This is a genomic window from Variovorax boronicumulans, assembly GCF_029892485.1.
GTDB classification, from domain to species: domain Bacteria; phylum Pseudomonadota; class Gammaproteobacteria; order Burkholderiales; family Burkholderiaceae_C; genus Variovorax; species Variovorax boronicumulans_B.
Genome location: NZ_JARXVG010000004.1, coordinates 1 through 109,634, shown reverse-complemented (window position 1 = coordinate 109,634; position 109,634 = coordinate 1). Strand labels below are relative to the sequence as shown.

At 67.4% G+C, this 109,634-nt stretch carries 108 protein-coding genes, 1 tRNA gene and 1 pseudogene (1 of these 110 running past the window's edge); 41 read left to right on the top strand and 69 right to left on the bottom strand.

Annotated elements, in window-relative coordinates:
• The 3 genes in view from M2282_RS10985 to M2282_RS10975 are tightly spaced (at most 30 nt apart) and all read left to right on the top strand, a layout consistent with a single transcriptional unit that may run on beyond the window.
• Positions 1–392: the 3' end of an ABC transporter ATP-binding protein gene (locus tag M2282_RS10985; protein WP_280808827.1), read on the top strand. The gene continues 466 nt to the left of window position 1, outside the view; 392 of the gene's 858 nt are visible here — the last part of the coding sequence; its start codon lies off the left edge, out of view; the stop codon is at positions 390–392.
• Positions 389–1,234: an ABC transporter ATP-binding protein gene (locus M2282_RS10980; RefSeq protein WP_280808826.1), complete on the top strand. Its 846-nt coding sequence runs from the start codon at positions 389–391 to the stop codon at positions 1,232–1,234. The genes M2282_RS10985 and M2282_RS10980 overlap by 4 nt, the downstream gene beginning before the upstream one ends.
• Before the next feature lie 30 nt (positions 1,235–1,264).
• Positions 1,265–2,155, top strand: a complete 891-nt coding sequence (locus M2282_RS10975) for a VOC family protein (protein ID WP_280808825.1) — start codon at positions 1,265–1,267, stop codon at positions 2,153–2,155.
• A gap of 34 nt (positions 2,156–2,189) precedes the next feature.
• On the opposite strand, the gene M2282_RS10970 is transcribed toward M2282_RS10975, so the two are convergent.
• A complete protein-coding gene (locus M2282_RS10970; protein WP_280808824.1) occupies positions 2,190–2,621 on the bottom strand; it encodes a winged helix-turn-helix transcriptional regulator in 432 nt (143 codons plus the stop codon).
• A gap of 113 nt (positions 2,622–2,734) precedes the next feature.
• Here M2282_RS10970 and M2282_RS10965 point away from each other — a divergent pair, with 113 nt between their 5' ends.
• Positions 2,735–3,325, top strand: coding sequence for a dihydrofolate reductase family protein (locus tag M2282_RS10965; RefSeq protein ID WP_280808823.1), 591 nt, complete (start codon positions 2,735–2,737; stop codon positions 3,323–3,325).
• Between the two features lie 124 nt (positions 3,326–3,449).
• A complete protein-coding gene (locus tag M2282_RS10960) occupies positions 3,450–3,902 on the top strand; it encodes an RcnB family protein (RefSeq protein WP_280808822.1) in 453 nt (150 codons plus the stop codon).
• Positions 3,903–3,971: 69 nt separating this feature from the next.
• Here the strand turns inward: M2282_RS10960 and M2282_RS10955 are convergent, their stop codons facing one another.
• Both M2282_RS10955 and M2282_RS10950 read right to left on the bottom strand, forming a co-directional pair.
• The gene (locus M2282_RS10955; protein WP_280808821.1) at positions 3,972–4,235 is read right to left on the bottom strand and encodes a hypothetical protein; all 264 of its coding nucleotides are present in this window, start codon (positions 4,233–4,235) and stop codon (positions 3,972–3,974) included.
• A gap of 124 nt (positions 4,236–4,359) precedes the next feature.
• Positions 4,360–5,304 carry a CysB family HTH-type transcriptional regulator gene (locus M2282_RS10950; RefSeq protein ID WP_280808820.1) on the bottom strand — a complete coding sequence of 315 codons (945 nt, stop codon included), beginning with the start codon at positions 5,302–5,304 and terminating at the stop codon, positions 4,360–4,362.
• A gap of 169 nt (positions 5,305–5,473) precedes the next feature.
• Here M2282_RS10950 and M2282_RS10945 point away from each other — a divergent pair, with 169 nt between their 5' ends.
• From M2282_RS10945 to M2282_RS10935, 3 genes are all read left to right on the top strand, one after another.
• Entirely contained in the window at positions 5,474–6,076 is a 603-nt protein-coding gene (locus tag M2282_RS10945) for a TetR/AcrR family transcriptional regulator (protein WP_280808819.1), read from the top strand.
• A 211-nt stretch (positions 6,077–6,287) separates the two neighbouring features.
• Complete coding sequence (locus M2282_RS10940) at positions 6,288–7,196, top strand: alpha/beta fold hydrolase (RefSeq protein ID WP_280808818.1); 909 nt, start codon at positions 6,288–6,290, stop codon at positions 7,194–7,196.
• 72 nt (positions 7,197–7,268) lie between these two features.
• Entirely contained in the window at positions 7,269–10,205 is a 2,937-nt protein-coding gene (locus M2282_RS10935) for an SEL1-like repeat protein (RefSeq protein WP_280808817.1), read from the top strand.
• Here the strand turns inward: M2282_RS10935 and M2282_RS10930 are convergent.
• A complete protein-coding gene (locus tag M2282_RS10930) occupies positions 10,180–11,130 on the bottom strand; it encodes a fatty acid desaturase (protein WP_280808816.1) in 951 nt (316 codons plus the stop codon). The genes M2282_RS10935 and M2282_RS10930 overlap by 26 nt on opposite strands.
• 191 nt (positions 11,131–11,321) lie before the next feature.
• Between M2282_RS10930 and M2282_RS10925 the strand changes: the two genes are divergently transcribed.
• Positions 11,322–12,971 (top strand): rhodanese-like domain-containing protein, encoded by a 1,650-nt coding sequence (locus M2282_RS10925; protein WP_280808815.1) that lies wholly within the window; start codon positions 11,322–11,324, stop codon positions 12,969–12,971.
• On the opposite strand, the gene minE is transcribed toward M2282_RS10925, so the two are convergent.
• From minE to M2282_RS10900, 5 genes are all read right to left on the bottom strand, one after another.
• Complete coding sequence (gene minE / locus M2282_RS10920) at positions 12,934–13,206, bottom strand: cell division topological specificity factor MinE (RefSeq protein WP_013538543.1); 273 nt, start codon at positions 13,204–13,206, stop codon at positions 12,934–12,936. The two genes, M2282_RS10925 and minE, sit on opposite strands and share 38 nt — an antisense overlap.
• A gap of 2 nt (positions 13,207–13,208) precedes the next feature.
• Positions 13,209–14,024, bottom strand: coding sequence for a septum site-determining protein MinD (minD, locus tag M2282_RS10915; protein WP_280808814.1), 816 nt, complete (start codon positions 14,022–14,024; stop codon positions 13,209–13,211).
• 52 nt (positions 14,025–14,076) lie between these two features.
• Positions 14,077–14,850, bottom strand: a complete 774-nt coding sequence (minC, locus tag M2282_RS10910; RefSeq protein WP_280808813.1) for a septum site-determining protein MinC — start codon at positions 14,848–14,850, stop codon at positions 14,077–14,079.
• A 121-nt stretch (positions 14,851–14,971) separates the two neighbouring features.
• Positions 14,972–16,258 carry a solute carrier family 23 protein gene (locus M2282_RS10905; protein ID WP_280808812.1) on the bottom strand — a complete coding sequence of 429 codons (1,287 nt, stop codon included), beginning with the start codon at positions 16,256–16,258 and terminating at the stop codon, positions 14,972–14,974.
• Positions 16,259–16,367: 109 nt separating this feature from the next.
• Positions 16,368–16,790 carry a hotdog fold thioesterase gene (locus M2282_RS10900; protein WP_280808811.1) on the bottom strand — a complete coding sequence of 141 codons (423 nt, stop codon included), beginning with the start codon at positions 16,788–16,790 and terminating at the stop codon, positions 16,368–16,370.
• Between the two features lie 86 nt (positions 16,791–16,876).
• On the opposite strand from M2282_RS10900, the gene M2282_RS10895 reads away from it, so the two are divergent.
• A complete protein-coding gene (locus tag M2282_RS10895; protein ID WP_280808810.1) occupies positions 16,877–18,220 on the top strand; it encodes a hypothetical protein in 1,344 nt (447 codons plus the stop codon).
• A gap of 9 nt (positions 18,221–18,229) precedes the next feature.
• On the opposite strand, the gene M2282_RS10890 is transcribed toward M2282_RS10895, so the two are convergent.
• The 4 genes from M2282_RS10890 to M2282_RS10875 form a co-directional block, all read right to left on the bottom strand.
• Entirely contained in the window at positions 18,230–20,038 is a 1,809-nt protein-coding gene (locus M2282_RS10890) for an ABC transporter ATP-binding protein (RefSeq protein WP_280808809.1), read from the bottom strand.
• 190 nt (positions 20,039–20,228) lie between these two features.
• Positions 20,229–21,614, bottom strand: a complete 1,386-nt coding sequence (locus M2282_RS10885; RefSeq protein WP_432422897.1) for a tripartite tricarboxylate transporter permease — start codon at positions 21,612–21,614, stop codon at positions 20,229–20,231.
• Positions 21,614–22,066, bottom strand: coding sequence for a hypothetical protein (locus tag M2282_RS10880; RefSeq protein ID WP_280808807.1), 453 nt, complete (start codon positions 22,064–22,066; stop codon positions 21,614–21,616). The genes M2282_RS10885 and M2282_RS10880 overlap by 1 nt, the downstream gene beginning before the upstream one ends.
• Before the next feature lie 94 nt (positions 22,067–22,160).
• On the bottom strand, positions 22,161–23,447 hold the full coding sequence (locus M2282_RS10875) for a hydroxymethylglutaryl-CoA reductase, degradative (protein ID WP_280808806.1): 1,287 nt from the start codon (positions 23,445–23,447) through the stop codon (positions 22,161–22,163).
• A 137-nt stretch (positions 23,448–23,584) separates the two neighbouring features.
• On the opposite strand from M2282_RS10875, the gene M2282_RS10870 reads away from it, so the two are divergent.
• Complete coding sequence (locus M2282_RS10870; protein ID WP_280808805.1) at positions 23,585–24,967, top strand: PLP-dependent aminotransferase family protein; 1,383 nt, start codon at positions 23,585–23,587, stop codon at positions 24,965–24,967.
• Between the two features lies 1 nt (position 24,968).
• On the opposite strand, the gene M2282_RS10865 is transcribed toward M2282_RS10870, so the two are convergent.
• Complete coding sequence (locus M2282_RS10865; RefSeq protein ID WP_432422891.1) at positions 24,969–25,751, bottom strand: crotonase/enoyl-CoA hydratase family protein; 783 nt, start codon at positions 25,749–25,751, stop codon at positions 24,969–24,971.
• 79 nt (positions 25,752–25,830) lie between these two features.
• On the opposite strand from M2282_RS10865, the gene M2282_RS10860 reads away from it, so the two are divergent.
• The gene (locus M2282_RS10860) at positions 25,831–26,637 is read left to right on the top strand and encodes a PaaX family transcriptional regulator (RefSeq protein WP_280808804.1); all 807 of its coding nucleotides are present in this window, start codon (positions 25,831–25,833) and stop codon (positions 26,635–26,637) included.
• Positions 26,638–26,655: 18 nt separating this feature from the next.
• Here the strand turns inward: M2282_RS10860 and M2282_RS10855 are convergent, their stop codons facing one another.
• The 3 genes from M2282_RS10855 to M2282_RS10845 are packed head-to-tail and all read right to left on the bottom strand — an operon-like array spanning position 26,656 to position 29,792.
• Positions 26,656–27,903 carry a metal-dependent hydrolase family protein gene (locus tag M2282_RS10855; RefSeq protein ID WP_280808803.1) on the bottom strand — a complete coding sequence of 416 codons (1,248 nt, stop codon included), beginning with the start codon at positions 27,901–27,903 and terminating at the stop codon, positions 26,656–26,658.
• Positions 27,900–28,409, bottom strand: coding sequence for a GAF domain-containing protein (locus tag M2282_RS10850; protein WP_280808802.1), 510 nt, complete (start codon positions 28,407–28,409; stop codon positions 27,900–27,902). Before M2282_RS10850 ends, M2282_RS10855 begins: the two co-directional genes overlap by 4 nt.
• A 15-nt stretch (positions 28,410–28,424) precedes the next feature.
• Positions 28,425–29,792 carry an MFS transporter gene (locus tag M2282_RS10845; protein WP_280808801.1) on the bottom strand — a complete coding sequence of 456 codons (1,368 nt, stop codon included), beginning with the start codon at positions 29,790–29,792 and terminating at the stop codon, positions 28,425–28,427.
• A 120-nt stretch (positions 29,793–29,912) separates the two neighbouring features.
• On the opposite strand from M2282_RS10845, the gene M2282_RS10840 reads away from it, so the two are divergent.
• The gene (locus M2282_RS10840) at positions 29,913–30,830 is read left to right on the top strand and encodes a LysR family transcriptional regulator (protein ID WP_280808800.1); all 918 of its coding nucleotides are present in this window, start codon (positions 29,913–29,915) and stop codon (positions 30,828–30,830) included.
• 8 nt (positions 30,831–30,838) lie between these two features.
• On the opposite strand, the gene M2282_RS10835 is transcribed toward M2282_RS10840, so the two are convergent.
• The 4 genes from M2282_RS10835 to M2282_RS10820 all read right to left on the bottom strand — a co-directional run bounded on the left by M2282_RS10835 (position 30,839) and on the right by M2282_RS10820 (position 36,080).
• On the bottom strand, positions 30,839–32,647 hold the full coding sequence (locus tag M2282_RS10835; protein ID WP_280808799.1) for a feruloyl-CoA synthase: 1,809 nt from the start codon (positions 32,645–32,647) through the stop codon (positions 30,839–30,841).
• Positions 32,648–32,960: 313 nt separating this feature from the next.
• Positions 32,961–33,911, bottom strand: a complete 951-nt coding sequence (locus tag M2282_RS10830) for a 3-hydroxyacyl-CoA dehydrogenase NAD-binding domain-containing protein (RefSeq protein WP_280808798.1) — start codon at positions 33,909–33,911, stop codon at positions 32,961–32,963.
• Positions 33,908–35,119 (bottom strand): ABC transporter substrate-binding protein, encoded by a 1,212-nt coding sequence (locus M2282_RS10825; protein ID WP_280808797.1) that lies wholly within the window; start codon positions 35,117–35,119, stop codon positions 33,908–33,910. Before M2282_RS10825 ends, M2282_RS10830 begins: the two co-directional genes overlap by 4 nt.
• 37 nt (positions 35,120–35,156) lie before the next feature.
• Positions 35,157–36,080, bottom strand: a complete 924-nt coding sequence (locus tag M2282_RS10820) for a 3-keto-5-aminohexanoate cleavage protein (RefSeq protein WP_280808796.1) — start codon at positions 36,078–36,080, stop codon at positions 35,157–35,159.
• A gap of 125 nt (positions 36,081–36,205) precedes the next feature.
• On the opposite strand from M2282_RS10820, the gene M2282_RS10815 reads away from it, so the two are divergent.
• Positions 36,206–36,919: a Crp/Fnr family transcriptional regulator gene (locus M2282_RS10815; protein WP_280808795.1), complete on the top strand. Its 714-nt coding sequence runs from the start codon at positions 36,206–36,208 to the stop codon at positions 36,917–36,919.
• Positions 36,920–36,937: 18 nt separating this feature from the next.
• Here the strand turns inward: M2282_RS10815 and M2282_RS10810 are convergent, their stop codons facing one another.
• Together M2282_RS10810 and M2282_RS10805 are read right to left on the bottom strand one after the other, a co-directional pair.
• The gene (locus M2282_RS10810) at positions 36,938–37,162 is read right to left on the bottom strand and encodes a tautomerase family protein (RefSeq protein ID WP_280808794.1); all 225 of its coding nucleotides are present in this window, start codon (positions 37,160–37,162) and stop codon (positions 36,938–36,940) included.
• A 35-nt stretch (positions 37,163–37,197) separates the two neighbouring features.
• Positions 37,198–37,938 (bottom strand): SDR family NAD(P)-dependent oxidoreductase, encoded by a 741-nt coding sequence (locus tag M2282_RS10805; RefSeq protein ID WP_280808793.1) that lies wholly within the window; start codon positions 37,936–37,938, stop codon positions 37,198–37,200.
• A gap of 105 nt (positions 37,939–38,043) precedes the next feature.
• Here M2282_RS10805 and M2282_RS10800 point away from each other — a divergent pair, with 105 nt between their 5' ends.
• Positions 38,044–38,955, top strand: a complete 912-nt coding sequence (locus tag M2282_RS10800) for a LysR family transcriptional regulator (protein WP_280808792.1) — start codon at positions 38,044–38,046, stop codon at positions 38,953–38,955.
• Between the two features lie 3 nt (positions 38,956–38,958).
• On the opposite strand, the gene M2282_RS10795 is transcribed toward M2282_RS10800, so the two are convergent.
• The 9 genes from M2282_RS10795 to M2282_RS10755 form a co-directional block, all read right to left on the bottom strand.
• Positions 38,959–39,660, bottom strand: a complete 702-nt coding sequence (locus M2282_RS10795; protein ID WP_280808791.1) for an ABC transporter ATP-binding protein — start codon at positions 39,658–39,660, stop codon at positions 38,959–38,961.
• Position 39,661: 1 nt separating this feature from the next.
• Positions 39,662–40,414, bottom strand: coding sequence for an ABC transporter ATP-binding protein (locus M2282_RS10790; protein WP_280808790.1), 753 nt, complete (start codon positions 40,412–40,414; stop codon positions 39,662–39,664).
• Positions 40,415–40,559: 145 nt separating this feature from the next.
• Positions 40,560–41,510, bottom strand: coding sequence for a branched-chain amino acid ABC transporter permease (locus M2282_RS10785; protein WP_280808789.1), 951 nt, complete (start codon positions 41,508–41,510; stop codon positions 40,560–40,562).
• Entirely contained in the window at positions 41,507–42,379 is an 873-nt protein-coding gene (locus M2282_RS10780) for a branched-chain amino acid ABC transporter permease (RefSeq protein ID WP_280808788.1), read from the bottom strand. The genes M2282_RS10785 and M2282_RS10780 overlap by 4 nt, the downstream gene beginning before the upstream one ends.
• A gap of 146 nt (positions 42,380–42,525) precedes the next feature.
• A complete protein-coding gene (locus tag M2282_RS10775) occupies positions 42,526–43,701 on the bottom strand; it encodes an ABC transporter substrate-binding protein (RefSeq protein WP_280808787.1) in 1,176 nt (391 codons plus the stop codon).
• Complete coding sequence (locus M2282_RS10770; protein WP_280808786.1) at positions 43,698–44,507, bottom strand: alpha/beta fold hydrolase; 810 nt, start codon at positions 44,505–44,507, stop codon at positions 43,698–43,700. Before M2282_RS10770 ends, M2282_RS10775 begins: the two co-directional genes overlap by 4 nt.
• Before the next feature lie 148 nt (positions 44,508–44,655).
• A complete protein-coding gene (locus M2282_RS10765) occupies positions 44,656–46,203 on the bottom strand; it encodes a benzoate-CoA ligase family protein (protein WP_280808785.1) in 1,548 nt (515 codons plus the stop codon).
• Between the two features lie 27 nt (positions 46,204–46,230).
• Entirely contained in the window at positions 46,231–47,781 is a 1,551-nt protein-coding gene (locus M2282_RS10760; RefSeq protein ID WP_280808784.1) for a 3,4-dehydroadipyl-CoA semialdehyde dehydrogenase, read from the bottom strand.
• Positions 47,778–48,272: a DUF4863 family protein gene (locus M2282_RS10755; protein WP_280808783.1), complete on the bottom strand. Its 495-nt coding sequence runs from the start codon at positions 48,270–48,272 to the stop codon at positions 47,778–47,780. The genes M2282_RS10760 and M2282_RS10755 overlap by 4 nt, the downstream gene beginning before the upstream one ends.
• A 164-nt stretch (positions 48,273–48,436) precedes the next feature.
• Here M2282_RS10755 and M2282_RS10750 point away from each other — a divergent pair, with 164 nt between their 5' ends.
• The 5 genes from M2282_RS10750 (at position 48,437) to M2282_RS10730 (ending at position 54,518) form a co-directional block, all read left to right on the top strand.
• Positions 48,437–49,375 carry a helix-turn-helix transcriptional regulator gene (locus M2282_RS10750; RefSeq protein ID WP_280808782.1) on the top strand — a complete coding sequence of 313 codons (939 nt, stop codon included), beginning with the start codon at positions 48,437–48,439 and terminating at the stop codon, positions 49,373–49,375.
• A gap of 136 nt (positions 49,376–49,511) precedes the next feature.
• Positions 49,512–51,188: a 2,3-epoxybenzoyl-CoA dihydrolase gene (gene boxC / locus M2282_RS10745; RefSeq protein WP_280808781.1), complete on the top strand. Its 1,677-nt coding sequence runs from the start codon at positions 49,512–49,514 to the stop codon at positions 51,186–51,188.
• Positions 51,189–51,220: 32 nt separating this feature from the next.
• Positions 51,221–52,648 (top strand): benzoyl-CoA 2,3-epoxidase subunit BoxB, encoded by a 1,428-nt coding sequence (boxB, locus tag M2282_RS10740; protein ID WP_280808780.1) that lies wholly within the window; start codon positions 51,221–51,223, stop codon positions 52,646–52,648.
• Between the two features lie 123 nt (positions 52,649–52,771).
• Positions 52,772–54,064, top strand: coding sequence for a benzoyl-CoA 2,3-epoxidase subunit BoxA (gene boxA, locus M2282_RS10735; protein ID WP_280808779.1), 1,293 nt, complete (start codon positions 52,772–52,774; stop codon positions 54,062–54,064).
• Positions 54,065–54,074: 10 nt separating this feature from the next.
• Positions 54,075–54,518 (top strand): MaoC family dehydratase, encoded by a 444-nt coding sequence (locus M2282_RS10730; RefSeq protein WP_280808778.1) that lies wholly within the window; start codon positions 54,075–54,077, stop codon positions 54,516–54,518.
• 55 nt (positions 54,519–54,573) lie between these two features.
• On the opposite strand, the gene M2282_RS10725 is transcribed toward M2282_RS10730, so the two are convergent.
• On the bottom strand, positions 54,574–55,086 hold the full coding sequence (locus tag M2282_RS10725; protein ID WP_280808777.1) for an adhesin: 513 nt from the start codon (positions 55,084–55,086) through the stop codon (positions 54,574–54,576).
• A 267-nt stretch (positions 55,087–55,353) separates the two neighbouring features.
• On the opposite strand from M2282_RS10725, the gene M2282_RS10720 reads away from it, so the two are divergent.
• The 3 genes and pseudogenes from M2282_RS10720 to M2282_RS10710 all read left to right on the top strand — a co-directional run bounded on the left by M2282_RS10720 (position 55,354) and on the right by M2282_RS10710 (position 56,850).
• Positions 55,354–55,815 (top strand): Rrf2 family transcriptional regulator, encoded by a 462-nt coding sequence (locus M2282_RS10720; protein WP_280808776.1) that lies wholly within the window; start codon positions 55,354–55,356, stop codon positions 55,813–55,815.
• Positions 55,805–56,709 (top strand): annotated as a pseudogene (locus M2282_RS10715) (NAD(P)/FAD-dependent oxidoreductase). The gene M2282_RS10720 and the pseudogene M2282_RS10715 overlap by 11 nt, the downstream one beginning before the upstream one ends.
• Positions 56,710–56,774: 65 nt before the next feature.
• Positions 56,775–56,850: transfer RNA gene (locus M2282_RS10710), tRNA-Gly, on the top strand.
• Positions 56,851–56,912: 62 nt separating this feature from the next.
• On the opposite strand, the gene fahA is transcribed toward M2282_RS10710, so the two are convergent.
• From fahA to M2282_RS10675, 7 genes are read right to left on the bottom strand one after another with little or no spacing between them, the layout of a single operon-like run.
• Complete coding sequence (gene fahA, locus M2282_RS10705) at positions 56,913–58,235, bottom strand: fumarylacetoacetase (RefSeq protein ID WP_280808775.1); 1,323 nt, start codon at positions 58,233–58,235, stop codon at positions 56,913–56,915.
• A 19-nt stretch (positions 58,236–58,254) separates the two neighbouring features.
• On the bottom strand, positions 58,255–59,061 hold the full coding sequence (locus M2282_RS10700; protein ID WP_280808774.1) for a cyclase family protein: 807 nt from the start codon (positions 59,059–59,061) through the stop codon (positions 58,255–58,257).
• A gap of 52 nt (positions 59,062–59,113) precedes the next feature.
• Entirely contained in the window at positions 59,114–59,905 is a 792-nt protein-coding gene (locus M2282_RS10695) for an ABC transporter permease (protein ID WP_280808773.1), read from the bottom strand.
• Positions 59,902–60,672, bottom strand: coding sequence for an ABC transporter permease (locus M2282_RS10690; protein ID WP_280808772.1), 771 nt, complete (start codon positions 60,670–60,672; stop codon positions 59,902–59,904). The genes M2282_RS10695 and M2282_RS10690 overlap by 4 nt, the downstream gene beginning before the upstream one ends.
• Positions 60,665–61,522: an ABC transporter ATP-binding protein gene (locus tag M2282_RS10685; protein WP_280808771.1), complete on the bottom strand. Its 858-nt coding sequence runs from the start codon at positions 61,520–61,522 to the stop codon at positions 60,665–60,667. Before M2282_RS10685 ends, M2282_RS10690 begins: the two co-directional genes overlap by 8 nt.
• Complete coding sequence (locus M2282_RS10680; RefSeq protein WP_280808770.1) at positions 61,519–62,466, bottom strand: ABC transporter substrate-binding protein; 948 nt, start codon at positions 62,464–62,466, stop codon at positions 61,519–61,521. The genes M2282_RS10685 and M2282_RS10680 overlap by 4 nt, the downstream gene beginning before the upstream one ends.
• Positions 62,463–63,194: a TetR/AcrR family transcriptional regulator gene (locus M2282_RS10675; RefSeq protein ID WP_280808769.1), complete on the bottom strand. Its 732-nt coding sequence runs from the start codon at positions 63,192–63,194 to the stop codon at positions 62,463–62,465. The genes M2282_RS10680 and M2282_RS10675 overlap by 4 nt, the downstream gene beginning before the upstream one ends.
• A gap of 99 nt (positions 63,195–63,293) precedes the next feature.
• Here M2282_RS10675 and M2282_RS10670 point away from each other — a divergent pair, with 99 nt between their 5' ends.
• On the top strand, positions 63,294–65,297 hold the full coding sequence (locus M2282_RS10670; protein WP_280808768.1) for an acetoacetate--CoA ligase: 2,004 nt from the start codon (positions 63,294–63,296) through the stop codon (positions 65,295–65,297).
• Positions 65,298–65,303: 6 nt separating this feature from the next.
• Here M2282_RS10670 and M2282_RS10665 read toward each other — a convergent pair whose 3' ends face one another.
• The 6 genes from M2282_RS10665 to M2282_RS10640 all read right to left on the bottom strand — a co-directional run bounded on the left by M2282_RS10665 (position 65,304) and on the right by M2282_RS10640 (position 71,454).
• Positions 65,304–67,271, bottom strand: a complete 1,968-nt coding sequence (locus M2282_RS10665; RefSeq protein ID WP_280808767.1) for an adenylate/guanylate cyclase domain-containing protein — start codon at positions 67,269–67,271, stop codon at positions 65,304–65,306.
• Positions 67,272–67,453: 182 nt separating this feature from the next.
• Positions 67,454–68,182, bottom strand: a complete 729-nt coding sequence (locus tag M2282_RS10660; RefSeq protein ID WP_280808766.1) for a 2OG-Fe(II) oxygenase — start codon at positions 68,180–68,182, stop codon at positions 67,454–67,456.
• Positions 68,183–68,262: 80 nt separating this feature from the next.
• A complete protein-coding gene (locus M2282_RS10655; protein WP_280808765.1) occupies positions 68,263–68,994 on the bottom strand; it encodes a nucleotidyl transferase AbiEii/AbiGii toxin family protein in 732 nt (243 codons plus the stop codon).
• Positions 68,987–69,481: a helix-turn-helix domain-containing protein gene (locus tag M2282_RS10650; RefSeq protein ID WP_280808764.1), complete on the bottom strand. Its 495-nt coding sequence runs from the start codon at positions 69,479–69,481 to the stop codon at positions 68,987–68,989. The genes M2282_RS10655 and M2282_RS10650 overlap by 8 nt, the downstream gene beginning before the upstream one ends.
• Positions 69,482–69,610: 129 nt before the next feature.
• On the bottom strand, positions 69,611–70,540 hold the full coding sequence (locus M2282_RS10645) for an AraC family transcriptional regulator (RefSeq protein WP_280808763.1): 930 nt from the start codon (positions 70,538–70,540) through the stop codon (positions 69,611–69,613).
• Positions 70,541–70,551: 11 nt separating this feature from the next.
• Positions 70,552–71,454 (bottom strand): LysR substrate-binding domain-containing protein, encoded by a 903-nt coding sequence (locus M2282_RS10640; protein ID WP_280808762.1) that lies wholly within the window; start codon positions 71,452–71,454, stop codon positions 70,552–70,554.
• A gap of 184 nt (positions 71,455–71,638) precedes the next feature.
• Here M2282_RS10640 and M2282_RS10635 point away from each other — a divergent pair, with 184 nt between their 5' ends.
• From M2282_RS10635 to M2282_RS10615, 5 genes are all read left to right on the top strand, one after another.
• Complete coding sequence (locus M2282_RS10635; RefSeq protein WP_280808761.1) at positions 71,639–72,838, top strand: acyl-CoA dehydrogenase; 1,200 nt, start codon at positions 71,639–71,641, stop codon at positions 72,836–72,838.
• A gap of 11 nt (positions 72,839–72,849) precedes the next feature.
• On the top strand, positions 72,850–74,088 hold the full coding sequence (locus tag M2282_RS10630) for a CaiB/BaiF CoA transferase family protein (RefSeq protein WP_280808760.1): 1,239 nt from the start codon (positions 72,850–72,852) through the stop codon (positions 74,086–74,088).
• A gap of 16 nt (positions 74,089–74,104) precedes the next feature.
• A complete protein-coding gene (locus M2282_RS10625; RefSeq protein WP_280808759.1) occupies positions 74,105–74,536 on the top strand; it encodes a VOC family protein in 432 nt (143 codons plus the stop codon).
• A 221-nt stretch (positions 74,537–74,757) separates the two neighbouring features.
• A complete protein-coding gene (locus tag M2282_RS10620; RefSeq protein WP_280808758.1) occupies positions 74,758–75,147 on the top strand; it encodes a helicase SNF2 in 390 nt (129 codons plus the stop codon).
• A gap of 77 nt (positions 75,148–75,224) precedes the next feature.
• Positions 75,225–75,821 carry a hypothetical protein gene (locus M2282_RS10615; protein ID WP_280808757.1) on the top strand — a complete coding sequence of 199 codons (597 nt, stop codon included), beginning with the start codon at positions 75,225–75,227 and terminating at the stop codon, positions 75,819–75,821.
• 6 nt (positions 75,822–75,827) lie between these two features.
• Here M2282_RS10615 and M2282_RS10610 read toward each other — a convergent pair whose 3' ends face one another.
• Positions 75,828–76,286 (bottom strand): CopD family protein, encoded by a 459-nt coding sequence (locus M2282_RS10610; RefSeq protein ID WP_280808756.1) that lies wholly within the window; start codon positions 76,284–76,286, stop codon positions 75,828–75,830.
• Positions 76,287–76,382: 96 nt separating this feature from the next.
• Between M2282_RS10610 and M2282_RS10605 the strand changes: the two genes are divergently transcribed.
• Both M2282_RS10605 and M2282_RS10600 read left to right on the top strand, forming a co-directional pair.
• Entirely contained in the window at positions 76,383–77,213 is an 831-nt protein-coding gene (locus M2282_RS10605; RefSeq protein WP_280808755.1) for an isocitrate lyase/PEP mutase family protein, read from the top strand.
• Between the two features lie 16 nt (positions 77,214–77,229).
• Positions 77,230–77,817 carry a uracil-DNA glycosylase family protein gene (locus M2282_RS10600; protein ID WP_280808754.1) on the top strand — a complete coding sequence of 196 codons (588 nt, stop codon included), beginning with the start codon at positions 77,230–77,232 and terminating at the stop codon, positions 77,815–77,817.
• On the opposite strand, the gene M2282_RS10595 is transcribed toward M2282_RS10600, so the two are convergent.
• A complete protein-coding gene (locus tag M2282_RS10595; RefSeq protein ID WP_280808753.1) occupies positions 77,814–79,493 on the bottom strand; it encodes a hypothetical protein in 1,680 nt (559 codons plus the stop codon). The two genes, M2282_RS10600 and M2282_RS10595, sit on opposite strands and share 4 nt — an antisense overlap.
• Before the next feature lie 57 nt (positions 79,494–79,550).
• Positions 79,551–79,772, bottom strand: coding sequence for a DUF1127 domain-containing protein (locus M2282_RS10590; RefSeq protein WP_280808752.1), 222 nt, complete (start codon positions 79,770–79,772; stop codon positions 79,551–79,553).
• A gap of 62 nt (positions 79,773–79,834) precedes the next feature.
• Here M2282_RS10590 and M2282_RS10585 point away from each other — a divergent pair, with 62 nt between their 5' ends.
• Complete coding sequence (locus tag M2282_RS10585; protein WP_280808751.1) at positions 79,835–80,725, top strand: LysR family transcriptional regulator; 891 nt, start codon at positions 79,835–79,837, stop codon at positions 80,723–80,725.
• Here the strand turns inward: M2282_RS10585 and M2282_RS10580 are convergent.
• From M2282_RS10580 to M2282_RS10570, 3 genes are all read right to left on the bottom strand, one after another.
• Positions 80,716–81,750, bottom strand: a complete 1,035-nt coding sequence (locus M2282_RS10580) for an aliphatic amidase (protein ID WP_280808750.1) — start codon at positions 81,748–81,750, stop codon at positions 80,716–80,718. The two genes, M2282_RS10585 and M2282_RS10580, sit on opposite strands and share 10 nt — an antisense overlap.
• Positions 81,751–81,937: 187 nt before the next feature.
• On the bottom strand, positions 81,938–82,429 hold the full coding sequence (locus tag M2282_RS10575) for a hypothetical protein (protein WP_280808749.1): 492 nt from the start codon (positions 82,427–82,429) through the stop codon (positions 81,938–81,940).
• On the bottom strand, positions 82,426–83,370 hold the full coding sequence (locus M2282_RS10570; RefSeq protein WP_280808748.1) for a LysR family transcriptional regulator: 945 nt from the start codon (positions 83,368–83,370) through the stop codon (positions 82,426–82,428). Before M2282_RS10570 ends, M2282_RS10575 begins: the two co-directional genes overlap by 4 nt.
• Positions 83,371–83,464: 94 nt before the next feature.
• Here M2282_RS10570 and M2282_RS10565 point away from each other — a divergent pair, with 94 nt between their 5' ends.
• On the top strand, positions 83,465–84,454 hold the full coding sequence (locus M2282_RS10565) for an SDR family oxidoreductase (protein ID WP_280808747.1): 990 nt from the start codon (positions 83,465–83,467) through the stop codon (positions 84,452–84,454).
• On the opposite strand, the gene M2282_RS10560 is transcribed toward M2282_RS10565, so the two are convergent.
• The 5 genes from M2282_RS10560 to M2282_RS10540 are packed head-to-tail and all read right to left on the bottom strand — an operon-like array spanning position 84,455 to position 88,277.
• The gene (locus tag M2282_RS10560) at positions 84,455–85,384 is read right to left on the bottom strand and encodes a glutaminase (RefSeq protein WP_432422890.1); all 930 of its coding nucleotides are present in this window, start codon (positions 85,382–85,384) and stop codon (positions 84,455–84,457) included.
• An 8-nt stretch (positions 85,385–85,392) separates the two neighbouring features.
• Positions 85,393–86,301, bottom strand: a complete 909-nt coding sequence (locus M2282_RS10555; protein WP_280809176.1) for a DMT family transporter — start codon at positions 86,299–86,301, stop codon at positions 85,393–85,395.
• A gap of 19 nt (positions 86,302–86,320) precedes the next feature.
• Complete coding sequence (locus M2282_RS10550; protein WP_280808745.1) at positions 86,321–86,827, bottom strand: BON domain-containing protein; 507 nt, start codon at positions 86,825–86,827, stop codon at positions 86,321–86,323.
• On the bottom strand, positions 86,827–87,336 hold the full coding sequence (locus M2282_RS10545) for a flavin reductase family protein (RefSeq protein WP_280808744.1): 510 nt from the start codon (positions 87,334–87,336) through the stop codon (positions 86,827–86,829). Before M2282_RS10545 ends, M2282_RS10550 begins: the two co-directional genes overlap by 1 nt.
• Positions 87,337–87,377: 41 nt before the next feature.
• Positions 87,378–88,277, bottom strand: a complete 900-nt coding sequence (locus M2282_RS10540) for a LysR family transcriptional regulator (RefSeq protein WP_280808743.1) — start codon at positions 88,275–88,277, stop codon at positions 87,378–87,380.
• A 107-nt stretch (positions 88,278–88,384) separates the two neighbouring features.
• Between M2282_RS10540 and M2282_RS10535 the strand changes: the two genes are divergently transcribed.
• Complete coding sequence (locus tag M2282_RS10535; RefSeq protein WP_280808742.1) at positions 88,385–90,361, top strand: alkyl/aryl-sulfatase; 1,977 nt, start codon at positions 88,385–88,387, stop codon at positions 90,359–90,361.
• A gap of 286 nt (positions 90,362–90,647) precedes the next feature.
• On the opposite strand, the gene M2282_RS10530 is transcribed toward M2282_RS10535, so the two are convergent.
• Entirely contained in the window at positions 90,648–91,877 is a 1,230-nt protein-coding gene (locus tag M2282_RS10530; protein ID WP_280808741.1) for a nucleoside recognition domain-containing protein, read from the bottom strand.
• A 68-nt stretch (positions 91,878–91,945) separates the two neighbouring features.
• Between M2282_RS10530 and M2282_RS10525 the strand changes: the two genes are divergently transcribed.
• From M2282_RS10525 to M2282_RS10515, 3 genes are all read left to right on the top strand, one after another.
• On the top strand, positions 91,946–93,523 hold the full coding sequence (locus M2282_RS10525) for a phospholipase D family protein (RefSeq protein ID WP_280808740.1): 1,578 nt from the start codon (positions 91,946–91,948) through the stop codon (positions 93,521–93,523).
• 106 nt (positions 93,524–93,629) lie between these two features.
• On the top strand, positions 93,630–94,787 hold the full coding sequence (locus M2282_RS10520; RefSeq protein WP_280808739.1) for an ABC transporter substrate-binding protein: 1,158 nt from the start codon (positions 93,630–93,632) through the stop codon (positions 94,785–94,787).
• A gap of 75 nt (positions 94,788–94,862) precedes the next feature.
• Positions 94,863–95,228, top strand: coding sequence for a hypothetical protein (locus M2282_RS10515; protein WP_280808738.1), 366 nt, complete (start codon positions 94,863–94,865; stop codon positions 95,226–95,228).
• Between the two features lie 15 nt (positions 95,229–95,243).
• On the opposite strand, the gene M2282_RS10510 is transcribed toward M2282_RS10515, so the two are convergent.
• From M2282_RS10510 to M2282_RS10475, 8 genes are all read right to left on the bottom strand, one after another.
• Positions 95,244–95,966 (bottom strand): ABC transporter ATP-binding protein, encoded by a 723-nt coding sequence (locus M2282_RS10510; RefSeq protein WP_280808737.1) that lies wholly within the window; start codon positions 95,964–95,966, stop codon positions 95,244–95,246.
• A complete protein-coding gene (locus M2282_RS10505; protein WP_280808736.1) occupies positions 95,959–96,720 on the bottom strand; it encodes an ABC transporter ATP-binding protein in 762 nt (253 codons plus the stop codon). The genes M2282_RS10510 and M2282_RS10505 overlap by 8 nt, the downstream gene beginning before the upstream one ends.
• Complete coding sequence (locus tag M2282_RS10500) at positions 96,717–97,679, bottom strand: branched-chain amino acid ABC transporter permease (protein ID WP_280808735.1); 963 nt, start codon at positions 97,677–97,679, stop codon at positions 96,717–96,719. Before M2282_RS10500 ends, M2282_RS10505 begins: the two co-directional genes overlap by 4 nt.
• A gap of 310 nt (positions 97,680–97,989) precedes the next feature.
• Positions 97,990–98,850 (bottom strand): branched-chain amino acid ABC transporter permease, encoded by an 861-nt coding sequence (locus M2282_RS10495; protein WP_280808734.1) that lies wholly within the window; start codon positions 98,848–98,850, stop codon positions 97,990–97,992.
• 42 nt (positions 98,851–98,892) lie between these two features.
• A complete protein-coding gene (locus M2282_RS10490; protein ID WP_280808733.1) occupies positions 98,893–100,092 on the bottom strand; it encodes an ABC transporter substrate-binding protein in 1,200 nt (399 codons plus the stop codon).
• Between the two features lie 52 nt (positions 100,093–100,144).
• Complete coding sequence (locus M2282_RS10485) at positions 100,145–100,468, bottom strand: 2Fe-2S iron-sulfur cluster-binding protein (protein WP_280808732.1); 324 nt, start codon at positions 100,466–100,468, stop codon at positions 100,145–100,147.
• 5 nt (positions 100,469–100,473) lie between these two features.
• Entirely contained in the window at positions 100,474–101,928 is a 1,455-nt protein-coding gene (locus tag M2282_RS10480) for a glutamine synthetase family protein (protein ID WP_280808731.1), read from the bottom strand.
• 9 nt (positions 101,929–101,937) lie between these two features.
• Positions 101,938–103,269 (bottom strand): aromatic ring-hydroxylating dioxygenase subunit alpha, encoded by a 1,332-nt coding sequence (locus tag M2282_RS10475; RefSeq protein WP_280808730.1) that lies wholly within the window; start codon positions 103,267–103,269, stop codon positions 101,938–101,940.
• A gap of 284 nt (positions 103,270–103,553) precedes the next feature.
• Between M2282_RS10475 and M2282_RS10470 the strand changes: the two genes are divergently transcribed.
• Together M2282_RS10470 and M2282_RS10465 are read left to right on the top strand one after the other, a co-directional pair.
• Positions 103,554–104,288, top strand: coding sequence for a GntR family transcriptional regulator (locus tag M2282_RS10470; RefSeq protein WP_280808729.1), 735 nt, complete (start codon positions 103,554–103,556; stop codon positions 104,286–104,288).
• Between the two features lie 86 nt (positions 104,289–104,374).
• On the top strand, positions 104,375–104,995 hold the full coding sequence (locus M2282_RS10465) for a TetR/AcrR family transcriptional regulator (RefSeq protein ID WP_280808728.1): 621 nt from the start codon (positions 104,375–104,377) through the stop codon (positions 104,993–104,995).
• 7 nt (positions 104,996–105,002) lie between these two features.
• Here the strand turns inward: M2282_RS10465 and M2282_RS10460 are convergent, their stop codons facing one another.
• A complete protein-coding gene (locus M2282_RS10460; RefSeq protein WP_432422896.1) occupies positions 105,003–106,373 on the bottom strand; it encodes an amidase in 1,371 nt (456 codons plus the stop codon).
• 204 nt (positions 106,374–106,577) lie between these two features.
• On the bottom strand, positions 106,578–107,384 hold the full coding sequence (locus M2282_RS10455; protein WP_280808726.1) for a metallophosphoesterase: 807 nt from the start codon (positions 107,382–107,384) through the stop codon (positions 106,578–106,580).
• A 126-nt stretch (positions 107,385–107,510) separates the two neighbouring features.
• On the opposite strand from M2282_RS10455, the gene M2282_RS10450 reads away from it, so the two are divergent.
• On the top strand, positions 107,511–107,684 hold the full coding sequence (locus tag M2282_RS10450) for a hypothetical protein (protein WP_280808725.1): 174 nt from the start codon (positions 107,511–107,513) through the stop codon (positions 107,682–107,684).
• Between the two features lie 14 nt (positions 107,685–107,698).
• On the opposite strand, the gene M2282_RS10445 is transcribed toward M2282_RS10450, so the two are convergent.
• Positions 107,699–108,679, bottom strand: a complete 981-nt coding sequence (locus tag M2282_RS10445) for a LysR family transcriptional regulator (RefSeq protein ID WP_280808724.1) — start codon at positions 108,677–108,679, stop codon at positions 107,699–107,701.
• A gap of 110 nt (positions 108,680–108,789) precedes the next feature.
• Between M2282_RS10445 and M2282_RS10440 the strand changes: the two genes are divergently transcribed.
• Positions 108,790–109,332, top strand: a complete 543-nt coding sequence (locus M2282_RS10440) for a hypothetical protein (protein ID WP_280808723.1) — start codon at positions 108,790–108,792, stop codon at positions 109,330–109,332.
• Positions 109,333–109,634: the final 302 nt, after the last annotated feature.

Genomic DNA, 109,634 nt, shown 5'->3' with positions numbered 1-109,634 from the left:
GCGAACGGCTCGCGCCGCGCATCGACCATCCCGCGTACAGCCTTTCGTACGCGAACCGCCGCCGCGTCGAGATCGCACGCGCGCTCGCGCTCAGGCCGCGCCTGCTGCTGCTCGACGAGCCCACGGCCGGCATGAACGAAAGCGAGACCGCGGAGATGCTGGAGATCATTCGCGGCCTCAAGTCGCGCGGCCAGACCATCCTGCTGATCGAGCACAAGCTGGACCTCGTGATGCAGCTGTCGGACCGCGTGGCCGTACTCGACGATGGCCGCAAGATCGCCGAAGGATTGCCCGACGACGTGCGCAACGACCCCGCGGTGATCGAGGCGTACCTCGGCCATCGCCATGTCGGCGAGACGCAGGCGCAGCAGGCAGAGGCGGTGCCCGCATGATCGCCACCGTCGCCCGCTCCGGTCTTGCGCCCTCTCCCCTGCGGGGAGAGGGTTGGGATGAGGGCCTGCCGGAACGCACGACCGCGCCCGCTTCCAGCGGCGCCAGGCAGCCGCTGCTCCAGCTCAAGAAGGTCAACAGCTTCTACGGCCCGGTGCAGGCCCACTTCGACCTCGACATCGAAGTGCGCAAGGGCCAGATCGTGAGCCTGCTCGGCGGCAACGCGAGCGGCAAGTCGACCACGATGAAGATCGTGCTCGGCCTGCTCAAGCCGCGCTCGGGCGAAGTGAATTTCAACGGCGAATCGATGCTCGGCCTCGGCACGCCGCAGATCATCCGCAAGGGCATCGGCTCCGTGCCCGAGGCGCGCCGGCTTTTTCCCGCGATGACCGTGCGCGAGAACCTGCTGATGGGCGCCTACGCGCGCAGCGACCGCAAGGCCGTCGCCGAAGACCTCGAACGCATGCTCGAGCTGTTCCCGCGCGTGGCCGAGCGCATCGAGTTCCAGGCCGGCACGCTCTCGGGCGGCGAGCAGCAGATGGTGGCGATGGCGCGCGCGCTCATGGGCCGGCCGCAACTCATCTGCATGGACGAGCCGACGATGGGCCTGTCGCCGCTGTACGTCGACAAGGTGCTCGAACTCATCGCGCGCATCAACGGCCAGGGCGTTTCGGTCTTCATGGTCGAGCAGAACGCGAGCCTGGCGCTGCAGATCGCGCACCACGGCTATGTGCTGCAGACCGGGCGCATCGTGCTCTCGGGGCCGGCGCGCGAACTGCTGGCCGATGCGCGCATCCGCGATGCCTACCTCGGCGGCGAGGGCGCTGCCCGCACCGCCTCCTGAATGAACGAACGCACACAGGGAGAACCCACCATGGCATTGAAACTCGACCACATCGTGATCGCGGTGCACGACCTCGAACGCACCATCGCCGACTACGGCGCGCTGGGCTTTCACGTGGTGCGCGGCGGCGACCATCCGGGCCGCGCCACGCACAACGCGCTGGTGGTGTTCGAAGACGGCAGCTACTTCGAACTGATCGCATGGCGCGAGCCGTCGCCATCGGAGCGCTGGTGGCAATTGCTGCAACGCCACGGCGAAGGCATCGTCGATTTCGCTCTGCTGCCGCGCGATACAGCCATCACCGTGGCCGATGCGAAAGCGCGCGGGCTCGTGCTCGAGGGCCCGCTCGATGGCGGCCGTGTGCGCCCCGACGGCGAGCGCCTGCGCTGGCAGACGGCGCGCGCGCCTTCGGCCGACTTGCCCTTCCTGTGCGGCGATCTCACGCCGCGCCACCTGCGCGTGCCCGAGGGCGGGGTGCGCGTGCATGCCAACGGCACGCTCGGCGTGGCAAGCCTCGCGGTCGCGGTGCGCGACCTGGACGCCACGCTCGCCCGCTACCGCGCGCTGCTGGGCACGGTGTCCGACGATGCCGCCACGCACATCGGCGAACCCGTGGCCGTGCCCGGCAGCCATGTGCGCGTGGCGGTCATTGCGCTGGGCGGCAGCGTGCTGGTGCTGTCGTCGCCTCGCGAGAGCGCCGCCGTCGAGAAGCATGGCGGCGATGCGCTTTCGCAGCGGCTGGTGGCGCGCGGCGAAGGGCCCTACGCGGTGGTTCTGCACACCGACGAGCCGAAGTCCACCGGCGTGCTCGACCTGGCGGGCACGCATGGCGCGCTGATCGAACTCGACCTGCCGCCGCTCGATCTTCAGGTGAAGCACGGCGCGCGCAACGACCCGGTCAATAGCGTGGTCGGAGGCTGACGGCAGGTCTTTCCGCCGCAGCGTCTCCCGGCGCTCAAGTCGCCGCGCCGCGGCCCAGATGCGCCTTGCGAAGTTCGGCCTGCATCTTCTTTTGCAGTGCCGGCCCGCCTTTTTCGAGCGCCGCCGCGGGCGCGCCGCTCTGCTTGGTGACCGGTGCGTACTTGCGCCCCCAGATGCCGATCTGCGTCACCACCGGCAGCAGGTCGATGCCCATCGGCGTGAGGCTGTAGATGGCCTTCTGCTTGTGCGTCGGGTCGTCGGTCTTGCTGAGCACGCCGTGCTCGACGAGCTTGCCCAGGCGCTCGGTCAGGATGTTCGAGGAGATGCCTTCCTCGGACTGCAGGAACTCTCTGAAATGCCGCTTGCCGGCAAACATCATGTCGCGAACGATCAACAGGCTCCAGCGATCGCCGAAGACTTCAAGCGCGAGGTTGATCGGGCAGAGCGATTTCTGTTGGGTGGCCATCGGGGCTTCGGTGTGTTTGCAAAACTGCTTGCATTTTCGCATCGGTTTTCGGACACTGGAGACTGCTTGCATTTCAAGAGCAGTTGTCCAGACCGGCACTCAGGAGAAGCACCATGCGAAAGCTCATATTGCAGATGCAGATGTCCGTCGATGGCTATGTCTCGCCGGCCAATGGCAGCCTCGACTGGCAGGTCTGGGGTTGGGGCGACCGCTGGGCCTGGGACGACAAGCTGAAGACGTTCTTCAACCAGGTCTTCGAGGGCGTCGACACCATCCTGCTGAGCCGCAAGATCGTGGAAGAGGGCTACCTCGAGCACTGGGGCCGCGCCGCGAAGAACTATCCGGCCAACACGCAGTTCGCTTTCGCGCAGAAGGTGGCCGATGCGCAGAAGGTCGTGCTCACCGACAAGCTCAAGGCTTCGCGCTGGGAGCGCACCGTCATCGCGAGCGGTGGCCTGGCCGAAGAGGTGAATGCGCTCAAGCGGCAGGAGGGCAAGGACATCCTCGTCATCGGGGGTGTCGGGTTCGCGTCGTCGCTCGTGACCGAGGGGCTGGTCGACGAGTTCCAGTTCTTCGTCAATCCCACCGCCGTGGGCGCGGGGCGCTCGGTGTTTCACGACCAGCGCAAGGGGCACGCATTGCGTCTGCTCGGGTCGACTGGCTACGAATGCGGCGTCGTGGTCAACCGCTACGCGCCGCGGTGAAGGACAACGCGCCGCCCCGATACCAGCGCTTACCTGATTTCACCTGACGGCGACCTGAAGTGCGCCGGGCAGACACAACCGCGGCACACAATGAACTCGTCATCAACGCATGAAGGAGTTCCAGATGAACATCAATTCGAAGAGCATGGCCGTCGCTGCTGCGGCGCTCGCGATGTGCATGGCAGCGGGAAGCGCCTTCGCGCAAGACCGCCGCTTCGACGGACGGCCCGGCGACGGGCGTGACGATCGCAACGGGCGTGCCGAACAACGGCACGACAACGATCGGGGAGACCGCCATTTCGATCGCCGCGGTCCGCACCGCGACTACCGCGGCAACCAGGACTTCCGCGATGGCCGCCAGTTCGATCGCCGTGGCTTCCCGCAGCCGCATGCCGAATGGCGCCGTGGTGGCCGTGTGCCGGCCGAGTACCGGGGCCGCAACTACGTGGTGAACGACTACCGTGCCTATCGCCTGCAGCCGCCGCCCCGTGGGTATCAATGGGTCGGCGTGGGTGGTGACTACGTGCTCGCCGCCATTGCCACCGGCCTGATCGCGCAGATCATCGCGGGCCAGTAAGCCGTTCGCCCGGCCTCATGTGAAAGCCGCCACAGGTTGCTGTGGCGGCTTTTCTTTGTCTGGTGTTTGTCAGGCCAGCGCGGTGGACGCCGACTGGGCGCATACGTTGCGCCCGGTGATGGTGAGGCGAAGGCCGCCGCCGTGCCACTCGAGCCAGTTGAGGCCCACATACGCCTCGATGTCGTTGTCGTCGATGCGGTCGGCCTGGCGGCTCTGCAGGAGTTCCACCGTGGCGGGCAGCGCACGTTTCAACCGTTCTCGTCGCTCCGCCGCATCGGCCGCCTTCTGGGCGGCCCTGATTTGCTGTTGCTGCTGCTGCGGGGTCGATGCCATTGCTGATCCGTTCCGGAAGCCAAGGAATTAACCCGAATGTACGCCCCTTGTGTGAAGCCGTACGCTTTCTTTTGAGCCCTGCCGTTTTCGCAGTACCCGCCACGCAACAGCACTCGCGGCGGGGCTAGATTTCGTAGTGGGACGCCTTGACCTCGTCCCCCAGCGCCTTCTCGACGATGGCACGCGTCAGGGTCGGCGCGAATGACTCGATGAAGGCATAGACGTACTTGCGCAGATAGTTGCCGCGGCGCACCGCGAGCTTGGTGAGGTTGATGCCGAACAGGCGCCCCGCATCGATCGCGCGCAGCTGCGTGTCGCGCTCCGCCTCATAGGCCACGCCGGCCACGATGCCTACGCCAAGGCCCAGGGTCACGTAGGTCTTGATCACGTCGGCATCCATCGCGGCGAGCACGATGTTGGGCTGCAGCCCGCGCGCCTCGAATGCTTCGTCGATGCGCGATCGGCCGGTGAAGCCCGTGTCGTAGGTGATCAGCGGATAGCGCGTGAGCGCCTCCAGCGACAGTGGTGCGTCCAGCAGCGGATGGCCCGGCGGCACGATCACCGAATGCGTCCAGCGGTAGCAGGGCAGGGCGACCAGTTGCGGGTAGTCGCCCAGCGCCTCGGTGGCGATGCCCACGTCGGCCTCGCCGTCGATCAGCATCTGCGCGATCTGCTTGGGCGAGCCCTGGTGCAGGTGCAGTTTCACGTTCGGGAACTGCGCGCGAAATTCCTGCACGGCCACCGGCATCGCATAGCGCGCCTGCGAGTGCGTGGCCGCAATGGAGAGCAGCCCGCTTTGCTGCGCGACGAACTCCTGCCCCGCATGCCGCAGGTTGCTGCTCTCCAGCAGCATGCGCTCGATGATCGGCAGCACGTGGCCGCCCGGCTCGGTGAGGCCCGTGAGCCGCTTGCCGGCGCGCACGAAGAGCTCGATGCCGAGCTCCTCCTCGAGTTCGCGGATCTGCCGGCTCACGCCGGGCTGCGAGGTGTGAAGGGTGTGAGCGACTTCGGTCAGGTTGAAGCCGCAACGAACGGCCTCGCGTACCGAGCGCAGTTGTTGGAAGTTCATCTGGCGCCGAGGTGTCATCCGGACCCCGGAGTGGGCCCGACCGGCGATTCTCTGCAGAAGCGCTTATGCAGGGAACGATGCGTTTGTTGGTTTCACATGAGCAAAACATCTATACGTCATGCTTTTGCCTTGCGCTTGTGATTTCGCACGACTGTGCTAAAGTTGCGGCATGGACGCCAAGACCCAGAAAAGCGAACTCACCCGCGCCGCCATCGTCGGCGCCGCGCTGGACCTCGCGCTGGCCGAAGGCCTGGAAGCGATCTCGTTGCAGGTCATCGCGAGCCGCCTGGGGCTCTCCAAAAGCGGCGTGTTTTCCCGCGTGGGTTCGCGCGAGGCGCTGCAGAAGGCAGTCATCGAAGAGTACGGCCGTGGCTTCCTGGCCGATGTATTCGTGCCGGCCATGCAGAAGCCCAAGGGCCTCGCGCGCCTGAACGACATCGTGGCCCGCTGGATCGCCCGCACCCGCGACGTCGAGGCCCGGACCGGCTGCCTCTACGTGGCCGGCGCCTTCGAGTTCGACGACCGCGAAGGCGAGCTGCGCGATGTGCTCCTCGAGGAGATCACGCGCTGGCGCGCGGCCCTGCGCCGCACCGTGACGCTCGCCATCGAGGCCGGCGAACTTAAGGCCGACACCGAACCCGCACAGCTGGTCAGCGAGATCAACGGAATCATGATGAACCAGCTGCACGACGCGCGTTTCCTGCGCGACCCGCACACCGCCGACAGGGCTACGCAGACCTGGCAGCGGCTCCTTTCCAGTTACCTCGCCTGAGCCATCGGGCAGGTGGATTTGCCTCATCTTTCTTTGTCAGAATTTCGCACAGTCGTGCGATAAATAGGAGAAGCGTCATGCTGATCATTGCCCTTTGCCTTGCCATCTATGCCGTCGCCCTTGGCGTCGAAGCCGCCCGCGACACGCTTCGCAGCCTGCCCCGCAGCAACCGGGACTGGGTCTGGTACTGAGCCGCCAGGAGTCCCTGCAAATGACGAGCACTTCCGCCCCCACGACCTACTACGGCGCCAGCCGGCTGATGCGCGCGATGCGCTTCGGCCTCGGCGCATCGCAACGCCTCTGGCCCGCGCTGGGCGTGCGCGCGGCCTATCGGGTGTTCGGCACGCCGCTGCCGCCCAAGTGGCTGTACCGCGGCCAGCACCCCGGTGCCGACTGGCGCCACGAGGCCTGGTCCTTCGAGGATGCGAGCGTCGGCATCTACCACCTGGCGGCGCAGGACTCGGGGGCCGAATCCGCGCCGCTCGTGCTGCTGGTGCATGGCTGGGGCGGGCATGCGGGCCAGATGCTGCCGCTTGCGCAGGCGTTGGCTGCGGCGGGGCTTCGGCCGGTGCTGCTCGAGCTGCCGGCGCACGGCCGCAGCGAAGGCATGGCTACCAACGGCGCGCAGTTCGCGCGCGCCATCGATTACGTTACCGCCCGGCTCGCCGCGGACGGCCGTGCGTTGCGCGCCGTGGTCGCGCATTCGCTGGGGGCCAATGCGCTTGCCTACGCCGCAGGGCGCGGGCTGCCGGCCGAGCGCATCGTGCTGCTCGCACCGCCCGCTTCGCCACGCGAATACACGCGCTACTTCGCGCATGCCTTCGGCCTCAGCGAGCAGACGCGCGCCGCGATGCAGCGGATGTTCGAGGCGCGCGAAGGCGTGCTGATGCCGCAGTTCGAACCCGCGCTCGCCGGCCCGCGCATCGCGCAGCCGGCGCTGATCGTTCATGACCGCGAGGACCGCGTGAACCGCTTTGCCGATGGCGAGGCTTATCGCGATGCGATTCCCCACGCGCAGCTCGTCGCCACGCAGGGCTGGGGCCACCGCCGCATCCTCAAGGAAGAGACCGTGCTTGCACAGGTCACGCAATTCCTGGTGCAGCCTTCCGCGGTCATGTGAGCGTGAAAAGGCGCCTCTAAACTGGGCGCTACCCATGGCCTTCGTCATGGACGACACACGCACCGACCACACATGGGCAATCGTTCCTGGCTCTATCTCGAACACCGTCTTTCCGACGTCGGCGATGGCGCTGACAGCGAAGAGGCATCGGCCAACGAAATCGCCGAAGCCAACAACAACTTCCCCGTGCTCTGGCAGCTCCTGCTGGCCGACGGCGCGGCCAGCGACGCCATCGACCACCAGCGCGTCTTCGGAGACGCTGGAACCGACAACCTCGCCAGCGATGCGCATGCCGCGCTTGCGCGCATCCGGCAGCTGCACGCCTTCGTGGAACGGCATCCGATGCTGCACACGCTGCCGCAGATCGCGCTGCAGTTCGAGGCGCTGGCCCTGCACCTGGCCGAGCTGATCGACGAGCTGCCGGCCGACAGCGCGCCGCGGTTTTCCGCCAACCTCGACGAGCTGTCCTGGATGGGTGGCGACGCCGAAGGCGAGGGCTTCATCGAACGCAACCGCCGCGAGTGCAACGAGCGATGGACCGAGGTGCGGCGCTGCATCGACAGCGGCAACCACCCGGGCGTGGACGTGGCGCTCGGCATCAAGCGCTTCGCGGACTGGGAATCATGGGCCTGGCAGTTCGGCTTCGGCGGCCTGTCGCATCCGTATTTCGACGGCTACGAGGCGCCGCGCGACGAGCGCTTTGCCGATTTCGAGCCGGAAGAAGACGACGACGAAGACGGCCATGAGCGCCCCGACTGGGACAACCACCTGGGCGGCGAACTCTGGCGTTTCGAGGTCGACGGCCGCTGGGGCGTGATGCGCATCGCGCACGACGACGACGGCACCAGCCATCGCACCACCGTGGTCGAGCCTGCGTGGGACGACATCCGCGACGCCGGCGGGAGCGATCGGCGCCTGCTCTGGATCTCGCAGGGCGAGCGCTCCGGCCTGCTGCTCGCCGACGCCGAAGCGCCGCGCGTGCTGCTCGAACCGCAGCTCGACGAGGCCTGGGCCTTCGAGGACGACATCGCCACGGCCCTGGTCGGCGACCACATCGGCCTGCTGCGCGCCGACGGCAGCTGGCTGCTGGCGCCCTCGGTCGACGAGGTCTGGAGCTTTGTCGAAGGCTGGGTGCGCGCCCGCGTGGGCGAGCGCATCGGGTACATCGACCTGCAGGGCCAATGGGCCATTGCGCCGCAATTCGAAGAGGCTGAAGACTTCACGCCCTTCGGCCTCGCCCCCGTGCGCGGCGACGAGGGCGGCTGGGGGCTGGTGCGCGCTGGCGGCGACTGGGCCGTGCCGCCGGCTTTCGACAGCCTTCAGTGGCGCCACGACTGGGAGGCCTTCGAAGCTATGCGCGACGGCAAGAGCGGGTTGCTCGATGCGCAAGGCCGTGTCGTGATCGAGCCGATCTACGAGCAGGTCGACCTGCTCGAGGAATACCCCATCGAGTTCCTGACGAGCGAAGACAACGATCCGGCGAACGAGCGCAGCGCCGAGACCCGGCCGAAGCGCTTTGCCGTGGAGCGGGCCGACGGCCTGTGCGGTCTGATCGATGGGCAGGGCCGAGTGCTCGTGCCCTTCGACTACGGCCGGTTCGAGACCCTGGAACCTCTGAGCGGCCAGGAGCGCGCCCACGCCATGGTCCGGCGCGACCTGGTGCGCGTGGCGTCCAAGGGCGGGCGCACGGCGAAGAACGCGCCGTGGCTGCGCGGCATCTACGACGTGGCCGCCGGCCGCGAGCTGGTGCCTTGCCGACATCGCACGCTCCAGCCGCTGGCCTGGGGCACGCAGGACATCGGCTGGCTGGTCGCCGATCCGGCGCCGCGCGGCGCGAAGGTCGAGAAGGGACAACTCGCCGTGGGTGTCCTGCGCGCCGATGGCGCCGTGCTGCACCCGCAGGCCTATCCGTGGATCTCCACCGCGGTGTCGGTCTCGGACGGCTGGCTTGCCGCGGTGGTCCGCTCGGAGCTGTGCAAGCGCTGGGGCGCCGGCGAGCCGGTGAAGGCTGTGCGCAACGACACCGGCCTGTACGTCTGGCTGCATGCCGACGGCCGCGAGCAGCCGCATGCCGAGCGCATGGCGGCGCGCCATGCCGCCGGCGACCTGCAGGCCGCCTACGAGCTGGCCCGCCATCTGCGCGACGGCGAGGGCGTCGAGGCCGACCCGCGCGAAGCCCTGCGCTGGATGGCGCGCGCCGCCGGCGTGCGCGCGCCCGGCGACGCCCCCTCGACCGCGTCACCCGACGGCCTGCCCGTGGCGATGTGCGAGCTCTCGAAGATGCTGCGCTGGGACACCGCGGGCCTCGGCGCCGACGCCCCTCTGGGGCGCGCGTGGCTGCTGCACGCCATCGCCCATGGCGGCGCGGACGACGCCGCCACGCAGGCCCAGCTCGGCTACATGCTGTGCGAAGGCGAGGGTGGCGAGCGCGACCTGGAAGGCGGCGTGCGGCACTACGAACTGGCCGCCGAGAAGAACAACACGATGGCGCTCTACAACCTAGGTCTGGCGCACAAGCTCGGCGAACCCGGGGAGCCCGACCTCGCGCGCGCGATCGGCTACTTCCGCCGTGGCCACGAAGCCGGCGACACCAGCGCCACGATGCAGCTCGGCCGCACGCTGTGCCTGCATGCAGGGGCGCTGGCTGAACAGGGCCACGGAGAAGCGGAAGTGAACGTCCTGTATGCCGAAGCCCTCTACGCGCGGCAGAAGGTGGCGGAGGACAGCACCCAGCGCGAACAGGGCTGGGCCTGCTACGAACTGGGCTGGATGCGCTTTCGAGGCCAGGGCGCGCCGGAAGACGCTGCCGCCGCCGAGCGCTGGCTGCTCGCCGGTGCCGCGCTCGACGACTGCGAGGAGAACCTGGAGAGCCAGCGCGCCTGCATGGAGGTTCTGGCGCAGACCTTCTACGGTGACCCCGACAGCCCGCTCTTCGACGAGGACAAGGCCCGGGAGTGGACACAACGCCTGCTGGCGCTGCCCGCTACCACGTCGGATGCACCGGCGTGAACACCGGCCTGAACAGGTGCCGCCTGACGATCTCGCCGTAGCCCCGGTAGTAGAAATTGCCGTTCGCAGCCAGCACCTCCGCGCGGTGCCGCCGGAAGTACACCGGGATCTCGTACCACGGCATCGTCGGCGCGCGGTGGTGCACGTGGTGCAGGTTGTTGAACAGGTACAGCAGCCCGAAAACCAGGTTCGACTCGACGATGGCCACGCGCTCGTGCGGCGTATCGGCCCAGCGGTGCTCGGTGAAGGTGCGCAGCGAGCCCAGCATCAGCCCGGGATAGACGAAGTACAGCAGGTACTCGCCGATCCCCATGCCGCAGATCACCGTCACGTAGTACAGCACCGGGGCCACGCTCAGCACATGCCAGCCCCAGGTCGGCAGCCGCGAGAAGTTGCCCGACAGCAGCTGTGCGGATTCGAAATGCGCCAGCTTCCACAGCCACAGGAAAGGCCCCAGCACGACGCGGAACGCGATCGTCTGGTTCGCCATGTAGATCCACCGCCAGACCGGTCCGTAGCCCGCCCATGCGGGCGCCGAGTGGTAGGCGCTCTCGTTGTCGCGTTCCGGATGCGTGAGGTGGAAATTGACGTGGTGCGAACTGTGCCCGCGGTTGTAGAACGGGTACGGCAGCCACAGGTTGAGCGGCGGCCACACCACCGCATGGCGCAGCCACTTCGGCAGGTGGCGCATCGCGTGGATGCTCTCGTGCTGCAGCGACGAATGCAGCTGCGCCAGAAAGGCGCCCAACAGGAACAGCGCCCACCCCGGCAGCGCGGCATGCCACCACAGCAACGCCGCCCAGGCGATGTACAGCGCGGCGGCGAGCAGCAGCGTCGGCGCCTCGTAGTGCCACCACCAATGCGGGCGGCGCGTGCCGGACGGGGCGCGCGTCGGTGCGGTGGATGGTTGGGCAGTCGATGTCATGGGCGGACGACTCAAAGGACTGCGATCCTAGGTATGAAGAAGCCGTCTGCATGCGCGTTTTTCGCATAAGGATGGATGCGAAATTTCGTTTCCGTGCCGGCCCGCTGCGGCCTACGCTCGACGGCTTCGCTGCGCCGTACCCTCGCCGTCCTCATGACCACCCGTTTCCCCTTTTCTCGCCGTGCCCTGACATGAGCTGGACGCCGAGGAAACCCATTGCCCCCATCGAGCTGCAGGCCCTGCTGCTGGCCGAGCCCGTGGCCGAACTCTCACTGCTCGATGTGCGCGAAACCCGCTGGTTCGTGCAGCGCCATCCCAACCTCGCGCGCAACGCGCCGCTCAGCGGGCTCGAACTGACGATCGGCGCGCTGGTGCCCCGGCGCTCCACATACGTGGTGCTCTACGACGACTACAACGCGCCCGACGGTGCCGCGCAGGCCGCGTCAGCCTTGCTCGCGCGCCTGGGCTACACGGACGTGCGCACGCTTGACGGCGGCCTTCAACGATGGGTGAGCGAGGGCCTGCCCGCCATCGACGGCTACGGCACGCTGGTCAAGGCCTTCGGCGACCGTGCACGCCTGCACTACGGCACACCATCCCTTCCCATCGACGCCCTGCGCGCACGCCAGCGCGAAGGCCTGCCGACCACGCTGGTCGATGCCCGGCCACGCGCGGAATTCGAGTTTCTTTCGCTGCCCGGCGCGCGCAGCCATGCCGGCACCGAGCTCGCGCTACAGCGCTTCGAGTCTCGCGATGCGGAGCATGTCTGGGCGATCAACTGCTTCAGCCGCACGCGCGGCATCATCGGCGCCACCACGCTGCGGCTGCTGGGCCGTGCGCCCGATGCAGTGTTCGTGGAGGACGGCGTGATGGCCTGGGGCCTGCAAGGCGCACCGACGGTGCAGAACGCCGAACCCGGGGACGAATTGCCGCCGGAATCACCCGAGGTCCTGCGCCGCATCGCCGACGAACTGCTCGAGCGCTTCGCCCTTCCTGTGGCCGATGCCGCGCAACTCGCCAGCTGGCGCACCGACGACACGCGCACGCTCTACATCTTCGATGTGCGTCCCACCGCGGATACGGCCTTCGCGGACACGACGGTGCAGCAGGTGCCCGGCGGGCAGTTGTTCATGCATTTCGAGAACCTCGTGGGCACGCGTGGCGCCCGCATCGTGCTGATCGACGATCCGGCGCATCGCCTGCGCGCGGCGGTCACGAGCTTCTGGCTCACGCAGCTCAACCAGGCCGAGGTATTTGTGTACGACGGCGCCCTGTCGCCGGAACAGGTCCCGCCAGCGCCCGCAACGACGGTGACGAGTGCACCTCCACCCCTGGACCCCGAAGCACTGGCGCAACTGCGCAGGAACGGCGCGGTCACGGTGATCGACGTCGGCGCCAGCCTCGACTACGAACGCGGCCACCTGCCCGGCGCGCTCTACATGCTGCCGGCTTCGCTGGGTCCGCTGGCCTCGCACGCCGCGACGGGCCGCACGCTGGTCTTCACCTCGCCCGACGGCGCGGCCGCACGCCGCGTCGCGCGCGATGCGCAACAGCGCTGGCCGGGATCGGGGGCGGTGTTCACCTGGCTCCAGGGTGGAACCGAGGCCTGGAAGGCGTCAGGACGGCCGCTGTCGACTGCGTTCGTCCCGGCCCAGCTCCTCACCCCTTTCGACGACGACTGGGGCTCGGTCATGCGCGTGTTCGGCCCGCGCCGCGATGCGGCCTGGGCCGACTACCTTGCCTGGGAGCGGGCGCTGGCCGAGCGGGTGCTGCAAGACCCGTCGGTGCGCTTTCGTTTCTTTCCTACCGCGCAGGCGCAGGGTCGGGCAGCTCGATCTTGATGTCGAGCACTTCGAGGTTGTCCTGGGTTTCCAGGTGCACCTTGATGTCGTCGGGATTGATCGACACGTACTTGGAAATCACCGCCACCAGCTCGCGCTGGAGTTCGGGCAGATAGTCGGGGCGCTTCTTGCCGCTGAGGCTGGAGCGCTCGTGCGCGAGGATGATCTGCAGGCGCTCTTTCGCAACGCTCGCAGTCTTCTTCTTCTCGCCAAGCAGGAACGAGAGAAACGACATGCCTACTTGCCTCCGAAGATCCGCTTGAAGAAGCCCGGCTTCTCGGCGTCGACGAAGCGCATCGGCTTCTCTTCACCGAGAAACCGCGCCACCACGTCGCTGTAGGCCTGCGCCACATCGGTGTCCTTGTCGTGGATCGCGGGCACGCCCTGGTTCGAGGCATGCAGCACGCTTTCCGACTCGGGAATCACGCCGATGAGCTTGATGCGCAGGATGTCCTGGATGTCTTCCAGCGAAAGCATCTGGCCGCCCGCCACCCGGTTCGGGTTGTAGCGGGTGATCAAGAGGTGCTCCTTGATCGGCTCGCTGCCGTCCTTGGCCCGCTTGGTCTTGCTGCTGAGCATGCCCAGGATGCGGTCCGAGTCGCGCACCGAGGAGACCTCGGGGTTGGTCACCACCAGCGCCTCGTCGGCGAAGTGCATCGCCATCATCGCGCCGGTCTCGATGCCGGCGGGCGAGTCGCAGATGATGTATTCGAAGTCCATCCCGGCCAGGTCGCTGAGGATCTTCTCGACGCCTTCCTGCGTGAGCGCTTCCTTGTCGCGCGTCTGCGAGGCCGCCAGCACGAACAGGTTGTCGCACTGCTTGTCCTTGATGAGCGCCTGGCTCAGGTTGGCCTCGCCCTGGATCACGTTGATGAGGTCATACACCACGCGGCGTTCGCAGCCCATGATCAGATCGAGATTGCGCAGGCCCACGTCGAAGTCGATCACGGCCGTTTTCTTGCCCGCAAGCGCGAGGCCCGATGCGAAGCTGGCGCTCGTGGTCGTCTTGCCGACGCCACCCTTGCCTGAGGTCACCACCACAATTTTGGCCATGGCCATTCCTTCTTGTTTCGATTCTGTTGTTGGTTTCAGAGCGCCGCGTCCGTCAGGGGATCGCGTCGATCACTAGCTTTTTGCCGTCGAGGCGCACTTGCGCCGACTTGCCCAGCACCGCATCCGGCAGCGGCACCTCGTTGGTGCGGTAGATGCCGGCGATGGCCACGAGCTGCGCTTCCATGCAGGTCGAGAAGATGCGCGCCTCGGTGTTGCCGCGCGCGCCCGCAATCGCCTTGCCGCGCAGCGGCGCGTACACATGCACGTTGCCGTCGGCGATGACTTCGGCGCCGAAGCTGACCACGGCCGTCACCACCACGTCGCCGCCTCGGGCGTAGACCTGCTGGCCCGAGCGCAGCGGCTTGTCGATCAACAGGGTGCCGTTGGCCGGCACCGGCACTTCGCGCACGATCTGGGGGGCTTGCGTCGCGGCCGGGGCCTCGGCCGGCGGGGCGGGGGCCCGGGGCGCGGGCGCTGCGGGCATGGCAGCCACCGAAAGGCCGGCCTCGCGCGCCGCGGCGTTCTGGGCGGCATTGCCGCCGCGCACCGCAATCGGCTGGGTCTGGTGGCGCGCCAGCAGGCTGCGCAGGGCCGCAAAGTCCAGCTGGGCGGTGGCTTCGCCTTCCTCGTCGTGCTCGGGCAGCTGCGAGAGGTCGATCACCACCGGCTCCTGCTCGAAGAAATCGGGCGAGTCGGCCAACTGGGCGTCGAGCGCCTCGGCCAGCACGTCCAGGTTGGACGTCTTGAGGATCACTGCGATCAGCGGCAGCGTGGCGCTCTTGAATTCGAAAACCGCCTTGGTGCGCGCGGCGGAGACATCGGCCATTGGGAAAACGTCGGTGCGAAAAGCGTTGGAGTCTAACGGGCGCGGGCTTCCGGCCGGTGACCGGCCCTGTCTTCAACCGCTCTGGACAACACTTCTTGCACGACGTTTCACTTTCGAAAGCTCAGGCGTTGCGCGATCTGCCCAGCAGTGCGTAGAGGATGATCGCCCCGAAAGTCGCAGTCCCGATGCCGCCCAGCGCGAAGTCGCCGAACTTCAGCGTGAAGTCGCCCGTGCCGATGATCAGCGTGATCGCCGCCACGATCAGGTTCTTGTTCTGCGAGAAGTCGACCTTGTTGTCGACCCAGATCTTGGCGCCCGCGATGGCGATCAGCCCGAACACCACGATGCTCACGCCGCCCATCACCGGCAGCGGAATCGCCTGGATCAGCGCGCCGAACTTGGGGCTGAAGCCCAGCACCAGCGCAATGACGGCCGCCACCACGAACACCGCCGTCGAGTAGATGCGCGTGGCCGCCATCACGCCGATGTTCTCGGCATAGGTGGTCACGCCCGTGCCGCCTGCTGCGCCGCTCACCACCGTGGCGATGCCGTCGCCGATGAAGGCGCGGCCCATGTAGGGGTCGAGGTTGCGGCCGGTCATGGCCGTCACCGCCTTCAGGTGGCCGAGGTTTTCCGCCACGAGGATGATTGCCACGGGCGCGATCAGCAGCATTGCGTTGGCGGTGAACACCGGCGTGGTGAAGGTCGGCAGGCCGAACCAGGCCGCGTTGGCGATGCCGCTCAGGTCCACCGGCTTGCCCATGCCCAGGATGTTCGTGAGCACCGCATAGACGACCGTGGCCAGGATCAGCCCGACCAGGATCAGAAGGCGCTGCAGCATGCCCCGCGCGAACACCGCCACCAGCCCCACACAGAGGAAGGTCACGGCCTGCATCCACGAATCGAAATTGCTGGCCGCCATGTTCTTGATCGGCACGGCCGCCAGGTTGAGCCCGATCACCGCCACCACGGCGCCCGTGACCACGGGCGGCATGAAGCGCTCGATCCAGCCCGTGCCGATGGCCTGCACCAGCGCCCCGATGAGGATGTAGACCACCCCGCAGGCCACGATGCCGCCCAGCGCCACCGCGATGTTGGCGTTCGGCCCCTTGCCCGCATAGCCGCTGGCCGCGATCACCACGCCGATGAACGCGAAGCTCGAGCCCAGGTAGCTGGGCACCTTGCCGCCGGTGACGAAATAGAAGATCAGCGTGCCGATGCCGCTCATCAGGATCGCGATGTTGGGGCTGAAGCCCATGAGGATCGGCGCCAGCACCGTGGCGCCGAACATCGCGATCACGTGCTGGATGCCCATCGCGCCGGTCTGCAGCCAGGGCAGCCGCTCGTCGGGGCCGATGACCGCGCCGTTGGCCAGCGCGGACGCGGGTCTTTCTGTCCACTTGAACATGTCTTGTCTCCTCTTGTTGTCGATGGGGCGTGATTGTGGTCGATGAACCCCGCACTGAACACCCGCCAGAGAAGAAGGAACGGCAGGCATCCGGCCCGCCGCGCGCCGCTCAGCGCGGCTGCAGTACCGCCATCGTGATCCGCGACACGCAGGTCAGCTCGCCGGCCTCGTTCGTCAGGTCGATCTGCCATACCTGCGTGCTGCGCCCCCGGTGCACCGGCCGCGCGGTGCCGATGACCCAGCCGCTGGTGACCGAGCGGATGTGGTTCGCGTTGATGTCCAGGCCCACGGCGCGATCGCCTTCGGGGGCCGAGTAGTGCGCGCCGCAGGAGCCCAGCGTCTCGGCCAGCACCACCGACACGCCGCCGTGCAGGATCCCGTAGGGCTGGCGGGTGCGTTCGTCGACCGGCACGCGGGCGCGGATGAAGTCGTCGCCCACCTCCAGGAACTCCATGCCCAGCGTGGACACGGCCGTGCCGACGTGGTTGCGGGTCAGTTCTTCGACCGAGATGTCTTTCTTCCAGATACGCATTCGTTTGTCTCCGGTACAGGGGGTTCGGGAAACTATAGCGACGGCGGCTGACAACCGCAGTCGCCTTTGCGTGCTAACTTGGGCCGATGAAGCATCCCGTTCGACGTTGGCTCCTCGGCATTGCCGCAGCTCTGTTGCTGGGCGCCGGCGCGCTGGTGCTGTTCGTGAGCTCGCGCCTGCCCAGCGACGAGCAGGTGGCCGTGCGCATTTCCGAGGCATTCGAACAGCGCTTCGGCGTCGGTCTCAAGGTCGGCGGCGCCCACTGGGCGCTGCTGCCGACCCCGGTGCTCGTGCTCTCGGACATCGCCACCGACCAGCCGCGTCCGATCACCCTGCGCCGCGTCTCGGCGCAACTCAAGCTCCCGGAGCTGCTGCACCGCGTCATTGCCGTGGACGAGCTGGAGATCCAAAGCCTGGTGCTGCCGCGCGAGTCGGTGCGCGCCTTCCGCGGCAAGGGCCCCAAGCCGCAGGAGGGCCGCAACGTCATTGCGCTGCCCGCGCCCTGGACGCTGGCGGCCATTCCGCTGGAACAGCTGCGGTGGCGCGACGTGGTGTGGATCGACCGGCGCGACATCGCGCTCGGCTACGACGGCGAGATCGCCTTCGACACGGGTTGGCGTCCGCGCCAGGCCCGCGTGGAGCGCGCCGGTGCGTCGCCACCGGCCCGCCTGCGGCTGGACCGCGAAGCCGGGCAGGACCGCTGGCGCACCCGCATCGACGTGGGCGGCGGCACGTGGAACGGTGTCACCGTGTTCGAGATGCCGGCCGGCGGCAAGCTTCGCATCTCGGCCGAACTCGATCCGCGCGAGGTGGATATCCAGGGGCTGGTGCAGGCCTTCGACCGCCGCGCGTCGGTGGCCGGCAAGGTCTCGGGCCACACCACGCTCACGGTCGAAGCCGGGGAAGTGGGCGAGTTCATGCGCGCGTTGCACACCCGCACCACCTTCACCGTCAAGCCCGCCACGCTCACCAAGCTGGACATCGTCAAGGCCGTGAGCACCGTCGGCATCAGCCGCGGCGGCACCACGCCGCTGGACGAACTCACCGGCACGCTCGACACCCAGGGCACCGAGGACGGCACCGTGATGCGCTACACCAACCTCAAGGCGCGCTCCGGCGTGCTCACCGCGAGCGGCAACCTGCGGCTCTTCAATCGCAAGATGGAAGGCGACATCGCGGTGGATCTGGTCGACGGCGTGGTCGGCGTGCCGCTGAAGATCGGCGGCACCGTGAGCGACCCCGAGGTGTCGCTGACCGGTGGCGCGCTCGCAGGCGCGGCTGTGGGCAGCGCGGTGCTGCCGGGCGTGGGCACCGCCATCGGTGCGCGCATTGGGCAGCAGGTGGAAAAGATGTTCGGCGGCGGCGAGCCCGAGAAGAAGCCGGCGCCGAAGCCGCCGAAATCGTCCGGGCCGCCGGCATCGCAGCGCTGACGCTGTGCGTCAGGCGGACTCGGCCTCGCCGGGCGGTTCGGCAAGGGCAACGGGCTCGGCGTCCTGCACGCGCGGCACCGGCCGCTCGCCGATCTGCTGACGCCACATCGCGTAGTACAACCCCTTGCCTTCGAGCAGCGCCGCATGCGTGCCGCTCTCCACGATGCGGCCTTTCTCCAGCACGTGGATCGTGCCCGCATGCATGATCGTCGAGAGCCGGTGCGCGATGAGGATGGTGATCTGCGTGCTGCGCGCCGAGATCTCGCGCACCGTGGCGGTGATCTGTTCTTCGGTGAGCGAGTCGAGCGCTGAGGTGGCCTCGTCGAAGATCAGGAGGCGCGGCTCCCGCACCAGCGCCCGCGCGATCGACAGCCGCTGCTTCTCGCCGCCAGAGAGCTTCATGCCGCGCTCGCCGATGGGCGTGTCCAGCCCCTCGGGCGACTTCTCGGCCAGGTACGCGCACGAGGCCTGCCGCATGGCTTCGAGGATCTCTTCGTCCGTCGCATCGGGCTTCACGAGCTGCAGGTTCTCTCGGATCGTGCCCGCGAAGAGATGCGTCTCCTGCGTCACGAAGCCGATCTGCCGGCGCGCCTGGTTGTAGCGCAGGTCGCGCGTGGAGATGTCGTTGTAGAACACCTCGCCGCTCGCGGGCGTGTACAGGCCCACCAGCAGCTTCACGAGCGTCGACTTGCCCGAGCCCGAAGGCCCGACGAAAGCAATGGTGTCGCCGAGCCCCGCCTCGAACGACACATCGTCCAGCGCGTTCTCCGTCGCGCCCTTGTGGCGAAAGCTCACGTCCGCAAAGCGCAGGTGCGTGACCGGCCCGATGCTGATCGGCGACTCGGGCCGCCGCTCGATCGGTTTCTGCATCAGCGCCTCGAAGTTCAGGAGCGACGCCTCGGCCTCGCGGTACGCCACGATGATGTTGCCCAGCTCCTGCAGCGGCGCAAAGATCGCGACCGAGATGAACTGCATCGCGATCAGCTCGCCCGTGCTCAGCACGTCGCGAAAGATCAGCCACAAGAGCGCGAACAGCACCGCCAGTTTCAAGAGGCTTAGCGTCGTGCCTTGCAGAAAAGACAAGAGCCGGATGCGCTTCACCTTCTGCATCTCCAGCGCGAAGATGCGCGTGGTCTGCGCCTGCAGCCGCCGTATCTCGGGAAAGGTCAGCCCCAGGCTCTTGATGAGCTCGATGTTGCGCAGCGACTCGGTGATGAAGCCCGAGTTGCGGTTCGTCTCGCGCGTGATCGAGCGCTGCTGGCTCTTGATCTCGCGGCTCAGCAATCCGGTAAGCCCGCCCAGCACCAGCACGCCGATGAGGAACACCGGCACCAGCAGCCAGTGCTTGGTCACCGCGTACCAGACCAGAAACCCGATGCCCACGATGGCCGCGAACGCGGTGTTGATGAAGGCGTTGATGAAGCGCTCGCTGTCCGCGCGCACCTTCTGCAGCATCGAGAGCGTCTCGCCGCTGCGCAGGTCCTCGAACTCGGGAAACTTCAGGCGCAGCACCTGGCGCAGGCCGTCGTTGAAGATCTGCGTGCCGAACTTCTGCACCACCAGCCGCGTGATGTATTCCTGCAGCGCTTTCGCGAGCCGCGATGCGATGGCCAATGCGACGGCGAGCGCCAGCAGGCGCAGCACGCCGGAGACCAGTTCTTCCTCGGTCTTGCCGTCGCGGTGGATGGCGTACTGGTCGATGATCTTGCCGAAGATGATCGGGTCGACCAGCGCCAAAACTTGGCTGATGCCCGCCAGCAGCAGGGCGAGCAGTGCGAGGCGCGCGTGCGGCCTCAGGTAGGTCCAGAGGATGTGCATTGCGTCAGTATGCGGCGCTGTTGTTCAGGGTGGGTGCACAGGGCACCGGGTACTCCCCTCCGCGAATGTCCCCCGGCCTGCGGCCTCCTCCTTGATTTCGCTGCGGGGAGCACCCGATGCCCTGCGCACTTGGAAGCGCTGCTGGTTATCGGCCGATCAACCAGTGCTCGCCGCCATGAACAATCCAGACCTACGAAAACGCCTTGATCGCTGCCGGCACCGTCAACACCGCCGTGTAGTACCCCATGAACTGCACCCCGGTGTTGAACCCGATGGCGCGCGACAGCAGCCCGCCGAGCAGGCCCATCGTGAGGATCACCAGCAATCCAAGCAGTTGCCCTTCCCACACGCTGATCACCACGATCAGCCCGACGAAGGTGGCGATGATCGCCTCGTGGCTCACCTTGCGCGAGACGAACAGCGCCGCGCGGCGCGCGAAGTTCATGGTGAACGGATAGGCCACCAGCGCCGCGAGCACCACCGCCAGCATGCCGTAGCCCAGGAACTCCCAGTGGTTCAGCAGGTTGTGCAGGTTGTGGGTCTGGCCCGTGGCCGAGTCGATGGTGAACACCGGTGGCGCATTGAAGAGCGGCGCGGCCGGGCCGGCGGCCACCGGGCTCAGCGGCAGGCCGATGGCGATCAGCGGGATCAGCGCCTCGGCGATGTAGGTGGCCTCGGTCACACCGTTGCGCGCGGCCAGCGTGGTGGTGAGGCGGTGGTACGCGTGCTTGATGCGCGAGCCGACCAGTTCGCCCAGCACCACGGTCATCGCGACCGGGCTGAACACGAAGGTGGCGCTGGAGATCGCGGCGGTCGCGAAGGTCCACTTCACCTGCGTGCGGTCGAGCACCTTGAAGGGGTTCGGGAAGTAGCCCGTCCATCCCTTCACGTCGGGCGCGAGCGAGAAGGTGCGGACCTTGTCGCGCTTCATGCGCGCACGTGCCGCGGGCGAGATCACCGAGAACAGGTCCGCCACCAGCGGGCCGATGGCAATGCCCAGGAAGTAGCTGATGCTGAGCTTCACGCCATACTTGCCGGTGAGCGCCTGCAGCGCCACGATCACCATCACGAACGGCACCAGCGTGGCCACCGACGCCCAGCGCCCGCTCGAGAAGTAGGCGATGGCCACGGCCGCCACCACGAAGATCCACGGCGCCGCCTTGGTGATGGCCGCGCCATAGGGCGCCAGCAGCACCGCGAACAGCACGGCCAGCGGCACCGCGATGAAGGCCGCGATGATCGCGCCCGACACCATCTTGCGCAGCGCGATGTGCGGCACGCCCAGGTTGCGCAGCACGTTCGCGTCTTGCAGCAGCGGCGTGGCCATGGTGTCGCCCGGAATGCCCAGGAGCGCGGTGGGCACCGCGTGCGTCATGTGCTTGGCCACGGCGGCGGCCAGGAAGAAGGTGAACACGCCTTCGGGCGGCACGCCGAGCAGCACCACCAGCAGCGTGAGCGGGGCGAGCGTGGTGGTTTCGTCGGTGCCCGAGACGAGGCCGATGGCCGCAAACACGATGGCGCCCACGAGGCCCATGCCCGTGGCGATGAGGATCTGGTTGAGGAGCGCGGCTTCGATCACAGTGCGGCTCCTTCGGTGTTCCTGGCGCGGGGCTTGTACGACGCGAACAGGTCGTAGATCTCCAGCTCCTTCATCTCGCGCACCACCGAGGGCGGCAGGTCGTTGACTGAGCCCAGGTCGCCGTGCTCGCCGGCCAGTTCGGCCAGCACCTCTTCGCGCCAGCGCGGATCGGGGTCGGTGCCCTCGACCACTTCGCGCTTCGGTGCGAAGAGCTTGGCGCAGATCAGGCCAGAGACGACGCAGCCGCCGAGGCCCGCGAGCATGGCGTAGGCGCGCGCCAGTTCGGGCGTGCTCACGGCGCTTGCGAGTACGCGGCTGGCCACGAGGTAACCCGTGAGGCTCACGGCGACGCCGATGACGATGGACCACGCGAGGTGCCCCAGGTCGGCCGTGTCGCCCCATATCTCCACCAGTCGCCACCGCGCGGGCGTTGCACTGTCTGCGTTCATTTGTGATGTCTCCGTCTATGGTTATGTGACGGCCACTTCCATGGCCGCCGCGGTATCGGCCGCGGTCCGTTGTGCGGGAACTCCCCCGCGTTGCTTACTTCTTGCGCAGCGCTTCGAGCAGCGCCACCGCGCGGTCGGTGCGCACGTCGTGCTCGGCGGCCATCTGTTTGGCGATGCTGTCGATCTCGTCGCCCGTGGCGCCCGCGACCAGCGCGATGTTGCGGGCGTGCAGTGCCATGTGGCCGCGCTGGATGCCTTCGGTGGCGAGCGCGCGCAAGGCGCCCAGGTTCTGCGCGAGGCCGACGGCCACGGCGACTTCGCCGAGCTCCTGCGCGGACTTCACGTCGAGGATCTTCAGTGCGAGCCGCGCGAGCGGATGCGTCTTGGTGGCACCGCCGACGAGCCCCACCGGCATCGGCATCTCGATGGTGCCGACGAGCGCGCCCGTCGTGTCCTTCTCCCAGGTGGTGAGCGATGTGTAGCGCCCGCTGCGGCAGGCATAGGCATGCGCCCCGGCTTCCACCGCGCGCCAGTCGTTGCCGGTCGCGACGATCACCGGATCGACGCCGTTCATGATGCCCTTGTTGTGCGTCGCCGCACGGTAGGGATCGATGGCCGCGAAGGTGTAGGCATCGATCACGCCCTCGACCACTTCCTCGCCGCTGCGCTCGCGCGTGGCCAGCACGGCCGGCGCAAGCCGCACGCGCGCACGCGCCAGCCGCAGGTCCGCCAGGTTCGACAGGATGCGCAGGCGCACCGTGCCGCCCGTGAGCTTCTCGACCAGCGGCGACACCGCCTCGGCCATGGTGTTGACGGTGTTCGCGCCCATCGCATCGCGCACGTCGACGATCAGGTGCATCACCACCATCGCGCCGCGCGGCGTGTCGCCGAACACATGCACCTCGATGTCGCGGCAGCCGCCGCCGAGATCGATCAGCACCTTGTCGCGGCTGTTCGCCACGGCGAGGATCTCGTCGCGCGCACGCAGCAATGCGAGCCGCGCGCCGTAGGGGTCGGTGATGCCGATCACCTGCACCTGCGCGCGCATCAGCGGCCCGGTGCTCGATGCCTCGAAGCCACCGCCTTCGCGCGCCAGCTTGGCCATGAACGATGCAGCGGCGACCACCGAGGGTTCTTCCACCGCCATCGGCACGAGGTAGTCGCGTCCGTTCACGGTGAAGTTGCCGGCCACGCCCAGCGGCAGCTCGAAGGTGCCGATCACGTTCTCGACCATGCCGTTGGCGCGGTCCACGCTCAGCGCGCCGGGCTGGGCGAGCAGGGCCACCTCGTCGTCGGTGAGCGATGCGGCCTGTGCGATATGGGCGAAGCGCTGCGCAGGCGTGAGGGCTCGGAAATTGGGAATGCGGGAGTCGGCGACCATCGTTGCTTGTCTCTTCGGAGGATGAATTCGGGAGCAGGCAATTTAGGCCGGCTGTACCGCCAGCGGAAGGCACAGTTTGGCGGGACAGTGCGGACAGTGGTGCGCCGAAGCGGCCCGCTGTGTCAAAGTCTCGGCCCATGACCACGATCGCCGATTCGCTCGCCGACACCCTCGCGCGCCAGATCGCGAGCGGCGCCTACAAGGCCGGCGACAAGCTGCCGTCGCTGCGCGAACTGGCGCAATTGCACGGCTATGCCAAGAACACCGTGGTGGCTGCGTTCGAGTTGCTGGTGTCGCGGGGCCTGGTCGAGCCGCGGCGCGGTTCGGGCTATTTCGTGCTCGCGCAATCCAGCCCCAAGCCGCCCGAGGAAGACGCGGGGAGCCTGGGCCGCGCGATGGACATCGTGTGGCTCATGCGGGAGCAGCTCAAGACGCAGCCCGATGCGGTCGCGGTGGGCGATGGCTTTCCGCCGGTCGAGTGGCTGGCCGACGTGCGGCTGGACAAATACCACCCCAAGGTCGTCCGCACGGGGCTCGGTGCGCTGTTCCGCTATGGCAGCCGCTTCGGCTATGCGCCGCTGCGCGATCACCTGGTGCGCAAGCTCGCGGACTTCGGCATCGGCGCGGAGCCCCGGCAGATCGTGCTCACGCACGGCGCCAACGAGGCGATGGACATCGTCATCCGCTACTTCGTGCCGCCCGGCGGCAAGGTGCTGGTCGACGACCCGGGCTACTACCCGCTCTTCGGCAAGCTCAAGCTCGCGGGCGCGCAGATGCTAGCCGTGCCGCGCCTGGCGGACGGGCCCGACCTCGATGTGCTGGAGCAGCTGCTCATCGCCGAGCGGCCGCGCCTCTTTTTCACGCAGTCGCTCGCGCACAACCCCACGGGCTCCGACATCTCGCCGGCCAAGGCCTTCCGCGTGCTGCAGCTCGCGCAGAAATACAACCTCTTGATCGTGGAGAACGATCCGCTGGCCGACTTCAAGCCGACCGCATTGCCGCGGCTCTCGGCGCTCGACCAGCTGGAGCGCACCATCTACATCGGCAGCTTCTCGAAGTCGTTCTCGGCGGCGCTGCGCGTGGGCTTCATCGCCTGCGGTGCAGACCTCGCGAGCGACCTCGCCGACCTGAAGGCGCTGATCCACGTGAGCAGCTCGGAGTACAGCGAGCGCACGGTCGACGTGATCCTGAGCGAAGGCCACTACCAGCGCCACCTGAATCGTTTGCAGACGCGCCTTGGCGAAGCGACGCGCAAGGCGCTGCAGCTGTTCGATTCGGTCGATGCGGAGGTCTTCGCGCGCACGCCGCAGTCGCTCTACATCTGGGCGGCGCTGCCCGGCGTGGCCGATTCGCTGGCGTTCGCTAAGGAACTGCTGCCGCGCAAGATCGTGATGGCGCCGGGGCGCATCTTCAGCGTCGATTCGACGCAGGTCTCGCGCTGGTCGCGCTTCAACGTCGGCGCCATGGCCGATCCGCGCTTTGCGAAGGCGCTGCGCACCGCGCTGCGACGGCGCGCCTGAATCAGCCCTTGAAGGTGCCGTGCCGCCCCGCGCCGCCGGCAAAGCGTGCGGCACCGGCTTCGCCTTCGGCAAGGACGATCGGCACGCCCTGCGCGCCTTCGCGTCGAAGGGCGTCGGCCAGCGGCATGTCCCACTGTTCGTAGGCGGAGCGGCGGTCGGTGAGCATGCATTGCTGCGGGAACGCGGCGATCTGCAGGGCCAGCTCTCGCGCCGTGGCGAGCGCGCCGCCCGGCGGCGTGACGCGGTTGACCAGGCCCATCGCCAGCGCCTCGGTCGCGGAGACGGGCCGCCCGGTCAGGATCATGTCCAGCGCGCGCCCCATGCCCACAATGCGCGGCAATCGCACCGTACCGCCGTCGATCAGCGGCACGCCCCAGCGGCGACAGAACACGCCGAAGACCGCGTCGTCGTCTGCCACGCGCAGGTCGGCGAGCAGCGCGAGTTCGAGGCCGCCCGCGACCGCGTAGCCGTTCACCGCCGCGATGAGCGGCTTGGACAGCGCCATGCGCGTCGGTCCCATCGGCCCGCTGCCGCCGCCTTCGGGGTCGAGTTCGTTGCGCTCGTCCGGGTTGCCGACGGCCCCCAGGTCGGCGCCGGCGCAGAAGTGGCCGCCCGCACCCGTGAGGATCGCCACGCGCAACGCATCGTCGGTCTCGAAGCGCTCGAAGGCTTCGCGCAGCTCGGCAGCCACCACGCCGTTGACGGCATTGCGCTTGTCCGGGCGGTTCAGCGTGAGGGTGCAGACCGCCCGATCCGTGTCATAGGTCACGTATTCCATGGTCATGGATGCATTCCCCTGGAGGCAAAATTACTTACTCAACAGCTCTGGTCCATCGTAGGAAATATTTCTCCGATGTGCAAACGTGGAAAAAATATGCAATGTCCAGGTCGCCATTCCGAGCGCACCGGAACTGATCCTCGACCTGCTCGTCGCCCACAGCGGCATGTTGAGTGCGCAGTCGCTGTGCCGCGCCGGCGCCCTGATGGGCATCGGCGAATCGACGCTGCGCGTGGGTCTCACGCGGCTCGCGAGCGACGGCAAGATCGAACGCAGCGAGCGCGGCAGCTATGCGCTCAACCGCGCGGGGCCGGCGCTGTCTCGCGCGGTCGACGGCTGGCGGCAGCGCGGCGCACAGGCTGTCGCGTGGCGCAACGACTGGCTCGCTGTGCACGACGCCGGCGTGCCGCGTTCGGACAAGACGGCCTGGCGCCACCATGGCCTGGCGCTGTCGCTGCGCGGCTTTGCCCCGCTGCAGACCGGCCTGCACATCCGGCCCGACAACCTCCGGGGCGGGCTGGCAGCCGAGCGCGAACAGCTGCAGGGCCGGGGCCTGTCCTCGAAGGCGCTGGTGTTCCGCCTCGCCGACATGGACGAAACCACGCAGGCGGCTGCGCGCAAGCTGTGGAACGTGCGCACGCTGGCGGCCGGCTACCAGCGCCTGCAGGCCGGCATCGAGCGCAGCGAGAAGCGGCTGGACAAGCTGCCGCTCGAAGCGGCCGTGCGCGAATCGCTGCTGTTGGGGCGCGCTGTCATCGCGCACCTCATCCGCGATCCGCTGCTGCCGGCCGAGCTCATGTCGCCGGAACCGCGCGCCGCGCTGCAGGCCGTGACGCGTCGCTACCAGGACAAGGCGCGCAAGCTGTGGCGCGAGTGGTTCGCGCAGGCCTGACCGCCGCGGCCGGGAGCTTCAGCCCAACTCGTCGAACTGGACCACGCCTTCCTTCATGACCAGCGGAATGCGCTCGCCCTGTCCCAGCAGGCATTCGACATCGCGCAGCGGATTGCCGTCGACCACGAGGATGTCGGCGAGCGCACCCGGCACGAGGCGACCGAGGCGATCCGGCATGCCCAGCACCTCGGCACCGACCACGGTGGCGCTCGCGATGGCCTCGGCCGGCGACAGCACCTCGGCGCGCAGGCGGAACTCGTCGCTCTGCAGGCGTTGCGATTCGCCCAGCAGGTCGGAGCCGAAACCCATCTTCACGCCGGCCTTCCTGTAGATCTCCAGCGAGCGCAGGCCCGCCTCGCGCACGTCGGCCACCTTGGCCACGCTTTCCTTGGGGAGGCCAAAGCTCTCGCCCTCGTTGGCCAGCGCGTCGTAGGTGACCAGCGTAGGCACTGCATAGGCGCCCAGCTCCGCCATCAGCGCGGCCGTGGGCGCGTCCACGAGGTTGCCGTGCTCGATGGTGCGCACGCCGCAGCGCACCGCGCGCGCGATGGCCGCGGCGGTGTAGGCGTGTGCCATCACGTAGGTGCCGCGCCCCGAGGCTTCTTCCACGATGGCGCGGATCTCGTCCTCGCTGTAGCCGAAGGCGCCCACCGGATCGGTTGGCGAGGCCACGCCGCCGGAGGCCATGATCTTGATCTGGTCCGCGCCCATCTGCAGCTCTTCGCGCACAGCGCGGCGCACCGCGTCGACGCCGTCGACCACGCGCGCGAGCGCACCGACCCGCACGCAGGTCGAGCAGGTCGCGGCTGGGTCGAGGAAGTCGGAGCGCCCGCGCATGTCGCCGTGCCCGCCCGTCTGGCTCAGCGCACGGCCCGAGACGAAGAGGCGCGGCCCCTGCGCGAGGCCGGAGTCCACCGCCTGCTTGAACGCGTACCCCGCACCGCCCGCGTCGCGCACCGTGGTGAACCCGCGGCGCAGCATGCCGCGCAGCATGGGCACGCTGCGCAGCGTGATGAGCACGTTGGGCATGTGGACTTGGCGCGAGAGATTCAGCTCCACCGCGATCACATGCACGTGCAGGTCGATGAGGCCGGGCATCACCGTCTTGCCCTTCACGTCGATGACGCGCGCGGCCTTGCTTTGCAGCGGCTTGTCGGAGACCTCGCGGACCACGCCGCCTTCGACCAGGATGTCGTGGCCTTCGAGCAGTTCGCCGCGCAGCGGATCGAGCAGGTTCGCGTTCTTGAAAAGGACCGTGTTCGTCATGCGATGGATTCCTTGGTCTGTTGTGCCATCACGGCCGGCACCGCCAGTTGCGCGAACACCCGCGCGAGCTCGACGTGGCCGTCGCCATACCAGTTCTCCTCGTGCAGCATGTTGAGCGTGCCGAGCGTCTCGCCCTGCCAGCGCAGCGGAATGTTCAGCACGCTGCGGCAGCCCAGCGACACGATGAGTTCGTGGTCGTAGAACACGTCGCGCAGGTCCTCGGCGTTGCGGCCGATGTAGGGCAGGCCCCGCTGCATCACCTGCTGCATCCACGGCGAATCGGTGATGGGCTTGCGCCCGCCCACTGGGTAGGCCTCGCGCATGTTGGTGTACACGCGCTCCGATTCACGCGCCTCGCGGTGATGGACCAGGATGGTGAAGAGCCGGTGGCCGATGGTCGATGCGACCGCCTTGTCGATGGCATCGAAGGTGGCGTGCGGCTGGGTGGTGTCGGCGTGGGCGAGCGCCACGGCCGAAAGAGAATCTTCGAGAGAGTTTGGCTGCATGGTTGTCGGAGGTCGTCAGGAAAGTTCGCCGGCCGCAATGTCTTCGAGCGAGCGGCCGCGCGTGGGAATGCCCATGAACGTGACGGCTGCCGCGCCCAGCAGCAGCACCGCCGTCGTCATGCCGAACACGCCCGCGAAGCCGGCCGTCGGATAGATGAAGCCCACCAAAATCGGCGCCGTGATGCCGCCGATGCGCCCGATGGCCGAGGCCAGGCCCGAGCCCGTGGCGCGCACCTGCGTCGGAAACACCTCGGGTGTGTAGGCGTAGACGCCCGCATATGTCCCGTTCATGAAGAAGGACAGCAGCACGCCCGCGACCATGATCTGCGCGTCGCTGTGCGTGAATGCGAGGCCCAGCGCGCAGAGCCCGCCCAGCAGCATGTAGCTCACGATGGTGGCCTGCCGCCCGATGCGTTCGTTGAACCACGCGGCCGAAAAGTAGCCGGGAATCTGCGCGATGTACATCACCAGCGAATAGCCGAAGCTCTTGGTGATCGTCATGCCGTTCTGGATCAGCAGGCTCGGAATCCACGTGAAGAACGAGTAGTAGCTGAAGGTGATCGACAGCCACATCAGCCAGGTCATGGTGCTGATGCGGATGAGCTTGCTGGAGACGAGCGTCGCGTAGTTCTTCAGCAGGCTGCCGCGGCTGGTGCTGGGCGGCGGGGCGGCGAGGTCTTCGGCGTTGAGCGCGGGCAGGGCGCGACCGCTGCGCACATGGTTGTCCTCCATCGCGTCCATGATCGCGAGCGCTTCGTTCTCGCGCCCCTGGCTCTCGAGCCAGCGCGGCGACTCGGGCAGCGCGCGGCGCCACCACAGCAGCAACACCACGGGCAGCGCGGTGATGAAGATGACGATGCGCCAGCCCTGCGGATGCGCCGGCACGATGAAGTAGCCCAGCAGCGCCGCGGCGACGAAGCCGAACGAGAAGAAGCCCGCCAGGGCCCCGGTGAAGGTGCCGCGGTAGCGCCGGGCCACGAACTCCGAAAGGTACGGCGCGATGATCGCGCTCTCGGCCCCGGCGCCGAAGCCGGCCACGATGCGCAGCGCGAGGAAGAGCGTCCAGTCGTTGACCATGCCGCTGAAGAGCGAGGCCACGCAATAGATCGCGAGCGCCGACATCATCACCTTGCGCCGCCCGATCAGGTCGCCGCAGGCGCCGGCGGCCAGTGCGCCGAAGAAGAAGCCGATGAAGTTCGCGCTGGCCAGCACGCCGATCTGCACGCTGCTGAGCCCCCATTCGGTGCGCAGCACGGGAAGCACGAAGGCGATGACCGCGGCGTCCATCGCGTCGAAGGTGTAGCCCAGCCCTCCCATGAGGAGCAGGCGCCGATGGAAACCAGAGAAAGGCAGGCGCTCGATGCGCGCCGACAGCATGGTCATGGGGATCCCTCAGCTTCAGGTGGGGTGGGGTGAAGCGGCAGATCGTAGGATCGGTGGGATATCACGGCAAATTTATATGCGTGATTGTGTTTATTGACCCAGTGAATGGTGGGATGCACGATGAACTACCGCAATGCCGACCTCAACCTGCTGAAGGTGTTCGAAGCCCTGATGACCGAAGGCAACGTCACGCGCGCAGCCAGCAAGCTGTCGCTGACGCAGCCCGCGGTCAGCAATGCGCTGCGCCGGCTGCGCGACACCTTCGACGATCCGCTCTTCGTGCGCAGCGGCGCGGGTGTCAACCCGACCCGGCGCGCCATCGACCTGTGGGAGCCGCTGTCCCAGTCGCTGCACGCGATCCGCGCAACGATGGATGTCGAGCGCTTCGATGCGCTGCGCAGCACCGCGAGCGTGAGCATCGCGATGTCCGACTACGTGTCGTCCATCGTGGTGCCGCGGTTGGCGGCCAGGCTCGGCAAGGTCGCGCCGTCGATGCAGGTCCATGCCATTCCCAACACGCTGGTCGATTTCGGCCCGGTGCTGGCCGACAACAAGGCCGACTTCGCGATCAGCGTCTACAACGAGGAAGTGCGGCGGCCCACGTTCCTCAAGTCGAGGGCATTGTGGTCACCCGATTTCGTCTGCGTCATGCGTGCGGGGCATCCGCTGGCGCGCACCGACAGGATTCCGCTGAAGAAATTCCTGGCGGCGCGCCATGTGGATGTGAGCCTGGTCGGCAAGACCACGCCGACCTACGACCTCTTTCTGCGCAGCCGCGGGCTGCAGCGCAACCTGGTCGCGACGGTGAACCACTACGGCGCAGCGTACGAGGCGGTGCGCCGCTCCGACCTGCTCGCGGTGCTGCCATGGTCGGAGAAGTTCGAACCCTCGCGCCTCGCGGGCCTGCGCATGGTGCCGGTGCCGCTGGAGGCGCCGCCGCGCATCATCGAACTGTTCTGGCACCAGCGGCACGAGACCTCGGCGCTGCACCAGTGGGTCAAGGACACGCTGCTGGCGCTGTTCGAGCAGCCGTCCTGATCGACTGACTAGTTGCGCAGGCGTACCACCTGAGGGTCGCCATCCGTCGCATGCAGCCGCGCCACATCGGCTGCACGGCGCGTGAGCACCGCGCGCTGGTTGATGTAGCCCTTGTCGGTGATCTCGCCCGCGTCGAGGCTGGGCGGCTCGGTGAGTACCAGCGCGCACGCCGGGCATTGCGAGGAGCCCGCGCCTTCGTCGCGCAGCGCACGCAGCACGCCGGCGATGCGCTCGGCCAGCGCTTCTGGCGAGAGCGATGCGCCCTGCGGACTGGCGAACACCAGCATGCCGATCTCGTCGCGGTCGTGACCGGTGAGCACCACGTCCTGCACATGCGGTGCGAGCATCGACACCAGCTTCACGCGCAGCGTGCCCACCGACACCCAGGTGCCGGTCGAGAGCTTGAAGTCTTCGGCCACGCGGCCGTTGAAGATCACGCCGTGCGCGGGCTCCGCAACGTTCGCGAGAAAGCCGGCATCGCCGATGCGGTAATAGCCTTCCTCGTCGAACGCTTCCGAGGTTTCACGTGGCGCGTCGCGGTAGCCGGGGAACACCGAGACACCCTTGACCCGCATCTCCAGCTTCTGCCCGTTGGGCACGAACTTGAGCTCGAGCCCCGGCAGCGGTGCGCCGATGCAGCCGGCGCCGTCGAGCTTCCAGTGCGCGGAGGTGATGGCGGGCGAGGTCTCGGTCGCACCCCATGAGGTGGTGAGCCACAGCGGGCGCGTGGGCCGCACGCGCTGCGCCACCGCTTCGAGGCGTTGCCATGTCGAGGGCGCCAGCGCCGCCGCCGCATAGAAGGCCAGCCGCAGCCGCGAGAACACTTCGGTGGCGAGCGCGTCGTCGGCTTCGAGAAAGGGCAGCAGCATGTCGAAGCCGCGCGGCACGTTGAACAGCAGCGTGGGCTTCACCTCGCGCAGATTGCGCACCGTCTTCTCGATCAGTCCCGGCGCGGGCCGGCCTTCGTCGATGTAGAGCGCGCCGCCGTGGCACAGCACCATGTGCAGGTTGTGGTTCGCGCCGAAGGTGTGGCTCCACGGAAGCCAGTCGACCAGCACCGGCTTTTCCTGCGCGAGGAAGCGCCAGGTCTGCGCCATCATCTGCTGGTTGGCGCACAGCATGCGGTGCGTGTTGATCACCACCTTGGGCTTGCCGGTCGAGCCCGAGGTCAGCAGGTACTTGGCGTGGGTGTCGGGGAGGATGGTTGCGAAGGCGTCCATCACGGCCGGTGTTTCGCTGGCCGCGAGCAACCGGTCGAAAGCCATCGCGCCCGGATGCGCATCGGCGTTGCGGCTGAACACCGCGACGGCCTCGACGCCGCAGCCCGCAAGCGCGCCGCCATACACCTTGGCGTCCGATGCGTAGATCAGCGAAGGCCCGAGCGCCTTCAGCATGCCGTGAAGCCGCGACGGATCTTTCGCCATGCGCGAGTACGCGCTCGACAGCGAGCAGGCGGTGCGGCCGATGTGCATCGCTGCGAACATCAGCACCGCGTGGTCGATCGCGTTGTCCGAGAGGATCACGATGGGCTGGGTCGGCGGCAGCTTCAGGTCGAGAAGGCCTTGCGCCACCGCGCCCACGGCGTGACGCAGCGCGCGGTAGTCGAGCTTGCGCCAGCCTTCGCCGCTGTCGTCGCGCTCCGCGAAGGCCAGTGCGTCGGGTGTTTCATGTGCCCAGCGCTCCAGCCATTCGCCGATGCAGTGCGCATAGGGCTTCAGCTTCTGCGGCGAGCGCAGCGCGAAGGAGCCATCGTCGAAGTCGATGCGCACCGTGCGGGGTGGGGCGATGAGGTTTTCGTCGTGGAGGAAATCGGTCATTTCTCTATTCCGAAGTTTTGTTCAGGGCGTGTGCACAGGCCACCGGGTACTCCCCTCCGCGAATGTCCCCCGGCCTGCGGCCTCCTCCTTGATTTCGCTGCGGGGAGCACCCGATGCCCTGTGCACCTGGACACGCTGCTGGTGCGCGGCCGATCAACGACCGCTGCGCATGACGAGCACGCCGATGGGGTGCCTTGCGCAGCGAAATCAAGGAGGAGCCCGAAGGGCGGGGGACATTCGCGGAGCAAAGTACCCCGTCGGCGTGCTCGCACCCCGAACGCGTAGGGCAAGGAATCAAAGAGCAAAGCCTCATCTAGTCGAGCTTGCCGGTATCGGCCTTCGCGCGAATCAGGTGTAACAGCAGGGTGTCGCGTGCCGCTTCGAGATCGCCGGTGCGGCGCGTGCCCAGTTCCTCGGCAACGCCGTCGGTCACCTTCTGCCTGAGCTCGGGTGTCATCGACGGTGCGCCCAGGTCCTTCCACCAATCCTCGATGGGTCCGCCCAGGTGCGCGAGCACGTGTTCGATGCCGCCTGCGCCGCCCGACAGATGCAGGTTCATGAACGGCCCCATCACCGCCCAGCGCAGGCCGGGGCCGTGCGCGATGGCGGTGTCGATGTCCGCCACGCTCGCCACGCCTTCGTTGACGAGGTGGAAGGCCTCGCGCCACAGCGCAGCCTGCAGCCGGTTCGCGATGTGGCCCTTGACCTCGCGCTTCACCTGGATCGGCCGCTTGCCGATGGCCGCATAGAACGCCATCGTGCGTTCGATGACCTCGGCCGACGTCTTCTCGCCGCCGATCACCTCCACCAGCGGAATCAGATGCGGCGGATTGAACGGATGCCCCAGCACCACTCGCTGCGGATGCGCGCAGCCCGATTGCACGCCGCTGATCGCGAGGCCCGAGGAACTCGACGCAAGGATGGTCTCCGGCGGCGCGGCAGCGTCCATGCGGCGGAACAGGTCGATCTTGAAGTCCATGCGCTCGGGGCCGTTCTCCTGCACGAAGTCGGCGACCGATACCGCGTCTTCCAGGCTGTCGTGAAAGCGCAGCCGGTCGACCGACGCACCCTCGGCAAGGCCGAAGCGCTCCAGTGTCGGCCAGTGCTGCGCCACTGCATCGCGCAGCCGCCCCTCAGCACCGGGCGACGGATCGGTCGCGTTCACGTCGAGCCCGTGCGCGAGAAAGTACGCGGCCCAGCTCGCGCCGATCACGCCGGTGCCGACGACCGCGACACGCTTCACATCCACGATTGCATTGCTCATGACTTCCACCGCGCGCAGCGGCTCTCTGCCTTCGTCGTCCATGCGGCCTCGCCGCGGATGGGCTCGACCACCTTGTAGTAGTCCCACGGCTCTTTCGACTCGTCGGGCGTCTTCACCTGCATCAGCTGCATGTCGTGAACCATGAGGCCATCGTCGCGCAGCCAGCCGCCCTTGACGAACATGTCATTGAACTTCGTCTTGCGCAGTTGCGCCATCACCTTGTCGGCATCGTCGCTGCCGGCCGCCTTCACTGCTTGCAGGTACTGCAGCGCGGCCGAGTAGTCGCCGGCATGGAAGGAAGAGGGCATGCGCTTGTGCTTGTCGAAGAAGCGCCGCGCCCAGGTGCGCGCCTCGGGGCTCTGGTTCCAGTACCAGCTGTCGGTGAGGTACATGCCCTGCGAACTCTTCAGGCCCAGCGCGTGCACGTCGTTGATGGTGATGATCATGCCGGCCAGCTTCATGTTCTTGCTGATGCCGAACTCGGCGGCCGACTTGATGGCGTTGACCGTGTCGCCGCCCGCATTGGCGAGCGCGAGCACCTGCGCCTTGGAGCTTTGCGCCTGCAGCATGAACGACGAGAAATCGCTCGCGCCCAGCGGGTGCTTCACCGAGCCCGCGACCGTGCCGCCGCTGGCGGTGATGATCTTGGCCGCATCGCTCTGCAGCGCGGCGCCGAAGGCGTAGTCGGCGGTCACGAAGTACCAGCTTTTGCCGCCCGCCTTGACCACCGCGCTCGCGGTGCCGCGCGCCATGGCCACCGTGTCGTAGGCGTAGTGCACCGTGTAGGGCGAGCAGTATTCGTTGGTGAGGCTCGATGCGCCCGAGCCGACCACGAAGTACGGCTTCTTCTTGTCGGCCGCCACGCCCGCCATGGCGATGGCCGCGCCCGAGTTGACGCCCGCGATCAGCATGTCGACTTTCTGCACGTCGAACCATTCGCGTGCCTTGGCGGCCGCGATGTCGGGCTTGTTCTGGTGGTCGGCCGTGACCAGCTCGATCTTCTTGCCGTCGATGGCGCCGCCCATGTCGGCGATCGCCATGCGGATGGCTTCCGCGCCGGCCGGGCCGTCGTAGTCGCGGTAGATGCCCGACATGTCGCTGATGAAGCCGATGCGGATGGTGTCGTCCGACACCTGCGCCGAGGCACCGGTGGCAAATGCTGCGCCGAGTGCGATGGCCAGGGCCGTGCGCGGGATGTGTGTGTTCATGGTCTTGTCTCCTCGTTGTTATTGGTTCGTTCGACGGTCAGCCCAGTGCGAACTCTGGCCGCGGGCCGCCCACGCGGGGCAGCCCCATCATCTGCCGTGCCTCGGCGGGCGTGGCCACTTCCATGTCCAGCTCGCGGATCACGCGAACGATGCGCTCGGTGAGCTGCACGTTGGTGGCCAGCTCGCCCTGGCGGAAGTAGAGGTTGTCCTCAAGCCCCACGCGCGCATGGCCGCCCAGCAGCAGCGCCGCCACATTGGCTTCGAGCTGCGAGGGCCCGATGCCGCTCACGCAGAAGATGCTGCCCTTGGGGAGGGTGTCCACCATCATCTGGAGGAAGCGCGGCGAGTACGGCATCGCGTTCTGGAAGTTGCGGTGCACGTTCATCACGAGGTTGATGAAGTACGGTTCCTCGTCATGCCCCTCGCCGATCAGCGTGGCCGTGTCCTGCAGGATGTGCGTGGGGCTGAACACCTCCCACTCGGGCTTGATGCCGCGCGCCTTCATGCCGGCGGCAAGCTCGCGGCTCTTGGTAATGGGCGTGTCCATCAGGATCTGCTTGCCCTCGAAGCTCAGGTTGAGCGTGGTCGCATCCAGCGTGCACATCTCGGCGCCGGCGTCCATGCCCTTGATGCGCTCTTCCCACGCGATCTCCCAGCGATCTCCGGCCAGCGGCTTGACCATGTCGCCGTGCACGCCGCCGCCGGTGGAGTTGTTGATGACGATGTCGCAGCCGCCCGCGCGGATGCGGCTGTTGATGTCGCGGTACACCTCGGCATTGCAGGTCGCCCCGTCGTCGGGCCGGCGCGCATGAATCGCCACCACGCTCGCGCCGGCGTTCCAGCAGCGCAGCACGTCGGCGGCGATCTCCGCGGGCTGGGTGGGCAGATGCGGGTTCTGCGACTTGTGCGCCATGCCGCCGGTGGGGGCGATGGTCACGATCACTTTGCGCTTGGACGACATGGGGTGTTCCTGGTGTCTTGCATGAGGGGCGCGCTATTATTTTTGGGAGCGCAGGCACACTCAGTCATCGCGACGACATTTGGGCTCAGGGTTTACGCACCCGGGCCTCCAGGAGCTTTCATTCCATGCCCACCAAGAAGGCGGAGCCGGCCATCGAGGCGGCATCGCTGACGATTCCGCAACTGCTGCAAGGCTCTGCCTGGTTTCCGCTGCTCGACGCGGCAGCGGCCGAGCGCGTGCTCGACGAGATGCGCGAGGTCGACGTGGCCGCCGGCGCCGCGCTGTGCCGGCGCGGCGACACGCCGCTGCACTGGTACGGCACGCTCGAGGGCCTGCTCAAGTGGTCGATGACTTCCAGCGACGGCCGCTCGGTGACCTTCGGCGGCCTCTCGGTCGGCAGCTGGTTCGGCGAGGGCACGCTGCTGCGCGCGATGCCGCGCTCGGCCGACATCATTGCGCTGCGTCCCAGCCGCGTGGCGCAGTTGCCGCTGGAAACCTTCGAATGGCTACACCGCACGCAGCGCGGCTTCGATCATTTCCTGCTGCAGCAGATCAACGAGCGGCTGCACTGGTTCATGGGCAACTACGCGGCGCACCGGCTGCTCGATGCGGACAGCCAGGTGGCGCGCGCGCTCGCGGGGCTGTTCCACCCGTGGCTGCATCCGGGGAGCGAAACGCATCTGCAGACTTCGCAGGAAGAGATTGCGAATCTGTCGGGCGTGTCGCGACAAAGGTGCAATGCGGCGTTGAACCGGTTGAAGGACGCGGGGTTTCTGCGGATCGAATACGGGGGGATCACGGTGATCGATCTCGAAGGGCTGCGGCGGTTTATCGAGTAGGCCGCAGCCCGCGCGCCGTCACTGCGGCTTCTTCGCCTGCTCCGCCAAGCGCTTCCTGTACTCCGTGGTCGTCACCCCCCCGAACCCCCAGTCATCCGTATCGATCTCCTCGATCACGATGTGCGTCCACTCCGGCGGCTTCTTCAGCACGCGTTCGAGGACTTCCGTGAACTCGGCGATGACCTGGGTCTTCTGCTCGCGCGTGACGCCGTCGCGGGTGATCTTCAGATTGACGAAAGGCATGGTGTGCTCCTTGGTGGTGTGAACGAACGAGGCGATTACCAGGTGCCGGCGCTCGCGCCGCCGTCCACCGGCAGCACCACGCCCGACGTGAAGCCGGCGCCCGTGAGGTAGAGCACCGCGTCGGTGATCTCGCGCACGGTCGCGATGCGGCCGGCGGGCGCCAGGCCGCTAAGAAAGCCGTGCGTCTCGGCCGGGTGCATCGGCGTGTCGACGATGCCGGGCGCCACCGCATTCACCTGGATGTTGTGCGGCGAGAGTTCCAGCGCCAGTGCGCGCGTCGCGGCGTTGATGCCTCCCTTGACCAGAACGGGCACCAGGGCCGGCACCTTCAGGTTCGGCTGCAGCGCGATGCCCGCGGTGATGTTCACGATGTGGCCCTTGCGGCGCGGGATCATGTGCCTGGCGGCGGCCTGCGAGGCGTAGAAGAAGCCCTTGAGGTTGGTGGCGACCAATTGATCGAGTTCTTCCTCGGTGTAGTCGACGAAGGGCTTGGCGTTGAAGATGCCCGCGTTGTTGATGAGCACGTCGACATGGCCGAAGCGCTCCACGGCGCGGTCGATGAGCTGCTCTGCGGCTGCGCGCTGTCCGATGTCGCCCGCGACGCCGAGAAAGCGCGCCGGGTTGCCCAGTTGCTTCGCGGCAGCGGCGAGCCGCTCGTCGGTGCGGGCACCGGCGACCACGTTGAAGCCGCGTTCGAGGTACGCCTGCGCAAGGCCCAGGCCGATGCCGCTCGAGGCGCCAGTGATGACGACGGTGGATGAAGTGCTGTCTTGCATGTCGGTTCTCCAAAAGTTGATGACGTGGCGAGAACTGTATTGATGACACGACGATAGATAAATCACTAGAATCGCACTTCACTTGATACGCGAGGTAATCAATCCATGCAGCGGCAGTTCGGCGACATCCTTCTCGGCAGCATCGAACTCTTCTGTCTCGCGGCGGAGACGGGCGGCTTCACTTCGGCAGCGCTTGCGGCGGGCGTGACGCCGGCAGCCGTGAGCCGCTCGATCTCTCGCCTGGAGAAGCGGCTGGGCCTGCGCCTGTTCGTGCGCACCACGCGCAGCGTGCGGCTCACCGACGCGGGCCGTTCCTACTTCGCGCAATGCCGCCAGGCACTGGCGCAACTTGCCGAGGCCGAGCGCGAAGTGATGGGCCAGCAGGCGCAGCCTTCGGGCACGCTGCGCATCAGCGTGCCGACCACCTACGGCCACCACCGCATCCTGCCGATGCTGCCGGCGTTCCGCGAACGCTTTCCCGACATCCGGCTGCATGTGCACCTGAGCAACCGCAACATCGATTTCGTGGAAGAGGGCTACGACATGGCCGTGCGCGTGCGCGCCCAGCCCGACTCCACGCTGATCGCGCGGCACCTGGAGGATGCAGCGCTCGTCGTTGTCGCAACGCGCAAGTACCTGAAGGCGGCCGGCACGCCCCGCACGCTCGAGGATCTGGCCGCGCACGAGTGCATCCAGTTCGAACTGCCCAGCAGCGGCCGTCGCATCTCGTGGCTCTTCAAGGAAGACGGCAAGGACCGCGAGGTTTTCGCTGACAGCGCCTACAGCTGCTCCGACGACGTGCTCGGTGGCGTCACGCTCGCAAGGAGCGGCGCCGGTCTGTTCCAGACCTACCGCTTCGTGGTGGAGAAAGAGATCGCCGACGGCACCCTCGTCGAGGTGCTCAAGCCCTTCGCGGGCCGCTCGCGGCCGTACACGCTGCTGTACCCGGACGGGCGGCATGTGCCGCTGCGCATGCGGGTGTTCATCGATTTCCTGATGGCGCAGCGGGCTGCGTAATCCTTACACGCCCAGCAACTCCTCCAGCGCCTGCGGCTCCGCCAGCAGATCGGCCGACGCCCCATGCCGCACGATCTGTCCCTTCTCCATCACCACCGCAAGATCGGTGTGCGCGAGCACCTTGCGGTAGTCGCGGTCCACGATCAGCGTGGCGATGCCGGTGCTGCGGATCTCGCCGATCACGCGCCAGATCTCGGCGACGATCAGCGGCGCGAGGCCTTCGGTGGCTTCGTCCAGGATGAGGAGGCGCGGGTTGGTCATCAGCGCGCGGCCGATCGAGAGCATCTGCTGCTCGCCGCCCGAGAGCTGCTGCCCGCCATGCGAGAGCCGCTCCGCCAGCCGCGGAAAGGTCGCCATCACGCGGTCGAAGGTCCACGCGCGCTGTCCGTCGATGCCCGCTCGCTCGCTCATCACAAGGTTCTCGCGCACCGAGAGGTTCGGGAAGATGCCACGGCCCTCGGGCACGTAGCCGATGCCCAAGCGTGCCATCTTCTCGGGCGGCCAGCCGGTGACGGTGCGGCCATCGACCTGCACTTCGCCGGAAGCGGGCCGCACGTAGCCCATCATGCTGCGGATCAGCGTGGTCTTGCCCATGCCGTTGCGCCCGAGCAGGCCCACTGACGTGGCTGTCGGAATGCCGGCATGCACGCCGCGCAGGATGTGGCTGTTGCCGTAGTAGGTGTTGAGGTCGCGGACGATCAGCATGTCAGTGGTCTTCTCCGAGATAGGCGGTGCGCACCTCCGGGTTCTCGCGGATCGAGGTCGGGTCGCCGGTGGCGATGACCGTGCCGTTCACCATCACCGTGATGCGGTCGGCGATGCGGAAGACGGCGTCCATGTCGTGCTCCACCAGAAGGATCGCGTGCGTGGCCTTCAGCCGCGCGAGCAGCGTGAGCATGCGGTCGGTTTCCTCGGCGCCCATGCCGGCGAGCGGCTCGTCGAGCAGCAGCACGCGCGGGTTCGTGGCGAGGCACATGGCCACTTCGAGCTGGCGCTGCGCGCCGTGGCTCAGCGTGCCGGCGATGCGCAAAGCCTCGTTCGAAAGGCCTGCGGCTTCGAGCGCCGCATCGGCTGAAGCGTTGCTGGTGGTGCAGCGTTGCGACGCCTGCCAGATCGCCCACGGCCGCGCGGTCGCGGCCTGCGCGGCGAGCCGGCAGTTCTCGTGCACGCTGAACTCCGGAAAGATCGTCGTGCGCTGGTAGCTGCGGCCCACGCCGTCGCGTGCGCGCTTCGATTGCGCGCGCTGCGTGATGTCGATGCCGTCCAGCGCGATGCGGCCTTCCGAAGCCTCGATCTCGCCAGAAAGCATGTTGATGAGCGTCGATTTGCCGGCGCCGTTGGTGCCGATCACCGCGTGCACTTCGCCGATGTGCAGGTCGAGCGTGACGGCGTTCACTGCGGTGAGGCCGCCGAAGCGGCGGGTGAGGCCGGCTACCGAAAGAAGAGCGGTTGCGTTCATAGTCTTGCTCCCTCTCCCCTTGGGGAGAGGGCTGGGGTGAGGGCATTGGGCAGTGGAAAGCGCGGGTCGGTGGACAGTCCCGCGGCCCTCACCCTAACCCTCTCCCGCAAGCGGGAGAGGGGACAACTCCCGAGTTCGGGGGCAGTCATGCGGCCTCCTTCGGCGAGATGCGCTTCACGAGTCCGATCAAGCCCTTCGGCAACCACGCCACGAACACGATGATCGCGATGCCCAGCGTGAGCTGCCAATGGTCCGCGAGCGGCCCCATCACCGCGTGCGTCGAGAAGATTTCCTTGAGCAGCGTGAATGCAATGGCACCGATCACCGCCCCGCGCAGATGGCCGAGACCGCCCAGGATCACCATCAGCAGAACCTCGCCCGAGTTGTGCCAAGCCATCAGTTCAGGGTTGACCACGCCGTCGCGCGAGGCGAGCAAGAAGCCCGCGAGCCCCGCGAGCGCGCCCGCGAGCACGAAGGCCGCGAGCTTGTAGCCGTACACCGGGAACCCCGCCGCGCGCATGCGCTGTTCGTTCACCCGGATGCCCGCGAGCGCCGCGCCGAAGCGCGAGCGGCGGATCAGCGCGAGCAGCCCATAGGTGAACGCGAGCGACGCGAGCACCACGTAGAACAGCACCATGCGGTTCTCCAGGTCGAGCGCGCCGAGGGCCGGTCGCACATACATGTAGATGCCGTCGCTGCCGCCGCCCACCTTGGTGTCGTGGAACACGAAGAAGGCCATCTGCGCAAACGCGAGCGTGACCATGATGAAGTACACGCCGCGCGTGCGCAGGCTCAAAGCGCCGACGAACAGCGCATAGAGCGCCGCCGCCCCCATGGCCATCGGCAGCAGCAGTGCGAAGTTGCCGCCCTCGCTGCCCGATGCGAGCACCGTCACGTACGCGCCGATGCCGTAGAACGCCGCGTGGCCCAGGCTCACGAGGCCGGTCATGCCGACCAGCAGTTCGAGGCTCAGCGCGAAGATCGAAAGGATCATCACCTTCACGATGAAGTCGGAGGCGTAGTTGCCCATCAACGGGCCGGCGATGGCGATGAGCACCGCGCAGGCCACGGGCACGAGGAATGCACCCTTCTTCATGGCCGCCTCCCCATCAGCCCTTCGGGCTTCCATATCAGCACGATGGCCATCAGCAGGTAGATGCCGATGCCGCTCAGGTCGGCGAAGAACACCTTGCCGAAGGTGTCGACGAAACCCACCAGCAGCGAGGCCAGAAGCGCGCCGGTGATCGAGCCGATGCCGCCGATCACCACCAGCACGAAGCAGATGATGAGCACGCTCGCGCCCATGTTCGGATACACCGAGGACATCGGCGCCGCGATCATCCCGGCCAGCGCAGCGAGCGCCACGCCGGCCGCGAACACGATGCGGTAGAGCCGCTTCACGTCGATGCCCAACCCTCGCACCATGTCGCGGTTGCTCGCGCCGGCGCGGATCATCATGCCCAGCCGCGTGCGGTTCACCACCCAGTACAGACCGACCGCGAGCACGATGCACGCGGCAGAGGCGAAGAGCCGGTACCACGGGTAGCTCATGACGTTCCCCAGCGCGAAGCTGCCGTCCAGCCAAGCGGGCACCTTCACGCCGTGCACATCGTTGCCCACGAAGATGGAGCGCAGTTCCTCGAACACCAGGATGAGCCCGTAGGTCATCAGCACCTGCTGCAGGTGGTCACGCTGGTAGAGGTAGCTGAAGAACGCCCATTCGAGCAGGTAGCCGAAGATGGCCGCAAGCACCACGCCGGCCACCAGCATCAGAAGGAACTGGTCGCCGAACAGCGGCGCGAGCGCGAACGCCATGTAAGCGCCGATCATGTAGAAGCTGCCGTGCGCGAGGTTGATCACGCCCATGATCCCGAAGATCAGCGTGAGGCCCGAGGCCACCAGAAAAAGCAGCAGTCCGTACTGAACGGAGTTCAGGCACTGGACGAGGAAGGTTCCGAAATCCACTGTGGGAGATCCCAGTTGATCCGCACACCGTTCACCCTGAGCCTGTCGAAGGGCCTGCGTGCATTGCGCACCGGCTTCGACAGGCTCAGCCCGAACGGCTCATGAGGAGAGAGAAAGAATGCGGGTAAGCGAGCCTGGAGAAGGGTTTACATCCGGCAGCCGCGCGCCGGGTCTGCGAGACCCTTGATCGCGGTGCTGACCAGCTTGTTCTCCTTGCCATCCACCTTGCGCAGATAGATGTCCTGCACCGGGTTGTGCGACTTGCTCATGGTGAAGGTGCCGCGTGGGCTGTCGATCTTGGCCTTCTCGATGGCGGCGGTGAACTCGGCCTTCTTGCCGATGTCGCCCTTGGCGGCGGCGAGGCCCACGCCCAGCATCTGCGCCGCGTCGTAGCCCTGCACCGCGTACACGTCGGGCTGCAGCTTGAACGACTTGGCGTATGCCACGCGGAATGCGTTGTCGCGCGCGGTGTTCAGGCCGTCCGCGTAGTGCAGCGTGGTCAGCATGCCCTGCGCGGCATCGCCTTGCGCATCGAGCGTGCCGTCGGTCAGGAAGCCGGGGCCGTAGAGCGGAATGGTCTTGTTCAGGCCCGCCGCCTGGTAGTCCTTGACGAACTTCACCGCGCCGCCGCCCGCGAAGAAGGCATACACCGCATCGGGCTTGGCCGCCGCGATCTCGGTCAGCAGTGCCTGGAACTCCACGTTGGGGAAGGGCAGCGTGAGCTGCTTGTCGACCTTGCCGCCGTTCTTCTCGAAGCCTTCCTTGAAGCCGTTGACCGACTCGTCGCCGGCCGCGTACTTCCAGGTGATGGTCATTGCCTTCTTCTTGCCCTGCTGCTTGGCCGCGACCTCGCCCATCGCGAAGGCCGGCTGCCAGTTGCTGAACGAGCTGCGGAAGATGTTGGGCGCGCACATCGGGCCGGTCACCGCATCGGCGCCTGCGTTCGGCACGATCAGCACGGTGCCGCTTTCCTTGGCGGCCTTGGCCATGGCCATCGCAACGCCGGAGTGCACGGTGCCCACGATCACATCGACGTTGTCGCGCTTGATGAGCTTGTTGACGTTGTCGGTCGCCTTGGCGGGATCGGACTCGTCGTCCACCTTGAAGTACTCGATCTCGCGGCCCGAGAGCTTGCCGCCCTGTTCGTCGACGTAGAGCTTGAAGCCGTTCTCGATGGCCACGCCCAGCGCGGTGTAGGTGCCGCTGTAGGGCAGCATGAGGCCGACCTTGAGCTTGCCGGTGCCCTGGGCGCCAGCGGCTGTCGCTAGGGCGGCGAAGGCGATGGCGGTGAGCGCGAGGCGCGCATTGCGGATGGTCGTCATGGTGTCTGTCTCCTGTTTTTGGTGATGAAAGCGGCGGTAGCGACGGTGACACGTTCCGGCTGATCGCGATGTGGGGAATGCCCGCATTCAGGGATTTCCACCAGTTCGCAATTGCCGCTCACGCGCGCCGCGATGCCGCGGATCTGCGCGAGCGTGCCGTACTCGTCGTCGATGCCCTGGATGGCGAGCACCGGGCAGCGGATGGCATCGAGTTCGGCCTCGATGTTCCAGTCGCGAAAGGGCGGATGCAGCCAGATGCGGTTCCAGCCCCAGAAGGCGGAATCGGCGCTGTCGTGGTAGCGGCCGAGCTTCTTCGGCAGATCGGTCGAGAGGTACGCGGTGCGCGCCAGCTCGATGTTCGCGACGGTGATGTCTTCCACGAAGATGTGCGGCGCCAGCACGACAAGGCCCGCCACGCGATCGGGGAAGCGCGAGGCGTAGAGCAGCGAGATCGAGCCGCCGTCGCTGTGGCCGAAGAGCCAGGGCTTTTCATCGCCGAGATTCAGGGCGGCGATGAGGGCGGGCAGCACCTCGCGCGCCTGGCGGTGCATGAAGTCGACGTCCCAGATTTCGTTGTCTTCGCGCGGCGTGGAGCGGCCGTAGGCGGGGCGCGAGAACACGAGGCCGCGGGCGTTGGCGGCTTCGCAGACTTGTGCGGGGAAATCTTTCCACATGGCGACGGAGCCGAGGCCTTCGTGGAGGAAGACGATGAGCGGGGCGTCGGTGCGCTCAGGGGCTATCCACGCGCACTCGATCCGCACGGGGCGGCCGCGCCAGGTGATGGTGGCGAAGTCGGGTGTGCTCATTGCATTGCTCCCGGCTGTTGCTCCTTCCCCTTCCGGGGGAAGGCTGGGATGGGGGCTTGCGGCGCTTGAGAAGGCTGTGCGTGCGTGGAGGCCGATGCCCCCACCCCAACCCTCCCCCGGGAGGGGAGGGAGCAAGACAAGGAGCGCGTCATGCCTGCTTCTCTCGCTCGCGCAGCCGAAACCGCTGAATCTTCCCCGTCGCCGTCTTCGGCAGCTCACTCACGAACTCCAGAAACCGCGGGTACTTGTACGGCGCGAGGCGCTCTTTCACGAAGGCCTTGAGCTCTTCCTCGGTCGCAGCGCTCCCATCCTTCAACACGACAAAGGCCTTGGTCTTGGTGAGGCCCTCTGCATCTTCCTTGCCGATCACCGCCGCTTCGAGCACCGAAGGATGCTGCATCAGCGTGGCCTCGACCTCGAAGGGAGACACATAGATCCCGCTCACCTTCAGCATGTCGTCGCTGCGCCCGGCATAGGTGAAGTAGCCGTCGGCATCGCGCGTGTACTTGTCGCCGCTCTTGGTCCAGCCGCCCTGGAAGGTGTCGCGCGACTTCTCGCGGTTGGTCCAGTACATGAGGGCCGAGCTCGGCCCTCGGATGTAGAGGTCGCCCACTTCCCCGTCGGGCACCGGGCGGCCGTCTTCGCCGCGCAGCTCGACCTCGTAGCCTTCCACCGGCTTGCCGGTGGTGCCGTAGCGCACGTCGCCGGGGCGGTTGGAGATGAAGATGTGCAGCATCTCCGTCGAGCCGATGCCGTCGATGATTTCGCAGCCGTAGTGCGCCTTGAAGCGCTGCGCGATCTCGCCGGGCAGGGCCTCGCCGGCCGACGAGCACATGCGCAGCGCGACCGCATCGCGCGCCGGCAGCTTCGGCGAGGCGAGCATGCCCGCGAACCCCGTGGGCGCGCCGAAGAACACGGTGGGCTTGTGCTCCGTCCAACGGCGGAAGGTGGCATCGGGCGTGGGCCGCTCGGCCATCAGCACGACCGTCGCACCGACCGTGAGCGGAAAGGTCAGCGCGTTGCCCAGCCCGTAAGCGAAGTACAGCTTGGCCGCCGAGAAGCACACGTCGTCTTCGGTGAGCGCGAGCACCGGCTTGCCGTAGAGCTCGGCCGTCCACCAGAGGTTGGCGTGCGTGTGGACCGTGCCCTTGGGCTTGCCGGTGGAGCCGGAGGAATAGAGCCAGAAGCCCGGGTCGTCGGAGGCTGTGTTGACTGGTGCGGCCAGGGGCTCGACCTTGGCGAGCGCGGCGTCGAACGCTTGCGCGTTCTCCGGCAGCGGGCCGGTGGGCTGCGAGACGATCAGCGCCTGCAGCTCGTGCGCACCGCGCCCCATCGCATCCTGCAGCGTAGGCAGCAGCGCACCCGACACCAGCGCGGCCTGCGCGCGGCTGTGGTCGAGCATGTAGGCATAGTCCTCGGGCGTGAGCAGCGTGTTGACGGCGACGGGAACGATGCCGGCATAGAGGCAGCCGAGAAAGCTCACCGGCCAGTCGCTGCTGTCCAGCATCAGCAGCAGCACGCGCTCTTCGCGCCGCACGCCGGCGGCTTTCAGCGCGGCGGCCAGTCGGCGCGCGCGGTCTTCGAGCTGGCCATAGCTCAGCGTGCTGCGGTCGTCGATGTAGGCGGTGCGATCGGCGCGTCCGCGGTTGAGGGCGAACAGGTGTTCGGCGAAATTGAATCGTGCGGGCAGGCTCATCGTGGGGTCTCCTTGGGGCCTGTTCTTCTAGAAGCCGAGGGCGGCGAGCACGCGGGGGCTCGCCTGCACCGCGCTCTTGCGGTGATAGAAGTCGAGCGCGCGCAGGCCGCCCAGTTCGGCGCCGCCGCCCGCGCGGCCGGGTCCGCCGTGCATCGACATCGGCATCACGTTGCCGTGGCCGGTGTGGGCCTGTGTGACCTCGGGCGTGATCACATGGACGCGGCCGTGGCTCGGTGCGACAGCGAGCGCGGCCTGCGCGAGCGCTGCGTCGTCGCTGCCATACAAGGACATCACGAGCGAGCCCTGGCCACGGTGCGCCAGCGCGATGCCGTGCGCCAGGTCGCGGTACGGCAGCAGCGTGGCGACCGGGCCGAACACCTCCACGTCATGCACGCGCTGCGCCGCATCGGCATCGCGCGCGCCCAGCAGCACCGGGCCGATGCAGGCGGCGACGGCCGGGTCGGCGTCGATCAGCGGCTTGTTGCGGCTGTCGTGCAGCACGGTGGTCTGCGCGGCGAGCGCATCGAGTCCGTCGCGCACGGCGTTCAGTTGCGCGCGGCTCACGAGCGAACCCATGCGCACGCCCTCGTTGCGCGGATTGCCGACCGTGACGCCCGCGAGCTTGGCGCCGATGGCTTCGGCCGCGGCGTCGTACACCCCGGCTGGCACCAGGATGCGGCGGATCGCGGTGCACTTCTGGCCCGACTTGACCGTCATCTCGCGCACCACTTCGCGCACGAGCAGGTTGAACGCTTCGCTGCCAGGTGCTGCGCCGGGCAGGAGCAGGGCGCTGTTGAGGCTGTCGGCCTCGATGTTCGCCCGCACCGAACGCGCGGCCACGGCGGGGTGCGAGCGGATCACGGCTGCGGTTTCGGCCGAGCCGGTGAACGAGACCACGTCGAAGGGCTGCAGCTGGTCCATCAAGCCGGCCGAGCTGCCGCAGATGACCGAGAGCGCGCCGGCGGGCAGCACGCCCGCATCGACCACGTCTTTCACCATGCGCTGCGTGAGCCAGGCGGTTGCGGTCGCGGGCTTCACGATCACGGGCACGCCCGAGAGCAATGCCGGTGCGGCCTTTTCCCACAGGCCCCACGAAGGGAAGTTGAAAGCGTTGATGAACAGCGCCACGCCGTGCGTCGGCACCTGCAGATGCTGCGACAGGAATACTGGCTCCTTGCCGAGCTTGGCCGCATCGCCATCGCGCAACGCGCGCACGTCGCCGAGCGCATCGCCCCACTTGGCGTACTGGCCGAGCGTGAAGATCGCGCCGTCGATGTCCACGGCCGAATCGTTCTTCACCGTGCCCGAGTTCGCGGTGGCGATTTCGTAATAGGCATCGCGGTTGGACTGCAGCACCTTGACGATCGCACCGAGCAGCCCGGCGCGCTGGCGGTAGGTGAGGGCGCGCAGCGCGTTGCCGCCCTGTTCGCGCGCAAACGAGAAGGCTTCGGGCAGGTCGAGCCCCGTGGCATCGACGCGTGCGAGTTCGGTGCCAAGCACCGGATCGACAAGCGGCGTGCCGGCGCCTGAGCCGCTTTGCCAGCGGCCGGCGACGTGGTTGGAGAGGAGTTCGGTCATTGCGTGAACTTGATCTGCCCCTCGGGCAGCAAATAGAGAACGAGCGCGCGGCCTTGCGCGACGGTCGGGCGGTGCGCGGTGCCGGGGCCGTAGACGCACCAGCCCGCGGGCCGGCTGTCGAAGGTGGCGCCGGGGCTGTTGTCCAGCGGCATGATCAGGTCGATCTCGCCATTCGGATGCGTGTGGTGCGGGCCGGCGACGTCCTGCATGTCGACCACGTCGACCGAGAAGCGGTGCAGCGCGTCTTCGGCCTTGAACACGCGGCCGTACTTGATGCCGCCGCCTTCGCGCTCGCACAGCCAGCCTTCGGTGACACCGCCGATGCAGGCCTGGCGCAGTTGCTCGAAGCTGGCGCTGCCAGCGCCGTGGGTGGCGTTGAGCCACTGGTCGAGTTGCGCGTCGAGCGGCCGGCCGGCGATCTCGGCGGTCAAGCCGGCGATCAACTGGTGAAATGCTGCCTTGCCTGTGGCGGGGTTGCTGCTGTCGGACATCGTGGGGCCTCGAACTTTCGGAACTGCCTTGCAGGAATACCGCGCGTGCAGTATCTTGCTTGTGGCCGAACGATAAGCACCGAGACAATGAGTGTCAAGCAATATAGTGCATATATGGCGTTTACCCTGAGCGCGCACAATCCCGGCCACGAACGAGGACTCGCATGAATGAGCATGTAGACGCGGTGCTGGCCACCACGCCAGAAAGCGGCAACCACACCGCACCGGCCGGGGAGGCCAAGAACCCACTGCTGGCCGCGCTGGGCGACCGCGTGCGCAACCTGCGCGCGCAGCGCGGCCTCACGCGCAAGGCGGTGGCCGTGTCGGCCGATGTGTCGGAGCGGCACCTGGCCAACCTGGAGTACGGCATCGGCAACGCGTCGATCCTGGTGCTGCAGCAGGTGGCCGGCGCTTTGCATTGCTCGCTGGCAGAGCTGGTCGGTGACGTCACCACCAGTTCGCCCGAGTGGCTGCTGATCCGCGAGCTGCTCGAGAACCGCAGCGAAACCGACCTGCGCCGCGTGCGCGTGGCCCTGGGCGAACTGCTGGGCACGGCTTCGGTCGATCCGGCGCGGCACCGCCGCATCGCGCTCGTGGGGCTGCGTGGCGCGGGCAAGTCGACGCTCGGGCAGATGCTGGCCGAAGACCTCGAGCTGCCGTTCATCGAACTGAGCCGCGAGATCGAGAAGCTCGCGGGCTGCAGCGTGCGCGAGATCCACGACCTGTACGGCACCAACGCCTACCGCCGCTACGAGCGCCGCGCGCTCGAAGAAGCCGTGCAGATCTACAGCGAAGTGGTGATCGCCACGCCGGGCGGCATCGTCTCCGACCCCGCCACCTTCAACGAACTGCTCGCCCACTGCACCACCGTGTGGCTGCAGGCCGCGCCCGAAGAGCACATGGGCCGCGTGGCCGCGCAGGGCGACACCCGCCCGATGGCCGCCAGCAAGGAAGCCATGGAAGACCTGCGCCGCATCCTGAACGGCCGGGCCGCCTTCTATTCGAAGGCCGATCTGTCGGTGGACACCAGCGGCAAGACGCTGGCACAGAGCTTCCAGGCGCTGCGCGCGACCACGCGCCAGTCGATGGGCCTGAGCGCTTGAGCTGAAATCTGAAAAAAAGCACAACAGGCATTGACTTGCCCATTTGCATGCAGCATGATGCATGTCAACGGAGCAAGAAAGCGCATTATCTTTCCTGTTCGCGGTTTCCGAACACAGCCCCACAGGAGACTTCTGCATGACCGACACCACCACGCTTCAGGCGCCCCCCCGCGTCGACTACCGCACCGAACCCGGCCAGTACCGCCATTGGTCCCTGAGCTTCGACGGCGCCATCGCCCGCCTGGTGCTCGACATCGCGGAAGACGGCGGCATCCGCCCCGGCTACAAGCTCAAGCTCAACAGCTACGACCTGGGCGTCGACATCGAGCTCAACGACGCGCTCAACCGCATCCGCTTCGAGCACCCCGAAGTGCGCAGCGTGATCGTCACCAGCGGCAAGGACCGCATCTTCTGTTCGGGCGCCAATATCTTCATGCTGGGCGTCTCGGGCCATGCCTGGAAGGTCAACTTCTGCAAGTTCACCAACGAGACCCGCAACGGCATCGAAGACTCGTCGAAGCACTCGGGCCTGAAGTTCCTCGCGGCCGTGAACGGCGCCTGCGCCGGCGGCGGCTACGAACTGGCGCTGGCTTGCGATGAGATCCTGCTGGTGGACGACCGCTCCTCGGCCGTGTCGCTGCCCGAAGTGCCGCTGCTCGGCGTGCTGCCCGGCACCGGCGGCCTCACCCGCGTGACCGACAAGCGCCATGTGCGCCATGACCTCGCCGACATCTTCTGCACCAGCGTCGAAGGCGTGCGCGGCCAGCGTGCCGTCGAATGGCGCCTGGTCGATGCGGTGGCCAAGCCCGCGCAGTTCGCCGCCGCCGTGCAGGACCGCGCCTCGCAACTCGCCGCCGGCAGCGACCGTCCCGCGGGCGGCAAGGGCGTGGTGCTCACGCGCCTCGAGCGCACCGACAGCGCCGACGGCATCAGCTATTCGCACGTCGATATCCAGATCGACCGCAGCAAGCGCACCGCGACGATCACCGTGAAGGCGCCCACCGGTGCGCAGCCGGCCGACATCGCCGCGATCGAAGCCGCGGGCGCCGCCTGGTGGCCGCTCGCGATGTGCCGTCAGCTCGACGACGCGATCCTCAACCTGCGCACCAACGAGCTCGACGTGGGCACCTGGCTGCTCAAGACCGAAGGCGATGCGGCCGCCGTGCTCGCCTCCGACGCCGTGATGTTCGCCAACAAGGACCACTGGCTGGTGCGCGAAACCATCGGCGCGCTGCGCCGCACGCTGGCGCGCCTGGATGTGTCGTCGCGCAGCCTGTTCGCGCTGGTCGAGGCCGGTTCGTGCTTCGCCGGCACGCTGGCCGAACTGGCCTTCGCGGCCGACCGCACCTACATGCTCGCGCTGCCCGACGATGCCGAGCGCGCACCGAAGCTCGTGCTGAACGAATTCAACTTCGGCTTCTTCCCGATGGTGAACGACCAGAGCCGTCTGCAACGGCGCTTCTATGAAGAGGCCGCGCCACTCGAAGCCGCGCGCGCTGCAGCAGGCAAGCCGCTCGACGCCGACGAAGCCCTGAAGCTCGGCCTGGTCACCGCCGCACCGGACGACATCGACTGGGAAGACGAAATCCGCATCGCCATCGAAGAGCGCGCCGCCATGTCGCCCGACGCGCTCACCGGCCTCGAAGCCAACCTGCGCTTCGCGAGCAAGGAGAACATGGCCACCCGCATCTTCGGCCGGCTCACTGCCTGGCAGAACTGGATCTTCAACCGCCCCAACGCCGTCGGCGAAAAGGGTGCGCTCAAGGTCTACGGCACCGGCGAAAAGGCCGGCTTCGACATGAACCGCGTCTGATAACCGCAGCCCGTACAACCCAAGGAACAACGATGAGCACGATCAACTACAGCGAGAAGATCCCCAACAACGTCAACCTCGGCGAAGACCGCACGCTGCAGCGCGCGCTCGAAGGCTGGCAGCCCAACTTCATCAACTGGTGGGACGACGTGGGCCCCGAGGGCTCGACCAACCACGACGTGTACCTGCGCACCGCAGTGAGCGTCGACCCACAGGGCTGGGCGCAGTTCGGCCACGTGAAGATGCGCGACTACCGCTGGGGCATCTTCCTGAACCCGGGCGATGCCAACCGCGAGATCCACTTCGGCGACCACAAGGGCGAGAAGGCCTGGCAGGACGTGCCCGGCGAACACCGCGCCAACCTGCGCCGCATCATCGTGACGCAGGGCGACACCGAGCCCGCCTCGGTCGAGCAGCAGCGCCACCTGGGCCTCACGGCACCGTCGATGTACGACCTGCGCAACCTGTTCCAGATCAACGTGGAAGAAGGCCGCCACCTGTGGGCCATGGTCTACCTGCTGCAGAAGCACTTCGGACGCGACGGACGCGAAGAGGCCGATGCACTGCTGCAGCGCACCTCGGGCGACGAGAACAACCCGCGCATCCTGGGCGCGTTCAACGAGAAGACGCCCGACTGGCTCGCGTTCTTCATGTTCACCTACTTCACCGACCGCGACGGCAAGTTCCAGCTGGCCGCGCTGGCCGAAAGCGCCTTCGATCCGCTGGCGCGCACCACCAAGTTCATGCTGACCGAAGAGGCGCACCACATGTTCGTGGGCGAGAGCGGCGTCTCGCGCGTCATCGCCCGCACCGCGCAGGTGATGAACGAGCTGAAGACCGACGACGCGCAGAAGATCCGCGCCGCGGGCTGCATCGACCTGGGCACCATCCAGCGCTACCTGAACTTCCACTACAGCGTGACCATCGACCTGTTCGGCGCCGACCAGTCGAGCAACGCGGCCATCTTCTACAGCTCGGGCCTGAAGGGCCGCTACGAAGAAGGCAAGCGCACGGACGACCACATCCTCAAGGGCCAGACCTACAAGGTGCTTGAAGTGAAAGATGGGCAACTGGTCGAGAAGGACGTGCCGATGCTCAACGCGCTCAACGAAGTGCTGCGCGACGACTTCATCAAGGACTCGGTGGCCGGCGTGGGCCGCTGGAACAAGGTGCTCGAGAAGGCCGGCATCCCGACCCGCCTGGTCGTGCCGCACAAGGCCTTCAACCGCCAGATCGGCGCGCTCGCCGGCATCAAGATGTCGCCCGAAGGCCGCGTGGTGAACGAGGTCGAATGGGCCGCCAAGCGCGATGAGTGGCTGCCCAGTTCCGAAGACTTCGCTTTCGTGGCATCGTTGATGGGCCGCGTGGTGGAGCCGGGCAAGTTCGCAGGCTGGATTTCGCCCCCGGTGATGGGCATCAACCGCCAGCCGGTGGATTTCGAGTACGTCCGTTTCGGCTGATTTGGGTATTACTCCCTCTCCCCTTGGGGAGAGGGTAGGGGTGAGGGTAGGCGGCGTCCTTACGACAAGCTGCTGCCCCTCACCCTGACCCTCACCCCAAGGGGCGAGGGAAAGGAGAAAAAAATGGACATGGCCGTTGAAGCCGGAGTCATCAAGCAGCACCTGATCGACCCCGAGATCTGCATCCGCTGCAACACCTGCGAGGCCACCTGCCCCGTCAACGCGATCACGCACGACGACAACAACTACGTCGTGCGGGCCGACATCTGCAATGGCTGCATGGCCTGCATCTCGCCGTGCCCGACGGGCTCCATTGACAACTGGCGCACGATGCCGCTGGTGCGCGCGTACACGATCGAAGAACAGCTCACCTGGGAAGAACTGCCCGCGGAGCTGACGCCCGAAGAGCTCGAGGCCGCGGGCGTTTCAGCCGCCGATGCGGGCGATGAAGCCGGCGTTGCCGCAGCACCTGCGCTGACGCAAGCGCAAGCGGCTGCCGAGTCCACCGAGACCGTCTTCAATTCCGCGCAGTACGGCGCCACCGTGCCGCCGTGGTCGGCCGCGCATGCGTACACCAACCTGTTCCCGCCGAAGACGCCGACAACCGCCACCGTGGTCGGCAACTTCAACTGCACCGAGGCGGGCTTCGACAGTGAGACGCACCACATCGTGCTCGACTTCGGCGTGGTGCCGTTCCCGGTGCTCGAAGGCCAGTCGATCGGCATCGTGCCGCCGGGCGTCGACGCCATCGGCAAGCGCCACCATGCGCGCCAGTACTCGGTGGCGAGCCCCCGCAACGGCGAGCGGCCCGGCTACAACAACGTCTCGCTCACCGTGAAGCGCGTGACCGAGGACCACCAGGGCGACCCGGTGCTCGGCGTGTGCTCCAACTATGTGTGCGACCTGAAGGTGGGCGACACGGTGCAGGTGGTGGGCCCCTTCGGCGCTTCGTTCCTGATGCCCAACCACCCCAAGTCGCACATCGTGATGATCTGCACCGGCACCGGCAGCGCACCGATGCGCGCGATGACCGAATGGCGCCGGCGCCTGCGCAAGAGCGGCAAGTTCGAAGGCGGGAAGCTCATGTTGTTCTTCGGCGCGCGCACGCAGCAGGAGCTGCCGTACTTCGGCCCGCTGCAGTCGCTGCCCAAGGACTTCATCGACATCAACCTCGCGTTCTCGCGCACGCCGGGGCAGCCCAAGCGCTACGTGCAGGACCTGATGCGCGAGCGCGCGGCCGATCTGGCTGCGCTGCTCAAGGACGGATCGAGCCACTTCTACGTGTGTGGCCTCAAGAGCATGGAAGAGGGCGTCGTGCTCGCGCTGCGCGATGTGGCGACGGAAGCGGGGCTCGACTGGAACACCGTCGGCGCTTCGCTCAAGCGCGAAGGCCGCCTGCACCTGGAAACCTACTGAACCGCGGCGGATGAAGTTCGCCGACTTCCATGCAGGCCAGGTCATCGAGGCCGGGCCCTATGTGCTCAGCGAAGCCGAACTCGTCCGGTTCGCGAAGGACTACGACCCGCAGTGGTTCCACACCGATGCCGAAGCGGCCGCGGAAAGCGCCTTCGGCGGGTTGATCGCAAGCGGCTGGCACACCTGCTCGATCGCGATGCGCCTGGTGGTCGAGGCGGCGCTCAAGGGCTCGGAGTCTTTTGCGTCACCGGGGCTCGAACATGTGCGCTGGCCCAACCCTGTGCGCCCCGGCGATGCCCTGCGGCTCGTGGCCGACGTGATCGAGGTGCGGCGCTCCGAGAAGCGCCCGACGCTGGGCATCCTTCGCTGGCGTTGGCGCCTGTTCAACCAGCGTGAGTCGATGGTGCTCGACGTGGAAGTCACAAGCCTTTTCAGACTCGAAGCGCTCGACTGACGCAAAAAAAGCCCGCAACGCGCGAGCGCTGCGGGCTTTTGCGGAGGAAGCGCGTTTACTTCGTGAGATCGACCGCGCCCGAGCCCTTGGCCTTGCCGCTGGCCTTCGCGCCCGCACCGGCGGCCGATGGCTTCACCGCGCCACCCGCCGAGCCGACCGCTCCAGTCGCGCCGTTCAGCGTGCCGCCCACGGTGTTCGTGAGGCCCCCTGTAGCGCCTGTTGCCGCGCCGGTTGCGCCGCCCACGGCACCGGTGGCGCCGCCGACCGTGCTGGTCGCGTTGCCCACGGCACCGGTCGTGCCGCCGACCACGCCACCGACCGTGTTGCCCAGCCCGCCTGCCGCGTTGCCGGCACCGCCATTGGTCGATGCGCCCGCACCCGCTGCAGCGCCGGTATTTGCGCCTGCGCTGCCTTGTGCCGGTGCAGCCTTGACCGTGCCCGATGTATTCACATCGGCATTCACGCCCACGCCGACTCCCACGCCCTGTGCCTGGGCGAAACCGCTCATGGCAAGAAGGCCTGCGAGCAAGGCGCCGGCGAAGATGGATTTGTTTTGTTGTTGCTTCATGGGTGACTGTTCCTTTCGTTTGAATGGTCACTGACTGACAAGAACCGGCTTGGGGCCAGTTCGGTCGCTACCGTGACCACCTCGCACCATGTCGCCGTGTGCGGGGCGTTCGCTCTCGGTTGTGGGACGTGTCCGTCGGCGGGAACGAGGGGCTGTGCGTTAGGGCGCGTCCTGTTCAAGTGGGTTTCGCAACGCAACCCTTTCAGCCGGCAGGGTCAAAGAGACCTTCCGCCGGCAACGAAGATTTCACGCAACTGATAATGTTGCATGAAACGAGACAGCAAGCTTTCCGGCGTCCTCCACGTGCTGCTGCATATGGCCGAGATGGATGCCCCCATCACCTCGGAGTCGCTCGCGGCGGCGATGCACACCAACCCGGTCGTGGTGCGCCGGCTCATGGCGGGCCTGCGGCAGGCGGGCTTCGTGAGTTCGGCCAAGGGCCACGGCGGCGGCTGGGTGCTGTCGTGCTCGCTGTCGCGCGTGACGCTCGGCGACATCCACAACGCCGTCGGCGCGCCTGCGCTGCTGGCCATGGGCAATCGCACCGAGAGCCCCGGCTGCATCGTCGAGCAGGCCGTGAATGCGGCGCTCGACGATGCCTTCGATGCGGCCGAGGCGCTGCTGCTCAAGCGCTTCAACAGCATCACGCTGGCGGATCTCTCCAAGGACTTTCATCGCCGCATGACGGGCGGCGGTTTCACACAGAAGGACATCGAACATGCGCTATGACGCTCTTGTCGTGGGCGGTAGCTTTGCCGGCCTCTCCGCTGCCATGCAGCTCGCGCGCGCACGCAAGAACGTGTGCGTGGTCGATGCGGGCGCGCCGCGCAACCGCTTCGCCGCCGCGGCACACGGCTTCTTCGGCCAGGACGGTGTGCCGCCGCTGAAGATGATTGCCAACGCGCGGGCCAAGCTGCTGGCCTATCGAACGTCACCTTCATCGAAGGCCGGGCGGCGAGCGTGCAGGCCGATGGTGTTGGCGGGTTCGTCGCCTCGCTCGATGACGACCGGCAGCTGTCGGCCGGCAAGCTCCTGCTGGCCTTCGGCGTGCAGGATGGCTTTCCGGACGGTATCGCCGGCGTGCGCGAACGCTGGGGCACCAGTGTGCTGCACTGCCCCTATTGCCACGGCTACGAATTCGGCGGCCGCAGGCTTGGTGTTTTGGTCGAAGCCCCGCATCCGCCGGAGCACGCGATGCTGATCGCCGAATGGGGCCCGACCACGCTCTTCCTGAACGGCAACAACACGGTGGAGGATGAGGTGCGGGGCAAGCTGCAGGCGCGCGGCGTGACGATCGAGCCGGGCCGCATCGCTGCGCTGGAGGGGCCGGCGAAAGACCTGTCCGGCGTGCGCCTCGAAGACGGCCGCATCGTGCCGGTCGAAGCGCTGTTCATGGTCCCACGCACGCGTCCCGGCAGCCCTATCGCGGAGCAACTGGGCTGCGCGTTCGACGAGGGCCACGCCGGCCCGGTGATCCGCATCGATGCGATGAAGATGACCACCGTGCCCGGCGTATATGCCGCAGGCGATGCGGCCATGCAGATGCACAACGCCACGCTGGCCTCGGCCGACGGCGTGATGGCCGGCACGTCGATGCATCGCGCCATGGTGTTTGGCGCTTGACCCCACTTTTTTCTCGGGCTCGGAAAAATCGGGCCTGGAGCCCTCTATAATTCGACGCTCGAAATGCGGGAATAGCTCAGTTGGTAGAGCGCAACCTTGCCAAGGTTGAGGTCGAGAGTTCGAGACTCTTTTCCCGCTCCACATTTCATGCAAAAGGCCACCTCACCGGTGGCCTTTTCTTTTGCGCCGCGTTGGACGTGCGTTCAGCCCTTTGCCGGCAGCACCGTTCCGCGGCTTTCGCCGAATCCGATGCGCGCATGCCCCGGCTTCTCGCACCAGCCGCGCAGCAGCACCGCATCGCCGTCTTCCAGGAACCCGCGCTGCTCGCCGTTGGCCAGCGTGACCGGGCTCTGCCCCGCGCGCGTCAGCTCGATGATCGCGCCCGCTTCGCCCGGACCCGGTCCCGAAATCGTGCCGCTGCCGAACAGGTCGCCCGCATTCAGCTGGCAGCCGCCCATGGTGTGGTGCGCCACCATCTGCGCCACGCTCCAGTACTGGTGCCTGAAGCTCGTGCGCGACAGCCGTGATGGGTCGCTCTTGCCCTCGCGCGCCTTTTCGCTTTCGAGCCACACCTCCAGGCTGATGTCGATCGCGCCGCTTTCGCGGTTCGCCTTGCTCTCCAGGTAGTCGAGCGGCTGGGGCTCGTCGGCAGGCCGCGTCCAGGCCTGGCGATAGGGCGCGAGCGCTTCCATCGTCACGATCCACGGCGAGATGGTGGTCGCGAAGTTCTTCGCGAGAAAGGGGCCGAGCGGCGCCATCTCCCAGAACTGGATGTCGCGCGCCGACCAGTCGTTGAGCAGGCAGATGCCGAAGATGTGCTCCTCGGCGCGTTCGAGCGGGATCGGTTCGCCGGCCGCATTGCCTTCGCCGATCCACACGCCGAGTTCGAGTTCGAAGTCGAGCCGGGCGCACGCGTGGTACGTGGGCGCCTTCGCGCCGGGCGCCATCGTCTGCCCCATCGGCCGGTGAAAGCGCTGCCCGCTCACGCCGATGGTCGAGACGCGCCCGTGGTAGGCCGTCGGAATCCAGCGGAAGTTCGGCGTGACGTCGCCTTCGGGGTTGAACAGGCGCGTGATGTTCAGCGCATGGTCGATCGATGTGTAGAAATCGGTGTAGTCGCCGATGCGCGCGGGCACGGTGTATTCGACGTGGGCTTGCGGCACGAGGCACTTGCGCAGGTCGTCCACCGTCGCGGCGGGCGCATCGCTTCGCAGCAGCGCGAAGACCGCATGGCGCAGCGCCTGCCATGCGGCGGGGCCGAGCGCGAAAAAATCGTTCAGTGCGGGCAACGCGGCCATCCGCGCCGCATCGAGGGCAAGCCCGTCGACATGCTGGCCGGCAGCCAGCGCCGCCAGGTCGAGCACCTGGTCGCCGATGGCCACGCCACCGCGAAACGGCTCGGGGCTGCCAATGCGGCGGAACTCCGCATACGGCAGGTTCTGGATCGGGAAGTCCGTGCCCGCAGCGTTTGCGGCATCGACCCAGCTGCGGGCGTCGACGTCGTGCGTGTGGTTGAGTTCGATCATCGGTGAGGTTTTCTTTCGTTCAGACCGACGCCATCAGCGCATCGTCGAAGATCGCCACCGCGCGCGTCCAGCCCGCCGAGGCGCCGCGGATCTTGTGCGGGAAGCAGCTGATGAAAAAGCCCGTGGGCGGCAGCACCTCCAGGTTGTGCAGCTTCTCGATGTGGCAGTAGCCGATGTCGCGGCCGGCCTTGTGGCCTTCCCAGATCAACGAAGCATCTTGCGTTTCGCCGTACTTCTTGGCGGTGTGCACGAACGGCGCGTCCCAGCTCCATGCATCGGTGCCGGTGAGGCGCACACCGCGCTCCAGCAGGTACATCGTCGCTTCGTAGCCCATGCCTGCACCGGCCGACACGTAGTCGCTGCTGCCATAGCGCTTGCCGGCGCGCGTGTTGACCACCACGATCTCCAGCGGGCTCAGCGTGTGGCCGATGCGCTTCAACTCGGCCTCGACGTCGGCGGCGGTGACCACGTAGCCATCGGCGAAGTGGCGAAAGTCGAGCTTCACGCCCGGCTGGAAGCACCACTCGAGCGGCACGTCGTGGATGGCAATGGCGGGCTTCTTCTCGCCGAGCGCCTTGTCCATGGTCGAGTGAAAGTGATAGGGCGCATCGAGGTGCGTGCCGTTGTGCGTGGAGAGTTGCACCAGTTCCACCGCCCAGCCTTCGCCGTCGGGAAGATCTTCTTTCTTCAGGCCGGGAAAGAAGGGCTCGATCTGCTCGTAGGTCTGCTCGTGCGTGAAGTACTGGATCTTCGGCGCGAAGGCGGGCGGATCGGAGAGCACATCGTTCTCGAGAAAGATCGAGAGGTCGACGAATTTTCGTGGCATGGGTGGGGCTCCTTGTGGGGTGTTTAGGTGTTGGCTTGAAGGAATCGATCGGTCAGGGCTGCTGCCAGCGCAGCAGTCGTTTTTCGGCAAAGGCCAGCAGCGCATTGCTCACGAAGCCGATTAGGCCGAGCAGCACGATGCCGGCGAAAAGATCGCTGGCGCGGAAGGCACGCGCTGCCAGAAGAATGGCCTGGCCCAGGCCGCTTTGCGAGGCGATCATTTCACCGACCACCGCGACGATGAGCGCAATGGTCAGCGCAAGCCGCATGCCGGCCAAGATGTCGGGCATGGCATTGGGCAAACCCATCTTCCAGATGTACGCCGCACGCGACATCTGCAGGCAGCGCGCGACCTCCGCCAGGCGTGGCTCCACCGCTGCGAAGCCGTGCACCGTGGCCAGCAGCACCGGCCACATCGCGCCGAACGCGACCACGAACAGCACCATGCCGGGGTTCAGCCCGAAGATCGAAATGGCGAGCGGCAGCAATGCCGATGCGGGCAGCGGGCGGATGAATTCGAGCGTGGGTTGAATCCACGCGCGCACCGCGGGAGAAACGCCGATGGCCGCGCCCAGCACCACGCCGAAGAGCGAGGCCAGCAGCCAGCCTTCGACCATGCGGCCGATCGTGGCCTGCGTGAAGGCGAGCAGTTCGCCGTTGCCGGAGTCACCAGAAAGATTGAGTCCTTCGAGCAGGCTCGCGAAAGTGGCTTGCGGCGTCGGCAGGAACACGCGGCTGACCCAGCCCGCGTTGCTCGCGACCCACCAGAGCGCGATGAGGGCGCACAACACGGCAAATGAACCGAGCCAGCGAAGGCCCGATGGCGCGCGGTCGTTGCCGTTCATGGCATCACCCCCATGCGCCGGGAGACCACGCGCTGCAGCGCCACCATGCCTGCGTTGACCGCGAAGCCCACCACGCCGATCCAGCCCAGCCAGGCGAGCATCAGCGCGGGGTCGAAGCTTTGCTGCGCAATCATCATCGCGTAGCCCATGCCGTTGGGATTGGCGGCGATTTCCACCGTCACGGCCACCACCAGCGCCACCGCCACGCCGAGCCGCAGCGCGACGAACAGGCGCGGCACGATGGCCGGCAACACGATCTTGAACGCACGCTCACGCGCCGAGAGGCCGAGCACGCGGCTCACTTCGAGCAGGCGCGGCTCGATCTGCTGCACCGCCGACTGCACCAGCACCAGCAGCGGCCAGAAGGTGGCGAAGGCGACGATGGCCAGTTCCATGCGTACGCCGAAACCGAAGGCAAGCATCGCGAGCGGAATCAGCGCGACCGAGGGCACGGGCCGCAGCACCTCGATGGAGACCGAGCCCAGCTGCGCCGCACGGCGCGAGAGACCGAGCACCAGGCCTAGCGCGATGCCGAGCACGGCGCCGATCAGCAAGCCGAGGGCCGCCGTGCCGAGCGTGAAGCCCGTGGCCTGCCAGAGCGAGCCGTCGAGCGCCGCGCCGACGAAGGCCTTGGCGGCGGCGCTGGGCGGCGCGAGTGCATCGCTGCCCAGCGCCGCTGCGCGCCGCGCATACCACTCGAAGGCGCCGACCAGCACCGCGGGAAACACCCACGGCCGCAGCCATCGAAAGAAGCGGCCTTCAGTCATGGCCTTGCTCGATGAAAGCGAACAGCTCACGCCGCAACTGCAGGTATTCCGGATGCTCCTTGGTCGTGAGCTGGTCGCGCGGGCGCGGGATCTTCACGTCGATCATCCGCGCCAGGCTCGGTCGTCCGGGCCCGGGATTGGCCTGCAGCGCGATCACGCGGTCGCCGAGGTAGATGGCTTCTTCGAGGTCGTGCGTGACGAACAGCACCGTGAGCCCGTCATCGCGCACCAACCGCGCGAGTTCGTCCTGGAGGCTCTGGCGTGTTAGCGCGTCCAGCGCGCCGAAGGGCTCGTCCATCATCATGAGTTCGGGCTTCTGCGCGAGGCAGCGTGCGATCTGCGCGCGCTGCTGCATGCCGCCCGAGAGCTGCACAGGAAACTTCTGCGCGTGCTTCGCGAGGCCGACCTTGCCGAGCACGTCGGCAATGCGCGGTGCGCGTTCCGCTGCGGGCACGCCGGCCGCTTCGAGCGCGAGGCTCACATTGCCTTCCACCGTGCGCCACGGCAACAGCGCGCGGCCGTAGTCCTGGAACACGAACGCTACTTCGCGCGAAGGCGCGGTCATCTTCACGCCGTTGCGCCGCACCTCGCCGGCACTCGCAGTGACGAGGCCGCTGGCCGCGCGCAGCAGCGTGGTCTTGCCGCAGCCGCTGGGGCCGACGATGCAGACGAACTCGCCGCGCGCCACGTCGAACGAAGTGGGTGACAGGATCTCGCGCCCGCCGAGCCGAATGGTCACGCCGTCGAAGCGCAGGAAGGACGTGGCAGGCATCGCGGAACCTGCGGGCGTTCGCGCAGCGCTCGCCGAAAGCGCGGCGCGCGCGGTGAACGGAGCGGGAGCGGAAATCATCTGGCGATCAGCTTCGCAACGTCGATGTTCGTCTTGAGCATGTCCTGATCCTTCATCAGCCCGGTCCAGTAGCCCAGCTGCTTGTCGGTGACGACGGGGCCCGGCGGCGAAACCTGTACCTTGGCCAGCACTTCGGGTGGCAGCTTGATGTACTTGCCGATGGCCGCGCGCACCTTCGCATCGTTCTTCGCCTGCTGCATGAAGCCGCCGGATTCGACCAGCGCCTCGCGGAATGCGCGCGCCGTCGCGGGATTCTTCGCGACCCACTCGCGCTTGGCCGCGTGAACGATCGTCTGGTTGTTCTCGGGCAGGAAGGTCGAGTAGTAGGAGGCCACATAACCCGCGCCGCTCTCGGTGATGCGGCTCATGAACGGATCGGCCGACACCACCGCATCCACCGAGCCGCCGCGCAGCAGGTCCGCGTGCTGCGGAAACGAGGCCTCGACGAAGTTGACCTTGCGGTAGTCCACGCCGCTGTCTTTCAGCCATGCGCGGAAGGTCACGTGCAGGAACGCACCCAGCCCCGGCACGCCGATCTTCTTGCCCACGCAGTCCTGCGGGCTCTTGATGCCCGAGCCCGCGCGCGCCACCAGGCCGAAGCCGGTGATGGTCTTCGAGGTGAGGCCGCCGCCGGCCACCAGCACCAGGTCGAGCCCGCCGTCCACCGCCTGCAGGAACACCGAGGGCGTAGGCCCGCCGATCTGCAGCGAATCGGACTGCAGCGCTGCGGGAATCGTGGAGTTGAGCGGAATGAACTTGAGCTCCACGTCGAGCCCGCGCTTCTTGAAGTAGCCCTCTTCGGCCGCCACGAAGACAGAGGCGAAGTCGGTCACGGCGGTGTAGCCGAACACGATCTTCGGATGGGACTGCTGCGCGTGCGAAGGCAGCGCGGCGGCGGCCGATGCGGTCGCGAGCGCCGACAGCAGGGTGCGTCTTTTCATCATGTCTTTTGTCTCCGGGTGGGGGTCTTCTGTGTGCGCGGGGTCTTGGGCCTGGGCAGCGCGGCGCGCAGGCCGCCGACGATGAAGTTCACGAGCATCGGCGCCACGGCCGGGTCGGCGCGCTTGTTCTCGCCGCGCGAGAGCCGTTCGATGCGGCTGTCGTTCAGGTGATGCAGCAGCGCGCCGAGCGCGAATTGGTAGCCCCATGCGACCTGGCCCCGCGTGGCATGCGGCAGTGCGACGTGCAGCGCATCGATGTAGGCGGCGGCCAGCGGATCGAAGTAGCCGCGCAGCACGCGGTCAGCTTCCTCGGTCGCGTGATAGAGCTCGCGCGCCACCAGCAGCGCGTAGTACTCGCCCTCCGAACTCGCGCGCAATGCGAGCACGGGCGCGGTGAAGGCTTCGATGATGCGCGGCAGCGTGTGCGCGTCGTCGGGATCGTTGTCCACTTCCGCGAGACGTGTGAGGCGCTCCTCGATGGTGTGGCTCCAGTGTTCGAAGATGGCGTGAAAAAGCTCGTGCTTCGGACCGAAGTAGTAGCCCACCAGCGCGAGCGGCACACCGGCTTCTTCGGCGATCTGCCGGATCGTCACCGGGTGGTAGCCGTGTTGCGCGAACAGCTTCTCTGCGGCCAGCAGGATGGCCTGGCGGCGGTCGGGCCGCCCGGCTTCGGCGGAGATGGCTGCGGCCCGCGGGGCATTGCGTCTGGCGGTCGGGGTGCGGGTGTTCATGGGGCGTATTGAACGCTTGTACAAAAATGTTGAACACACGTACAAACCCTGAGGTCAACCCTCATTGAGCACGGTCGTTCGCGGCGCTACGCTAGCTTCATGCCCGCTCCCAACATTCCCCAGATCCGCCTTTATCAAAACTGGCTGCGCGAGCAGCGCGGCCTTTCGTTCGATACCTACGACGCGCTGTGGCGCTGGTCCGTCACCGACCTCGATGCTTTCTGGCAAAGCATCTGGGACTACGCCGACCTGCAGTCGCCCACGCCGCACAGCGCTGTGCTCGCCGAGGCGCGCATGCCCGGCGCGCGCTGGTTCCCCGGCGCGCAGGTCAACTACACGCGCGAGGTGCTTCGCCATGCCGATGCCGCGCACGCCGCCGGTATGCCCGCCATCGTGAGCGACAACGAACTCGGCGAAGTGCGCGAGCTGTCGTGGCCCGAGATGCGCCGCCAGGTTGCCGCGGTCGCACTCACGCTCAAGTCGCTCGGCGTCCAGCGCGGCGACCGCGTCGCGGCCTACATGCCCAACGTGCCCGAGACCATGGTCGCGTTTCTCGCGTGCTCCAGCATCGGCGCGATCTGGAGCGTGTGTGCGCCCGACATGGGCACGGCCGCCGTGGCCGATCGCTTCCGCCAGATCGAGCCCAAGGTGCTGATCGCCGTCGACGGCGTGCACTACGGCGGCAAGCCGCTCGACCGCAGCGCCGTGCTGCTGGAACTGCGTGCGCAGTTGCCGAGCGTGAAGAAGCTGCTGCTCGTGAAGACGCCCTTCGCCGCGAGCCCCGTCGCGCACGACGTCGTCTGGACCGAGGCCATCGCGCGCAACGACACCGAAGTCGCCACCTTCGAACCCGAATGGCTGCCCTTCGACCATCCCATCTGGATCGTCTATTCGAGCGGCACCACCGGCCTGCCCAAGCCCATCGTGCACGGGCAGGGCGGCATCCTCTTGACGATGCACGCCTGCGGCCTGCACAACGACGTGGGCGCGAGCTACGGCGCCAACAATTTCGGCGAGCGCTACCACTGGTACAGCTCCACCGGCTGGGTGATGTGGAACTCGCAGCTCTCGGGCATGGCCTTCGGCGCCACCATCTGCATCTACGACGGCAACCCGGCGGGCAGCAAGGAGAAGCCCGACTGGAGCGTGCTGTGGCGCTTCGTCGCGCGGCACAAGGTCACCTTCTTCGGCGCGGGCGCGGCCTACTTCACCAACTGCATGAAGGCCGGCACCGTCGCGAAGGAATGCGGCGATCTGTCCCGTGTGCGCGCGCTCGGCAGCACCGGCTCGCCGCTGCCCGACGAGGTGCAGCGCTGGGGCTCGCAGCAGATCCTCGACGCGGGTTCGAAGGAGGTCTGGTGGTGCAACATCTCCGGCGGCACCGACTTCTGCGGCGCCTTCGTCGGCGGCAACCGCGAACTGCCAGAGGTGCCCGGCCAGATGCAATGCCGCGAGCTCGGCCATGCGGTCGAGGCCTGGAACGAGCAGGGCCATCCGGTCATCGGCGAAGTGGGCGAGCTGGTCTGCACGAAAGCGATTCCGTCGATGCCGCTCTACTTCTGGGGCGACGAGGGCAATGCGCGTTACGTGTCCAGCTACTTCGACACCTACCCCGGCGTCTGGCGCCACGGCGACTGGATCAGGATCGGCGAAGACGGCGGTTGCATCATCTACGGCCGCAGCGACGCCACCATCAACCGCCAGGGCCTGCGCATGGGCACCAGCGAGATCTACAGCGCGGTCGAGGGCCTGCCCGAAGTGCTCGACTCGATGGTGGTCGATCTCGAATACCTGGGCCGCGACAGCTACATGCCGCTCTTCGTGGTGCTGCGCCCGGGCATTGCGCTCGACGAGGCGATGCGCACCCGGCTCAACAACGCGATCAAGACCTCGCTCTCGCCGCGCTTCGTGCCCAACGACATCTTCCAGGTGGCCGAGATCCCGCGCACGCTCTCGGGCAAGAAGCAGGAGTTGCCGATTAAGAAGCTGCTGCTGGGCCAGCCGATCGAGAAGGTGGTGAACCGCGAGGCGATGGCCAACCCCGGCAGCCTGGACTGGTACGTGGCATTTGCCGCGCAGCGTGCCGCACTGGCGTCCGCTTAGGTCGGGCTAAGGCGTCATCAGCTCGTGGAGCACCATGCGCGTCTGCCGGCCGCGCAGTTCCACCAGCTCCTCGATGCGGCGCGTGCGGAGCCTCCCCTTCAGCCCCGCGAAGGTGTCTTCCGACACCAGCGTCTGCGTCCCCAGCTGCTTGTTGATGCCCTCGATGCGGCTTGCCACGTTGATGACGTCGCCGAATGCGGTGTACGACAGCCGGTCGTTCGAGCCCAGCACCCCCGCGATCACCACGCCGGTGTGGATGCCGATGCGTGTGCGGAACTCGGGCAGGCCCTTGGCGCGCCACTTGCCGTTGAGATCGCCCATCTGCGCATGCAGTTGCAGCGCCGCCAGGCAGGCGCGGTACTCCGCGTCCTTCATGTCCGCGGGTGCGCCCCACAGCACCATGATGCCGTCGCCGATGAACTTGTCGACCACGCCGCCGTAGCGCGCGAACACGCCCGTCGCCAGGTTGAAGTACTCGGTCAGCATGCCGACCAGCACGTCGATGTCCAGCGATTCCGAGATGGAAGTGAAGCCCTCCACGTCGGTGAACATCACCGTCACGCGGCGCGCCGCGCCGTTGGGCGCGAGCGAATGCCCTTCGGCCACGAGCTGGTTGATCACGTCCACCGGCACGAACTTGCTGAACGCCTTCAGGCTGCGCGCCGAGTCGTCCAGCGCCTGGTCCAGGTGCTGGATCTCCAGCACGCGGCTGGGTTCGCGCGGCAGGTTGTCCAGCTCCAGCAGGCCGATGCGGCGCGCGATGAGAGAGAGGTTCTCGACCGGCGAGGTCACCAGCTTCGAGAGCTTGAGCGACATGAACAGCGCGAGCGCCAGGAACACCAGCGCCAGCAGCAGGCCCCAGAGCACCGCGCGGCGCAGGTCGCCGAGCACCATGTTCTCTGGCACCCAGCTCACCAGCTCCCAGCCCGTGGCCGGGATGCGCGAGGCCTGCACCAGGTAGCGATTGCCATCGAAATCGAAAGAGAAGGTCGAGTTGCCGTCGCGGCCCGCGGTGCCGCCGGCCGCCATGTGTGCGTGCATCTGCGCATGCAGCGTGCCGAGCACGCCCGTGGGCGGCTCCAGCTGGTGCAGCACGCCCGGCATGTCGCTGCGCGCCAGCACCTTGTGGTCCGCGCTCAGCAGGGCGCTGTGGCCGTAGCCGTTGCCGCTGAAGAGCCGCACGAACTCCGACAGGCGCCCCAGCGACACATCGCCAGCCACCACCAGCGCATTGGGGCCGCTCTCGGTGTAGCGCCGCTCGCTCGGCAGCGCGTAGGTCACGCCCAGTTCCTGTGCCGCGACGAACACGTAGGGCGACGTCCAGATCGGGCCCTGCATCTTCCGGGCCTGCTGGAACCAGCTGCGCGCAATCGGGTTGTAGCTGCTGCGAAAGGACTCGATGCGCCGCGTGCCAAAGCGTTGCTGCGCATCCAGCTCCGCGCCCAGAGGGCGCTTGTACTGCCAGGTCTCGGTGGTGAATTCGGGCCCGGCCGCGATGTGCCGGATCGCGGGCACCGGGTAGCGCAGCGCCATCAACATCTGGCCGCTTTCGTTGGCCACATACACGCTGTCGAGCTCGGGCGACTGCAGCAGCAGCGTCCAGAGCAGCTCCGCGGTGCGGTCGGCGTGCTCGCCCACGGGGCTCAGGCTGGGCGCGCTGCCGATGGCGCCGACCACCGATTCGGCCTTGGCAAGGAAGGCGAGCACCTTGTCCTCGGTCCGGAGGTGGTTGGCCTTGTGCGCGGAGGTGCCGATGTTCGACACCAGCCGCTGCGAGCCCCAATAGCCAAGAGAGACGAGGAGCAGCGACTGGGCCAGGGCCACGGCACTGACGATGGTGCCCACGTCGACCCTGAAACGGCGTGAGCGCCCGGATGGGGCCTCGGGGCCTGTGGCCGGCGGCGTGCGCGCGGCGGCGAATTCAAACGACGGCTTGCCCGCCACATCCGGAGATCCGGACGAGTTCAGTTTCATACAGCTCCCTGTCGACCACTCGAACGCATCCGCTGCGGGTCGGCCGCGGATCGGCATCAGCATGGCCCGCCGTCCCGATCATTGGGTGTCGGAAATTCTGGCGAGCGTGCAGGACGCGGGAGGGATTTTGCGCGACTTCGACTTCCAAGCCCGATCGCACGGTCGTTCGGGAGCCCTGGGCGTCAGCGCGCTTCGTGGAAGATCAGGCCCAGCGTATGCCGGCGTCCCGAGTGCAGGCGGCTCACGCCGTGGCGCATCGTCACGCGGTAGGTGCCGCGTGTGCCCGCCACAGGCCGCTGGTTGACCGCGAAGATCACGGCTTCGCCCTGCGCGAGCGACACCACTTCGGCGCGCGACTGCATGCGCGGCCGCTGCTCGGTCAGCACGAACTCGCCGCCGGTGAAGTCCTCGCCCGGGCGGCTCAGCAACACCGTGAGCTGCAGCGGAAACTGCAGGTCGCCGTACAGGTCCTGGTGCAGGCAGTTGTAGTCGCCCTCGTCGTAGCGCAGCAGCAGCGGGGTGGGGCGCAGCTGGCCTGCCGCGTGGCAGCGAGCGAGGTACGCGGCGTGATCGAGCGGGTAGTCGGCCGGCTGCCCCATGGCGCTCGCCCAGGCATTGGCGAGCGGCGCAAGGCGTTCGTACAGCGCGCTGCGCCACGCGGCGACGAGCGGCGGCAGCGGGTTCGCGAAGTACTGGTACTCGCCCTGGCCGAAGCCGTGGCGCTGCATGACCACGCGGCTGCGGAAATGGCCGCCTTCGTCGTACATCGCCGCGAGCCGGGCGCATTCCTGCGCGGTGAAGAGCGGGCCGGTGGTGGCGCAGCCGCGGGTGGCGAGGTCGGTCTCGATGCGGGGCCAGTCGAGGGCGTCGATCGTGCGGGCAGGGCGGGTAGAGGGGGCGGTGGGTTGCATGGGGCCAGTGTCCGGGCGCTAGGTCTGCGGTGCTGGCCGTTTCCGGACGCGATTCCGGATGCGATGCGCCGTGCGGACGTTCAGAATGCGCTGCTGCGCGCCACGCGTGGCGCCTTGGGAAGCAAGGCCTTGATCTGCTTGCGCAGCAGCGCAGGAGGGACCGAGGGCTTCATCTGCAGCCTTTCCATGCACCGTTCCATGCGGCCGGGCCGGTGCAGCAATGCGTCGGCTGCTTTTGCAAGGTCCGCGCCGATGCTGTCGCCGTAGGCGAGCCGCGCCTTGCCTGCCGCGCGTTCAAGCAGCGCCTTCCCGGGCTGCATCATGGCCAGGTCGATCAGGTCCCGGCTGAACACGCTGTCGTCGGCCCAGCGGTCGGAGTTGGCGAGCAGCTTGCTCGCCGCCATGTCCAGAGGTGTGAGAGTGGCGATATCGCCGATGCGGTCGGCCGCGTCCGGCGTTTCGAGTTCGATGCGTGCCTCGAGCACGATCTCGAATTTGATCTCGATGTCTTCCACGCCAACCAGGGTTCGAATTCCGTATTGATCTGCACGGACTTCGCGTATCTGCTGCAATCGCGCGCCTTCCCGGGCGAGTGCACGCAGGCCTTCGCTGCCGGTTGCCAGCTGGCGCAGGCAACGGTAGCCGGCCACATCGGACACGAGGAAGTCGATGTCCACAGATTCGCGGTACTCGCCATGGCGAAGCGCGATGGCGGTGCCTCCACCGAACAGGCAATGGTTGTCCGCAAACAGCTTTGCGTTCAGTGCGGCGAGCACCTCGGCCACGCGACGATGGTGTGTGCGCTCAAACATCGAGCGGCTTGCGGCCCAGCGTGCGGGCCAGCTCTGCCAGCAGCTGACGTTCGTTGTCTTGGAGCGCTGACGGATCGGCGTGACGCCAGTTGCGTTCGTAGGTGCCCCATGCTTCTTCGGGCGTGAGTTCCGCGGTTGAAGGCAGTTGCCAGGCAAGACGACGCAGCTGTGCAAAGTCGGCGACCCGGACGGTTTGCGCCGGCGTCCTTGCGGACGCGGGAGCCGCAACCTCGCTGGCGGAGCGATCGTCCGGTGCAACCAGCTCGACATCCAGCCCCAACGCCGCCAGGGCGTTCATGTAGGCCCCCATCGTGACGGACGGCTCTCCGCGCTCGATGCGATGCAGTGTCATGCGCGACATGCCCGCCGCCTCGGCCGTCGTGACGGCGCTGATCTTCAGCGCCTTTCGCCGGGCGTGGATGCGCCGGCCGAAAGCTTCAAGGCGTCGGCCGGCTGCTTGGAGCGTGGGAGGTTCTGCAGGACGCATATGTATCTCATATTAGACATTTACCAAGAAATGTCTAGTTTGAGAGGCGTTTTAACCAATGATCCGTGATCGATCGACCATCAATGCATGTGTGTGGCCACCCCTCCCCCAGGGACCACGCAAAAAGGCTCAGAGCGGCGCGATCGGAATGCAGATGTCGCATTCGAAGGCGCCGGTCTTCTCGTCGAAGGCCATGCCGGGCCCGTAGTGCTCGAACGCGGGCCGGCTGTCGAACTGGAAGCCGCTGGCGGGCAGCCAGTCGCGCATCAGGCGTGTCCATGCGTCGTTGATCTCCGCGGGCAGGCCCTGGAACCTCAGCGAGGCATAGCGTCCGCCCGGCAGCACTGTCTTCTGGAAACCGCCGTCGGGCACGAAATCCTCGGGCACCTCCACGCAGGCGTCGTAGCGCGAATGCTCCGGGGCGGTGATGCGCGGGTCGTCGTGGCTGATGCCGTAGCGCGCATGCGACCAGAGGTTGTGCGCGCAGATCCAGGGCGCGGCCTTCGTGGCCCAGAACTCGCCCACCGGCGCGCCGAACGGGCCGGTGTAGCGCAGGTAGGCGATGGTGACGGGTGGACGGGTGATCAGTTGGACGTTCACGGGCGGCTCCTGATGCGCGGGATCGCGCGGCGTGGAGCCATTCTTCGTGAAGCCGTGCAGGGCGATCTGATCTGGATTGCTGTCGCGCCCAGGGTCGCCGCAGGGCAGCACCCGGTCGTGCGATGTGCGCCATGCAGTGGGCGCGCTGCCGAAGTGCGTGCGGAATGCCCGCGAGAACGCCTCGCCCGAACCGAAGCCCACCGACACCGCCGCTTCGAGCACCGACAGGCGCGGCTGCGTTGCGAGCCGCAGTGCTCCCACCTCCAGGCGTCGGCGGCGGATGTAGTCGCCCAGCGTCTCGCCGGCCCAGGCCGCGAAGAGGCGATGGAAGTGGTACGCCGAGAAATGCGCCACGTCGGCCAGCGCCGCGAGTTCGAGCGCCTCGTCGAGGTGGTCGTCGATGTGCGTCAGCACCTTGTGCATGCGCCATTCGTATTCGGAGCGGCTGTCGCGCGTCATGGCGCGCATTCTCAACCTTGGCGCGCCTGCTCCAGCAGCCAGTCGCTGAAGAACTTGAGCAGCGGCCGCTGGTCGGCGCGCTCCGGCGTCACGAGGTAGTAGTTGCGCTCGCCCGAGAGCGGCCGCGCGCAGGCCACAACCAGTTCGCCGCGTGCCAGTTCGTCAGCCACCAGCATCGTCGGCATCAGCGCGACGCCCAGGCCGTGCGAGGCGGCCGCGGCGAGGATGGAGAACAGCTCATAACGTGGCCCGCCGCGCGCATTGGGCGCGTCGATCTGCTGTGCGTCGAACCACTGGCGCCAGCCGTCGGGCCGCGTGCTCTGCTGCAGCAGCGGCATCTTCGAAATGACCACCGGTGCCACGGCCTTGCCGCGGGGGAGCAGGGAAGGGCTGCACACCGGCACCACGTCTTCATGCATCAGCAGCAGCGCGCGCGTGCCGGCCCAGTTCTCGACCTGCGCGGGCGTGCCGGCGTAGAGCGCCGCGTCGAACTCCGCATCGGCGAAGAGGAAAGGGCGAGTGCGCGTCTCGATGTGCACCACCACGTCGGGCTGCAGCGCGGCGAACCCTTTCAGGCGCGGCATCAGCCAGCGCGTGGCGAAGGTGGGCACGGCCGCCAGCGAGAGCGAGCCGCCTTCGCCTTGGTGGGCCATGGCGTCGAGCGTGTCGCGCTCCATCGCTTCGAGCCGCTTGGTGATCTGCCGCGCATAGGCAGCGCCGCTGGCCGTGAGCGCCACGCCGTGCCGCGTGCGGCGAAAGAGCGCCACGCCCAGGAATGCCTCCAGCGTGCCGATCTGCCGCGACACCGCGCTCTGCGTGAGCGCGAGTTCCTGCGCGGCGCGGGTGTAGCTCTCGTGGCGCGCGGCGGCGTCGAAGCACACGAGGGTTTGCAGGGGTGGGATCTTGCGGCGCATGTATGCCTCGGGTGTATGTATGGAGACAGGGCTTCGCCAATGGCGGGGCCGCTCGAACATCTCGCAAGACATTCTACAAACGCATATCTGGGTGAGGATTCATCGTTTGCGCCCAGCCCCTCGCGTGGCTAGGATCGCTCCCATCCCCCTCTTTTCTCTTTTCCCCTCATTCCGGAGACAGCACATGGCCGCCAAAGCGCAATTCCACTGGGACGATCCCCTTCTTCTCGACCAGCAACTGACCGACGAAGAACGCATGATCCGCGACGCGGCCAATGCCTACTGCCAGGAGCGCCTGGCGCCCCGCGTCATCGAGGGCTTCCGCAGCGGCGAGACCGACCCCGCCATCTTTCGTGAAATGGGCGCGCTCGGCCTGCTTGGCCCCACCATCCCCGAAGAGTACGGCGGCCCCGGCCTCAACTACGTGGCCTACGGCCTGATCGCCCGGGAAGTCGAGCGCGTCGATTCGGGCTACCGCTCGATGGCCAGCGTGCAGAGCTCGCTGGTGATGGTGCCCATCTTCGAATTCGGCACCGAAGCGCAAAAGCAGAAGTACCTGCCCAAGCTGGCCACCGGCGAATGGATCGGCTGCTTCGGCCTGACCGAGCCCGACCACGGCTCCGACCCTGGCAGCATGGTCACCCGCGCCAAGAAGGTGCCGGGCGGCTACTCGCTCAGCGGCGCCAAGATGTGGATCAGCAATTCGCCCATCGCCGACGTGTTCGTGGTGTGGGCCAAGGAAGTCAGCGAAAGCGGCACGGTCGGCCCGATCCGCGGCTTCGTGCTCGAGAAGGGCATGAAGGGTCTCTCGGCTCCCGCAATCCACGGCAAGGTCGGCCTGCGCGCCAGCATCACCGGCGAAATCGTGATGGACGGTGTGTTCTGCCCCGAGGAAAACGCCTTTCCCGAAGTGCAGGGCCTCAAGGGCCCGTTCACTTGCCTCAACAGCGCCCGCTACGGCATCTCGTGGGGCGCGCTCGGCGCCGCCGAAGACTGCTGGCACCGCGCCCGCCAGTACACGCTGGACCGCAAGCAGTTCGGTCGCCCGCTCGCCGCCAACCAGCTCATCCAGAAGAAGCTGGCCGACATGCAGACCGAGATCACGCTGGGCCTGCAAGGCAGCCTGCGCCTGGGCCGCATGAAGGACGAAGGTACGGCTTCGGTCGAGATCACCTCGATCATGAAGCGCAACAACTGCGGCAAGGCCCTGGACATCGCCCGCCTGGCGCGCGACATGATGGGCGGCAACGGCATCAGCGACGAGTTCGGCGTGGCCCGCCACCTGGTGAACCTGGAAGTGGTCAACACCTACGAAGGCACGCACGACATCCACGCGCTGATTTTGGGCCGCGCCATCACCGGCATCGCAGCCTTCGCCAACTGAACGAAGAGCGCATGACAGCCAAGCCCGCAGCTCTCGACGGCATCAAGGTCCTGGATCTGTCCCGCGTGCTCGCGGGCCCGTGGTGCACGCAGATCCTCGCGGACCTGGGTGCCGACGTCATCAAGATCGAGCGCCCCGGCGTGGGCGACGACACGCGCACCTGGGGCCCGCCGTTCATCAAGGACGCGGACGGCAACGACACCGACCAGGCCAGCTACTTCACCGCCTGCAACCGCAACAAGCGCTCGGTCACGGTCGACATGGCCACGCCCGAAGGGCAGGCGCTGCTGCAGCAGATGGCGGCGCAGGCCGACATCGTGGTGGAGAACTTCAAGACCGGAGGCCTCAAGCAATACGGCCTCGACCAGGAGAGCCTGCGCGCGGCCAACCCGCGCCTCATCTACTGCAGCGTGACCGGCTTCGGCCACGACGGCCCGTACGCCGAACGCGCGGGCTACGACCTGATGATCCAGGCCATGACCGGCATGATGAGCATCACCGGCCGTCCCGACGACGTGCCCGGCGGCGGCCCGCTGCGCGTGGGCGTGGCGCTCACCGACCTGTTCACCGGCGTCTACGCGAGCACCGCGATCCTTGCGGCGCTGCAGGTGCGCGACCGCAGCGGCGAAGGCCAGCACATCGACATGGCGCTGCTCGACGTGGGCATGGCCATCCTCGCCAACCAGGCGAGCGCTTTTCTCAACACCGGCAAGGCGCCGCAGCGGCAGGGCAACACGCACCCGAGCCTGGCGCCTTATCAAGACTTTCCGACGCTCGACGGCTCGATGCTGCTGGCCATCGGCAACAACGGCCAGTTCGCGCGTTTCTGCGAAGCGGCCGGCCATGCGGAATGGGCGGCCGACGCGCGCTTTGCGACCAACACGCTGCGCGTGAAGCACCGCGGCGTGCTGATTCCGATGATGGAAGAACTCACCCGCACCCGCACCACCGCGGATTGGGTCACGCTGCTCGAGGACAAGGCCGTGCCCTGCGGCCCGATCAACGACATCGCGCAGGCCTTCGACGATGCGCAGGTCAAGGCGCGGGGCCTGGCGGTCACGCTGCCGCGCGATGCGGGCGACGGCATCGCGAGCATCACCGGCGTGGCGAGTCCGCTGCGCCTCTCGGCCACGCCGCCCGTGCTGCGCCATGCGCCGCCGGCGCTCGGGCAGCACACGCGCGAAGTGCTGGCCGAGTTCGGCATCGACGCCGCGCGATTCGACGCGCTGCGCTCGGCAGGCGTGGTCTGAAGAAAGACAGTCGGCCATGACGGACCCGATGCGCAGCCCTCCGTTCGCGGTGCTGCGCATCGACCACGTCGTGCTGCGCGTGAAGGACATCGAACGCGCGATCGCCTTTTACTGCGACGTGCTTGGCTGTGCGGTCGAGAAGCGCCGCGACGACCTGGGACTCGTGCACCTGCGCGCCGGCACAAGCCTCATCGACCTGATCACGCCCGATGGCCCCTTGGGCAAACAAGGCGGTGCGCTGGCCGGCAAGGAAGGCCGCAACGTCGATCACCTGTGCCTGCGCATCGAGCCTTTCGATGAAGCGGCGATTCGCAGCTTGATGGCCCGGCACGGCGTGCCGGTGCATGGCGAGGTGCAGAACAACTTCGGTGCAGAGGGCAATGGGCCTTCGATCTACATCAGCGACCCCGACGGCAACAGCGTCGAGCTCAAGGGCGCGGCCGGCTGATCGCCGGCCCTTCGCCCATTCTTTTTTCCGAAGCGCAGCGCGGCCTGAGGGGCCGATTTGTACGCCACTGTGTCCAGCCGGCGAAGCGCACACACGCGCATGCAAAACGGCCCCGATCCCGACACATCGCAGATACAGCCCGCCGATGTAATTCATTCATCGCCACACGGCACCCCGACGTAGCGATGAATGTTCACTCCATCCTTTTGAAAGACATTGCCATGAAGACCTCCAAGCTCCTCCTTGCCGCCGCCGCTGCCACCGTTCTCTCCGCTTTCGCCGTTGGCGCGAGCGCCGAGGAATACCAGGGCGTGCTGCAGTTCCAGTCGACCACCAGCCGCGCCGCCGTGCGCGCCGATGCGGTCGTCGCATCGCACAGCCCCGACCCGTACGCCGAAGGCGCATCGGCCGGCGTGCCCGTTGCCATCGCCAGCGCGACCGATCGCGCCACCGTGCGCACGCAAGCCGTTGCCGCAGCCCGCGCTGGCGACCTGTACGCCGAAGCTGCCTCGGCCGGCACCGCGCCGCGCCTGTCCAGCACGCTCGACCGCGCCACGGTGCGCGCCCAGGCCGTGGCCGTTGCGCACGGCATCGGCTCCCTCGGGCTGTAGGTTGCGGCCGATGCATCTCCGTGCAGAATCGGGCGCGCGACCACAGAGTCGCGTCCGATTCTTGAGGGAGATCACCGATGACCAAGCACCCGTTCGCCGCGCGCATGACCGCGCGGCTTTTCTTTGCAGTGGGCACTGCCGCACTGCTCGCCGCCTGCGGCACGCGCCAGCCCGCGCCCCCCGAACCCCCGCCGCCTGAAGCCACCGTGCGCAACAGCGTGGTCATGCCCGCCGTCACCTATGGCACCACTGCCAAGGGCATCCAGCTGAAAAAGGAAGACGACGCGTGCGACGTTCCCGCTTCGCTGAAGCAGGCCGTGCAGGACCAGTTGCTCGAACCCTACGAATACCTTCTCGCGCCGCCGCCGAGCGCCAACGCCGAGGGCGCGCCGGTCCTCAAGGTCGAGATCACCGACCTGCTGGCCAATGCGGGCGGCCTCTACGGCGGTCCGAAGATCGTGCAGCTGCGCGGCACGCTGGAACGCAAGGGCGAAGCGCCCGCGCGCTTCACCGCCGAGCGCCAGATGTTCATCTACTTCGGCATGCCGCGCAGCACCTGCAGCATGGTCGGCGTGGTGACCTATGCGCTCGGCGAAGACATCGCCAAGTGGCTGCAGAAGCCGGTCGATGGCGCCGTGCTCGGCGAATCGGGCGGCGCCTCCGGCAAGCGTTAAAGGGCCTCAGCCCGCGCGCCCGACGGTCGCGACGGCGAACACCACCACGCCCAGCGCGAGGTTCAGGCTCACCAGCTTGCGCACCGTGTTCAGGCGCGCGGCCGCCACCGGCCACGCGCTTTCTTCGACCGCGCGGCGCAGCGCCTTGAACACCGAGGCGCGGATGTACACATAGATGCCGGCCATCACGATGGCGATGCTCATCATCGCCTCGATGCGCCAGTGCACGCCGCGAAAGCCGCCCGTCAGCAGGATCATCGACACTCCGCTCACGAACAGCAGCGTCACGGACGCATCCACCCCCACGAAGAAGCGCCGCAGCGCCGCGGCCATGATGCGCAGGCGCAGCGGTGGCTCCAGCGTGGCGACAGCGGCGGGGCGCACCGCGAAATGCATGGTCGCCATGCCACCGACCCAGAAGGCGGCGGCGACGAGATGAATGAAAAGCAGGATGGCGTAGGGCATGGGTGCCGATCAGAACACCGAAGGGCGCAGGCGCGCAACATCCGCGCCGTTGCGTTAAAACCCATCTCTGCACAAGGCAAGAAAGATGAGGCTCCCATGACCCGCACCGTCGCCCAGAAACGCGCCGACTTTCGCGCGCTCCACGAACAGGGCTGCTTCGTCATCCCCAACCCCTGGGACACGGGCAGCGCGCGCTACCTGCAGGGCCTGGGCTTCAAGGCGCTGGCCACCACGAGCTCGGGCCATGCTTGGTCGCAGGGTCTGGCCGACGGCGCGCAATCGCGCGACACCGTGCTGGCGCACCTGCGCGACATCGTGGCTGCCACCGACCTGCCGGTGAACGCGGACTTCGAGAACGGCTTCGCCGCCGACGCGCAGGGCGTGGCGCACAGCGTGCGGCTCGCCATCGAGACCGGCGTGGCGGGCCTGTCGATCGAAGACTCGACGGGCGACGCAGCCGATCCGCTCTTTCCCATCGACGTCGCGGTGGAACGCCTGAGCGCCGCGCGCAAGGCCATCGATGCGGCGGGCGGCGACACCTTGCTCGTGGGCCGCGCCGAAAACTTCTTCGCGGGCCGGCCGGACCTGGACGACACCATCGCGCGGCTCAAGGCCTATGCAGCGGCCGGGGCCGACTGTCTCTATGCCCCCGGCATCAAGACGCGCGAGCAGATTGCCGCCGTGGTCGCGGCCGTGGCGCCGAAGCCTGTCAATCTGCTGGTTGGCGGGGTGAGCGAACTCACGATGAAGGACATAACCGATCTCGGTGTGCGACGCGTCAGCGTGGGCGGCGGTCTCGCACGCGCGGCATGGGGCGGCTTCATTCATGCGGCGCGCACATTGGCAGAGCAAGGGCGTTTCGACGGGTTCGCCAACGCCGCGGCGGGCAGTGAGCTCAACGCATTCTTCCGCCCCTTCGCCGAGTAGCGCGCGAGGGCGATCCATGGACGCGTTGCTCGCGGAAATCCGCAATTGCCGCGCCTGCACCGCGCACCTGCCGTTGGGGCCGAGGCCCATCGTGCAGGCCAGCGCCCCGGCGCGGCTGCTGCTCATCGGGCAGGCGCCGAGCATGACGGTGCACACCACCGGCGTGCCATGGAACGACAAGAGCGGCGAGCAGCTGCGCCGCTGGCTCGGCATCGACCGCGAAGTGTTCTACGACGCCACGCGCGTCGCGCTCATGCCGATGGGTTTCTGCTACCCTGGCCGCGGCATCAGTGGCGACCTGCCGCCGCGCAGGGAGTGCGCCGAACTCTGGCACGCCAGCCTGCTCGCGCAGATGAAGCAGGTCGAACTCACGCTGCTGATCGGCCAGTACGCGCAGCGCCAATTTCTTGGCGCGACGCGCAAGGCCGGTGTGACGGAAACCGTCGAGGCCTTCGCGGAGTACGCGCCGCGCTTCATGCCGCTGCCGCACCCTTCGCCGCGCAACACGGGCTGGTTCAAGCAGCACCCTTGGTTCGAGCGCGATGTGCTGCCGGTGTTGCGTGAGCGGGTGCGGCAGGCGCTTACATCGACCTTCGTGCCCTAGCGCGCGCGCGGCGCGGTCTTCCTGCGCACCGCCGGCCGCCGCGGCGGCTTGGCTTCCAGCACCAGTTCTGCGGGCAGCGTGTCGTTCCACGACTCGGTGAAGTAGGCGCGGTCGCTCGGCACCAGTTGCGGCAGCGCCTCGCGCAGAAACCCCAGCGACTGTTCGGCGGCTTGCAGATCGCCTGCATGCGCCGCATACCAGGCGTGCTCGAACAGCAGGCTGCAGTGCTGAAGGCCCGGGTAGCGGCGCCGCCCGGCCTGGTGATCGGCCAGCCGCGCCTGCGCCACGTCGACCCAGCGCGCAGGCCAGTGCATGGCATCGAAGGCATCGGCCAGCGGACCGGCGAGCCTGGAGATCGCGGCCGGATCCAGCGGCTTCTGCGCGCGGAACTGTGCGAGCGTGGGTTGCCGCTCGGGCCGGCAGTGGCCGCGTGCGATGCGCATCAGGTAGATCGCGTTCCAGGCCGAGCGACCTTGCCCGTCGGTGTGACCGCAGAGCCATTCGCTGAAGGCGATCCACTGCACCGCGCGGCGCGTGGTATCGGCGTGGCCGTCATGCGCGAGCGCCGGAAGGTCGGAGAGCCCGACGCGATCGAACAGCCATGCGGCCATGCCCATGTTGGCGGCCACGTGCTGCGCCGCGTCGAACGAATGCGATTCGAAGGCCGCGGCCAGCGCCTCGCCGAAGCGCTGCAGCGACTCTTCGGCGAGCGCGGCGGCGGCGGGCTTGTCGTCCGCCGAGAGACCGAGCGCGCGCGAGCGGCACACCAGCGCCCAGAGATTGCACCACTCGAAGCGCACGTCGGGGTGATGCCGCAGCACGAGCCCGCGCGCCGCGTCCTCGGCCATGCCGCTCAAGAGCGACTGCGCGAGCGGCAAGTCGCGCGCGGTGTAGGCGCACCAGGCCGAGACGATGCATTCCATTGCGCCCAGGTAGTCGTTGCCCGCCACGTGATGGGCCAGGCGCTGCTTCTTGAGCGCCTGCAGCCGCCGGCGCGCCTGTTCGTTGTCGCCGAGCCGGCGCCACAGCATCGCCTCGTTGAGCGTGACCAGTGCGCGCTGGAAGTCGGTGGCGGCCAGCGTGCCGGCCAGGCGGATCGACTCCAGCGCGCTGGCCGGCAACCCGGTCGCGTTGCCACCCGCCACCGGCGCCATGAGCCGCCCTTGGCGCGCCGCTTGTTGCGATGCGACCAGCTGCTTCCAGAATGCCGCGTCCTGCAGGTGCACCGCGTCGGGCGGCGGCGAGCCGGGTTCTGCCGCGCGCCGCTTTCGCGAGCGCAGGCCGAGAAAGGACGCTACCTCCGCGGCAGTGGCCGCGCGCCCGCCCACCAGCATGCGCACGCGCTTCGCCTCGGCGGCCGGCAGCCAGAACGGCCCCTGGCTGCGCCGCTCGGCATTCAGGAAGCGGGGCTCGCGCTGCATGTCCTCGCCCCAGCCGACTTCGATGTTCCAGGCCTTGAAGTCGCGGAACGCGCGGCTCACGACCATGCGCAGCGTGCTGGCATCGGAGACTTCGCCGCGCAGGTCGGCCAGCCGCACCAGACCGCCTTCGGCATCATGCGCATGCTGCATGCGCACCAGCAGCCAGAGCGACTGGAAGGCCGCGCGCTTGCCGTTGACCGACTGCGGCGAGGTGAGTTCGATGGAGAGCGGGGCGGGCGTCTTGAGTTGGGGCACGCCCCGGATTGAACCTCAAATTCCGGGGCGAAGGCTGAAGGCCGATGCCGCTTTCCGTCAGTGCCTGTTGCGGTCGATCAGTTCGCGCACTTCGCTGCGCCCGATGCCCAGGTCGCGCAGGTCGTGATCGCTCATGCCAGCCAGGTGCTGCGAGTCGGCACGGCCGCGGCGGCGGTGGGCGGCGCGGCGGCGCCAATCGTGCAGGGCATGCATCAGGCGTTGATGAAAGGTCGAGGGCTTGGGCGCTGTCACGGTGGGCTCCTTGTTGGGAGCACTCATCTTCCGGCGCTGCGTGCTATTGTGGAAGTTGAGATTCCTGAACCACACAATCAGCATTCCTGATGCGACAGCTCAACCTCGACCAACTGCGAACGCTCATCGCCATTGCCGACCTCGGCACCTTCTCAGCAGCCGCCAAGGCCCTGCACCTGGCGCAGCCCACGGTGAGCCTGCACATCAGCGAACTCGAATCGCGCCTCGGCGCGCAGCTGGTGGTGCGCGGCAGCCGCAACGTCACGCCCACGGCCGCCGGCGCGGCGCTGGCGGAGCGCGGACGCAGGCTGCTGCGCGACACCGACGAGGCCATCGACGCCGTCAAGCGCCAGACCGAAGGCCGCACCGGCCGCGTGCGGCTGGGCACCTCCACCGGCGTGGTGGTCGACCTGTTGCCGCAGGTGCTCGAAGCGCTGGGCTCGGTGCATGCGGGCATCGATGTGGAGGTGAGCATCCTCGGGTCGTCCGAGGCAATGGCGCGGCTGGCCGCCGGCACGCTCGACATCGGGCTGGTCGCGATGCCGCAGCCGCCGCTGCGCGATCTGGTCGTCACGCCGTGGCGCGACCAGTCGATGATGGCTTTCGTGCCGCAGCGCTGGAAGGCCCCGAAGCGGGTGACGCCCGGATGGCTCGCGGCGCAGCCGCTGATCTTCAATGACGCCACCACCCACATGTACCGCCTCACCATGGAATGGTTCGCCGAGGCCGGCTTCGCGCCGCGCGCGCGCATCGAGCTCAACTACGACGCCGCGATCCAGAGCCTGGTTGCCGCTGGCTATGGCGCGGCACTGCTGCCGGCGCAGCAGACCGCCGATGCGGCGCTCAACGCGCGCATGCAGGTGCTGCCGATCACGCCGAAACTCACGCGCCGCCTGGGCATTGCGCACCGCCTGCCCGGCGTGATCGATGGCGCGACGCAGAGCGTGCTGAAGGTGCTGACGACCTTTCGTCAGCTCTGATTCGCGTCGTTCGGAAGGCCCTCGATAGGGCACTCGGCCGTGCCGATCGTGCGGCGCGTGATCGACTCTGCCCGCTCGCGCGCGCCTTCGGGGTCGTTGATCCACTGCTTGTAGAACTCGAAGGGGCATGTCGCCACGCCCTTGTCGCCGTCGCCCGAGTTGATGATGCCGGTGTAGCCGCGGTGCAAGAGCTTGAAGAGATGGTTCTGCGACTGGCCGTTCTTGCGCGCATCGCGGATCAGGCCCATCGAGAGCTCGGCGTAGTTGATGCCCATCTCTTCCTCGCCGCATTCGCCGAGCGTGCGGCCGTCGAAGCCGATGAGCGCCGAGTGGCCGAAGTACGAATACACGCCGTCGAAGCCCGCCGCGTTGGCCACCGCCACGTAGGTGTTGTTCATGAAGGCCATGGCCTTGGACACCAGGATCTGCTGCTCCTTGGCCGGGTACATGTAGCCCTGGCAGCGGATGATGAGTTCGGCGCCGCGCATCGCGCAGTCGCGCCAGATCTCGGGGTAGTTGCCGTCGTCGCAGACGATCAGGCTGATCTTCATGCCCTTGGGGCCGTCGCTCACGTAGGTGCGGTCGCCGGGGTACCAGCCTTCGATGGGCACCCACGGCATGATCTTGCGGTACTTCTGGACGATCTCGCCCTGGTTGTTCATGAGGATCAGCGTGTTGTAGGGCGCCTTGTTCGGGTGCTCTTCATGGCGCTCCCCGGTCAGCGAGAACACGCCCCACACGTTGGCGCGGCGGCAGGCGTCCGCGAAGATCGCGGTCTCCTCGCCCGGCACGGTGGCGGCGGTGTCGTACATCTCCTTCGCGTCGTACATGATCCCGTGCGTGGAGTACTCGGGAAAGATCACCAGGTCCATGCCCGGCAGGCCGCGCTTCATGCCGACCAGCATCTCGCCGATCTTGCGGGCGTTGTCCAGCACCTCGGCCTTGGTGTGAAGGCGGGGCATCTTGTAGTTGACGACCGCGACGCCGACGCAATCGTTGCTGCTCGAAATATCACCATGACGCATGACGCTGCTCCTGAAGTCCTGAAGGATGGTTGAGAAAAAACAAAAGGCCCGAGCCGGTGTTCAAACCGATCCGGGCCTGTCTGTCTTGCTTTGCAACGGGTTCGTGTCGTCGAAGCCGATTGTTCTCAAATCACTGCGGGCTGCCCATACGTCATTTCGCTGATTGCGGGCTTCGGCGGGCGGGCGCTCAGCGCGGGCGTGCGTAGTCGGCTTCGATCCAGCTGGTGGCGCTGCCGGACGTGAGCTTGAAGGCCGGCGAGACATTCACGCTCGCGAGCTCGCTGCCGTCTTCGTCGTCATGTGCGCTCAGCGTGGCCGAGGGGTTGTCCTCGTCGGGCACGATGGCCAGCGAGACGCGAATGCGCCGTCCATCGCGGGCGGTGACGGTCACGCTCTTGTTGAGCGTGGCGTGCAGCTGCTGCTCGTGGCGGCGGATCACTTCGGCGGCCGTTTTCACCAGCGTGGAAAACGCGGGGCCGTCCAGCGGCTTGGGGTTCTTCTTGTCGCGGCCCATGGTCCAGGGGCCGACGAGCGCGGGCTCGGGGTCGCCGTGGCGGGTCATCTCGACGGCCCAGCCATCGTCTTCCTCGTTCTTGATCACGCGGGCGGTCCAGAGGTCGTCGCGCCAGAGGCGGGGTTCCTGGAGGGGGAGGTTGTCAGTGTCGGTCGGTTCGGTCATTCGGAGGCTTGTGTTCGTGCGCGGGCTATTTTCCCCTGTGTGCCTGGCGCGGGTGCGCCGATGTATTGCTGCAGCCCGGTGACCAGTGCATCGAAGGTGGCACGGCAGCGCGGGCTGTTGCGCAGGTCTTCGTGCATCGTGATCCAGGTCTCCAGCTTCATCGAGAAGATGCGCGGCATCAGACGCACCAGCGCGGGGTCGCGCCGGGCGAGGCCGGCCTGGCAGATGCCGATGCCCGCGCCGGCGCGGATCAGCGCCAACTGCGCGAGGTCGCTGTCGGTGCGCAGCGAGAAAGCGTCGCGGCCGTAGCCCGGGAGTGCCTTGCCCGCATTGCGCACGAAGGCCGAGGGCTGGTCGTAGCCGATGACGGCATGGGGCGCGAGGTCTTCCACCTTGCGCGGCGTGCCGTGGCGGGCCAGATAGTCCTTGCGCGCGTGAAAGCCCAGTTCGATCTGCCCGACGCGCCGCGCGATCAGCTGTTCCTGTTTCGGCCGCATCATGCGCACGGCGATATCGGCTTCGCGGCGCAGCAGGTCCTGCACGCGGTTGGTCAGCACCAGCTCGACCTTCAGCGCCGGGTGCGCCTCGCGCAGGTGCGCGACGATGGGCGGCAGCACCTCCACGCCTATCACTTCGCTGGCGGAGATGCGCACCACTCCGCGCACGCCTTCGCCCTGGCTGGTCGCGGCACGCTCCAGCGAGGCGGCGGTGCTTTCCATGGCTTCCGCGTGCGTCTGCAACGCCAGTGCGATTTCCGTGGGCATGAGGCCCACCTGCGAGCGCGTGAACAGCACCACGCCGAGCGCCGCTTCGAGCGCGGCGACGTGGCGGCCGGCGGTGGGTTGCGTAATGCCCAATGCGCGCGCCGCGCCGGAGAGAGAACCCTCCCGCAGGACGCCGAGGAACGAGCGGTAGAGCTCCCAGCCGATGTTCAAGGTCATGCACAAATGTATAGCTGCTGGCTCATGTTCGACAATTCCAATGGGGCCGCCATCGACCCAGAATTCGGCCATCGACAACTTTCTGGAGCATTTCATGACACGCAACGGCACGGTCCTTGTCCTGGGCGCGACGGGCGGCATCGGCGGCGAGGTGGCACGGCAACTGGTCCATGCCGGATGGCAGGTGCGAGCCCTCAAGCGCGGCGCGACCGAGGGTCGCAGGGACGGCATCACCTGGCTCTCGGGAGACGCGATGGACCGGCAGGCCGTCATGGACGCCGCGAAGGGTTGCTCGGTCATCGTGCATGCGGTCAACCCGCCCGGCTACCGCAACTGGGCGCAGCTGGTGCTGCCGATGCTCGACAACACCATCGCCGCCGCCAAGGCCGAGGGCGCGACCATCGTGCTGCCGGGCACGGTCTACAACTACGGCCCCGATGCGTTCGGTGAACTGCTCGCCGAAGATTCGCCGCAGCACCCCGTCACCCGCAAGGGCGCGATCCGGGTCGAGCTGGAGCAGCGCCTCGAGGCAGCCAGCCGCAACGGTGCCCGCGTGCTGATCGTGCGCGCCGGCGACTTCTTCGGCCCGAAGGCCGGCAACAACTGGTTCTCGCAAGGGCTGGTGAAAGCGGGCCTGCCGGTCAAGGCCGTGAGCTACCCGGGCCGCGCGGACACGGCGCACCAATGGTCCTACCTGCCGGACGTCGCCCGCACCATGGTCGCGCTGCTGGGGCGCCGCGACAGGCTCGAACCCTTTGCGTGCTTTCACATGGCCGGCCACCGCGATGCGGACGGCACGCAGATGAGCGGCGCGATCCGCAAGGTGGTGGCACGCCGTACCGGCACCGAGCCGCGCGTGGCGGCCTTCCCGTGGTGGCTGCTGACGCTGGCCTCGCCCTTCGTCACCACCCTGCGCGAAATGCGCGAGATGCGCTACCTGTGGCAGACGCCGGTGCTGATGGACAACGCGAAGCTGGTGGCCTTCCTCGGGCACGAGCCGCACACGCCATTGGAAGAGGCGGTCGAGGTTTCGCTGGAAGGCCTGGGCTGCTTCGGTGCGGCGTTGGCGCCCGCAGCCGCCTGATCAGAAAACCGAGAGCCCCGTGCGCGTCACGAACAGTTCCAGCGCCTTCATGCCCAGCAGCGAGTTGCCGGTGGCGTCCAGCGCAGGCGACCAGACGCAGAGCGTGAGCTTGTCGGGCACCACCGCGACGATGCCGCCGCCCACGCCGCTCTTGCACGGCAGCCCGATGGAGAACGCCACGTCGCCCGCGGCGTCGTAGGTGCCGCAGGTCAGCATCAGCGCGTTGATGCGCCGCGTCTGGCGCTCGCCGGTGATCTCGGGCTCGCCATCGATCGGATGCGCGCCGTCGCGGCACAGGAAGGCCGCGGCGCGTGCGAGCTGGCGGCAGCTCATGCGCAGCGAGCACTGGTGGAAGTAGGTGTCGAGCACGGTGCCGACGTCGTTGTCGATCTTGCCGAAGCTCTTCATGAAGTTCGCGAGCGCGACATTGCGAAAGCCTGTGTCGGCCTCGGACTTCGCGACCTCTTCGTCGAAGGCGATCGGCTCTCCGCACAAACCGCTCATCAGCGAGAGGATGTCCGCCTTCGCGTTGCCGCCGTTGGCCGTCGCCTGGCTCACCAGCCGGTCGGCGACTGCGATCGCACCCGCATTGATGAACGGATTGCGTGGCTTGCCCTGCTCGTTCTCCAGCTGCACGAGCGAATTGAATGGATTGCCCGAGGGCTCGCGCCCGATGCGCTCCCACAGCGCGTCGCCCATGCGCTGCATCGCGAGGGTCAGCGTGAAGAGCTTCGAGACGCTCTGGATAGAGAACGGCACATCGCCGTCGCCCGCGAAGGCTTCTTCGCCATCGCAGGTACGCAGCGCAATGCCGAACTGCCGCGCATCGACGCGCGCCAATGCCGGGATGTAACTCGCCACCGTGCCGCCCTGGCCTAGTTGCGGGCGCAGGGTCGTGACGATGTCGTCGAGGACGTTCTGGAAGTTCATGGCTGCGCTCATGCCGTGCGCTGCGCCGCGGGGCGCCGGTTCACCAGCACGATGCCCAGCGCGACGCCCGCGAGCGCCACCATCAGCTGCAGCGTCAGCGGCTCCTTCAGCAGCACCACGCCGAACACCAGCGCGAAGAGCGGCGTGAGAAAGGTGAAGGACGACATCTGCGTGGCCGGGTAGTGCCGCAGCAGCCACATCCACGTGAGATAGCTCGCGAACGCGCCGATCACGGTCTGCAGGCCGATCGAGGTCCAGGCCCAACTGGAGTACGAAAAGCGCCAGGTCTCGCCGAGCGCGAGAGACAGCACGGGGCACACCGCCGCGGTCACGGCCACCTGGTAGAAGAGCGTCTTCTCCGCGCTCGCAGTGGCGAGCTTCGTGGTGCGCAGCGTCAACGTGGTCAGGCCCCAGAGCATGCCGGCCGCAAGCGCCATCGCGTCGCCGATGAGTTGCGAAGAACTCATGTGGTTGAAGCCCTCGCTGAACGCGAGCACCACGCCCGCGAAAGCAATGAAGAGCCCGAGCCATTGAAAGCCGCGCAGCCGCTCGGCCGGCACCCATCGCGGCAGCAGCAGCGAGACCCAGAACGGCGCGGTGTAGAGGAACACGGTGAGCCGCGAGGCGCTGGTGTGTTGCAGACCGAGGTAGATGCCGGCGAACTCGCCCGCGAAGAGCGCACCGGCCAGCAGGCCGGGCCACAGCGTGCCATCGCGCTCGAACAGCGGCACGCCGCGCGAGGCGCACCACAGCCACAGGAGCACGGTGGCGCCCACCATGCGGATCGAGGCCTGCCACATCGGCGGCACTTCGGTCACGGTGGTCTTGATGAGGATCTGCTGCAGGCCCCAGAACGCGCAACACGCGATGAGAAGGCCGATGGCGAGGGAGTCGAGGTGGGTCTTGCGCTGGATCATTCGGGTTGTTGTCATTGATTCATCGGCCGGCCACCGGATAGGGTGGCTGGCCTTGTGTACCGATCATCAGGTCGGGCACCACGGTCTCCACATCGGGCACCGCGCGCGCGGCGCGTTCGAGTTTCCTGGCCAGTGCGGCCGTTGGCACGCAGCCCTGCAGGTAGACCCAGCGGCGCTGGACCATCACCCAGACGCTGCCGCTGCGCACGCCCGGCACGGCCAGGAGCGCGGCGCGCACCTTGGGCGCGAGGGGCTTGTCGTAGCGGTAGGCGTTGCTGTCGGTGCACTTGCCGGCGAGCCAGCAGCTGGTGCCGCGCTCCAGCCGCGAGTGGGTCTGCAGGCGCCGCTCCTCGGCGGTATAGAACGGGCCTTCGGGCATGGCGCAGGCAGGAAGACCTGCGGACACCTGGAAGAACGGATCGTCGAACCAGTTCTGCTTGAGCGCTCCCGCTGCGTCCCGTGCCTGCTGCGCCATCGCGGTCTGCGCGGCCAGCAGCAGGATGGGCAGGAGCGCAGCGGCCCGCATCACAAGGGGTGTTCCGTGTAGAAACGCCCGCCGTGGAACAAGAGCGGCGAGGCGCCCGCGTTATGGGTGCAGCGCTCGACCTCGCCGACGAAGATCACATGGTCGCCTTCGTCGTAGCGGCTGCGGTTGAAGCACTCGAAGCTCGCCGCGGCGCCCACCAGCACGGGCGCGCCGCCGATGCCGCGGGTGAAATCCACATCGGCCCATCGGTCGATGTTCTTGGTGGCGAAGCGTTCGGCCAGTGGCTTCTGGTTCGCGGCCAGGATGTTGATGGCGTAGTGTGAGCCGGTGCTGAGCGCGGGCATCGAGCCCGCGGCACGGGCCAGGCTCCACAGCACCAGCGGCGGCGCGAGCGACACCGAATTGAAGGAGTTGGCCGTGAGGCCGACCAGCGTGCCATCGGCCGCGCATGCGGTGACGATGGTCACGCCCGTGGCGAACATGCCGAGCGCTTCCCGGAACTCGTCGGGCGAAAAGGTGGGCGGCTGGGCCCGGCGGGGAGTGGTCACTGAAGAAGCTGTGCGGTGGTCGGCAGGAAGGCCATTTTGGCTCAGTGCCTGGAGCGCTGCATCAACTCGGTCACGAGCCGGGTATAGACGATGGCCGCCGCCGAGGGCGTGCGGCCCGCGAGCGTGACCAGGCTGTAGTGCGTCTGCATGCGGGCGAAGCCGGTGACGGGCAGGGGCACGAGGGCGTCGGTATCGGTGTTCAGCGCGGGCGCATGCGGCGCGAGGATCACCGCGTTGGCGGTGAGGGCAAGGTGGCGCAGCGTGCCCGCGTCGTCGCAGGTGATGTTGAACACGCCGCGGTCGTCGCGGTGTATCTGGCGGTCGAAATGCGCCGCCACTTCGGCGGGGAGGTTGGGGCCGGCCAAGGGATAGTCCATGGCCTTTTCCAGGGTCACCTGCTTCAGCCGACGCAGCGGGTGCTTCGGTTGCACGAAGAACGACACCGGCAGGTCGGGCAGGCGCACGAGCTTGAGCCCGGGTTGCTTCTTCAGGTCGCGGGTGTCGGCGATGAACAGGTCGAGTTGCCGCCGGTGCAGGCGCTCGCTGAGCGTGGCGGTGTCGGCCACTTCCATGCGCATGAGCAACTGCGGGTGGCGCTGGGTCATCAGCGACAGGGCCATGCGCCCCAGCGTGCTGGCCGCGAAAGGCCCCAGCCCCACGGCGAGGCTGCCGATGGCCAGGCCTTCGAGTTGCAGCACGTCGCGCTGGATCTGCTGCGCATCCGCAAGGAGTTCACGGGCGCGCGTGAGCACCAGTTCGCCGGCCTGCGTGAAGCGCACGGTGCCATAGGCGCGGTCGACCAGGCGGGCCTGCAGGTTGTCTTCGAGGGTGTCGATGCTGCGCGAGAGCGCCGGCTGCGACAGGTGCACGGCCTGGGCGGCGCGACCGAAGCTGCCTTGCTCGGCAAGCGCGACGAGGTGCTGGAGCTGGCGCAGCTGCATTTTGCGTTTTCCGTAAAAAGGTTCAGCACATTTTGCATTTGCCAATGCTTCGGACGGTTCGGAGAATCGGGCGCCGTTCCTGCTTCACCGAAGACAAAGAGACACCGATGACCCCTTCTTCCTCCTTCTCCATGGCCCTGGTCGCGTTGGCCTGCACCTTCGGCAGCGCACAGGCTTTCGCGCAGATCGCACCCAAGCCGCCCGAGGCCGCCACGCTGAAAGCCAACGCCGACATGGCGAAGACGCTGCCCTTCGCCAACCGGCAGGACTTCGAGGACGCGATGCGCGGCTTCATCGGCACCGTGCCCGATGCGCTGGTGCCCAGTGCCGGCCCGCGCCCGGCGTGGAACATGAAGCCCTACGACTTCCTGAAGGCGAGCGAGCCCGCCGACACCGTCAATCCGAGCCTGTGGCGGCAGGCGCAGCTCAACGCGATCCACGGCCTTTTCAAGGTGACCGATCGCGTCTACCAGGTGCGCGGCTTCGACATCGCGAACATGACCATCGTCGAAGGAGACACCTCGCTGATCGTCATCGATCCGTTGCTCGCCGCCGAGACGGCGCGCGCGGCGCTGGAGCTGTACTACCAACATCGGCCGAAGAAGCCGGTCGGCACCGTGATCTACACGCACGGCCACGCCGACCATTTCGGCGGCGTGAAGGGCGTGGCGAGCGAGTCCGACGTGGCCGCGGGCAAGGTGCAGGTGATCGCACCGTCGGGCTTCATGGAAACCGCGGTGGCCGAGAACATCCTCGCGGGCAATGCGATGAGCCGTCGCTCGCAGTACCAGTTCGGCTCGCTCTTGCCGCCGGGCGCGCGCGGGCAGGTGGACACGGGCCTGGGCAAGGCGCTCGCGCGCGGCACCATCACGCTGATCGCGCCGACCTCGACCATCGACAAGCCGACCGAGGAGCGCACCATCGACGGCGTGCAGTTCGTCTTCCAGCTGGTGCCGGGCTCCGAGGCGCCGTCGGAAATGCTCATGTACCTGCCGCAGTTCCGCGTGCTCAACATGGCCGAGGACGTGACGCACACCATGCACAACCTCTACACGATCCGCGGCGCCGAGGTGCGCGACGGCAACCTCTGGGCGAAGTACATCGACCAGGCACGCGTGGCCTTCGGCGACAGGACCGACGTGCTGATCGCCCAGCACCACTGGCCGACCACCGGACGCGAGCGCATCGCCGACCTGCTGAAGAAGCAGCGCGACATGTACAAGTTCATCAACGACCAGTCGCTGCGCCTGCTCAACCAGGGCTACACCGCGGCCGACATCGCCGAGACGCTGCGCATGCCCGCGAGCCTGGAGCAGGAATGGTCCACGCGCGGCTACTACGGCACGCTGCGGCACAACGCGAAGGCGGTCTACCAGAAGTACCTGGGCTGGTACGACGCCAATCCGGCCAACCTGAACCCGCTGCCGCCCGTCGACTACGCGAAGAAGACGGTGCAGTACATGGGCGGTGCCGACGCGGTGCTCGCACGGGCGCGGGACGATTTCAAGAAGGGCGAGTACCGCTGGGTCGCAAGCGCGATGAGCCAGGTCGTCTACGCGGACCCCACGAACCGCGCGGCCCGCGAACTCGGCGCCGATGCACTCGAGCAACTCGGCTACCAGTCGGAGGCCGGCACCTGGCGCAGCGCCTACCTGGTGGGCGCGATGGAGCTGCGCAATGGCGTGCCGAAGATCCCGGGCGGCAGCAGCTCGAACGCCGACACGCTCAAGGCGGTGAGCAACGACCTCTTCTTCGACTTCCTCGGCGTACGGCTCGACGCGGCCAAGGCCGAGGGCAAGACGATGGTCATCAACTGGAACTTCACCGATTCGAACCAGCAGTTCGTGCTGACGCTGGAGAACTCCGCGCTCACGCACATCGCCGGCCAGCAGCCAGGGGCTGACGCCACGGTGACGCTGAGCCGCGCCACGCTCGATGCGGTCACGCTGAAGGAGACGAGCTTTCCCGCAGCGGTGATGTCGGGCAAGGTGAAGATCGAGGGCGACCGCGCGAAGCTCGGCGAGCTGATGTCGATGCTCGATACCTTCGAGCCGATGTTCCCTGTGGTGGAGCCGCGCAAGTGAGTGTTGGGGGGCTTGTTCGGGTGGGTGCACAGGCCACCGGGTACTCCCCTCCGCGAATGTCCTCCGGCCTGCGGCCTCCCCCTTGATTTCGCTGCGGGGCGCACCCGATGCCCTGCGCACTGGGGCTGGCTCTGGGTGAACAGCCGATCAACGACCGCTCTGAAAACGATCACACCGATGGGGTGCCTTGCGCAGCGAAATCAAGGGGGAGCCCGAAGGGCGGAGGACATTCGCGGAGCAAGGTGCCCCGTCGGCGTGATCGCCGCCCTGAATGCCCTGAACCTGTTTACCCAAAGAACCAGTAGCACACCGCGATCGCCGCGACCACGCCCGCCAGCTCGGCCAGCAGCGCGCAAGACACCGCATGCCGCGCGCGCTGGATGCCGACCGCGCCGAAGTACACGGCCAGCACGTAGAAGGTGGTCTCGGTGCTGCCCTGGATGGTGGCGGCCACCAGCGCGGGGAAGCTGTCCACGCCCTGGCTCTTCATGGTCTCGATCAGCATCGCGCGCGCCGCGCTGCCCGAGAAGGGCTTGACCAGCGCGGTGGGCATGGCGTCGACGAAGCGCGAATCCCAGCCGCCCGTGGTCACCAGCCAGCGCAGCCCGCCGAGGATGAAGTCGAGCGCCCCCGAGGCCCGCAGCACGCCGACCGCGCAGAGCATCGCGACGAGGTAAGGCAGCAGATTCTTCGCGATGTCGAAGCCTTCCTTCGCGCCTTCGATGAAGCATTCGTAGACCTTCACGCGCCGGATCGCGCCGGCCGCCAGGAACACGATGATCACGCCGAAGAGCACCAGGTTGCCCATCAGCGAGGAGAGCGAGGCGATCGCCGCGGCCGACAGCGTGCCCAGCAGTGCCATGAAACCGCCCAGCACCAGCGCGCCCGGGATCAGGTAGGCCAGCACCACCGGGTCCCACAGCCGCAGGCGTTGCGCGATGGCCACCGTGAGCAGCCCCACCAGCGTCGATGCGCTCGTGGCCAGCAGGATCGGCAGGAACACCATCGTCGGATCGGGCGCGCCCTGTTGCGCGCGGTACATGAAGATGGTGACCGGCAGCAGCGTCAGCGACGAGGCATTGAGTACAAGAAAAAGAATCTGCGCGTTGGTGGCGGTGACCGGGTCGGGGTTCAGCCGCTGCAGCTCCCGCATGGCCTTCAGGCCGATGGGCGTGGCGGCGTTGTCCAGGCCCAGCGCATTGGCCGCGAAATTCATCGTGATCAGCCCGAGCGCCGGATGCCCCGCGGGCACGCCCGGCATGAGCCGCCGGAACAGCGGCCCGAGCAGCCGCGCGAGCCAGCCCACCAGCCCCGCCACTTCGGCGATGCGCAGGAAACCCAGCCACAGCGTGAGCGTGCCGAACAGCAGCACCATCACCTCGACTGCGAGCCGCGCCATGGCGAACAGGCTTTCGACCAGCGCCGCGAACACGGTCGGATCGCCGCCGACGAGCCACCGCACCAGCGCCGCGAGCGCCGCCATCCCGAAGAAACCCAGCCACAAGCCGTTGAGCACGCTTTTTTCCTTTTGTCGGCGCGATCATAGGGCTGCGTGCATGCGCGCCCCGCGCTACAGTTCGGGCCATGCGCGCCTCCCTCGTCCGCAGTTTCACCGCCCTTGCCGCAGTGCTGGCAGCTGCATGGCTGACCGGTTGCGTCAGCCTGCCGCCGCCGGAGCCGCGTGCGCCGGTCACGGCCTTTACAGACGTGGCGCAGACCGAACTCGCCCAGCTCGCGGCCAAGGACGTGCCGGGCAACTCCACCGCGCTCTCGGGCTTCCGGCTGCTGCCCGAGGCGGCCTTCGCGTTCGATGCGCGCATCTCGCTCGCGCGCCACGCCGAGAAATCGCTCGACGTGCAGTACTACCTGATCCAGAAGGACGACGTGGGCCTGCTGTTCCTGAAGGAGCTGCGCGAGGCGGCGGCGCGCGGCGTGCGGGTGCGCCTCCTGGTGGACGACCTCTACACGGCCGGCGAGGACGAGGTGTTCAGTTCCTTCTCGGCCTTTCCGAACGTCGAGGTGCGGCTCTTCAATCCGCTGCCGTCGCGCGCGAACTCGCTGACCACGCGGCTCCTGTTCTCCCTCACCGATTTCGGCCGCATCAACCACCGCATGCACAACAAGATGCTGATCGCGGACAACAGCTTCGCGGTCTCGGGCGGGCGCAACATCGGCAACGAGTACTTCATGCGCAGCACCGCCGCGAACTTCATCGACATGGATGTGATCTCCAGCGGCCCGGTCGTGCGGCAGATGTCCGAAGGCTTCGATCGCTACTGGAACAGTTCGCACACCTGGCCCATCGAGCGCATCGCGCCGCTGCGCTCGACGCCCGAGGCCGCGCAGCGCCGCTTCGACGAGATCGTGCGCACGGCCGTGCCCGACGTGCCGATCCGTCCGCGCGACGTGCTGAACAAGTCGCCGGTCGGCGAGCAGCTGATCACCGGCAAGATCGACCGTTACTGGGCGCTGGGCACGCTGTTCGTGGACGACCCCGAGAAGATCACGCGCAAGGCCGACGAGGCCTATGCAGGCAGCGTGACCGAGGGTGCGCTGAGCGTCATCAACTCGGCCAGGCGCGAGGTCAAGATCGGCTCGCCGTATTTCATTCCGGGCACGCGCGGCATGGCGATGATGAAGAAGGCCATCGAGAGCGGTGGCCGCATCACCGTGATCACCAACTCGCTGGGCGCCACGGACGAGCCGCTGGCTTATGCGGGCTACGAGCGCTACCGCGCCGACATGCTGAAGATCGGTGTGACCATCTACGAGATCGCGCCCATGCTCTCCGCGCGCTCGGGGCAGTTCGGCGACTTCGGAAAGACGATCAGCCGGTTGCACGCCAAACTCGCGGTGATCGATGACGAGCGCTTCTTCGTCGGCTCGATGAACCTCGATCACCGCTCGGCGGCAGTCAACACGGAAGTGGGCCTCGTGATCGACAGCCCCGAACTCGTGGGCGACTACAACAAGCTCATGAACAACCAGCGCATCAACCTGGGCTACCGGTTGCGTCTGGCACCCAACGGCCGGCGCGTGCAGTGGCTCGAATACGACGATGCCGGCGGCGACATCGTTCACGAGGACGAACCCGGCGAATTCCTCTGGCTGCGCTTCAAGAACTGGCTGCTGCTGCCCATCGTGGGCGAAGAACTGCTGTAACCCCTTGCCGGCCGACGGGGCCGGCTGTCATCTCCGGATCGGCGACGTACGTTACATTTCTGATTGAAATGTGTATTTTTGTCACCGAATTCTGGAGTCCCTGACCATGACCGTTCCCGCGCAGCGCGTGCCCCTGGCGCCGCCCACCCCCAGCCGTCGCCGTGTGCTGACCGGCCTGGCCGCCACCGCCGCCGCGGGCCTGGGCATGCCGGCCTTCGCGCAGGGCAAGCCGATCCGCATCGGGACCACCTTCGACAACAGCAGCGTCGAGAAGGCCAACGGGCAGGGGCTTTTCCAGGGATCGAGCGCGTTCTTCAACGCGCTGAACAAGTCGGGCGGCCTCAACGGCACCAAGGTCGAGCTGGTCATGGCCGACGACACCTTCAAGCCCGATGTGGCCAAGGCCAACGCGCTGGCCTTCGAGAAGGACAGCTCGGTGCTCGCGCTGCTGCACCCGCTGGGCACCCGCCAGACCTCGGAAGTGATGGACGCCGTGCCCGGCATGGCCGTGGTCGGCCCGATCACCGGCACGGTCGCGCTGCGCAAGAAGACCGCGCCCAACACCTTCTGGGTGCGCGTGAACTACGACCAGGAAGTCGAGAAACTGGTGACCACGGCGGCCGTGCTGGGCCAGAGCCGCATCGGCCTCGTGCATTCGAACGATCCGCTGGGCCAGTCGGTGCTGGCGGCGTTCAAGACGGCGCTCGCCAAGGCCAAGCTGGAGCCGGCGGTGATTGCGACCACGCCCAACACCACCAGCATGGAGGTCGGCCCCGCGGCCGAGGCCATCGCCAAGGCCAAGCCGCAGGTCATCATCATCGGCCTGGCCGGCACGGCGCCGGTCTTCATGAAGGCGCTGCGCGACGCCGGCGGCACGAGCTCGGCCTACGGCCTTTCGATCACCGCGAGCGCGCTGGCGGCCATGGGCGACCTGGCGCGCGGGCTGGGCTTCGTGATCGTGGTGCCCTCGCCGTACTCGACCAAGTTCGAGATCGTGCGCCGCTACCAGGCCGACATGGTGGCCAACGGCACCAAGGACTTCTCGCTCACCAGCCTGGAGGGCTACATCAATGCCGCCGTGCTCGCCGAGGGCCTGCGCCGCGCCGGTGGTTCGCCCACGCGCGCCTCGGTGATGGCGGGCCTGGCCAGCATCGAGAACTTCGACCTGGGTGGGTTGAAGATCAACTACGGCCGCACGAACCGCGAAGGCGGGCACTTCGTGGACGTGGCCGTGATCGGCAGCCGCGGGCAGATGCTGAGCTGAGCTGCGCGGTAGCGTCCATCGGTACTTCGGTGGACGCGGGGTCGCTTACGGGAGGCGCGACCTTACAGTGCAGGCATGGTCCTCGACTTCTGCATCTCCTTCGGCCTGGCCGCCCCCGTGGTGCTGAGCGTCGTCCTCTATCAGGTCGTCCACCGGGCCGTGGCGCAGGGGCGCATGGGTCCGCTGGCTGCCAGCCTTGCCTACGGCCTGTGCGTGGCGGCGCTGCCGCTGGGGGTGTGGTGGGGCGTGCACGCGCTCGCGGAGTTCTACATCGTCGGCGAGGGCACCTCGTTCCTGAAATCGGTACTGCAGATCGGGCTGGCCTTCCTCATGTATGCGTACCTCTGCATCTCGTGGGCCCTGAGCTTCGTGGCGGCGTGCCTGGCCGCATGGCGGTTCACGGTCTGCGCGAAGCGGTTGAAGCAGGAGACCGTGGCCTGACGCCGAGCCGGTCGTTCAGCTCGCCAGATCCTCGGCGATTCCCACGCCCAGCAGCCCTTCGAGCAGCCCTTTGTCGGCCGCGAGCCCCGCGCTCGGGCCGGCGTGCACCACGGTGCCGCGCTCCAGCACGATGGCCTGGTGCGTCATTTCCAGCGCGAGCACCGGATGCTGCTCGACCACGATCGACGCCAGGCCTTCCGATTCGCACAGGCGCCGGATCGCCGCGGACAGCTCCTCCACGATGATCGGCGCGAGGCCCTCCATCGGCTCGTCGAGGAGCAGCAGCTTCGGGTTGGTCATCAGCGCGCGGCCGATGGCCAGCATCTGCTGCTCGCCGCCCGAGAGCTGGCTGCCGTAGTTGCCGCGGCGCTCCCGCAGGCGTGGGAAAAAGTCGTAGACGCGCTTCAGGTTCCAGCCGCCCAGCCGCGCGATCACCGTGAGGTTCTCCTCGACGGTAAGCGAGGGGAACACTTCTCGCTCCTGCGGCACCCAGCCCAAGCCCGCGCGCACGCGCTGATGCGAGGGCCAGCGCGTGATGTCCGCGCCCTGCCACCGGATCGCCCCCTGCATCACGCGGGTGTTGCCCATCAGCGTCTCGAGCAGCGTGGTCTTGCCCACGCCGTTGCGCCCGAGGATCGCGAGGCTCTCGCCCTGCTGCAACGAGAAGTCGAGACGGTCGAGCACCACGGCATTGCCGTAGCCGGCGGTGACGTGGTCGAAGGCGAGCGCTTCAGGCATGGTGGTGGGAGCTTCCAAGGTAAACCTCGCGCACGCGCGGATCGGCACCGATTTCGGCGGGCGTGCCCTCGGTGAGGATGCGCCCGCCCACCAGCACCGAGATGCGGCGCGAAAACCGGAACACGAGCTTCATGTCGTGCTCGATGAAGAGCACGCTGATGTCGTCGGGCAATGCCGCGATGGCTTCGAAGAGCTCGCCGCTTTCGCCTTCGGGCACGCCGGCCGCGGGTTCGTCGAGCAAGAGGATGCGGGGCTTGGCCGCGAGCGCGAGCGCGATCTCCAGCAGCCGCTGCTTGCCATAGGCCAGTTCGGAGACCGGCACGTCGGCGAGGCTGTCGAGCTTCAGCTTGGCGAGCAGCGCATGGGCCTCGTCGAACACCGCGGTGCAACCCTTGAGCGGCCGCCACCAGGTGGCACCCAGCCCTTCGCGCTCGCTGATCGCCAGCACCACCGACAGCAGCGGCGTGAGACTTGGGAACAGCGTGTTGATCTGGAAGGTGCGCGCCAGTCCCATGCGGGCGCGCTTGTCGCCCGAGAGGCGCGTGATGTCGCGCCCGCCCATATGGATCGATCCGCTCGTGGGCTTGAACACGCCGGTGAGCAGGTTGATGAGCGTGGTCTTGCCCGCGCCGTTGGGCCCGATCAGCGCCTGGCGCGCGCCGGGTTCGAGCGAGAGGTTCACCTCGCTCACCGCCTGGAAGGCGCCGAAGCGGATGCCCAGATCGCGGGTGCGCAGGGTATGGGTGGAGCTCATCGTGCCTTCCCCATTCGCACGAAGCGCGACAGCGCGCCCATGATCCCGCCGCGCCCCAGCATCACAGCCGCGATCAGGAAGATGCCGAGCCAGAACATCCAGTACTGCGGGTTCATGTCCGCGAACCCATCGTGCACCAGCATGTAGACGATGGCGCCAATCATCCCGCCGTACAGGCGCCCGGTGCCGCCGAGCACCAGGATGATCAGCACCTCGGCCGAGCGGTTGAAGCCGATCGATTCGATGCCGACGAACTGCGTGGTCTGCGCGAGCAGCGCGCCCGCCACGCCGGCCACCGCGGCCGAGAACGCATAGGCCATGCGCAGGCGCGCCTCGACCGGTGAGCCGATGGCGGTCATGCGCTTGCGGCTGTCGTGGATGCCGCGCAGCGTCAGCCCGAACGGCGAGCGCAGCACCAACCGCACGAGCAGGAACATCGCGAGCACCACGCCGAAGGCATAGCAAAAAGCGGTCTTGCCGTAGAGGTCGAAGTCGAAGAAGCCGAGCACCGGCGCGATGACGACGCCCTGCAGCCCGTCGGTGCCGCCCGTGATGCCCGAGAGCCGGTTGGCCAGTTCGTACAGCAGCACGCACACGCCGATGGTGATCATCAGCCGCGTGAGGTCGGCGCCGCGCACCACGAGGTAGCTGAGCACGTAGCCGAGCAGGCCGCTCACGACCAGCGCGAACACGAGGCCGGTGAAGGGCTCGCTCCAGCCGTACTTGGCGAGCAGGCCCGCCGCGTAGGCGCCCGCGCCGAAGAAGGCGGCATGGCCGACGGTGAGGATGCCCGCGTAGCCGAGTGCCATGTCAAGCGACACGGCGAACAGGCCGAAGATCATGATCTGGCTCATCAGCGTGAGCTTGTCTGGGAGCAGGAAGAAGCTCGATGCGAGTGCAAGCCAGAAAGCGATCTCGGCGATGCGCAGGCGCGTGGGGGTCATCGTCACGGGCTTCATGCTTTTTGACCTTCTTGCTGTTGTGTTCGGCGCTGTTGTTCAGGGCGCGTGCACAGGCCGCCGGGTGCTCCCCTCCGCGAATGTCCCCCGCCTTCGGCTCCTCCTTTATTTCGCTGCGGGGAGCACCCGACGCCCTGTGCACCGGGGCACGCCGCTGGTGACCGAGCGATCAACCACCGCTGCTTGCAACGCTCACGCCGATGGGGTGCCTTGCGCAGCGAAATCAAGGAGGAGCCCGAAGGGCGGGGGACATTCGCGGAGCAAGGCACCCCGTCGGCGTGAGCCCGCCCTGAACAACGCAAGCGGTGCTTCATGCGAGCCCCTTCTTCGCAACAATCCCGTTCGGCCGCACCAGCAGCATGACGACCATGAAGACGTAGATGAGAAAGGCGCCCGCTTCAGGCCAGTAGTACTTGCCCGCCACATCGACGATGCCCACCAGCAGCGCCGCAATGAACGGCCCGGTGGCGGTGCCCGCACCGCCCACGCACACCACCATCAGAAAGTAGACGAGGTACTTGAGCGGGAACGAAGGCTCCAGTCCCAGCATGCCCAGGCTCAGCGCGCCGCCCAGCCCCGCAAGGCCGCAGCCCAGCGAGAAGGTGAGAAAAAACAGGCGCTGCACATGGATGCCGGTGCCGCCCGCCACGCGCTGGTTGTCCACCGCCGCGCGCACCATCGCGCCGTAGCGCGTCTTGCCCAGCACCAGCAGCAGCGCGGCCAACACGGCCACGCCGCAGACGATCAGGAAAAGCCGGTAGCGGCCCACTTCGAGCCCGCCGATGGCCACCTGTCCGTCGAGCGCCGGCGGCAGCGTGAACGGCTGCATCGTCGGCCCGAAGAAGTAGGTGAACGCTGCAATAGACACGAACACCACGCCGATGGACAGCAGCACCTGGTCCAGCGGATGCGCGCGGTACAGCCGCCGGTAGAACACGAGCTCCAGCACCGCGCCCACCAGCGCCGCGGACACGAAGGCCGCCGCGAGGGATAGCCCGAAGCCGAGCCCCCAGTGGTTCATCAGCAGGCTCGCCGCATAGCCGCCCACCATCGCGAAACTGCCGTGCGCGAGGTTGACGAAATTCATCAGCCCCATCGTGATGGACAGGCCCACGCCGATGAGGAACAGGAGCATGCCGTAGGCCACCCCGTCGAAGATCACGATGCCCATGGGCCTCCTGTTGCTGGCTGCGCTGCTTGCTGACGTGCGGGCTTAGTTCGAGCTTTCCTTGGCCGGGTCTTTCACGCGGTCGAACTTGTCGAACTCCACGTTCACCAGCTGGCCGTTCACGCGTTCGGTCTTGCGGATGTAGACGGTCTGCACGATGTCGCGCGTGAGCGGGTCCACCTCGATCGGGCCGCGCGGGCTCTCGAAGCGCAGGCCGCGCAGCGCATCCATGAACTTGTCGCCGCTGGCGTCGCCCTTGGTTTTTTGCAGCGTGAGGTCGATGGCGGCCATGGCGTCGTAGGCGGTCACGGCGAAGTAGCTGGGGCGCAGCTTGGCGCCGTTGTCGGCGGCGAAGTCCTTCACGAACTTCTGGTTCTTCGGCGAGTTGTGCGCAAACGAGTAGTGGTGGCTGGTGACCAGGCCCAACGCCACGTCGCCGGTGGCGTCCAGGTAGCTGTCGTCGGTGGCTTCGCCGGTGGCGTAGAGCTTGATGCCGGCCTGCTCCATGCCGCGCTCCTTCCACACCTTGAGGAAGGCAGGCGGCATCACGCCCGAGGGGAAGAAGAAGAACACGGCCTGGGGCTTGGCGTCCTTGATGCGCTGCACGTAGGCCGAGAAGTCGGGGTTGTTCATCGGCGTGCGCACCTCGCCCGAGACCTTGCCGCCGCCGGTGGTGAAGGTCTTCTTGAAGGCGGTTTCGGCATCCACGCCCGAGGCGTAGTCGGCGACCACGGTGTAGGCGTCCTTGATGCCCTCCTTGAGCATGAAGCGCGCCATCGGGTCGGTGACCTGCTGCACGGTGAACGACAGCCGCGCGATGTAGGGCGAGCTGTTGGTGATGGCCGACGAGGCCGCGTTCATGACGATGGTCGGAATCTTGGCCTGCGTGGCGATGGCGCCCACGGCGTAGGCGTTGGGGCTGAAGTCCAGGCCAGTGAGGATGCTCACCTTGTCGCGCACGACCAGCTCCTGCGCGATGCGCTTGGCGGCATCGGGCGCGGGGCCGGCGGTGTCTTTCTTGATGATCTCGACGGTGCGCCCGCCCACCTTGCCGCCGTGCTCCTTGAGGTACAGCGCGATGCCTGCGTCGAACTGGCGGCCGTAGTCGGCGTAGGGGCCGGAATAGGTGGCAATGAGGCCGATGCGCAGCGGCTCGTCGGCAGCGTGCGCGGCCACGGTGCCCAGCATGCCGAAGCCGGCGAGCAGGAGGGTCGAGAGAACGGTTCTCTTCGTCATCGTCGTCATGAAAAAACGCCTTTCAGGTGGAATGGATGGATGCGGAGCGGGCGAGTGTGCGTCAGACCTGTGACTCAGGAACGCGCACCCTCAGGCCATCGAGGGCGGCTGTCACGTTGAGCTGGCAGCTCAGCCGCGAATTGGATTGCCGCTCGGACGCGACGGCCTCCAGCAAGGCGCTTTCCATGTCGTCGGGCGGCGGCAGCAGGCCGGCGAAGGCCTCGTCCACGTAGACGTGGCAGGTGGCGCAGGAGCAGCAGCCGCCGCATTCGGCATCGATGCCGCGCACGTTGCCGCGGATGGCGGTTTCCATGACGCTGGCGCCGACCTTGGCGTCGACCGCGCGCGTGGTGCCGTCCTTGAGGATGTAGTGGATCGTGGGCATGGGGTTCAAAACATGTCGAAGTACTCGCGGTGTTCCCACTCGCTGACTTCGAGGTTGAAGCGGGCGATTTCCGCTTCCTTGATGTGGCAGAGGTAGTCGATGAAGACCTTGCCCATCTGCGTGTTGAGCATCTCGTCGCGGCGCAGGCACGCGAGGGCGTCGCCGAGCGAACGCGGCAGGTGTTCGGCCGGCGTTTCATACGGCGCATCGGCCGAGGGTCCGGGGTCCGTCTTGTGGCGGATGCCGTCGAGGCCCGAGAACAGCTGCGATGCGAGGTACAGGTACGGATTGGCCGTCGGCTCGCCCACGCGGTTCTCGATGCGCGAGGCGCTCTGGCCCACGCCGCCGAGCACGCGCAGCATCGCGCCCCGGTTGTCCTTTGCCCAGATCGCGCGGTCGGGCGCGAGCGAGAAGGGACGATAGCGCCGGTAGCCGTTGATCGTCGGGCTCGCAAGCGCGGCAGCACCGCAGGCGTGCGCCTTCAGGCCGCCCAGGTAGTGCATGCCGATCTCGCTCAGGTCCTGGCCTTCGGCGTCGGGCATGAACGCATTCACGCCATCGCTCTTGCGCCGCAGCGATTGGTGCAGGTGCCAGCCGCTGGACATCACGTTCGGGATCTTCGGCCGGCACATGAAGCTGGCGTGCAACCCGTTGCGCTGGCAGATCTGCTTGATCGCGCTACGCAGCAGCACCATGGTGTCGGCGGGCATCACGCCGGCCGTGGGGCCGAAGGTCAGCTCGAACTGGCTCGGGCCGAATTCGATCTCGAGCGAGCGCAGCGGCAGGCCGAGCGCGATGAGGTTCGAGCGCAGCAGCTCCATCAGCCCGTCGACGCGGTCGTAGCGCAGCTCGGTCAGGTACTGGTGGCCGTGCGAGAGCAGCGACACGCGCGGCGGCTCGCCGGGCTGGCCCGAATCGGCCAGGCCCATGCGCGCATCCTCGAGCTTGAAGACGTGGAACTCCACCTCGAGGCCGGCGATGAAGTCGAGCCCCAGTTCGTCGAGCTGCCGCACCGCCCGTTGAAGGATCTGCCGCGTCGCGAAGGGGCAAGGCTTGCCGTCGGCCATGTAGGCGTCGCACAGGATCCAGCCGGTGCGCGGCGCCCACGGCAGCACCTTGAAGGTGGCGGGGTCGGCCACGATGGTGAAGTCCGCGCCGCCCTGCAAGCCCTCGATGGCGAAGCCGCCGTTGGTGGTGAAGACCGGGAACACGGTCTTGTGCGAGGTGTCCTTGGCCAGCAGCGTGGAGGTGAGGTTCACGCCCTCCCACAGCGCCGAGCGCGCCTCGGTGGCAACCAGCGTCTTGCCGCGCAGGATGCCGTGCTGGTCGGGCCAGGCGAAGCGCACGAGGTCGACCTCGCCGCTGTCGATGCGGCGCACCAGCTCGCGCGCCTGTGCATGCTGGTCGTCGGACCAGAGACCGAAGCGGTCGACGAATGAGTTCTTGTTGCTGCTGCTCATGGCGTGTGCTCAGGCGGCCAGCCGCGCGGAGGCCCAGTCGGACTTCAGGCGCCGTGCGCGGTCAGCCTCCTGCCAGTAGGTCTCGGTGGCCGCTTCGTCCACCACGTGGCCGATGCCGTCGATGGAGGGCGGACCGGTCATGGCGCTGGCCTGTGCGGCGTCGATGAGCATCGGCGCAGTCTCGCCGGCCAGCGTGGCCTCGATGGCCTTCACCAGCACGCGGCGGTAGGCAATGATTCCCTTGTCGGTGCTGCCCAGGTGCTCGCGCGTGCGGTCCTGGATGGCGCCCTGCGATTCCACCGCCCACTGGTCGTGCACGTTGATGTCGTCGCCCATGCCGGTGTAGGTTTCGGTGAGCTGCTCGTCGATGCTGTAGCCGTAGTTGTTGCGCTTGTTCTTGCGCGAGGTGTAGTCGGGCAGCTCGTAGAGCTTCAGGCGCTGGTCGCGCATCTGCTCTTTGTCGACCGGGCCGGTGAAGCTGGTGAAGATGGCGTACCAGTAGCAGTGGGTGTCGTCGACCGGCACATGCCACTGCGAGATGGTCATCTCCGCGCTCATCGGGATCACGAAGGCCTGCGGGAACACCACGTTGGTCACGCGCACATGCGTCGTTTTTTCAGTGAGCTTGCGCAGCGCCTTCAGGCGGAAGCCGTAGTCGGTGGGCTCCACGCTGATCTCGGGCCGGTCGTACTCGCGCAGCACCTTGGTGATCGGCATGTCGGAGTCGGCCGAGGCGCCGCGGAACTGCTTGCCGTAGCTCTCGGAGGTGTCTTCGTCCTCGAAGAAGCGGTGCAGGTACGAGGCGTGCGCGGGGTCGATGCCCACTTCGAGCGCCTGCAGCCAGTTGCATTCGAACAGGCCCTTGAACGCGAAGGTGTGGGTGTCGGGGGCGACGAAGCAGTCGAAGTCGGGGAAGGCCGGCGGCTCGCCTTCGCCGATGTACGCGAAGACCACGCCCGCCTTCTCGACCACCGGATAGGCCGACTGCTTGATGCGGCTGCACAGCTTGCTGGTGGCGGGTTCGGCGGGCGTTTCGAGGCAGTTGCCCTTGGCGTCGAAAAGCCAGCCGTGGAAGGCGCAGCGGATGCCGCCGTTTTCCAGCCGTCCGAAGGCGAGGTCGGCGCCGCGGTGCGGGCAATCGCGGTCGAGCATGCCGAGCTGGCCGTTTTCGTCGCGGAACAGCACGAAGTCCTGGCCCATGAGCTTCACCGGCTTGACCGGGCGCGGGCCCGTCAGCTCGTCGGCCAGGGCCACCGGCTGCCAGTAGCGGCGCAGCAGCTTGCCGGCGGGGGCGTCGCGTCCGACGCGGGTGATGAAATCGTTCTGCTCGGCGCTGATCATCGTGCGGGCTCCATCGTGGGTGCTTCGGAAAGAGGTGTGCAGGCATTGCATGCAACGGTATGCATTGTCTTGGTGATCTTCGATCCGGGTCAAACTTTCATCTGCCCTTTTGCCCTGATTTGGGCTTGAAGCGACTTAAATAAGGGTTAACGCTCAGTGTGATGTTTGGTTTTGACACATGTCGTGCAGAAATGCATGCAACAACCGAGCCAAAACAAATATGCTGCGTGCAATGACGGACCTGTCTCCTAGAATCCGCTCATTCCCGCTCCCGGCGCCTCCCGATGGACTCTCAACAATCCCGCGTGCTCGTGCAACTGCGCGACATGATCCTCAAGGGCGAATTCGTGCCTGGAGAGCGGCTGGCCGAGATCCCGCTCGCCGAGAAGCTCGAAGCCTCGCGCACCCCGGTGCGCCTGGCGCTCGCCAGCCTCGAGCACGAAGGCCTCATCGAGCAATCGCCCAGCGGCGGCTACCAGATGCGCCGCTTTACCTCGCAGGAAGTGGCCGACGCCATCCGTGTGCGCGGCGTGATCGAAGGCTTCGCGGCGCGCCTGCTGGCCGAAGACGGCGCCTCGCGCCAGCTGCTGCGTGACCTGAAGGATTGCCTGGACGCCGGCGACAGAGCGTCGAACAAGCCGACCATGGAAATCGACGACTACGCAGCCTACGTCGAGATGAACGACCGCTTCCACAAGCTGATCGTCGAGGGCTGCGGCAACCTCGCGCTCAAGCGGGTGATGGACATGCTCGGCGGCCAGCCCTTCGCCGCGCCCAGCGCGATGCTGCCGATGCAGTCGTCGATGGAAGAGGGCCAGCAGTGGATGCGCCAGGCGCACCGCACGCACCACGCGATGGTGCAGGCCATCGAGCGCGGCCAGGGCTCGCGGGCGCAGGCGCTGGGCGAAGAGCACGTCGAGATCGCGCGCATGAACCTCGACTACGCGCTGGAGCGGCCCGAACTCGCGGCCGAACTGATGCCGGGCATCAAGCTGGTTTCCAAAGGGCGCAACGCCTGAGCCGAACTCGCCAGTCTGCAAAATACCGAGCGGTATTTCCGCACTCGCCTCGTCTGGCCGGCGACGGCCACGACTAGAATTTCCGCATGACCACTGCTGCCGCTCCCGCCAAGCCCTCGTTCAAGGAACAGATGCTGCAGGCCCGCGAAGAGGCCATCGTGCAGACCGCCAACCGCCTGCTGGCCGAAAAGGGCTTCGAATCGATGACGGTCGACGAGGTCGCCGCCTCCGTCGGCATCGCCAAGGCCAGTCTCTACAAGCACTTTCCCAGCAAGGAAGATCTCGCTGCCGCCGCGATGGTGCGCCTCATGCAGCGCACGCAGGATGTACTGGCGTCGGTGCCGGCCGACCAGAAGCCCATCGACAAGCTGCGCGCGGTGGTGCGCTGGGCCATGGAAGCGCAGTTGGCCGGCGAGATGCCTTCCCTGCCTCACCAGAACTCCACCTTGCGCGCCGCGCTGATGAACAACCGCGGTTATCTCGACCGGCTGGTGCTGATCAGCGACACGCTCGGCGGCTGGATCCAGGCGGCCCAGGCCGACGGCACGCTGAATTCGAAGCTGCCGGCGATCGCCGTGCTCTACACGCTGTTCGCGCGCGCTTGCGATCCGGTGCTCGGTTTTCTCAAGGCAAGTGGCCTGCAGAGCGACGCAGAGATCGTCGAGCTCGTGCTCGGCACCTGTTTCGACGGCCTGGCTTCGCGCTGAACGGGATCTAGCTGTTGATGCCGCGCCGCGGCGTCACCACCGCCTCCACCGCCGCGCCCACCGCCAGCAGCCGGTGATCGGTGTTGCCGATGCCGGCCACCATCAGCCCGACCGGCGCGGTGCCCGCGTCGTGGCAAGGCACCGAGAGCGCGCAGCCGTCGAACAGGTTCACCACTGACGGGTTGCGCAGCATGCGGCCGTTGATGCGGTAGTAGGTCTCGTCATCCTTCAGCACCTCGGCGATCAGCGGCGCAATGTCGGGCGTGGTGGGCATCAGCATCGCGTCGTAGCCGGCGGCCGCGGCGTTGATCGAGCGGATGAACTGGCGGCGCAGCGCCTGCAGTTGCAGGTAGTCGGGCGCGGTGATCGTCTCGCCGGTCTTGATGCGCGCCAGCACGCGCGGGTCGTATTTGGCCGCGCCCGTCCTGATGAATTCGCGGTGCCAGGCGTAGGCCTCGGAGGCGGTGATCATGCCGCGCGGGTTGATGGTCGGCGCCTTGGCGAACTCGGTCATCGGCAACTCGGTCACCGTGGCGCCCGCGGCAGAGAGCTTGGACAACGCCGACGCAAAGGCCGCAGCCACGGGCGGCGAGAGATCGTCCTGGAAGAAGGTCTTCGGCACCGCAAAGCGCAGGCCGCGCAGCGAGACCACCTTGAGCGCGCGCGGCAGTTCGCCGGCCAGCACGGCGTCGAGCAGTGCGCAGTCTTCCACCGTCCATGCCATCGGCCCGGCCGAGTCGAAGGAGGTCGACAGCGGCATCACGCCGTCGAGCGGAATGCGGCGCTGCGTGGGCTTGAAACCCACCAGCCCGTTGAGCGCCGCGGGAATGCGCAGCGATCCGCCGGTGTCGGTGCCGACGGCGCCAGCCGCCATGCCGTCGGTCACCGAGATGGCGCCGCCCGAGGTCGAACCGCCGGGAATGCGCCCAGTCACGCGATCGAAGACGTTCTTCGGCGTGCCGTAGTTCGGGTTGATGCCCAGGCCCGTGTAGGCGAACTCGACCGTGTTGGTGCGCCCGATGACGATCGCGCCCGCGCGGCGCAGCCGCTCGACCACGACGGCATCGCGCTGCGCGGGCGGCTGGCCGAGCAGCACCGTGGAGCCGCCGAGCGTGGTGACGCCGGCTTCGTCGAATAGGTCTTTCAGCGAGATCGGGATGCCGGAAATCGGGGAGGCGGACTCGCGGCCGCTCTTGCGCTCGGCATCGAGCCGCGCCGCGGTGCTGCGCGCCGACGCGGCATGCACCTGGATGAAGGTGCGCGCGCCTTCGCCCGCGGGGTTCCGGATGGCGGCCAGCGCTTCTTCGACCAACTGGCTGCTGCTGAGCGATCCGGCCGCGAGGCGGCGCGACATCTCGGCCATCGACAGCTGGCCCATGGCCTTGCCCGCGGCCTCGGGCGCCTGGGCCAGCGCTTTGGGCAAGGCGGACAGCAGGCCGACCGCAGCCGCGGCGCCGGCCGTGTGTCGAAGGAACGTGCGGCGGTGTCGTGGCTGTGTCATGTCTCTCTCCGGGGTGGGCTCGAGGCAGTCTACACAGCGCGTGCGGCACGACCGTAGCCGGCCGTTACGGTGGCACGAGGGTCAGCGCACCTCGACCAGCAGGTCGGGGCGATAGCCTTCCTGCTCGCCGTTGCGCTTGTAGCCCAGCGGGTTGGCCACGACGCGGCAGCCGTCCTTTACATAGTCGAAGGCGCAGTGCAGGTGGCCGTGCAGCCAGAGATGGGCCTGGGGCAGCAGTTCATCCAGGGTGTTGCAGAAGCCGGCGGTGCCTGGCGTCAGGCCGTAGCGCGGATCGGCGCTCGCCAGCGTCGGCGCGAAGTGCGTGATGGCGACCGTGGTGCCATCGAACGGCTCGGCCAGCGCTTGTCGCAGCCACGCCTGGCACACCAGCGCCTGCTCGCGCAGCGGACCGGACAGGAAGATTTCGCCATGGCGCTGGGCGGCCATCTTTTCCAGGTAGAAGTCGGCCGCCCGCATCGCCTTGCCGCGTTTCTTGAGCGCCTCGGCCACGCTGTCCGTGGATTCGACCAGCGCATCGAAGTCGGCCCAGAGCGTGGTGCCGATGAAGCGGATGCCATCGATGACGAGGGTTTTGCGCTCGAGCCATCGGATGTCGAGCTCTTTGCAGAGGGCGCGCAGGCGCTCGTGCGTCTCGTCGAAGTCGGCGTTGTCGTATTCGTGGTTGCCCGGCACATAGACCACCGGCACCGGCCAGCCGTTGCGGGGCGAAAAACGGCCCAAGCCGAAATCGGTGTCTTCGAGGCGGGAGCCTTCCTGGTAGGAGCCGATGTCGCCGGCCAGGACCAGCAGGTCGGCGCCCGGAATCGGCTCGGCGTGGAAGCGGGGGTGGGACTCCAGGTGCAGGTCGGAGAGCAGTTGCAGCTTCATCGTCGGGCCAGTCTAGGTGAATTGCCCCATGCATGAAGCGCATAAGGTCAGGGTTGTTTTCCTAGGGAAAACCCTTAATCTTGGAGCATCAACCACTCAGAGCACGGCCACAAGCCGCGCAACACCATGTTCAGCCTCATCGCCCAAGTGGCCCGTTTCTTCCGTTCCTCCAGCGACATCGCACCGGCCAGCCACGCCGCCGCGCTGATGGAAAGCGCCGACGTTCGCGCCGGTCGCGGTGCGCACCACGCGCAGGAACTGCGCGCCGCCGCATCGGCCTGGCTCAGCGTCGTCCGCTGAGTCAACAACGCGGGTCAGCCGGGCAATTTCTGCCCGAGGATCGAGCCCGCGAAGGCTGCTGCGGCCGACCGCAACAGCGCGGTCCGCAGCCACTCGTGCGCATGCCCGTGCTGGGCGCGCCGATGCCAGATGGCATCCACATGCACCGGGGGCTGGTCGAAGGGCAGGTCGCGGAGCACCAACTGGTCGTCGATGCCTGTCACGGTCACGAAGTGACGTGGCAGCACGGTCAGCAGGTCTGAATTGGCCACCACCCGGCCAGCCGTGAAGAACTGGTTCACCGTCACCACGATGCGTCGCTCGCGGCCCATGGCACCCAGCGTCTGATCGATGAAGCCGTAAGGTCGTCCCGAAAAGCTCACCAGCAGGTGCCGGGCGGCGCAGTAGTCGTCGAGCGTGAGCGGCGCATCGGCCAACGGGTGGCCGCGGCGCATCACGCATACATACTGACCCAGGTAGAGCCGCTGGGTCTCGAACGGCACCCCCACCCCCGATTGTCCGCGCGCCGCCAGGCTAGCGATCACGGCCGGGAAGTAGCCGATCGCCATGTCGACCTCCTCGTTCTCCAACATGCGGCGCGGATCGCGGGTGGTGAGCGGCAGTACGCGCAGCGATATGGCGGGGGCCTCCAGCTCGGCGATCTGAACCAGGCCCGGGATCAGCTCTGCCGCAGTGGCGTCGGCCATGGCGAGCAGGAAGGTCGTGTCGGCGGTCGCCGCATCGAACTCGCCCGGCGCCAAGGTGTGTTGCAGCTGGCGCAGCGCGTCGCGCACGGTCGGCCAGAGCGCCAGCGCTCGGGGGGTGGGCTCCACCCCTGGCCCGGCGCGGCGTACCAGTTCGTCACCCAGCACCTCCCGAAGGCGCCGCAGCGCGTTGCTCACCGCCGGTTGGGTAATGGAGAGGTTGCGGGCCGCGCGCGTGAGGTTGCGCTCTGCCATCACCTCGTCGAAGACGCGAAGCAGATTGAGGTCGAGCGTGCGAAAGTTGACGTCCATCAGCACTGTGAATGATAAACATCAGAAAGATAAAGTGGCATAACACTAGGGTAACCCCTAATATCACCGCATCGGCACTCGTTGCCATTCATCCCCGGAGGGATCGCACCATGACCAGCTTTGTCCACGTTGACCAACCCACTGTCCACCCCGGCGTCCGTCGCGCCGAAGTTCTTTTCGGCCAGATCCAGGCCGCACGCGCCGGCGCTGAAGGCGCCCGTCCGCTGATCGCCTTGTTCACCGTTGCCATCGCGGCAGCGGTGCTGGTGGTTGCCGACACGCTCGTCTCCAACTGGAACGAAGGCGCGCTGCTCGCCGCATGGACCATCTTCTGCCTCGCAGCAATCGCCTTGTTTGCGCTGTTCGCAAGCTCGGTGCGCAAGAGCAGCATCGCCGGTCTCTGGCGCGCAGCTGCCGAGCGTCGTGCCGCTGCCAACGCTGATGCCCGCTTCATGGAAACCGCGAAGAACGATCCGCGCGTGATGCAGGAACTGCAAGCCGCCGTGTGGCGCCAGCAGTCGGAAGGCACCGTGCCCGCCGCTGCAGTCGCAAAGATCGACGCCCTGGCTCGCATGAGCGCCCGTTCGCAGGACGCCCGCATGCCGACGCTCTATGAAGCGATGCGACGCATGAACAGCTCGCGCTACTACTAAGCAGAGCAACTCGCTTGAGATAGACAGCCGCCTTCGGGCGGCTTTTTTCATGTGTGGGTGGATCTCGCTGCCCAGAGAGCGGCATGCACATCTCTACATCTCTATTAGTAAGTGGGGCGCAGGCGTTGCCTCCATCCGTATGCGCAAGCTGAGCTGGGTATTCGAGAACAAAATCTCACCGGGTAGCGTTAACCCGAAATATCGATGTATACTCGTGGGCTCGGCTGATGACGCTCCTGTAGCGCTTCGGTGGTTGCTCTGGAAGGGGTGGTTGCTGGAGAGTTGGTCGATAAAAAAACTTC

What these genes read in the sequence shown, in the direction of transcription:
- M2282_RS10980 (WP_280808826.1), top strand. Translation starts at nt 389, where the DNA reads ATGATCGCCACCGTCGCCCGCTCCGGTCTTGCGCCCTCTCCCCTGCGG.
- M2282_RS10975 (WP_280808825.1), top strand. Translation starts at nt 1,265, where the DNA reads ATGGCATTGAAACTCGACCACATCGTGATCGCGGTGCACGACCTCGAA.
- M2282_RS10970 (WP_280808824.1), bottom strand. Translation starts at nt 2,621, where the DNA reads ATGGCCACCCAACAGAAATCGCTCTGCCCGATCAACCTCGCGCTTGAA.
- M2282_RS10965 (WP_280808823.1), top strand. Translation starts at nt 2,735, where the DNA reads ATGCGAAAGCTCATATTGCAGATGCAGATGTCCGTCGATGGCTATGTC.
- M2282_RS10960 (WP_280808822.1), top strand. Translation starts at nt 3,450, where the DNA reads ATGAACATCAATTCGAAGAGCATGGCCGTCGCTGCTGCGGCGCTCGCG.
- M2282_RS10955 (WP_280808821.1), bottom strand. Translation starts at nt 4,235, where the DNA reads ATGGCATCGACCCCGCAGCAGCAGCAACAGCAAATCAGGGCCGCCCAG.
- M2282_RS10950 (WP_280808820.1), bottom strand. Translation starts at nt 5,304, where the DNA reads ATGAACTTCCAACAACTGCGCTCGGTACGCGAGGCCGTTCGTTGCGGC.
- M2282_RS10945 (WP_280808819.1), top strand. Translation starts at nt 5,474, where the DNA reads ATGGACGCCAAGACCCAGAAAAGCGAACTCACCCGCGCCGCCATCGTC.
- M2282_RS10940 (WP_280808818.1), top strand. Translation starts at nt 6,288, where the DNA reads ATGACGAGCACTTCCGCCCCCACGACCTACTACGGCGCCAGCCGGCTG.
- M2282_RS10935 (WP_280808817.1), top strand. Translation starts at nt 7,269, where the DNA reads ATGGGCAATCGTTCCTGGCTCTATCTCGAACACCGTCTTTCCGACGTC.
- M2282_RS10930 (WP_280808816.1), bottom strand. Translation starts at nt 11,130, where the DNA reads ATGACATCGACTGCCCAACCATCCACCGCACCGACGCGCGCCCCGTCC.
- M2282_RS10925 (WP_280808815.1), top strand. Translation starts at nt 11,322, where the DNA reads ATGAGCTGGACGCCGAGGAAACCCATTGCCCCCATCGAGCTGCAGGCC.
- minE (WP_013538543.1), bottom strand. Translation starts at nt 13,206, where the DNA reads ATGTCGTTTCTCTCGTTCCTGCTTGGCGAGAAGAAGAAGACTGCGAGC.
- minD (WP_280808814.1), bottom strand. Translation starts at nt 14,024, where the DNA reads ATGGCCAAAATTGTGGTGGTGACCTCAGGCAAGGGTGGCGTCGGCAAG.
- minC (WP_280808813.1), bottom strand. Translation starts at nt 14,850, where the DNA reads ATGGCCGATGTCTCCGCCGCGCGCACCAAGGCGGTTTTCGAATTCAAG.
- M2282_RS10905 (WP_280808812.1), bottom strand. Translation starts at nt 16,258, where the DNA reads ATGTTCAAGTGGACAGAAAGACCCGCGTCCGCGCTGGCCAACGGCGCG.
- M2282_RS10900 (WP_280808811.1), bottom strand. Translation starts at nt 16,790, where the DNA reads ATGCGTATCTGGAAGAAAGACATCTCGGTCGAAGAACTGACCCGCAAC.
- M2282_RS10895 (WP_280808810.1), top strand. Translation starts at nt 16,877, where the DNA reads ATGAAGCATCCCGTTCGACGTTGGCTCCTCGGCATTGCCGCAGCTCTG.
- M2282_RS10890 (WP_280808809.1), bottom strand. Translation starts at nt 20,038, where the DNA reads ATGCACATCCTCTGGACCTACCTGAGGCCGCACGCGCGCCTCGCACTG.
- M2282_RS10880 (WP_280808807.1), bottom strand. Translation starts at nt 22,066, where the DNA reads ATGAACGCAGACAGTGCAACGCCCGCGCGGTGGCGACTGGTGGAGATA.
- M2282_RS10875 (WP_280808806.1), bottom strand. Translation starts at nt 23,447, where the DNA reads ATGGTCGCCGACTCCCGCATTCCCAATTTCCGAGCCCTCACGCCTGCG.
- M2282_RS10870 (WP_280808805.1), top strand. Translation starts at nt 23,585, where the DNA reads ATGACCACGATCGCCGATTCGCTCGCCGACACCCTCGCGCGCCAGATC.
- M2282_RS10865 (WP_432422891.1), bottom strand. Translation starts at nt 25,751, where the DNA reads ATGACCATGGAATACGTGACCTATGACACGGATCGGGCGGTCTGCACC.
- M2282_RS10855 (WP_280808803.1), bottom strand. Translation starts at nt 27,903, where the DNA reads ATGACGAACACGGTCCTTTTCAAGAACGCGAACCTGCTCGATCCGCTG.
- M2282_RS10850 (WP_280808802.1), bottom strand. Translation starts at nt 28,409, where the DNA reads ATGCAGCCAAACTCTCTCGAAGATTCTCTTTCGGCCGTGGCGCTCGCC.
- M2282_RS10845 (WP_280808801.1), bottom strand. Translation starts at nt 29,792, where the DNA reads ATGACCATGCTGTCGGCGCGCATCGAGCGCCTGCCTTTCTCTGGTTTC.
- M2282_RS10840 (WP_280808800.1), top strand. Translation starts at nt 29,913, where the DNA reads ATGAACTACCGCAATGCCGACCTCAACCTGCTGAAGGTGTTCGAAGCC.
- M2282_RS10835 (WP_280808799.1), bottom strand. Translation starts at nt 32,647, where the DNA reads ATGACCGATTTCCTCCACGACGAAAACCTCATCGCCCCACCCCGCACG.
- M2282_RS10830 (WP_280808798.1), bottom strand. Translation starts at nt 33,911, where the DNA reads ATGAGCAATGCAATCGTGGATGTGAAGCGTGTCGCGGTCGTCGGCACC.
- M2282_RS10825 (WP_280808797.1), bottom strand. Translation starts at nt 35,119, where the DNA reads ATGAACACACACATCCCGCGCACGGCCCTGGCCATCGCACTCGGCGCA.
- M2282_RS10820 (WP_280808796.1), bottom strand. Translation starts at nt 36,080, where the DNA reads ATGTCGTCCAAGCGCAAAGTGATCGTGACCATCGCCCCCACCGGCGGC.
- M2282_RS10815 (WP_280808795.1), top strand. Translation starts at nt 36,206, where the DNA reads ATGCCCACCAAGAAGGCGGAGCCGGCCATCGAGGCGGCATCGCTGACG.
- M2282_RS10810 (WP_280808794.1), bottom strand. Translation starts at nt 37,162, where the DNA reads ATGCCTTTCGTCAATCTGAAGATCACCCGCGACGGCGTCACGCGCGAG.
- M2282_RS10805 (WP_280808793.1), bottom strand. Translation starts at nt 37,938, where the DNA reads ATGCAAGACAGCACTTCATCCACCGTCGTCATCACTGGCGCCTCGAGC.
- M2282_RS10800 (WP_280808792.1), top strand. Translation starts at nt 38,044, where the DNA reads ATGCAGCGGCAGTTCGGCGACATCCTTCTCGGCAGCATCGAACTCTTC.
- M2282_RS10795 (WP_280808791.1), bottom strand. Translation starts at nt 39,660, where the DNA reads ATGCTGATCGTCCGCGACCTCAACACCTACTACGGCAACAGCCACATC.
- M2282_RS10790 (WP_280808790.1), bottom strand. Translation starts at nt 40,414, where the DNA reads ATGAACGCAACCGCTCTTCTTTCGGTAGCCGGCCTCACCCGCCGCTTC.
- M2282_RS10785 (WP_280808789.1), bottom strand. Translation starts at nt 41,510, where the DNA reads ATGAAGAAGGGTGCATTCCTCGTGCCCGTGGCCTGCGCGGTGCTCATC.
- M2282_RS10775 (WP_280808787.1), bottom strand. Translation starts at nt 43,701, where the DNA reads ATGACGACCATCCGCAATGCGCGCCTCGCGCTCACCGCCATCGCCTTC.
- M2282_RS10770 (WP_280808786.1), bottom strand. Translation starts at nt 44,507, where the DNA reads ATGAGCACACCCGACTTCGCCACCATCACCTGGCGCGGCCGCCCCGTG.
- M2282_RS10765 (WP_280808785.1), bottom strand. Translation starts at nt 46,203, where the DNA reads ATGAGCCTGCCCGCACGATTCAATTTCGCCGAACACCTGTTCGCCCTC.
- M2282_RS10760 (WP_280808784.1), bottom strand. Translation starts at nt 47,781, where the DNA reads ATGACCGAACTCCTCTCCAACCACGTCGCCGGCCGCTGGCAAAGCGGC.
- M2282_RS10755 (WP_280808783.1), bottom strand. Translation starts at nt 48,272, where the DNA reads ATGTCCGACAGCAGCAACCCCGCCACAGGCAAGGCAGCATTTCACCAG.
- M2282_RS10750 (WP_280808782.1), top strand. Translation starts at nt 48,437, where the DNA reads ATGAATGAGCATGTAGACGCGGTGCTGGCCACCACGCCAGAAAGCGGC.
- boxC (WP_280808781.1), top strand. Translation starts at nt 49,512, where the DNA reads ATGACCGACACCACCACGCTTCAGGCGCCCCCCCGCGTCGACTACCGC.
- boxB (WP_280808780.1), top strand. Translation starts at nt 51,221, where the DNA reads ATGAGCACGATCAACTACAGCGAGAAGATCCCCAACAACGTCAACCTC.
- boxA (WP_280808779.1), top strand. Translation starts at nt 52,772, where the DNA reads ATGGACATGGCCGTTGAAGCCGGAGTCATCAAGCAGCACCTGATCGAC.
- M2282_RS10730 (WP_280808778.1), top strand. Translation starts at nt 54,075, where the DNA reads ATGAAGTTCGCCGACTTCCATGCAGGCCAGGTCATCGAGGCCGGGCCC.
- M2282_RS10725 (WP_280808777.1), bottom strand. Translation starts at nt 55,086, where the DNA reads ATGAAGCAACAACAAAACAAATCCATCTTCGCCGGCGCCTTGCTCGCA.
- M2282_RS10720 (WP_280808776.1), top strand. Translation starts at nt 55,354, where the DNA reads ATGAAACGAGACAGCAAGCTTTCCGGCGTCCTCCACGTGCTGCTGCAT.
- fahA (WP_280808775.1), bottom strand. Translation starts at nt 58,235, where the DNA reads ATGATCGAACTCAACCACACGCACGACGTCGACGCCCGCAGCTGGGTC.
- M2282_RS10700 (WP_280808774.1), bottom strand. Translation starts at nt 59,061, where the DNA reads ATGCCACGAAAATTCGTCGACCTCTCGATCTTTCTCGAGAACGATGTG.
- M2282_RS10695 (WP_280808773.1), bottom strand. Translation starts at nt 59,905, where the DNA reads ATGAACGGCAACGACCGCGCGCCATCGGGCCTTCGCTGGCTCGGTTCA.
- M2282_RS10690 (WP_280808772.1), bottom strand. Translation starts at nt 60,672, where the DNA reads ATGACTGAAGGCCGCTTCTTTCGATGGCTGCGGCCGTGGGTGTTTCCC.
- M2282_RS10685 (WP_280808771.1), bottom strand. Translation starts at nt 61,522, where the DNA reads ATGATTTCCGCTCCCGCTCCGTTCACCGCGCGCGCCGCGCTTTCGGCG.
- M2282_RS10680 (WP_280808770.1), bottom strand. Translation starts at nt 62,466, where the DNA reads ATGATGAAAAGACGCACCCTGCTGTCGGCGCTCGCGACCGCATCGGCC.
- M2282_RS10675 (WP_280808769.1), bottom strand. Translation starts at nt 63,194, where the DNA reads ATGAACACCCGCACCCCGACCGCCAGACGCAATGCCCCGCGGGCCGCA.
- M2282_RS10670 (WP_280808768.1), top strand. Translation starts at nt 63,294, where the DNA reads ATGCCCGCTCCCAACATTCCCCAGATCCGCCTTTATCAAAACTGGCTG.
- M2282_RS10665 (WP_280808767.1), bottom strand. Translation starts at nt 67,271, where the DNA reads ATGAAACTGAACTCGTCCGGATCTCCGGATGTGGCGGGCAAGCCGTCG.
- M2282_RS10660 (WP_280808766.1), bottom strand. Translation starts at nt 68,182, where the DNA reads ATGCAACCCACCGCCCCCTCTACCCGCCCTGCCCGCACGATCGACGCC.
- M2282_RS10655 (WP_280808765.1), bottom strand. Translation starts at nt 68,994, where the DNA reads ATGTTTGAGCGCACACACCATCGTCGCGTGGCCGAGGTGCTCGCCGCA.
- M2282_RS10650 (WP_280808764.1), bottom strand. Translation starts at nt 69,481, where the DNA reads ATGCGTCCTGCAGAACCTCCCACGCTCCAAGCAGCCGGCCGACGCCTT.
- M2282_RS10645 (WP_280808763.1), bottom strand. Translation starts at nt 70,540, where the DNA reads ATGACGCGCGACAGCCGCTCCGAATACGAATGGCGCATGCACAAGGTG.
- M2282_RS10640 (WP_280808762.1), bottom strand. Translation starts at nt 71,454, where the DNA reads ATGCGCCGCAAGATCCCACCCCTGCAAACCCTCGTGTGCTTCGACGCC.
- M2282_RS10635 (WP_280808761.1), top strand. Translation starts at nt 71,639, where the DNA reads ATGGCCGCCAAAGCGCAATTCCACTGGGACGATCCCCTTCTTCTCGAC.
- M2282_RS10630 (WP_280808760.1), top strand. Translation starts at nt 72,850, where the DNA reads ATGACAGCCAAGCCCGCAGCTCTCGACGGCATCAAGGTCCTGGATCTG.
- M2282_RS10625 (WP_280808759.1), top strand. Translation starts at nt 74,105, where the DNA reads ATGACGGACCCGATGCGCAGCCCTCCGTTCGCGGTGCTGCGCATCGAC.
- M2282_RS10620 (WP_280808758.1), top strand. Translation starts at nt 74,758, where the DNA reads ATGAAGACCTCCAAGCTCCTCCTTGCCGCCGCCGCTGCCACCGTTCTC.
- M2282_RS10615 (WP_280808757.1), top strand. Translation starts at nt 75,225, where the DNA reads ATGACCAAGCACCCGTTCGCCGCGCGCATGACCGCGCGGCTTTTCTTT.
- M2282_RS10610 (WP_280808756.1), bottom strand. Translation starts at nt 76,286, where the DNA reads ATGCCCTACGCCATCCTGCTTTTCATTCATCTCGTCGCCGCCGCCTTC.
- M2282_RS10605 (WP_280808755.1), top strand. Translation starts at nt 76,383, where the DNA reads ATGACCCGCACCGTCGCCCAGAAACGCGCCGACTTTCGCGCGCTCCAC.
- M2282_RS10600 (WP_280808754.1), top strand. Translation starts at nt 77,230, where the DNA reads ATGGACGCGTTGCTCGCGGAAATCCGCAATTGCCGCGCCTGCACCGCG.
- M2282_RS10590 (WP_280808752.1), bottom strand. Translation starts at nt 79,772, where the DNA reads ATGAGTGCTCCCAACAAGGAGCCCACCGTGACAGCGCCCAAGCCCTCG.
- M2282_RS10585 (WP_280808751.1), top strand. Translation starts at nt 79,835, where the DNA reads ATGCGACAGCTCAACCTCGACCAACTGCGAACGCTCATCGCCATTGCC.
- M2282_RS10580 (WP_280808750.1), bottom strand. Translation starts at nt 81,750, where the DNA reads ATGCGTCATGGTGATATTTCGAGCAGCAACGATTGCGTCGGCGTCGCG.
- M2282_RS10575 (WP_280808749.1), bottom strand. Translation starts at nt 82,429, where the DNA reads ATGACCGAACCGACCGACACTGACAACCTCCCCCTCCAGGAACCCCGC.
- M2282_RS10570 (WP_280808748.1), bottom strand. Translation starts at nt 83,370, where the DNA reads ATGACCTTGAACATCGGCTGGGAGCTCTACCGCTCGTTCCTCGGCGTC.
- M2282_RS10565 (WP_280808747.1), top strand. Translation starts at nt 83,465, where the DNA reads ATGACACGCAACGGCACGGTCCTTGTCCTGGGCGCGACGGGCGGCATC.
- M2282_RS10560 (WP_432422890.1), bottom strand. Translation starts at nt 85,384, where the DNA reads ATGAACTTCCAGAACGTCCTCGACGACATCGTCACGACCCTGCGCCCG.
- M2282_RS10555 (WP_280809176.1), bottom strand. Translation starts at nt 86,301, where the DNA reads ATGATCCAGCGCAAGACCCACCTCGACTCCCTCGCCATCGGCCTTCTC.
- M2282_RS10550 (WP_280808745.1), bottom strand. Translation starts at nt 86,827, where the DNA reads ATGCGGGCCGCTGCGCTCCTGCCCATCCTGCTGCTGGCCGCGCAGACC.
- M2282_RS10540 (WP_280808743.1), bottom strand. Translation starts at nt 88,277, where the DNA reads ATGCAGCTGCGCCAGCTCCAGCACCTCGTCGCGCTTGCCGAGCAAGGC.
- M2282_RS10535 (WP_280808742.1), top strand. Translation starts at nt 88,385, where the DNA reads ATGACCCCTTCTTCCTCCTTCTCCATGGCCCTGGTCGCGTTGGCCTGC.
- M2282_RS10525 (WP_280808740.1), top strand. Translation starts at nt 91,946, where the DNA reads ATGCGCGCCTCCCTCGTCCGCAGTTTCACCGCCCTTGCCGCAGTGCTG.
- M2282_RS10520 (WP_280808739.1), top strand. Translation starts at nt 93,630, where the DNA reads ATGACCGTTCCCGCGCAGCGCGTGCCCCTGGCGCCGCCCACCCCCAGC.
- M2282_RS10515 (WP_280808738.1), top strand. Translation starts at nt 94,863, where the DNA reads ATGGTCCTCGACTTCTGCATCTCCTTCGGCCTGGCCGCCCCCGTGGTG.
- M2282_RS10510 (WP_280808737.1), bottom strand. Translation starts at nt 95,966, where the DNA reads ATGCCTGAAGCGCTCGCCTTCGACCACGTCACCGCCGGCTACGGCAAT.
- M2282_RS10505 (WP_280808736.1), bottom strand. Translation starts at nt 96,720, where the DNA reads ATGAGCTCCACCCATACCCTGCGCACCCGCGATCTGGGCATCCGCTTC.
- M2282_RS10500 (WP_280808735.1), bottom strand. Translation starts at nt 97,679, where the DNA reads ATGAAGCCCGTGACGATGACCCCCACGCGCCTGCGCATCGCCGAGATC.
- M2282_RS10495 (WP_280808734.1), bottom strand. Translation starts at nt 98,850, where the DNA reads ATGGGCATCGTGATCTTCGACGGGGTGGCCTACGGCATGCTCCTGTTC.
- M2282_RS10490 (WP_280808733.1), bottom strand. Translation starts at nt 100,092, where the DNA reads ATGACGACGATGACGAAGAGAACCGTTCTCTCGACCCTCCTGCTCGCC.
- M2282_RS10485 (WP_280808732.1), bottom strand. Translation starts at nt 100,468, where the DNA reads ATGCCCACGATCCACTACATCCTCAAGGACGGCACCACGCGCGCGGTC.
- M2282_RS10480 (WP_280808731.1), bottom strand. Translation starts at nt 101,928, where the DNA reads ATGAGCAGCAGCAACAAGAACTCATTCGTCGACCGCTTCGGTCTCTGG.
- M2282_RS10475 (WP_280808730.1), bottom strand. Translation starts at nt 103,269, where the DNA reads ATGATCAGCGCCGAGCAGAACGATTTCATCACCCGCGTCGGACGCGAC.
- M2282_RS10470 (WP_280808729.1), top strand. Translation starts at nt 103,554, where the DNA reads ATGGACTCTCAACAATCCCGCGTGCTCGTGCAACTGCGCGACATGATC.
- M2282_RS10465 (WP_280808728.1), top strand. Translation starts at nt 104,375, where the DNA reads ATGACCACTGCTGCCGCTCCCGCCAAGCCCTCGTTCAAGGAACAGATG.
- M2282_RS10460 (WP_432422896.1), bottom strand. Translation starts at nt 106,373, where the DNA reads ATGGGCCAGCTGTCGATGGCCGAGATGTCGCGCCGCCTCGCGGCCGGA.
- M2282_RS10455 (WP_280808726.1), bottom strand. Translation starts at nt 107,384, where the DNA reads ATGAAGCTGCAACTGCTCTCCGACCTGCACCTGGAGTCCCACCCCCGC.
- M2282_RS10450 (WP_280808725.1), top strand. Translation starts at nt 107,511, where the DNA reads ATGTTCAGCCTCATCGCCCAAGTGGCCCGTTTCTTCCGTTCCTCCAGC.
- M2282_RS10445 (WP_280808724.1), bottom strand. Translation starts at nt 108,679, where the DNA reads ATGGACGTCAACTTTCGCACGCTCGACCTCAATCTGCTTCGCGTCTTC.
- M2282_RS10440 (WP_280808723.1), top strand. Translation starts at nt 108,790, where the DNA reads ATGACCAGCTTTGTCCACGTTGACCAACCCACTGTCCACCCCGGCGTC.